The following is an 81,249-nucleotide window of genomic DNA, read 5'->3' as shown; positions in this document are numbered from 1 at the left end:
CAGGGGTGAACACGCCCGGAACCGGGCCGGAGCCGATGCGGCAGGTCCGGCCGAGATCGTTGCGCAGCAGGTCAACGATCATCAGGTTTTCCGCGCGGTCCTTCGGGCTGGCCAGCAGTTCGGCGGCGTTCGCGGCGTCTTGCTCAGGCGTCAGGCCCCTGGGCCGAGTGCCCTTGATCGGGCGGGTTTCCACATGGCGCTGGCTGACTTTGACGAAGCGTTCCGGCGACAGGCTGAGGACGGCATTGCCGTCAGGCAAGCTCTGGAAGCCGGAAAAAGGCGTCGGGCACGCTTCGCGCAAGGCGCAGTAGGCGGCCCACGAGTCACCCTGGCAGGGCGCTCGAAAACGCTGGGCGAAATTGACCTGGTAACAGTCACCAGCCTGAATGTACTGCTGGATTCGCTCGATGGCCTGTTGATACAGGTCAGCGCTCAAGTCGGCGGTCATCGGGGTGAGCAGCTTGAAGGGCGCGACCGCTTCCGGTGCCGGTTGGCTGAACAGCTCGATCAGGCGCTGACGCTCGCTGTCGGGCAGGGTCGGGTGGAATACCAGCTGGCTGGTCAGCGCAAGGTGATCGCTGACCAATGCCCAGCCATACAGGCCGAAACGCGCGTCGGGCAGATGGAGGTCGTCACTGGCCTGGCTCGGCAGGCGCTCCAGATGTCGGCCGAAGTCGTAACTCAGGTAGCCGATCAACCCGCCGGCAAACGGCAACTCATAGGGTGCCGGCAAGGAGGCTTCGCCGAGGCGCGTCAGGTTATCGCGCAGGCGTTGCAGGAAAGCCTCGCCACTTTCGTCGGGCGCTACCGTCAGTTGTTCCAGCGGCCAGGCGCTGAGCAGGTCATAGCGGCCGCGGTCGGCGCTGGGGCGGCCGCTGTCGAGCAGCACGGCGCCGGGGGCATGGCGAATCGCCGCGAAGTAGTGGGCGGGGTTGGCGCGATAGGGCAGCGGGTGTACGGAGCAGGTCAGCATGGGCGGGGGAGATCAGCCATCGAGGCGGGGTGGCGATTGTAGTCCTCTCGGGGAATTGCTCCTAGAGGGGGATGTCGTGTAGGAGCGAGCTTGCTCGCGATGGGCGTGAACGATGACGCTGGGAGCCTGACACCCCGTGGCGCTCTCTGGTCCATCGCGAGCAAGCTCGCTCCCACAGGGTTCAGTGCTGCTCTTGTGGGAGCGAGCCTGCTCGCGAAAGAGGCGACTCGGTTCTGGATCAACCCTCGACCGCAGGAATATGCCCGAACATCTCTTGCACAAACGCCACGCGCTCTTCGACCGTTTCGGTCGCGCCGCGGGCCTTCAGGTCTTCCAGCCGCGCCTCGACTGCATGGGTACGCAACGTCAGCCCGCAGTCATTGGCAATCTGGATATTCAGCCCCGGCCGGGCGTTGAGTTCAAGGATCAGCGGGCCTTTTTCCTGGTCCAGGACCATGTCGACACCGATGTAGCCCAGCCCGCACAACTCATAACAACCGGCGGCGAGTTTCATGAAACCGTCCCAGTAGGGCAGTTGCACGCCATCCACCGCGTTGGTGGTGTCCGGGTGTTTGTTGATGATGTTGTTCAGCCAGGTGCCACGCAGGGTCAGGCCGGTGGCCAGGTCCACGCCGACGCCGATGGCGCCCTGGTGCAGGTTGGCCTTGCCGTTGGACTGGCGCGTCGGCAGGCGCAACATGGCCATCACTGGGTAACCCATCAAGACAATGATGCGGATGTCCGGTACGCCTTCGTAGCTGATGCTCTTGAAGATCTGGTCCGGAATCACGCGGTATTCGATCAGCGCCCGGTCGCGATGACCGCCCAGGGAATACAGGCCGGTCAGGATGCTGGAAATCTGGTGCTCGATTTCTTCATGGCTGATGATCCGGCCGGACACCGTGCGATAGCGCCCTTCGAAGCGGTCGGCGATGACCAGGATGCCATCGCCGCCAGCGCCCTGGGCCGGTTTGATCACGAAGTCATTGCGGGCGCCGATGATCTCTTCGAGGTTGTCGATTTCCTTCTCGGTGGAAATCACGCCATAGAGCTCGGGCACATGGATGCCGGCGGCGATGGCGCGCTCCTTGGTGATGATCTTGTCATCGACGATCGGGTACAGGCTGCGCTTGTTGTACTTGAGCACGTAGTCTGCGTTGCGCCGATTGATCCCCATGATGCCCCGGGCTTCCAGGGCCTTCCAGGTCTTCCAGAAGCCGAACATCAGGCGTCAGCCTTTTTCAGGAAGGCCTTGAAACGCACCAGTTCGGTCAGGCGATAGCCGCGATAACGACCCATGGCCAGCATGAAGCCCACCAGGATCAGCAGGATCGCCGGGAAAGTGAACACGAAGTACACCAGTTCCGGCACGGTCATGATCAGGTGCGCCAGGGACGCGGCGAACAGCGTGCCGATAGCGACTTTCATCGCATGGCCGCCGCCGCGTTCCTCCCAGGTGATCGACAGGCGTTCGATGGTCATGGTCAGGATCACCATCGGGAACAGCGCCACCGACAAGCCGCGCTCCAGGCCGAGTTTGTGGCTGAACAGGCTGATGGCCGCAATCAATACCACCACGAACGTCAGTACCACCGACAGTCTCGGCAGCATTTGCAGTTTGAGGTGTTCGAGATAGGAGCGCAGCGACAGGCCCAGCGCCGTGATGATGGTAAACAGCATGATACCGAAGCCAAGCTGGGTTTCGCGGAAGGCCAGGGCGATCAGCACCGGGGTGAAGGTGCCCAGGGTCTGGATGCCGATCAGGTTGCGCAGGATCAGGATCACCAGCACGCCGATCGGGATCATGACCATGATCATGAAGGTCTGCTGGGTTTGCAGCGGCAGGCCGTACAACGAGTACTCGAGGAAGTTGGCGTCGGTGTTTTCGTCGGTCAGCTTGGCCAGGCGAATGGCGTTCATTTCGCTGTTGTTCAGGCTGAAGGTCACGTTGGCTTTCTTGCCGCCATCGACGGTGATCAGGTTTTCGTCGCCGGTCCACCACAGCAGGCGGTCGGTTGGCAGCCCTTGCTCACCGGTTTCCGGGTTGAAGTACAACCAGTCGGTGCCATTGAAACTGCGAAGCCACAGTTCCGGTGTTTGCGGCTGGTCGGCCACCAGGCGGATGGTGTGGACCTTCTCGATCGGCACGTGGGCGATGGACAGCAGCAGCTCGACGGTTTTCGCCTTGTGCGCGGTGGATGGATCACCGGCCAGCAACAGTTTCACATTGTCGTCGTTGAGGTTGTTGACCCGCTTGATGGCTTCGCCGACGAAGGTTTCGACGTCGGCCGAGTGCTGGCGAATCGGTGCGAGCAGGGCTTCGGCGGCGATTTTTTCCGGGCCTTCGATGGTGATGCTGTCGCGAAAGGTCGGGCCTTTGATCTTGGCCTTCTCGCCGGAATAACGCTTGGTCAGCACCAGGCGGTAGTACAGCGTCTGATTGCCTTTGGCCCGGCGTGCCGACCAGGTGACCTTGCGGTTGCCGTCGACCCGGTTCACGGCCACGCCGTAATTATTGGAGATGAAGCTCTCGTTGAGGCTGACGAAGTCGCGGCTCAGCGGTGGCACGAACATCTGGATCTTGACCGGATCCTTGGCGCTGGCGACGAACTCGACCTTGGCGTCAATGTTCCACAGGTCGTCAGTGGCGTCTTCGGTCACCGGGATGCCCAGCACGAAGATCTGATAGGCCGTAACTGAAATGCCCAGCACCACCAGGATGGCGATCAGCAGTTTCAGATGAAGGGTAAGAGAGCGCATTTGAATTACTCGGCGGTATGAGCGTCGGTGGTGCAGGCGGGTTTGCCGGCAGCATATTTAAGGCTGGGGTCAACCAGGGCATCGAAACGCTTGAGCGCTTCGGAGCCAATCAGGAGCGGGTATTGGAACGCGCTGCGGTCGGTCAGGTTCACTTCGATGCTGCGCAGGGCCGAGCCCATGCAGATGTCCAGTTCGATCACGGGGCGGGCGGTGTACTTCTTGCCTTCCTCGGGGTCGTAGTCGCCGGCCCGGCGCTTGATCTTGCTGACACGGGCCAGCGGGCGTTCGATCGGATGCGAATGGGCGGCGTCGATGGCCAGGTAAAACCGCACCCAGGATTCGCCGTTGCGTTTGAAACGTTTGATGTCCCGTGCACTCAGGGAAGCGGTTTTCGCCCCGGTGTCGAGCTTGGCCGCCACTTCCAGGTCGATGCCATTGAGCGATGCGTACTCATTGAGGCCATACACAGTCTTTTCCCCGGCCATGGCGAACCCGGGCAGGCAAAGTAAAAAAAGGAAAGCAGGGAAGGGCTTGAGTCTCATAAATCCTGGTGCGCAGCGGTCCGACTTGATTCAAGGCCCTGGCATCGCTGCGCAAGCTCCCTCGTATGCCTGGCAGGTTTTTATGACAGGCAGTGCAGATGTGACAAACAAATGCGGCGGCATTCTAGCACGGTGGTTTGATGGCGCCAGCGCTGGCCGGTGGCTATGAACCAGCAGGTTGCTTCGTTATGGTGCAACCGGTTATCAGAAGATTGTCGACAATATCGATTTATCCTTTGACTGAGCTCCCGTTATTCGTTAGTTTTTGCGGCATTGGCTCACAAGGTGTCGACAATATGCTGGATCAACTCGATCCCCCGGTTTCTACGCAAGACGATACGGAGACACTTTCCGAGAACGTCTTCCGCCGCATTCAGGCGGCTATCGTCAAAGGCGAGATCGCGCCGGGCAGCAAAATCTCCGAACCGGAGCTGGCGCGTACCTACGGCATCAGCCGTGGCCCGCTGCGCGAGGCCATCCATCGCCTGGAAGGCCAGCGCCTGCTGGTACGCGTGCCGCATGTCGGGGCGCGGGTGGTGTCGCTCAATCATGCCGAGCTGCTTGAACTCTACGAAATCCGCGAATCCCTGGAAGGCATGGCCTGTCGCCTGGCCGCCGAGCGCATGAGCCTCGAGGAAATCGACGAGCTGCGTCGGGTGCTGGAAACCCATGAGCGCGATGAGGCATTCCAGGCAGGTCGGGGCTACTACCAGCAGGAAGGCGATTTCGACTTCCATTACCGAATCATCCAGGGCAGCGGCAACCGCACGCTGACCCAAATGCTCTGCGGCGAGCTCTATCAATTGGTGCGCATGTACCGCATCCAGTTTTCCACCACGCCCAATCGCCCGCACCAGGCGTTCGCCGAGCACCACCGCATTCTCGATGCCATCGCCGACCGTGACGGTGAGCTGGCCGAGTTGTTGATGCGCCGTCACATCGGCGCCTCCAAACGCAATATCGCCCGTCATTACCAGGACGGCGTCAACCCGACAGCCAAACGAGGTGAGTCATGAGTTTGAACAAGAGCACACCAGGCCAGCGTTTCCGCGATGCGGTCGCCAGCGAACATCCACTGCAAGTGGTCGGCGCAATCAATGCCAACCATGCGCTGCTGGCCAAGCGCGCCGGTTTCAAGGCGATCTACCTGTCGGGTGGCGGGGTGGCTGCCGGCTCCCTCGGCTTGCCTGACCTGGGCATCACCGGCCTGGATGACGTGCTGACCGACGTGCGCCGTATCACCGACGTCTGCGATCTGCCATTGCTGGTGGACGTGGACACCGGTTTCGGTTCCTCGGCGTTCAACGTCGCTCGTACCGTCAAGTCGATGATCAAGTTTGGCGCGGCGGCGATTCACATCGAAGACCAGGTTGGCGCCAAGCGCTGCGGCCACCGTCCTAATAAAGAGATCGTGACCCAGCAGGAAATGGTCGACCGCATCAAGGCCGCCGTCGATGCCCGTACCGACGACAGCTTCGTGATCATGGCCCGTACCGACGCCCTGGCGGTGGAAGGCCTGGAGTCTGCCCTGGATCGCGCCGCTGCCTGCATCGAAGCCGGCGCCGACATGATTTTTCCGGAAGCCATCACCGAACTCGACATGTACAAGCTGTTCGCCAGCCGCGTGAAAGCGCCGATCCTGGCCAACATCACCGAATTCGGCGCGACCCCGCTGTACACCACCGAGCAACTCGCCGCTGTCGACGTGTCGCTGGTGCTGTACCCGCTGTCGGCCTTCCGCGCCATGAACAAGGCCGCGGAAAACGTCTACACCGCACTGCGCCGCGATGGCACGCAGGCGAATGTCATCGACACCATGCAGACGCGCATGGAGCTTTACGATCGCATCGACTACCACACCTTCGAGCAGAAGCTCGATGCGTTGTTTGCCGCGAAGAAGTAACGAACACCCTGTACCTGTAGGAGCGAGCTTGCTCGCGATAGACGTCAACGATGACGCGGGAAGCCTGATACCCCGCGGTGTGCCGTCCACCATCGCGAGCAGGCTCGCTCCCACAGAAGAGCAATGAGTTTCCCCTAAAAAATTCAAGAAAACTGGAGACAGCAATGGCCGAAGCAAAAGTACTCAGTGGCGCCGGGCTCCGTGGCCAGGTAGCCGGGCAAACCGCACTGTCCACCGTGGGCCAGTCGGGTGCCGGTCTGACCTATCGTGGTTATGACGTACGTGAACTGGCGGCTGACGCACAGTTCGAAGAAGTTGCCTACCTGCTGCTGTACGGCGAACTGCCGAGCAAGGCGCAACTGAACGCCTACATCGCCAAGCTGAGCAAGCTGCGTGACCTGCCGCAAGCGCTCAAGGAAGTGCTGGAACGCATCCCCGCCGACGCCCACCCGATGGACGTGATGCGCACGGGCTGCTCGTTCCTGGGCAACCTGGAGCCGGAGAACAATTTCTCCGAGCAGCACGACAAGACCGACCGCCTGCTGGCCGCGTTCCCGGCGATCATGACTTACTGGTATCGCTTCAGCCACGAAGGCAAGCGAATCGATTGCGTCAGCGACGAGCAGTCCATCGGCGGCCACTTCCTGCACCTGTTGCACGGCAAGAAACCAAGCGAGCTGCACGTCAAGGTGATGAACGTTTCGCTGATCCTCTACGCGGAGCACGAGTTCAACGCGTCGACCTTCACCGCACGTGTCTGCGCATCGACCCTGTCCGACCTCTATTCGTGCATCACCGCGGCCATCGGCTCGCTGCGCGGCCCGCTGCACGGCGGCGCCAACGAAGCGGCGATGGAAATGATCGAGCGTTTCTCGTCGCCGGAAGACGCGATCAAGGGCACCCTCGGCATGCTGGAGCGCAAGGACAAGATCATGGGCTTCGGCCACGCGATCTATAAGGACAACGATCCGCGCAACGAGGTGATCAAGGGCTGGTCGAAAAAGCTCGCCGACGAAGTGGGCGACAAGGTGTTGTTCCCGGTCTCCGAAGCCATCGACAAGACCATGTGGGAGCAGAAGAAGCTGTTCCCGAACGCCGACTTCTACCATGCCTCGGCGTACCACTTCATGGGCATCCCGACCAAGTTGTTCACACCGATCTTCGTCTGCTCGCGCCTGACCGGCTGGGCTGCACACGTGTACGAACAACGCGCCAACAACCGCATCATCCGTCCAAGCGCCGAATACACCGGCGTTGAGCAGCGCAAGTTCGTGCCAATCGAACAGCGCTGAATGGTGGGAATGCCTGCACAGGTCACTGAATGAACCGGTGACCCTGTAGGAGCTGCCGCAGGCTGCGATCTTTGCTTTTTGAAGATCAAAAGATCGCAGCCTGCGGCAGCTCCTACAGAGGTCCGTGCTCAACTCGGAAACTGTGCCAGGCCCCACCTTTTGTAACTACCGTGACCGAGTCCTGACGATGAACACACAATTCCGTAAACCGCTACCTGGCAGCCACCTGGATTACTTCGATGTCCGCGCAGCGGTCGAGGCGATCCAGCCTGGCGCCTACGACACCCTGCCGTACACCTCCCGTGTGCTGGCGGAAAACCTTGTGCGTCGCTGCGACCCGGCCACGCTCACCGAATCCCTGAAACAATTCATCGAGCGCAAGCGCGACCTCGATTTCCCGTGGTTCCCGGCTCGCGTGGTGTGCCACGACATTCTCGGCCAGACCGCGCTGGTCGACCTCGCCGGCCTGCGTGACGCCATCGCCCTGCAAGGCGGTGACCCGGCGCAAGTCAACCCGGTGGTGCCGACCCAACTGATCGTCGACCACTCCCTGGCCGTCGAGCGCGGTGGCTTCGATCCGGACGCGTTCGAAAAGAACCGCGCCATCGAAGACCGTCGCAACGAAGACCGCTTCCACTTCATCAACTGGACCAAGAAGGCGTTCAAGAACGTCGATGTGATCCCGCCGGGCAACGGCATCATGCACCAGATCAACCTGGAGAAAATGTCTCCGGTGATCCAGGTGCGTGACGGTGTGGCCTTCCCTGATACCTGCGTCGGTACCGACAGCCACACCCCGCACGTCGATGCGCTGGGCGTGATCGCCATCGGTGTCGGTGGTCTCGAAGCCGAAAGCGTGATGCTCGGCCGCGCATCCTGGATGCGTCTGCCGGAAAGCGTTGGCGTCGAACTGACCGGCAAGCTGCAACCGGGCATCACCGCCACCGACATGGTGCTGGCGCTGACCGAGTTCCTGCGCAAGCAAAAAGTCGTTGGCGCATGGCTGGAGTTCTTCGGCGAAGGCGCCTCGGCGCTGACCCTCGGCGACCGCGCGACCATCTCCAACATGGCCCCGGAATACGGCGCCACGGCGGCGATGTTCTACATCGACCAGCAGACCATCGACTACCTCAAGCTCACCGGCCGTGAAGACGAGCAGGTGCAACTGGTCGAGAACTACGCCAGGCAGGTCGGCCTGTGGGCTGACAGCCTTAAAGGCGCGCAGTACGAGCGCGGCCTGACTTTCGATCTGTCCTCGGTCGTGCGCAACATGGCCGGCCCGAGCAACCCGCACGCCCGTGTGGCGGTTTCGGATCTGGCCGCCAAAGGCATCTCCGGTCAGTGGGACGATGTGCCCGGGCAAATGCCGGACGGCGCGGTGATCATCGCCGCCATCACCAGCTGCACCAACACCAGCAACCCGCGCAACGTGATCGCCGCCGGCCTGCTGGCGCGCAACGCCAACAAGCTCGGCCTGACCCGCAAGCCTTGGGTCAAGTCGTCCCTGGCACCGGGCTCGAAAACCGTGGCGCTGTACCTCGATGAAGCAGGCCTGACCGAAGAACTGGACAAGCTCGGCTTCGGCGTCGTGGCTTTCGCCTGCACCACGTGCAACGGCATGTCCGGCGCACTGGACCCGGTGATCCAGCAAGAGATCATCGACCGCGACCTGTACGCCACTGCGGTATTGTCCGGCAACCGTAACTTCGACGGCCGGATTCACCCGTACGCCAAGCAAGCGTTCCTCGCGTCGCCGCCCTTGGTGGTTGCGTATGCGATTGCCGGCACCATCCGTTTCGACATCGAAAAAGACGTGCTGGGCGTGGTGGATGGCAAGGAAATCCGCCTGAAAGACATCTGGCCAAGCGACGAAGAAATCGACGCGGTGGTCAAGGCGTCGGTGAAACCGGAGCAGTTCCGCCAGGTGTACATCCCGATGTTCGCCATCCACGAAGACACCGGCCCGAAAGTCGCGCCGCTGTACGAGTGGCGTGAAATGAGCACCTACATCCGCCGTCCGCCGTACTGGGAAGGCGCGTTGGCCGGTGCCCGTCCGCTCAAGGGCATGCGTCCGTTGGCGGTGCTGCCGGACAACATCACCACCGATCACCTGTCGCCGTCCAACGCGATCATGATGGACAGCGCCGCCGGCGAATACCTGGCGAAAATGGGCCTGCCGGAAGAGGACTTCAACTCTTACGCGACTCACCGCGGTGACCACCTGACGGCGCAGCGCGCCACCTTCGCCAACCCGAAACTGTTCAACGAAATGGTTCTGGAAAACGGCAAGGTCAAGCAAGGTTCGCTGGCCCGTGTCGAGCCGGAAGGCAAAGTGATGCGCATGTGGGAAGCGATCGAAACCTACATGGATCGCAAGCAGCCGCTGATCATCATCGCCGGTGCCGACTACGGTCAGGGTTCGTCCCGCGACTGGGCGGCCAAGGGCGTGCGTCTGGCGGGTGTAGAGGCGATTGCCGCCGAAGGTTTCGAGCGCATTCACCGCACCAACCTGGTGGGCATGGGCGTGTTGCCGCTGGAGTTCAAGCCAGGCACCAACCGCCACACCCTGGCCATCGACGGCAGCGAAACCTACGACGTGATCGGTGATCGCACGCCGCGCGCCGAGCTGACGCTGGTGATCCATCGCAAGAACGGCGAGCGCGTCGATGTGCCGGTGACCTGCCGCCTCGACACCGCCGAAGAAGTGTCGATCTACGAGGCCGGCGGCGTGCTGCAACGCTTCGCCCAGGACTTCCTCGAAGAGTCGGCGGTTGCCGTTTAACGCACGCAACACAGACACGGGACTTCAAGTCCCGTGTCTGCTTTCAGATCAGGAGTAACGAGCACCATGGCTCACGCAGCTACGTTTCCAAAGCAAATAAGGATACCCGCCACTTACATGCGCGGCGGCACCAGCAAAGGCGTGTTCTTCAGCCTCAAGGACTTGCCCGAAGCGGCACAGGTCCCGGGTCCGGCCCGCGACGCGTTGCTGCTGCGCGTGATCGGCAGCCCCGACCCGTACGACAAACAAATCGACGGCATGGGCGGCGCGACCTCCAGCACCAGCAAAACCGTGATCCTGTCGAAAAGCACCAAGGCCGATCACGACGTCGATTACCTGTTTGGTCAGGTGTCCATCGACAAGCCCTTCGTCGACTGGAGCGGCAACTGCGGCAACCTGTCGGCGGCGGTCGGTTCGTTCGCGGTCAGCAACGGCCTGGTGGACGCCAGCCGTATCCCGCATAACGGTGTAGCCGTGGTTCGCGTGTGGCAGGCCAACATTGGCAAGACCATCATTGCCCACGTGCCGATCACCGATGGTGAAGTGCAGGAGACCGGCGATTTCGAACTCGACGGCGTGACCTTCCCGGCGGCCGAAGTGCAGATCGAGTTTCTCGATCCGGCAGCGGAAGAAGAGGGCGGCGGCGGTTCGATGTTCCCCACCGGCAACCTGGTCGATGACCTGGAAGTGCCCGGCGTCGGCACCTTCAAGGCGACCATGATCAACGCCGGCATCCCGACGATTTTCGTCAATGCCGAAGACATCGGCTACAAGGGCACCGAGTTGCAGGGCGCGATCAACGGCGACCCGAAAGCCTTGCTGATGTTCGAGACCATCCGTGCCTACGGCGCATTGCGCATGGGCCTGATTGCCAATATCGACGAAGCGGCCAAGCGCCAACACACGCCGAAAGTCGCCTTCGTGGCCAAGCCGGCGGACTACGTGGCGTCCAGCGGCAAGGCGATTGCCGCAGGCGATGTCGACCTGCTGGTGCGTGCGTTGTCCATGGGCAAGTTGCACCACGCGATGATGGGCACGGCGGCCGTGGCGATCGGTACGGCTGCAGCGATTTCCGGCACCCTGGTGAACCTCGCGGCAGGCGGTATCGAACGCAACGCGGTGCGCTTCGGACACCCGTCCGGCACCCTGCGCGTCGGCGCCGAAGCCAGCCTGGTCAATGGTGAATGGACCGTGAACAAGGCGATCATGAGCCGCAGTGCGCGGGTGTTGATGGAAGGGTTTGTGCGGGTGCCGGGGGATTCTTTCTGACGCGCATCTGAAATCACCACAAGACCCTGTGGGAGCGGGCTTGCTCGCGAAAGCGGTGTGTCAGGCATTGTTGATGTCGACTGACACTCCGCTTTCGCGAGCAAGCCCGCTCCCACACTGGAGCGAGCCTGTTCGCGACAGGGCCGGAACAGGCCCGGGAGATTTACTTGAAACGCCGCTCCACACCTTTCTCCACGAGAATCTTCGCGGAGATCTCTTCCACGGAAAAGTGCGTGGAGTTGATGTGCGGAATGTTTTCGCGGCGGAACAGGTTCTCGACCTCGCGCACCTCGAACTCGCACTGGGCGTAGCTCGAATAGCGGCTGTTGGGCTTGCGCTCGTTGCGGATCGCAGTGAGGCGGTCCGGGTCGATGGTCAGGCCGAACAGCTTGTGTTGGTGGGCGCGCAGGGCGTTTGGCAGTTGCAGGCGTTCCATGTCGTCTTCGGTCAGCGGGTAGTTGGCCGCGCGGATGCCGAACTGCATCGCCATATACAGGCACGTCGGCGTCTTACCACATCGCGACACGCCCACTAGTATCAGGTCGGCCTTGTCGTAATAGTGCGTGCGGGCGCCGTCGTCGTTGTCGAGGGCAAAGTTGACGGCCTCGATACGCTCCATGTAATTGGTGTTGGCGCCGATGGAGTGGGACTTGCCGACGGTGTAGGAAGAATGCTCGGTCAGTTCCTGTTCAAGCGGCGCCAGGAACGTCGAGAAAATGTCGATCATGAAACCATTCGAGGTGGCGAGAATCTCACGAATGTCCTGATTGACGATGGTGTCGAAGATAATCGGACGGAAACCGTCGGTTTCGGCGGCTTTGTTGATTTGTTGTACCATGGCCCGCGCTTTGTCCACGTTGTCGATGTACGGCCGCGTGACCTTGCTGAAGGTAATGTTTTCGAACTGCGCCAGAAGGCTTTGACCCAGGGTTTCGGCGGTAATGCCGGTACCATCGGAGATAAAGAAAGCAGATCGTTTCATTTGCACCTTGGGCCTTAAGCTAGTAACGAATCTTGGATATGATAGGCGCGATTTGCCGGCCGCCAATGGCCCGCATTCTCACTTATTTTCCAGGTCCAGGCCATATAGCCGGTAAATGCTCACTTAAGCAGCCGGTTTCTGAGCTTTTCCAACACAGTTAGTGGAGAGATCACCTTGGTAGAGTACGTAGTTTCCCTCGATAAGCTCGGCAAACACGATGTTGAGCATGTGGGGGGCAAGAACGCATCCCTGGGCGAGATGATCAGCAACCTTGCGGGTGCCGGTGTATCGGTGCCCGGCGGCTTCGCCACGACCGCTCAGGCTTATCGTGATTTCCTGGAGCTGAGCGGCCTGAATCAGCAGATTCACGACGCACTCGATGCCCTGGACGTCGATGACGTGAATGCCCTGGCCAAGACCGGTGCCCAGATCCGTCAATGGATCATGGAAGCCGAGTTCCCTGAAAAACTGAATGCCGAAATCCGTACCGCGTTCGCCACGCTGTCCGCCGGCAACCCCGACGTGGCCGTGGCCGTGCGTTCTTCCGCTACCGCCGAAGACCTGCCGGACGCTTCCTTCGCCGGTCAGCAGGAAACCTTCCTGAACATCCGTGGTGTCGAAAACGTCATTCGCGCCGCCAAAGAGGTGTTCGCCTCGCTGTTCAACGACCGTGCCATTTCCTACCGCGTGCACCAGGGCTTCGACCACAAGCTGGTCGCCCTGTCGGCCGGCGTGCAGCGTATGGTCCGCTCCGAAACCGGCACCGCCGGCGTGATGTTCACCCTCGATACCGAATCGGGCTTCCGTGACGTGGTGTTCATCACCGGCGCCTACGGCCTGGGTGAAACCGTCGTTCAAGGTGCGGTGAACCCGGATGAGTTCTACGTCCACAAGGGTACGCTGGCCGCCGGTCGTCCGGCCATCCTGCGCCGCAACCTGGGCAGCAAGGCCATCAAGATGATCTACGGCGACGAGGCCAAGGCCGGTCGTTCGGTCAAGACCGTCGATGTGGACAAGGCCGAGCGCGCACGTTTCTGCCTGACCGACGCTGAAGTCAGCGAGTTGGCCAAGCAGGCGATGATCATCGAGAAGCACTACCAGTGCCCGATGGACATCGAGTGGGCCAAGGACGGTGACGACGGCAAGCTGTACATCGTGCAGGCCCGTCCGGAAACCGTGAAGAGCCGCACCCAGGCCAACGTCATGGAACGTTACCTGTTGAAAGAAACCGGTACCGTGCTGGTTGAAGGTCGCGCCATCGGCCAGCGCATCGGCGCCGGCAAGGTCCGCATCATCAAGGACGTGTCCGAGATGGACAAGGTCCAGCCAGGCGACGTACTGGTGTCCGACATGACCGACCCGGACTGGGAACCGGTCATGAAGCGCGCCAGCGCCATCGTCACCAACCGTGGCGGCCGTACTTGCCACGCGGCGATCATCGCCCGTGAACTGGGTATTCCAGCGGTAGTCGGTTGCGGCAACGCCACCCAGTTGTTGAAAGACGGCCAGGGCGTGACGGTTTCCTGCGCTGAAGGCGACACCGGTTTCATCTTCGAAGGTGAACTGGGCTTCGACATCAAGAAGAACTCCGTGGATGCCATGCCGGAGCTGCCGTTCAAGATCATGATGAACGTCGGCAACCCGGACCGCGCCTTCGACTTCGCCCAACTGCCGAACGCCGGTGTGGGCCTGGCCCGCCTGGAGTTCATCATCAACCGCATGATCGGCGTGCACCCTAAAGCACTGCTGAACTACGACGGTCTGCCGCTGGACATCAAGGAAAGCGTCGACAAGCGTATTGCCGGTTACAACGATCCGGTCGGTTTCTACGTCGAGAAACTGGTCGAAGGCATCAGCACCCTGGCGGCTGCGTTCTGGCCGAAGAAGGTCATCGTGCGTCTGTCGGACTTCAAGTCCAACGAATACGCCAACCTGATCGGCGGCAAGCTGTACGAGCCGGAAGAAGAGAACCCGATGCTGGGCTTCCGCGGTGCTTCGCGTTACATCAGCGAATCGTTCCGCGACTGCTTCGAACTCGAATGCCGCGCCCTCAAGCGCGTGCGCAACGAGATGGGCCTGACCAACGTCGAAATCATGGTGCCGTTCGTTCGTACCCTGGGTGAAGCGAGCCAGGTGGTCGATCTGCTGGCGGAAAACGGTCTGGCCCGTGGCGAAAACGGCCTGCGCGTGATCATGATGTGCGAACTGCCGTCCAACGCCATCCTGGCTGAAGAATTCCTCGAGTTCTTCGACGGTTTCTCCATCGGTTCCAACGACCTGACTCAGCTGACCCTGGGTCTGGACCGCGATTCCGGTATCATCGCGCACCTGTTCGACGAGCGTAATCCGGCGGTCAAGAAGCTGCTGGCCAACGCCATTGCCGCCTGCAACAAGGCCGGCAAGTACATCGGCATCTGCGGTCAGGGTCCTTCGGACCACCCGGACCTGGCCAAGTGGCTGATGGAGCAGGGCATTGAAAGCGTTTCGTTGAACCCGGACTCCGTACTGGAGACCTGGTTCTTCCTGGCAGAGGGTCAGGCGCAGGCTTGACCCCATGTGAACGGGCCGCTCACATGCCTTTGTAGGAGCGAGCCTGCTCGCGATGGACGTCAACGATCACGCGTTTATCCTGGATAAACGTGGTGTCCTGAAGTTTTTCGCGAGCAAGCTCGCTCCTACAGGGGCGATGCAGTGTCAGTGAGCGGACGTTTTAGAGATTCAAGCAGGGCGGGCTCCTCCGGATGCCGCCCTTTTTTGTGCAAGAGATTATGCAAAGCAGCAGCAACCTATTTCCTGTCGCCCTGATCAGCGCCGAACGGCGCGGCGATCTGAGCGAAGATGTGTATCGTTTGAAACCCGGTAACAGCCCCGACTTCACCGTCGAACTGGCTGTGACACGCCTTGGCATGGCCGATGAGCCGTCATCCCGTGGCGTGCCGGTGATCCTGCTGCACGGCAGCTTTTCCAATCGCCGGTTCTGGTTCTCTCCCAAGGGGCTGGGGTTGGGCGCCTATCTGGCCCGCTTGGGGTTCGACGTCTGGATTCCGGAAATGCGCGGCCATGGCCTGTCCCAGCGTAACCACGACTACCGCAAGAACCGGGTCGCCGACTACGCACGCTATGATCTGCCGGCCATTGGCGCGTTCGTCCGCGAACAGAGCGGGCAGGTGCCGCACTGGATCGGTCACTCGCTGGGCGGTACTACACTGGCCGCAGCACTGGGGGGCGAGTACATCGGTGAGCCGGTGGTGGCCTCGGCGGCTTTTTTCGGTACACAAGTCAGCCGCACCTACTGGCCATTGAAGATTCCGCCGGTGGAGTGGAGCAGTCGCTTCATTCTCAAGCGTTTTGCCCAGTTGTCCGGCGCGAGGCTCAAGCGCGGCCCGGAGGACGAGCCGATCGGCCTGGCCCTGGAAAGCATGCGTTGGTTCGGTCTGTTCGGGCGTTTTGGCGATGCCGATAAAGACTGGTGGGCCGGCTTGGCCGAGGTCAGGTTGCCGGTGCTCGCCGTGAGTGCAGCGGGTGATCATCAGGACCCGGCGTGGGCGTGCCGCAAACTGTTCGAACAGTTCGGTTCCGAGCACAAGCAATTTATCAATCTGGGTCGTGATCAGGGTTTCAGCGACAATTTCGGTCACGTTGAAATGCTCGTCAGTAAACCTGCCCAGGCGGAAGTCTGGCCGTTGGTGACCCGCTGGCTGGCGGATCAGCAGACACCCTTGTTGGGTGAGCAAGGGGATTTGGCCGCGGCGGTTTGAGCCTGATGCTCTAACAAGGGCATTTCGCTCCGGTCGGCTTGCGGCTAAGATATGACGCATTGAGCTGTTCCGGTCACTTTGCGTGACTGAGTCATCACTGATGTTCGTGCTGTCTTCCTCTTTACAGGAGTTTCTCGATGATCCATTACCTCACGCCTGACCTGTGCGACGCCTATCCGGAACTGGTGCAGGTGCTGGAACCGATGTTCAGCAATTTCGGCGGCCGTGATTCCTTCGGCGGCGAAATCGTGACCATCAAGTGCTTCGAAGACAACTCGCTGGTCAAGGAGCAAGTCGAGCTCAAGGGCAATGGCAAGGTTCTGGTGGTCGATGGCGGCGGTTCCCTGCGCCGCGCGCTGCTGGGTGACATGCTCGCCGAGAAAGCCTCCAGCAATGGCTGGGAAGGCCTGGTGATCTATGGTTGCATCCGTGACGTCGACGTCATCGCGCAAACCGACCTGGGGGTTCAGGCGCTGGCCAGCCACCCGATGAAAACCGACAAGCGCGGTATCGGCGATCTCAACGTTGCCGTGACCTTCGCTGGCGTGACCTTCCATCCGGGCCATTACATCTATGCGGACAACAACGGCGTGATCATCTCGCCCAGCCCGCTGAAAATGCCTGAATAAAAACGGCTGCAGACCATAGGAGTGCGGATGTTCGAGGAAGAAAACGCGCAATGGGGGCTGGTGCATGCCCTGGTGCTGGACGGTAGAGGCGGTGCGCGTTCGATTGCCCGGACTGAACTTGACGACTTGCAGTTGCAGGCCCATGAAAGCCTGTGGTTGCACTGGGATCGCAGTCATCCGCAAACCCAGACCTGGCTACGCAAATCCAGCGGTCTGAGCGAATTCAGCTGTGACCTGTTACTCGAGGAAAACACCCGTCCGCGACTTTTACAGCTTTCGGACAGCGAACTGCTGCTATTTTTGCGCGGGGTCAATCTGAACCCCGGTGCCGAGCCGGAAGACATGGTGTCGGTGCGGATCTTCGGTTCTGCCCAGCGAGTCATTTCCCTGCGTTTGCGTCCATTGCGCGCCACTGACGAGTTGATGGTGCAACTGTCCGAGGGCAAGGGGCCGAAAACCGCCTCGGAACTCATCCTGTATATGGCGCAGTACCTCACCAACAAGGTGCAGGATCTGGTCAGCGACCTCTCGGAAGTGGTCGATGAGGAAGAAGAAAAGCTCGATGCCGACGAACGGTATGCGCCGGAACACGGCGCCGTGTTGCAGATCCGTCGCAGGGCCGCCGCGTTGAAGCGTTTTCTCGCTCCGCAGCGGGATATTTTCGGTCAGTTGACGCGGATCAAATTGCCCTGGTTCGTCGAGGACGACGGTGATTACTGGAACGAATTGAACAACAGCCTGACCCGCTACCTCGAGGAGCTGGAATTGACCCGGGAGCGGGTGGGGCTGGTCCTGGAGGCTGAAGACCGTCGCTTGAGCGTGCGCATGAATCGCACGATGTATCGCTTCGGGATCATCACCGGGATCTTTTTGCCCATGAGTTTTCTGACCGGGCTTTTGGGGATCAACGTCGGTGGCATTCCGTTCTCTGCCAGCCCTTATGGCTTTCTGATCGCCTGCCTGATGATGGTCTCGGTGGCGCTGGGGCAATGGTGGTTGTTCCGACGTTTGCGCTGGGTCTGAGGGAAAGCATGTGACCCGACCAAAACTGACCGCGTCTCCCACAGACATCACGAGAGGTGCGTATGCACGATCCGTTTGAACAGTCTTTGCGCGACATGCTCAACGCCTCACCGTCCACCCGGGACGACGATGCGTGTCTGGGGCGTGTGCTGAAAACCGCCAACCGCCAGGTCGGCGCCGGTGATTTGTTCAGTCTGCTGGGGCGCTGGTTGCCCGCACTGATGATCGCCCTGAATAACGGATCGGCCCATGTCTCGCCGGTATCCCGTCTTCGTAAACCTGCTGCCCGCACTGCTGATAAGGCTGATTGAATATGGAACTTGATCTCTGGACACAGAGCCTCGTCACTGCAATGACTGCGTTGTGGACCAAGGTTGCGAACTTCATTCCAAACCTGTTCGGCGCACTGGTTGTGCTGCTGTTGGGTTTTGTCGTGGCCAAACTGCTGGACACCCTGCTTTCCAAATTGCTCGCCAAACTGGGCCTGGACCGCTTGATGGGCGGCACCGGCCTGACCAAGCTGATGTCCCGCGCCGGCCTGCAGGTTCCCATTTCGACCCTGATCGGCAAGATCGTCTATTGGTTCGTTCTGCTTATTTTTCTGGTTTCTGCCGCAGAATCCCTTGGACTTGAGCGAGTATCAGCTACGCTGGATATGCTCGCGCTGTATTTGCCGAAGGTATTCGGCGCGGCGCTGGTGTTGCTGGTAGGTGTTTTGCTGGCGCAACTGGCCAACGGGCTGGTGCGCGGGGCGGCAGAAGGCGTGGGTCTGGACTATGCTTCAGGGCTTGGACGAATTGCCCAGGGCCTGGTGATCATCATCAGTATTTCGGTGGCGATCAGCCAGTTGGAGGTCAAGACCGACCTGCTGAACCACGTGATCGTGATTGTGCTGATAACCGTTGGTCTGGCGGTTGCGCTGGCCATGGGGTTGGGAAGCCGGGAAATTGCCGGCCAGATTCTTGCGGGAATCTACGTGCGTGAGCTGTACCAGGTTGGGCAACAAGTGCGTGTTGGCGAGGTCGAAGGCCAGATCGAAGAGATCGGCACGGTTAAAACCACATTGCTGACCGATGAGGGTGAGCTAGTCTCTCTTTCCAATCGGATCCTCCTCGAGCAGCATGTGAGTAGCCGCTAACCCGGCAAACCCTGCTAATGTATGCCGCCGCAAAATTCCAGCTGACGCTGGCTGCGGAGGATATTGACCTGACTGTCGGCCCGACTTGTTTTGAATAAAGCTCAATCGCTATCCATGCGCTACGACCCCCGCGAGCTCTCTGATGAGGAGTTGGTCGCGCGCTCGCATACCGAGCTGTTTCACGTAACACGCGCCTACGAAGAACTGATGCGGCGTTACCAGCGAACATTATTTAATGTGTGCGCAAGATATCTCGGGAACGATCGTGATGCAGACGATGTCTGTCAGGAGGTCATGCTGAAGGTGCTGTATGGTCTGAAGAACTTCGAGGGCAAATCGAAGTTCAAGACATGGCTATATAGCATCACGTACAACGAGTGCATCACACAGTATCGAAAGGAACGGCGAAAGCGTCGCTTGATGGACGCATTGAGTCTTGACCCCCTCGAGGAGGCGTCCGAAGAAAAGGCGCCGAAACCTGAGGAAAAAGGTGGACTTGATCGCTGGTTAGTGTATGTGAACCCGATTGACCGGGAAATTCTGGTGCTACGTTTTGTCGCAGAGCTGGAGTTTCAGGAGATCGCAGACATCATGCATATGGGTTTGAGTGCAACAAAAATGCGGTACAAACGCGCTCTAGATAAATTGCGTGAGAAATTTGCAGGCATTGCTGAAACTTAGTTCAGCGCAAATATCTCTTACGTGTAGGCAAGTTCTGTTAGACTTGCCGCCGAGTTGTCCCCCGGTTTGCGGGACTGCTTCACAATCACCAGATGGGGATTTAACGGATGAAACTGAAAAACACCTTGGGCTTGGCCATTGGTACTCTTATTGCCGCTACTTCGTTCGGCGCATTGGCACAAGGCCAAGGCGCAGTTGAAGGCGAGCTCAACTACGGGAAGAAGTACAACGACAGCGTTAACAACGTTGAAGACGGCTACACTCCTGGCGCCTCCATCGGTTACTTCTTGACCGACGACGTATCGTTGAACTTCACCTACAACAACGATGACTACACCCGTTCGAACAACAACACCGGCAACCAGAAGATCGAGGGCGACCAGTTCGGTCTGAACGCTCAGTACCACTTCAACAACGCTGGCGACGCTCTGCGTCCTTACGTTCAAGGTGGTGTCAAGCACGGCAGCATGACCAACGTAGCCGCTGACGGCCACACCGGTCGTGACCAGTCGACTTTCCTGACTGCTGGCGCTGGCCTGAAGTACTACTTCCTCGAAAACGTCTACGCTCGTGCTGGCGTAGAAGCTGACTACAAGCTGGACAACGGCCGTTGGGACTACATCCCGTCCGTAGGTCTGGGTGTGAACTTCGGTGGCGGCAACAAGCCTGCTGCTGCTCCGGTTCCAGCACCAGAAGTCTGCTCCGACAGCGACAACGACGGCGTTTGCGACAACGTTGACAAGTGCCCGGACACCCCGGCCAACGTAACTGTTGACGCTGATGGCTGCCCAGCTGTTGCTGAAGTCGTTCGTGTAGAGCTGGACGTGAAGTTCGACTTCGACAAGTCGGTAGTCAAGCCAAACAGCTACGGCGACATCAAGAACCTGGCTGACTTCATGAAGCAGTACCCATCCACCACCACTACTGTTGAAGGTCACACTGACTCCGTCGGTCCTGACGCTTACAACCAGAAACTGTCCGAGCGTCGTGCAAACGCCGTTAAGCAAGTTCTGACCAACCAGTACGGTGTTGAATCGTCCCGCGTTCAGTCCGTTGGCTACGGCGAATCCCGCCCAGTTGCTGACAACAAAACTGAAGCTGGTCGCGCTGTTAACCGTCGCGTAGAAGCGCAGGTTGAAGCTCAAGCTAAGTAATTAGCCCACAGCTCTGAGAAAAGCCCGGCTCAGGCCGGGCTTTTCTTTGTCTGCGATTTGGGTTTTGGCGTTGCTTCCAAAGGATCGCAGCCTGCGGCAGCTCCTACAGGGATAAATGCCGAACCCCTGTAGGCGCTGCCGAAGGCTGCGATCTTTTGATTTCATCACAGGCCGCCACAGCACCGATCACCAGGATCGCCGGGCTTTTCAACTGGAAGCCATGGGCATCGTCCTCCATGGCTGTCAGGTCGCTCCAACATTCCCGTTGATGCGGCAGGGAAGCATTTTCGATCATTGCCACAGGCGTATCGGCTGCCATTCCACCGGCCAGCAGTTGCTCGCGAATTTCACTGAGCTTCGCCACTCCCATGTAGATCACCAGTGTCGTGCCACCTTGGGCCAGCGCTTGCCAGTTCAGGCTGCTGTCATCCTGAGTGTGGGCGGTCACCAGCGTTACCCCTCGAGCCACGCCGCGCAGGGTCAAAGGAATATCGCATTGCGTCGCGCCCGCCAGGCCGGCGGTGATGCCATTGACCAGCTCAACCTCGACACCACGCTCGCGCAACCACTGCGCTTCTTCACCGCCACGCCCGAAGATGCACGGGTCGCCACCCTTGAGGCGCACCACGCATTTGCCCTGACGGGCATAACGCAACATCAGGCGATGGATAAAGGCTTGCGGCGTTGAACGACAGCCGCCGCGCTTGCCCACCGGAATTATCCGCGCGCCGGGGCAGTGCTCCAGCACCGCGACGTTGACCAGATCGTCGATCAGCACGACATCCGCCTCTCTCAACGCCCGAACAGCTTTGAGGGTCAGTAATTCAGGATCACCGGGACCTGCACCCACCAGCCAGACTTTTGCGCTCATAGTGTTTTCCTCACGAGATGGCGGCTTGCGGCTGCGCGGTAGCGGCCAGCAAACGCTTTATTTCCGGGACGCAGGAGCCGCATTGCGTGCCGCAACCCAATTCTTGTTTCAACCCAGGCAAGTCCAGGCCGCGGCGGATGCCGGCGCAGACCGCGTTGTGGCTGACGTTTTTGCAGTTGCACAGGGTTTTGTTACCGATCGCTTCGGCGTCAACCTGGCCCGGCGGGGCACTCAAGGGCGCGAGCAGCCAGCGCCGTAGCTGTTCATCGGCGCGACCTTCGAGCCAGAGGTTTTGCAGCCAGTGCCGGGCGAGGGTTTCACCCGCCAGGCGGATCGCGGTGATCCGGCCGTTCTCGATTCGCACCCGCTTACCGATGGAGCGTCGTGGATCGTCGTAGGCCAGCACCGGTCCGTCGTTCAGCCCCAGGCATTGATCGATATCGCGCAGCAGTTGCGGATCTGGCGCGGTGGCGCTGGCAGCGCGTATGAGCAGCGCAGGGCGCTCACGACCGGTCAGGCTGAGGCTGACGTAGGAAAACGTCTCGCAGAGGGGGCGTAGAGTCTCAAAGTGTTGTTGGACATCGCCCTCTATCAGCGCGAAAAGGTGCCAAGGCAATTGCACCGGTTCCAGGCGCACGCCGCTGTGTTTGAGCTCCGGTTGTTTCGACAACGGGTCGAAGGCGGGCAGGGTGAGGCTGTTCACGCCCCCCTTGAGAAAGCGGTCACCAAAATGCATCGGCAAGAAGGCTTGGCCCGGACGCACGCTGTCGTCACTGGCGACCGGCACGATCACCGCGCCGCGGCGGCTTTTCAGGCTGATCAAATCACCCGTTTGCAGGCGATGCCTGCGCAGCTCATCCGGGTGCAGGCTCAACACGGCTTCACTGACATGGCCGAACAACTGCGCGGCTGTGCCGGTGCGGCTCATCCCGTGCCACTGATCGCGCAGACGACCGGTGATCAGTGTCAGCGGGAAGCGCGCATCCCGTTGTTCCTTGGCGGCGCGATACGGATCGGCCACGAACTGCGCGCGCCCGCTGGAGGTCGGGAAAATGCCGTCGAGATAGAGGCGGGCGGAGCCTGCGCTGGACCCTGAAGGAAAGGGCCATTGCTGCGGGCCGATGGCGTCGATCAATTCGTGGCTGATCCCGGACAAGTCCAGATCCCGGCCACGCGTCAGCTGTTTGTATTCGTCGAAGACCTGCGCCGGGGTGTCAAAGGCAAACAGGCTGGTCGCTGCTGGACGCAGATGTTTCTCCAGACGCTGTGCGAAATCCACCGTGATGGTCCAGTCCGGGCGCGCTTCACCCGGTGCGACGATCGCGCGGCGGACGTGGGAAATACGCCGTTCGGAGTTGGTCACCGTGCCGTCCTTTTCACCCCAACTGGCGGCGGGCAACAACAGGTCGGCAAACCTGGCGGTTTCGGTGGTGCGAAAGGCCTCCTGCAAGACCACGAACGGGCAGGCCTCCAGCGCCGCGCGCACGGCCGCCTGATCGGGAAGAGACTGCGCGGGGTTGGTGCAGGCGATCCACAAGGCTTTGATCTTGCCGCTGCCCACCTGCTCAAACAACTCGATGGCAGTCAGCCCCGGGTTTTCAGGCAGTTGATCAACACCCCAGTAAGCGGCCACATCGGCACGGTGCTCAGGGTTGGCGGCGTCCCGATGGCCCGGCAGCAGGTTGGACAGGCTTCCGGTTTCCCGCCCGCCCATGGCATTCGGCTGACCGGTCAAGGAGAAAGGACCTGCACCCGGACGGCCAATCTGCCCGGTAGCCAGGTGCAGATTGATCAGTGCACTGTTTTTCGCGCTGCCAGCGGTGGACTGGTTCAACCCCATGCACCACAGCGACAGAAAGCTCGGTGATGTGCCGATCCATTCAGCACATTGCTGCAATTGCCCGACGCTGATTCCGCAGAGCTGCGACACCATCTGCGGCGTGTAATCGCGCACCAGTTTCTTCAGCTCGGGCAAGCCTTCGGTATGGTCCTTGATAAAGTCACGGTCGATCCAGTCTTCCCACAGCAGCAGATGCAGAATCCCATGGAACAGGGCGACATCGGTGCCGGGCAAAATCGCCAGGTGCAGGTCAGCCAGATCGCAGGTGTCCGTCCGACGTGGGTCAATGACGATGACTTTCATCTGCGGCCGGCGGGATTTGGCTTCTTCCAGTCGGCGAAACAGTACTGGGTGGGCGTAGGCCATGTTACTGCCGACGATCATCACGCAATCGCTCAATTCCAGGTCTTCATAGCTGCATGGCGGGGCGTCGGCGCCCAGGCTGCGCTTGTAGCCGACCACCGCCGACGACATGCACAGCCGTGAATTGCTGTCGATGTTGTTGGTGCCCACTAGCGCCCGAGCCAGTTTGTTGAAGGCGTAGTAGTCCTCGGTCAGCAACTGCCCGGAAATGTAGAACGCCACGCTGTCCGGGCCATGCTCAGCAATGGTTTGGGCGAAAACGCTGGCGGCGTGATCAAGCGCGGTATCCCAGTCGGTGCGGCTGCGCGCCAGGCCTTTGCCCAGGCGCAGTTCCGGGTACAGCGCCCTTGCCGTCAAGTCGCCGGTCAAATGCAGGGTTGATCCCTTGCTGCACAATTTGCCGAAATTGGCCGGGTGCGCCGGATCGCCGCTGACGCCGAGGATGCGCTCGCCGTCATGCTCGATCAGCACGCCGCAGCCGACCCCGCAATAGCAGCAGGTGGACGCGGTGATCTGGCGGTCCATCAGCCTGCGTCCCGCAGGGCCAGCATCACTCGGCCATTTTCGACCCGCGCCGGATGGTGGTGGGCGCAGCCGACGTCCGGGGCCAGGGCTTCGCCGCTTTCCAGATCGATTTGCCAGTTGTGCAGTGGGCAGGCGACGCGTTTGCCGTAGATCAAACCTTGGGACAGCGGTCCGCCCTTGTGCGGGCAACGGTCGTCGAGGGCGAACACTTCATCGTCGCTGGTACGAAAAATCGCGATGTCGCCTTTAGGGCCGGCAACGATCCGCGAGCCCAGGGCATTGATTTCATCCAGTGCGCAGATATCCAGCCAGTTCATGCCAGCACCTCCAGGTTTTTCACAGGGATGACGTCGAATTCTTTTTTCAGTTGCGGCTGTTCCAGGCGTTCCTTCCACGGGTCCTGTTCGAACGACAGGGAAAACTGCAGGCGATCGTTGAGCGCCTTGCGCCGCTCTGGGTCTTCCAGCACGGCTTTCTTGATGTGGTCCATGCCGACCCGTTGCAGGTAGTGCACGGTGCGTTCGAGGTAAAAGGCTTCTTCGCGATAGAGTTGCAGGAATGCGCCGTTGTATTCGCGGACTTCTTCGGCGGTTTTCAGTTTGACGAAGAATTCCGCGACTTCGGTCTTGATCCCGCCGTTGCCGCCGATGTACATCTCCCAGCCGGAATCGACGCCGATGATGCCTACGTCCTTGATGCCCGCTTCCGAGCAGTTGCGCGGGCAACCGGAGACAGCCAGTTTCACTTTGTGCGGCGACCACATGTTGAACAGGTCATGTTCCAGTTCGATGCCCAACTGCGTGGAGTTCTGGGTGCCAAAGCGGCAGAACTCGCTGCCGACGCAGGTCTTCACGGTGCGGATGGATTTGCCGTAGGCATGGCCGGACGGCATGTCGAGGTCTTTCCAGACGCCCGGCAAGTCCTGCTTCTTGATCCCCAGCAAGTCGATGCGCTGGCCGCCGGTGACCTTGACCATCGGTACGTTGTACTTGTCGGCAACGTCGGCAATGCGCCGCAGTTCCGAAGGATTGGTCACGCCGCCCCACATCCGCGGGACGACCGAGTAGGTGCCGTCTTTCTGAATGTTGGCGTGGGCGCGTTCGTTGATCAGGCGCGATTGCGGATCATCCTTGGCTTCCCCCGGCCAGGTGGAAATCAGGTAGTAGTTGAGCGCCGGCCGGCAGGTGGCGCAGCCGTTGGGTGTACGCCAGTTCAGGTAGCTCAGGGTGCCGGCGATGGTCAGCAGGTGCTGCTCGCGGATGGCCTGGCGGATTTGCCCGTGGTTGAGGTCGCTGCAGCCGCAGATGGCCTTTTCGCTTTTCGGTTTGACGTCGGCGGCGCCGCCCACCGTGTTGATCAGGATCTGCTCCACCAACCCCGCGCACGAACCGCAGGAGCTGGCAGCCTTGGTGTGTTTCTTCACTTCGTCGACACTGAACAGCCCGTGTTCCTGAATGGCTTTGACGATGGTGCCTTTGCACACGCCGTTGCAGCCGCAGACTTCGGCCGTGTCGGCCATGCTCATGGCTTTGTCCTGGCCCTGGTGCCCTACGTCACCCAAAGCGTTTTCGCCAAACATCAGATGATCGCGGATCTCACTGATGGCGTGGTTTTCACGGATCTGCCGGAAGTACCAGCCGCCGTCGGCCGTATCGCCATACAGGCAGGCGCCGACCAGCACGTCGTCCTTGATCACCAGTTTCTTGTAGACCCCGCCAATCGGGTCGGAGAGGGTGATGGTCTCGGTGCCTTCACCGCCCATGAAGTCGCCGGCGGAGAACAGATCGATGCCGGTGACTTTCAATTTGGTCGAGGTCACCGACCCCTTGTAAGTGGCAAAACCCAGTTGGGCGAGGTGGTTGGCGCAGACTTTGGCCTGTTCGAACAGTGGCGCCACCAGACCGTAGGCGATGCCGCGGTGGCTGGCGCACTCGCCAATGGCGTAGATCCGCGGGTCATAGGTTTGCAGGGTGTCGTTGACCAGAATCCCGCGGTTGCACGGAATGCCCGATTTCTCTGCCAGTTCGGTATTGGGGCGAATGCCGGCAGCCATCACCACCAGGTCAGCGGGGATGATGTCGCCATTCTTGAATTGCACCGAACCGACCCGGCCATTGCCCGCGTCGTGCAAGGCCTGGGTTTGCTCGCACAGACGGAAATGCAGGCCGCGAGACTCCAGGGCGGTTTGCAGCAACTGGCCGCTGGTTTTGTCCAGTTGCCGCTCCAGCAGCCACTCGCCGAGATGCACCACGGTGACGTGCATGCCCCGCAGCATCAGGCCGTTGGCGGCCTCCAGGCCGAGCAGGCCGCCACCGATCACCACGGCGTGCCGGTAGGTTTTCGCGGTGTCGATCATGGCCTGGGTATCGGCGATGTCGCGGTAGCCGATCACGCCCTCGAGGGTGTTGCCGGGAATGGGCAGGATGAAAGGCGTCGAGCCGGTGGCGATCAGCAGGCGATCGTATTCGGCTTCACTGCCGTCTTCGGCAATGACCCGGCGCTTGACCCGGTCGATCTCCACCACTTTGCGGTTGAGCAGCAGTTTGATGTTGTTGTCCAGGTACCAGTCCAGATCGTTGAGCACGATCTCTTCGAAGGTCTGTTCGCCCGCCAGCACCGGCGACAACAAGATGCGGTTGTAGTTGGTGTGCGGTTCGGCGCCGAAGACCGTGATGTCGTACAGCTCGGTGCTCAGCTTGAGCAGTTCTTCCAGGGTCCGGACCCCGGCCATGCCGTTGCCGATCATCACCAGTTTTAGTTTTTTCATCAGGTTCTCCGGGGAGTCCAGGCCTGCCTCATCAGGGTTCAGGCCATGCTCGACAAATTTTGCGCAAACAAAAAAAGGCGTCCCGCTAGTTGCCTAGCGAGGACGCCTTTGTCCTGGTCCCGTTCTCTCGGGAAGTGCAGCCTTCGTCGTTGAAGCCTGCGCTTTATGTCTGTTGAAAGAGGTAATGCACTGGTTGTGCCAAGTCGCTCAGGCCCCGTGTTTGTTGGCGTTCTTCCCGTTCGCAAGGGCAGGGCCGCGAGGGGATGCACCGATTCAAGGCGCGTTGCCCGCTAATGGAGCGCCACCACCAGCAGCACCAGGTTGAGCAGCAGCGATACCAGCGCCAATGTCCGCCAGACTTTCAGCGGCTCGCGTTCCAGCAAGGGTTTGGGGCGCACGCTCAAACTGCGGCGCTCCCCCTGCTCGATCAGCAGCAACCATTCTTCCGCCGTTTCGAAACGCTGTTCGGGGGCCGCCGCCACGGCGCGTTCCAGGTGATGGGCGATCCAGTCCGGCAGGTCGGGCCGGTAGCGGCTGGCATTGACCGGGAGACCAAACCTCGGACGCTGGAACGCTTCGATTTCGCCATAGGGATAGTGCCCGGTGAGCAGGAAATACAAGGTCACACCAACGGCATACAGGTCCTGCTGTGGCGTCGGCACGTCGCCACGAAAGGCTTCCGGCGCGATGTAACTGGGTGTACCCGGCAAAGCCCAGGGCAGGTCTTGCGAGAGACCGGGGCAGTAGGCGAGGCCGAAATCCAGCAGGCGCAGTTCACCGTCGTCCCCCAGCAACAGGTTTTCCGGTTTGATATCGCGATGCAGAATCTGCCGTCGATGCAACAGGCCGACCGCTCGCAGCAAGCGTTCGGCGATGTCTTGCCACTGGGGCAGCGGCAACGGTCCGCTTTGCTCATGCCGTTGCGCCAGGGTAGCGCCCGAATATTCGCGCATCACGTAGTACAAGTGCTGACGCTGACTGGCGGCATGCACTTCAGGAAAATGCCGACCGGCCACGCGTTTGAGAAACCACTCTTCCGACAGCAACGCTTGCCCGGCCTGATGATCGTCGTGCAGGCGCCCCGGCAGGGTTTTCAGCAGCCAGGGTCGTTGCTGAGTGTCGCGCACGCGATAAAGCAGCGATTGCTGGCTTTGTGCGACGATCCCTTCGACCTGCCAGCCCTCGAACGTCTGACCCGGTTTCAGGGCGGGCGGAAGTGGCCATTGCTGCAAGTGCATCAATGCATCGCCAATGCTCGCTTCGCCGAGGGCGTCGACCCGCACCAGCAAGGCGCTGGCGTTGTCCTGGCTGCCTGCCAGGTGTGCGGCATTGACCAGGGTCTGCGCAGCACTGTGCAAGTCCGGTTGATCACGCAGGATCGCCGCAATGGCGGTATCGCCCAGGACGGCCCAGATGCCGTCGCTGAGCAGGACGAAACTTTCATCAAGGCGCAATTCACCGTCGAGAAAATCCAGCACCAGATGTTGATCGAGGCCCAGCGCCCGTTTCAGCACATGCTGCATGCCCGGCTGGTCCCAGACGTGATCCTCGCTGACTCGCTGCAATCGGTCGGCGTGCCAGCGATACACCCGGCAATCGCCGACATGGGCCAGGGTAAAACGCCGGCCACGCAGGACCAGCGCACTGAGGGTGGTCAGCAGCGGTTGTCCGCCGCCGTTGGCCTGCAACCAGCGGTTTTGCGCCAGCAACAGGCGATCAAGTGCCTGCGCCACGCTCCAGGTTTCCGGCGTGGCGTAGTAATCCAGCGCCAGGGCCTGCAGCGTCGAACGGGCCGCCAGGCCGCCATCGGCGCACTGGCTGACACCGTCGGCGATGGCGAACAGGTAACCTTTGCTCGCCGCCAGCGCCGGGGCCGGCGTGACCAGGCGCAGGGCATCCTGATTCTCCTCGCGCGGGCCGATGGCGCTGGCTTCGGCGAAACTCAGTTGCAGGCTCATCTAGGCATCACACCCGCGCAGCCGTCACGGCCGCCGAACCCCAGGTGGTTCTCCAGCGCCGTTTCACGCCGTGCAGGCCGAACCAGGCGAGAACGCCGAGGCTGGCGAACAACCACAGCGCCAGTTGATAACTACCGGTGCTTTGCTTGATCGCACCCATGCCGGCCGCGAGGGCAAAACCACCGATGCCGCCGGCCATGCCGATCAGGCCGGTCATCACACCGATCTCCCGACGAAAACGCTGCGGCACCAACTGGAACACCGCGCCATTGCCGGCACCCAGGCCGAGCATGGTGCAGACGAAAAGTGCGAGTGCGGCGTAGGAATTCGGCAGATTGAAACCGACCGCGGTAATGCAGATCGCCGCGACGGTGTACATCGCCAACAGGGTCCGAATACCACCGAACCGGTCAGCCAGCGCGCCGCCCAAGGGGCGCATCAGGCTGCCGCCGAACACGCAGGCCGCCGTGTAGTAACCCGCCGTCACCGGGCTCAGGCCGTACTGGTCGTTGAAATAGCCGGGCAGGGCGCTGGCCAGGCCGATGAAGCCGCCGAACGTCACGCTGTAGAAAAACATGAACCACCAGCTGTCACGATCACCCAGGGCCTTGAAGTAGTCGGCCATGGATTTGGCTTTTGGTCGCTCGGGGGCGTTTTTCGCCAGCCAGGCAAAGACGATCAGGGTCAGGATCAGCGGAATCAGGGCGAAGCCGAACACGTTGCTCCAGCCAAACGCTGCCGCCAGTACCGGGGCGATCAGTGCGGCGAATACCGTACCCGAGTTGCCGGCGCCGGCGATGCCCATGGCCTTGCCTTGATGCTGCGGCGGATACCACTGTGAGGCAAGTGGCAGGGCAACGGCAAAGGACGCACCGGCCATGCCGAGGAACAGACCCAGCAGCAGCGCTTGCTCGTAGCTGTGGATGCCGAGTTTCCAGGCGCCGAACAGCGCGCAGATCACGATGACCTGACCGATCAGGCCGGCGGTTTTGGGCGACAGGCGATCAGCCAGCATCCCCATGACAAAACGCAAGACCGCCCCGGCCAGAATCGGCGTGGCCACCACCAGCCCGCGTTGCTGTGTCGTCAGGTGCAGGTCGGCGGCGATCTGTACCGCCAGAGGGCCGAGCAGATACCAGACCATGAAGCTCAGGTCGAAGTAGAGGAAGGCTGCGAACAATGTGGGGGTATGGCCGGATTTCCAGAAGCTTGAATTCATTGCGCACCTCAGCTGTGAAGAGTCTCGAAAGGAGTCATGAGCTTGCAGGTGGGGCGCCGCTACGGCCGCTCCACCGGCCCCGTGCTGTGGGGCCAAAACGAAAAAACGCCGCCACCCGATCCGCCAAGGGCAAATGAGGTGAGCGACGTCTTTGTCGTAGGTGGGGCAACCGCCGTTGGTTACCTGTGGTGATTACTTAGCGAGATCTGTGCCAACAACTGAAACCGGGTCGCCGCCATTCGCGAGCAAGCCCGCTCCCACATGGATAGTTGGTGTCCACAAAACATGTGGGAGCGGGTTTGCTCGCGAAGGCGATAGAACATTCACCACAGGGCTTCAGCCAAGCAACTCGCTCATGGCAATAATCTGCTCCGCCACTTGAATCAGCTTCTGCTGGCGGCTCATCGCCTGGCGGCGCATCAGTGTGTAGGCCTCTTCTTCGTTACAGTCCTTCATTTTCATCAGCAGCCCTTTGGCCAGCTCGATGCGCTTGCGCTCGGCCAGTTGCTGGTCGCGGGCCTGCAACTGGGCACGCAAAGCCTGATCGCTTTCGAAGCGTGCCATGGCCACATCGAGAATCGGCTGCAGGCGCTGGGCGTGAATGCCTTCGACAATGTAGGCACTGACCCCGGACTTGATCGCCTGGCGCATCACATCGGGGTCATGTTCGTCGGTGAACATCACAATCGGTCGTGGCTGGTCGCGAGTGACCAGCACCACTTGCTCCATGACATCGCGGCCGGGTGACTCGGTATCGATCAGAATCACGTCCGGACGCACCATTTCGACGCGTTCGGGCAAGTCGATGGTCAGGCCGGACTCATCGATTACTTCGAACCCGGCCTCGGTCAAGGCGGCCTTCAGGCGTCCGACTTTTTTCGCGGTGTCGTTGATCAGCAGGATACGCAGCATGTTCGTCGTCTCCTGTCAGCGGCTGGCGGATCGGTGTGAGCTGTCGCTCATGGCGTGCAGTTTGAAACTGCGGGCATAACCGGCCGGGTCCGAACCGTCCCAGATCTTGCCGTCGATCAATTGACTGCTACGCATCTCCTTGCCCGGTGCCGCGACACCTGCAGCGCTGGCCGCCTCACGATACAAGTCTAGTTGATGGACTTGGCGGGTCACGGCGAGGTAATCCGGGTCATCGCGCAACAAGCCCCAGCGACGGAACTGGGTCATGAACCACATGCCGTCGGACAGGTACGGCAGATTGACCTCGCCTTCACCATGGAAGCGCAGGGCGTGCGGGTCTTGCCAGCGATTGCCCAGGCCATCGACATAGTCGCCCAGCAGGCGTGGCTCGATGCATTCCAGCGGCGCATCGAGGTATTGCGCGGCACTGAGCAATTGCGCGGTGCTGCGACGATTTTCACGGCTTTCTTCGATGAAGCGGCTGGCTTCCAGCACCGCCATCACCAACACCCGCGCGGTATTGGGGTATTGCTCGACGAACGCACGGGTGCAACCGAGGACCTTTTCCGGGTGATCGGGCCAGAGGGTCTGGGTCGTGGCCAGGGTGAAACCGAGGTCCTGTTGCACGGCGCTGGCGGACCAGGGTTCGCCGACACAGAACCCGTCAATGCGCCCGGCCCGCAGGTGGGCGACCATTTGCGGCGGCGGCACCACGACGCTGTCGACATCCAGCAGCGGGTGTATACCCTGGCTGGCGAGCCAGTAATACAACCACATGGCGTGGGTGCCGGTAGGAAACGTCTGGGCGAAGGTGAGTTTTGGGCGAGTTTGGTGCACGTGCCGATCCAATGCCTCAGGACTGGTCACCCCAAGCGACTGCAAGCCGCGGGACAGATTGATGCTCTGGCCGTTTTGATTCAGGCCCATCAACACCGCCATGTCGGTCGCGGCCACGCCACCGATGCCCAGGTGGACGGCGTAAATCAGGCCGTAGAGGCTGTGGGCGGCATCGAGTTCGCCGCTCACCAGTTTGTCCCGCAGGTTGGCCCAGGACGTTTGGCGCTTGAGGTTCAGGGTCAAGCCATAGGGTTGGGCGAAGCCCTGGGTGGCGGCGACCACCACCGAGGCGCAGTCGCTCAGGGCCATGAAGCCGAGATTGATTTCGGTTTTTTCCGGGGCATCGCTGCCATTGACCCAGGCCAGAGGGCCGGCTGACGGTTCGTTCATCGCGCGTTCACCTTGCAAAAAAAACGTCGTCCCGGGTCCGTGCAGGGGCAGGCCGGGGACGACGCCATTGTCTTTGCACCCATTCCGACGCTGGCAGGGGTGCTGGTGCCCGGAATGGTGCAAGGCATATGCCATTAACCGCTGATTTGAACGCGCGCCTCGCTTGCCACCCCGTAGCCCGGCTATAATCGCCGCCTCAATTCGCCGCCAATCGAGTCAAATCCGCCCATGTACACCCTGGCCCGTCAGCTGTTGTTCAAACTCTCCCCGGAAACCTCCCACGATCTGTCCCTGGACCTGATCGGCGCGGGCGGGCGTCTTGGACTCAACGGCTTGCTGTGCAAGGCTCCGGCGAAGAAGCCGGTGAATGTCATGGGCCTGGACTTCCCGAACCCGGTGGGCCTGGCCGCCGGTCTGGACAAGAACGGCGCGGCCATCGATGGATTCGCCCAACTGGGTTTCGGCTTTGTCGAAATCGGGACCATCACCCCGCGTCCGCAGCCGGGCAACCCCAAGCCGCGCCTGTTCCGTTTGCCGGAAGCCGAGGCGATCATCAATCGCATGGGCTTCAACAACCTCGGCGTCGACCACCTGCTGGCCCGCGTGGCGGCGGCCAAATACAAGGGCGTGCTGGGCATCAACATCGGCAAGAACTTCGATACGCCGGTCGAGCGGGCCGTGGACGACTACCTGATCTGCCTGGACAAAGTGTACGCCCACGCCAGCTATGTGACGGTCAACGTCAGTTCGCCGAATACGCCGGGCCTGCGCAGTCTGCAATTCGGCGATTCGCTCAAGCAGTTGCTGGCCGATCTGGCCGAGCGCCGCGCGGAACTGGCCTTGCGTCATGGCAAGCATGTACCGCTGGCGATCAAGATCGCGCCGGACATGAGTGACGAAGAAACTGCACAGGTTGCACAAGCGCTGATCGAAACCGGAATGGATGCGGTCATCGCCACCAACACCACCCTGAGCCGCGTCGGCGTCGAAGGCATGGAGCATGGCGACGAGGCCGGTGGTCTGTCCGGCGCACCGGTTCGCGACAAGAGCACCCACACCGTGAAGGTGCTGGCATCGGAGCTGGGTGGTCGCCTGCCGATCATCGCGGCCGGCGGCATTACCGAAGGCAAGCACGCCGCAGAGAAAATCACCGCGGGCGCGAGCCTGGTGCAGATCTATTCGGGCTTCATCTACAAGGGCCCGGCGCTGATTCGCGAGTCCGTAGACGCCATCGCAGCCCTGCGCTGAGCCCTGCTTGGGGGCTTTTTGTGGCGAGGGGGCTTGCCCCCGTTGGGTCGCGAAGCGGCCCCGAAAACAAACGACTCGGTGTGCCAGGAAAAAACACGGCTGCTTCGCAGCCGAACGGGGGCAAGCCCCCTCGCCACAAGGGTATCGTCGCTGAGTTTGGAGCAGGCATAAAAAAGGGCCCCTTTAAAGGAGCCCCTGGGCCGCAGCCCGCCGTCCGGATGGGACGTGCGTGGTTAATTCAGTACAAAATCAGATTGTCGTGTCGGAGTGTTGTGCCCTGTAATTAGCCGACGGCGTGAAGTTCGTTGAGTCTGTGGATTCCCGCAGTGCCGGTCATACCGTCCCAGTTGTCGCCGCGTCCTTCTCGCCAGCCGTTGATCCAGGCTTGGCGTACCGACGGTAGAGTAAATGGGCAAAGCTCACGGGATTTGCCACCAACGCCATATTGATATCCGCGCAAAAATGCTCTTTCCAACGGATCACGCTTAAGTCTTCTCATAGGGTGTTGCCCTCACTTGTTGACTGTATTTATCGCGTCGACCTCTATTGAGGTCTGGCAGAAAAACTCTGCCGTTGGGGGCTCGTTGCCGGCGTGACGAGCCAAGGTGTTGGCGTCATTGCGGCGCCAACCTGAGTTGAGTTCTAACCAATGCGTCACATCGAGGGAATGATCGTTTTGTCATAAGGACGTAACCATTCATGTGTTAAGGCCATAAGTAACAGAGTGTTTGTAGCGTATTTATTAGCCAAACCCCGGTATGATCGGCTCTGCGCTGGATGATGGGCTTAATCCTTTAGTGAGAATGGCTCCCGTTCCCGGGAGGTACTATTCGACGAAGGGTCGACTTATGACATTTCATTGCATCAACTTTTTTATCTGTCCTTGCATCTAAGCTCATTTAACCCGAGCAGCAGGGGTGGAACGGCACACCTTCGTGCCACGCGGGCGCTCTTCGAGAAAAGCGCCTGATTGAAAACCGGACCGGCAATGCGTTGCCCGGTCACTCAGCTAAAGGTTCTGGAATTCCCATGTCCGATCGTTTCGAACTCTTCCTCACTTGCCCAAAAGGCCTTGAAGGCCTGCTCATCGAGGAAGCCGTCGGGCTTGGCCTTGAGGAAGCGCGGGAGCACACCTCTGCCGTGCGCGGCATGGCCACCATGGAAACCGCTTATCGCCTGTGCCTGTGGTCACGCTTGGCCAACCGCGTGCTGCTGGTGCTCAAGCGTTTCCCGATGAAGGACGCCGAAGACCTGTACCACGGCGTGCTGGACATCGAGTGGCAAGACCACATGCTCAACGACGGCACCCTGGCCGTCGAATTCAGCGGCCATGGCTCGGGTATCGACAACACTCACTTCGGCGCGCTGAAGGTCAAGGACGCCATCGTCGACAAACTGCGGACCCCGCAAGGCGACCGTCCGTCCATCGACAAGCTCAATCCGGACCTGCGCATTCACCTGCGCCTGGACCGCGGCGAAGCCATTCTGTCCCTCGACCTGTCCGGCCACAGCCTGCACCAGCGAGGCTATCGCCTGCAGCAAGGTGCGGCACCGCTGAAGGAAAACCTCGCGGCCGCCATCCTGATCCGTTCCGGCTGGCCACGTATCGCGGCCGAAGGCGGCGCGCTGGCCGACCCGATGTGCGGTGTCGGTACGTTCCTGGTGGAAGCGGCGATGATCGCCGCGGACATCGCGCCGAACCTGCGCCGCGAGCAATGGGGCTTCACTGCCTGGCTCGGTCACGTCCCGGCGTTGTGGAAAAAACTCCACGAAGAAGCGTCCGAGCGCGCCGCGGCCGGCCTGGCCAGGACGCCGCTGTGGATCCGTGGCTACGAAGCCGATCCGCGCCTGATTCAACCGGGTCGCAACAACGTCGAGCGGGCCGGCCTGAGCGAGTGGATCAAGATCTACCAGGGTGAAGTCGCGACGTTCGAGCCGCGCCCGGACCAGAACCAGAAAGGCCTGGTGATCTGCAACCCTCCGTACGGCGAGCGTCTGGGCGACGAGGCGAGCCTGCTCTACCTCTACCAGAACCTCGGCGAACGCCTGCGTCAGGCCTGCCTGAACTGGGAAGCGGCGGTGTTCACCGGCGCGCCGGACCTGGGCAAGCGCATGGGCATCCGCAGCCACAAGCAGTATTCGTTCTGGAACGGCGCCTTGCCGTGCAAGCTGCTGCTGATCAAGGTGCTGCCCGATCAGTTCGTCACCGGCGAGCGTCGTACGCCGGAACAGCGCCAGGTCGAGCGTGAGCAAGCCGCCTACGATCAGGCGCCGAACGAACCGCAGGAACGCAAGTTCAACAAAAACGGCAACCCGATCAAACCGACGCCGGCACCGGCTCCGGTGGTCGAGCAGCCGCGCCTGAGCGAAGGCGGGCAGATGTTCGCCAACCGCCTGCAAAAGAACCTCAAGGCCCTGGGCAAGTGGGTCAAGCGTGAAGGTATCGACTGCTACCGCGTGTACGACGCCGACATGCCGGAATATTCCATGGCCATCGACCTGTATCACGACTGGGTCCATGTTCAGGAGTACGCCGCGCCGAAATCCATCGATCCGGAAAAAGCGTCGGCCCGCATGTTCGATGCCCTGGCAGCCATCCCGCAGGCGCTGAACATCGACAAGAACCGTGTGGTGGTCAAGCGCCGCGAGCGTCAGAGCGGCACCAAACAGTACGAGCGCCAGGCGGCGCAGGGCAAATTTGTCGAGGTCAATGAAGGCGGTGTGAAGTTGCTGGTGAACCTCACCGACTACCTCGACACCGGTCTGTTCCTCGACCATCGGCCGATGCGCATGCGTATCCAGAAAGAGGCAGCCGGCAAACGCTTCCTCAATCTGTTCTGCTACACCGCAACGGCCAGTGTGCATGCGGCCAAGGGCGGCGCGCGCAGCACCACCAGTGTCGACCTGTCGAAAACCTATCTGGACTGGGCGCGTCGCAACCTGTCGCTGAACGGTTTTTCCGACAAGAACCGCCTGGAGCAGGGCGATGTGATGGCGTGGCTCGAAGCCAGTCGTGACGAGTACGACCTGATTTTCATCGACCCGCCGACGTTCTCCAACTCCAAGCGCATGGAAGGCGTGTTCGACGTGCAGCGCGATCAGGTGCAACTGATCGACCTGGCCATGGCGCGCCTGGCACCCGGTGGCGTGTTGTACTTCTCCAACAACTTCCGCAAGTTCGAACTGGAGGCCAATCTCGGCGAGCGCTATGCGGTCGAGGACATCACCGCCCAGACCCTCGATCCGGATTTTGCGCGCAACGCCAAGATCCATCGTGCCTGGAAAATCATGGCACGCTAAATAGCTGTGTAGGAGCGAGCCTGCTCGCGAGGGTCGATAACGATAACGCGTGCTTTCTGAAAGCACGCGGTGTTCTTGAGTCCATCGCGAGCAGGCTCGCTCCTACAGGGTGCTGGTCAAATTAGTGGCTAATAGCTATAACTCAACTCAGGGCCAAAGGGCTTTCCCGCACCTGGCGTTTGTTTTGAGTTGCGCTTTATGTCGTTGCACGCCGTGCGCCCCAAGATCCTGGGTTTAATCAGCGAAGATGCCTCGGCCTGGCTGGTCGCGCTGCTGGTTTTGTTGATCGGCGGGGTGCTCACCGGGTTGCTGGCGTGGTCGACGCTGAATCTGTTTCACCATCAATTGCGGCAACGCTTTCAACTGCTGGCCAGTGAGCGTTACAGCCGTATCGAAGAACGTTTCGAAGATCAGGAGCAGCGCCTCGATGGCCTGCGCCGGTTTTTCGCCAATTCCGGTTCAGTGTCCCGAGCGGAATTCGACGGCTATACCCAACCTTTGCTGCTGCGAACCCAGGCGTATTCCTACGCCCAGCGGGTCACTCGTGACGAGCGGGCGGCGTTCGAGCAACGGGTGCGAGACGAGGGCTTGAACGGCTTCACCCTGAGAGAGCTCAACGCCGACGGCCAATTGCAACTGGCCGGTGAGCGTGATGAGTACGTGGCGGTGTTGTACAGCCAGACGCAAAGCAAACTCGGCGCTCCCCTCGGTTATGACTTGCTGGCCCAGCCGCTGCGGCGTGCCACGCTCGCTCGGGCCGATCTGCGTGGCGGCATGGCGGTGTCGCAACCGATGCATCTGGTGAGTATCGAACCGGCCTATGCGCGCGGCGTGCTGCTGGTCGCGCCGGTCACGCAGCGCACCGGACAGGACCACAACGCCACGAAACCCTACGGGTATGTGATGGCCGTGATCAGCATGCGCCAATTGCTGGCGGACGGACTTCCGGAAGCGAGTCGCGACTATCTCTCGGTACGCATCCTCGATTTGTCGACCGACGACCAGCACGAAGTGCTGTTCGAGTCGCCCAACCCGCCAGCCGTAAGCGAGCTGTCGGCCACGCGCCTGTTGCGTATGGCCGACCATGACTATCAGGTCGATATCCAGCCCTCCGACGCGTTCGTGCAGGCCAACCATTCCTCCGTGACCAGTCTGGTCGTGTTGGGTGGATTGCTCAGCCTGTTGCTCAGCGCCTTGCTCTATGTGTTGGTCAGTCAGCGGCAGCGGGCGTTGAGACTGGTCGAGCAGCGTACCCAGGAGCTGCGCGATCGGGAACAGGAGCTGCGCGGCACCCATGGTCAGTTGCGTGGCGTGCTGAATGCCGCCACCCAGGTTGCGATCATCGCCACCGACCTGCGCGGCGTCATCAGCACTTTCAACGCCGGTGCCGAGCAGATGCTTGGCTATAGCAGTGCCGAAGTGGTCGGCCATATGACCCTGGAGAACCTGCACCTGCCCCGGGAGCTGGCCGGTCGTTCGGCCGAGTTGAGCGCGCGCTATGGCAAGCCGGTGCCGACCTGCCAGGCGATGCTGGTGGAAGGCGACGTGGAGGGCAGTCACGAGGCGCGGGAGTGGACCCTGGTGCGCGGCGATGGCAGCCATCTGATGGTCAACATGCTCGCCACGCCGGTGCTCGACGAGCAAGGCCTGTGGGTCGGGCACCTGGCGGTGTGCATCGACATCACCGAACGCAAGCGGGTCCATGAAGCGCTCGCGGCGCGGGACCTGCTGTTGAAGAAACTCAGCGCCCACGTGCCCGGTGGCATCTACCAGTTCAAGATGGAGTTCGACGGGCGCTTCAGCGTGATCTATGCCAGCGACGGCATTCGCGATATCTACGAGCTGGAACCCGACGTACTGTTGCTCAATGCCGAAGCGATCTTCACCCGGATTCACCCCCAGGACGCTACCCGCGTCCGCGCCTCGATCCGCGCTTCGGCCGAAACCCTCAGCCCCTGGCGCGAGGAGTACCGCGTGCAACTGCCGCAACGCGGGGTGCGTTGGGTGCGCGGCGAAGCCACTCCGGAGGAACTGCCCGGTGGCGGCGTGCTCTGGCACGGCTACATCTCGGACATTTCCGATATGAAGCGGGTGGAAGAAGAATTGCGCGCGTTGTCGGTCACCGATTCGCTGACCGGCATCCACAACCGGCGTTATTTCCAGGAGCGCCTGACCAGCGAAATGGCCCGGGTGGAGCGTGGCGGTGGGGATTTGTCGGTGATCATGCTCGATATCGACCATTTCAAACGCATCAATGACCTGCATGGCCACGCCATCGGTGACCGGGTGTTGCAGGCAGTGTGCGAGCGGATCGGCCACCGGCTGCGTCGCACCGATGTGTTCTGCCGCCTGGGCGGCGAGGAGTTCATGGTGTTATGCCCGGATATCGGCGGCGAACAGGCCTATGTGCTGGCCCAGCAATTGTGGCAGAGCCTGCGCAGTTCACCCATTGAAGGCGTCGGTACGGTCACCGCCAGTTTCGGGATTGCCAGTTGGCGGACCGGGGAGGGCGCCGATGCCTTGCTGTTGCGCGCGGACTCGGGGGTTTATGCGGCGAAACAGGCAGGGCGAGACCGGGTAGAAGAGGAGATGAATTAACCCGGGGTGTACGCTGACCCTGTAGGAGCGAGCCTGCTCGCGATGGTCGATAACGATAACGCGGACATACTGAATGTACGCGGCGCTCTGGAATCCATCGCGAGCAGGCTCGCTCCTACAAGGGGGCAGAGCTGTGCTTTACAACACCGAAGCCGTCTGCGGCGCTTTCGGTTGGCGGTACAGGTCGAGCAGCACCTGATCGAGCACCGACGAGGCGCCGAACGGGGCCTTGTCGTTGAGGATCGCCACCACCGCCCAGGTGTTGCCGTTGACGTCGCGACTGAAGCCGGCAATTGCCCGTACGGTGTTCAAGGTGCCGGTCTTGACGTGGGCTTCACCGCGCATTGCCGTGGTCTTCAGGCGCTTGCGCATGGTGCCGTCGGTGCCGGCAATCGGCATCGAACTGATGTACTCGGCGGCATACGGGCTGTGCCACGCCGCTTCGAGCATCGAGGCCATTTCCCGGGCGCTGACGCGCTCGGCGCGGGACAGGCCGGAGCCGTTCTCCATCACCAGGTGCGGCGCGGTGATGCCCTTTTTCGCCAGCCACTGACGCACGACACGCTGGGCAGCCTTGGCGTCGTCACCATCGGCATCGGTGCGGAAACGTTGGCCCAGGCTCAGGAACAACTGCTGGGCCATGGTGTTGTTACTGTACTTGTTGATGTCGCGGATGATTTCCGCCAGGTCCGGCGAGAACGCCCGGGCCAGAACCTTGGCGTCTTTAGGGGTTGGCGCCAGCACATCCCTGCCCTGGATGCTGCCACCCAGTTCTTTCCAGATCGCGCGGACGGCGCCGGCGGTGTAGGTCGCGTGGTCGAGCAGCGACAGGTAAGTCTGCGAGCTGCAGCCTTCACCCAATTGACCGCCGACGGTAACGGTCACGGTGCCATCGGCTTGCGCCACCGGGTTGTAACGCACGCCACCGGTGCATTGCTTGGAATTGAGGGCCTTGACCTGGTTGTCGATGCGGATGCTCGCAATCGGCGGTTCCACCGAGACCAGTACCTTGCCCGAGTCATTGCGCGCGACGAAGCGCAGCGCCTTGAGGTTGACCAGCAGCGAGTCGGGCTTGACCAGGAACGGCTTGTTCTCGTCGTTGCCGTCGTCATTGAACTCCGGCAGTTGCGGTTGCACGAAGAAGGTTTTATCCAGCACCAGGTCGCCGGTGACCTGGGTGACACCGTTGGCACGCAGGTCACGCATCAACAGCCAGAGTTTTTCCATGTTCAGCTTCGGATCGCCGCCACCCTTGAGGTAGAGGTTGCCATTGAGGATGCCGCCACTGAGGGTGCCGTCGGTGTAGAACTCGGTTTTCCACTGGTGGTTCGGGCCGAGCATTTCCAGGGCCGCGTAGGTGGTGACCAGTTTCATGGTCGACGCCGGGTTGACCGAGACGTCGGCGTTGAACACCGTCGGGGTGCCGGGGCCGGTGAGCGGGATCATCACCAGCGACAGGGCGTTGTCCTGCAACTTGCTGGCTTTCAGGGCTTTTTCAACGTTGGGCGACAGCGCAGTATTGACCGGAGCTGCAGAAACGGGGAGGGCCAGGGGGAGAAGAAAACCGGCCAACAGCAATGGACGCAAAGATTTGATCATCTGAAATAAAACCCTACAGCCGAGGGGAAAAAAGATGAGGGCATGAAGATAAATTCCCTCAATGGTCATGAAAGTGTCGGCATTATGCCCCAAGGTGCCACGGCTTGTGCCGTGCGAGGGCTGTCTGATCGGCTATTTTTTTACCGACGGTAGGCGTGGTGGCCCAGAGAGTCGGGCAATCGGCGGCTTAAACTGCTAAAGTGCCGCCCGTTATTACTTAAGAGGATTGTTCCAATGGCGACTAACCGTTCCCAGCGTCTGCGCAAAAAACTGTGCGTCGATGAATTTCAAGAGCTGGGTTTCGAACTGAACCTGGATTTCAAAGAAGATTTGGCTGATGAAGCCATTGATGCTTTCCTCGATGCGTTCCTCAAAGAAGCCATGGAAGCCAACGGCCTGGGTTATGTTGGCGGCGACGACTACGGTCTGGTTTGCCTGCAGAAGCGCGGCTCGGTCAGCGCTGAACAGCGCGCTGCCGTTGAAGCCTGGCTCAAAGGCCGCACCGAGCTGACCAGCGTTGAAGTCAGCCCGTTGCTGGACGTCTGGTACCCGGAAAAGCCGATCAATCCGGTAGCTTGATGTTCTGAAAAAAACGGCGACCCAAGGGTCGCCGTTTTTTTTTGCTTTTTTTTGTAGGAGCGAGCTTGCTCGCGATGAACCTGAGAACACCGCGGGGTGTCAGGCTTCCAGCGTTATCGTTGACGACCATCGCGAGCAGGCTCGCTCCCACAGTTCAGAATCAGCAGCGTCATCAGCAGCGTCACCACCCCCGCGACAATCCCCCAGAACGCCGAACCGATGGAAAACAGCGTCAGCCCCGATGCCGTGACCATGAAGGTGATGAGCGCCGCCTCACGCTCCTTCACTTCGCTCATGGCGATGCTCAAGCCGTTGATGATCGAGCCGAACAGCGCCAGTGCGGCAATCGACAGCACCAGTTCCTTGGGCAGTGCGGCAAACAATGCCGCGAGCGTTGCGCCGAACACGCCGGCGATCCCGTAGAAAATCCCGCACCAGACGGCGGCGGTGTAGCGTTTGTTGCGATCTTCATGAGCGTGCGGACCGGTGCAGATCGCCGCGCTGATCGCCGCCAGGTTGATCCCGTGAGAACCGAAGGGAGCCAGCAGCAAACTGGCGATGCCGGTGGTGGTGATCAGCGGCGAGGCTGGCACGGTGTAGCCATCGGCGCGCAATACGGCGATGCCGGGCATGTTCTGTGAGGTCATGGCGACGACAAACAGCGGGATGCCGATGCTGATGGTCGCGGCGAGGGAGAACTGCGGTGTGGTCCAGACCGGCGTGGCGACCTCCAGATGAAAACCGCTGAAGTCCAGCAGCCCCATGAAGCCTGACAATGCCGTGCCGATCAGCAGGGCTGCCAGCACCGCATAGCGCGGCGACAGGCGCTTGACCAGCAGATAAGTGACGAACATCCCCAGTACCAGGGCCGTGCGGTGTTGCGCGGCGACGAAAATCTCGCTGCCGATCTTGAACAGGATCCCTGCCAGCAGGGCGGCGGCCAGAGATGCCGGAATTTTTTTCACCAGCCGTTCGAAGCTGCCGGTCAGCCCGCAAATCGTCACTAGCACCGCGCAGGTCATATAGGCACCAATGGCTTCGCCGTAGCTCACGCCGCCCAGGCTGGTGATCAGCAGCGCGGCACCGGGGGTCGACCAGGCAATGGTGATCGGCGTGCGATAGCGCAGGGACAGGCCGATGGAGCACACCGCCATGCCGATGGAGATCGCCCAGATCCACGAAGAAATCTGCCCGCTGCTCAAGCCCGCCGCTTGCCCGGCCTGGAACATCAGCACCAGGGAGCTGGTGTAGCCGGTCATCATGGCGATGAACCCGGCGACGATGGCCGAGGGCGAGGTGTCGGCCAGCGGGCGGATTTGCGTGTGGGTGGCGTCGTTCATGACGGTGGTGTTCCTTATACAGAGGAAGATGTCCGCAGCAACGCTGAACCCTGTGGGAGCGAGCTTGCTCGCGATAGCGGTGGATCAGCCAACAGGAATGCTGAATGTGACGCCGTCATCGCGAGCAAGCTCGCTCCCACAGGGATTGCATTACAAAAGGCGGATTCTGCGTTAAAGCCTAAACTCAAAAGTAATCAGGTGTTGCGATACAGCCGAGGCAACATTCAGCCGTACAGTCGTGTTGCCACCATCCATTGTGTACAATCGCAGTGTTTTTTACGCGATACTTGCCAGCGACCCACTGTGCCGTATTACAGTCACGGTCAATTCGCCGCAGTTCTTCCGACTCGAGTGCCCATGAACGAACAGTTGCAACCCCTAAAGAAACAACCGCGAGCAGGCAAAGCCGGCCGCAGCGGTACCCAGGACGATATTGTCTACGCGCATATCTTCGAGGCCATCCTCGAGCAGCGTCTGGCGCCCGGCACCAAGTTGAGCGAAGAAGCGCTGGGGGAAATTTTCGGGGTCAGCCGTACCATCATTCGCCGCGCCCTGTCGCGCCTGGCCCATGAAGGCGTGGTGCTGTTGCGTCCGAATCGCGGCGCCGTGGTTGCCAGCCCGAGTGTCGAAGAGGCGCGCCAGGTGTTCATGGCCCGGCGTCTGGTCGAGCGCGCGATCACCGAGCTGGCGGTGCAGCACGCCACCGCCGAGCAGATCGCCGAATTGCGCCAGATGGTCAACGACGAACGCGACAGCTTCTCCCGCGGCGACCGGGGTGCCGGCATCCGCCTGTCGGGCGAATTCCACCTGAAACTGGCTGAAGCGGCGAAAAACGCCCCGTTGATCAGCTTCCAGCGCAGCCTGGTGTCCCAGACGTCGCTGATCATCGCCCAGTACGAAAGCGGCAACCGCTCCCACTGTTCCTACGACGAGCACACCCAACTGATCGACGCCATCGAGAAGCGCGACGCTGAACTGGCGGTGAACCTGATGATGCATCACATGGATCACATCGACAGCAAGCTCAACCTCGACGAGGAAAGTGCTTCGGATGACCTGCATGCAGTGTTCTCGCATTTGCTGCAGACCAAGAAGCCGGGTCGATCGCCGGCGAAAATCTGATAGACCGCGTCGCTGCTTTCGCGAGCAGGCTCGCTCCCACAGGGTTTTGTGTTGAATACATAAGCCAGGATCACTGAAGATTCATTGTGGGAGCGAGCCTGCTCGCGAAGGCGGTGTGACAGGCAATAAAAATCCCCCGGGCTGAAAAGCAACGGGGGATTTTTTATGCCCGAAGAAATTTAGCGCTGATGCACCAGATTGCCTGCCGCATAGGTCTGCAGCACCGCCCGGTCATCCCCCAGCGTCATCAACACAAACAACGTCTCGGCGATGTTATTGGCCTGCTTCAGGCGATAGCCCAGCAGCGGCGTGGCGTTGTAGTCCAGCACCAGGAAGTCGGCGTCGGTGCCCGGTCGCAGGGTGCCGATTTTGTCTTCCAGGCGCAGCGCACGGGCGCCGCCGAGGGTGGCCAGGTACAGCGACTTGAACGGGCTCAGGCGCGCACCTTGCAGCTGCATCACCTTGTAGGCTTCGTTAAGGGTTTGCAGCAGCGAGAAACTGGTGCCGCCGCCGACATCGGTGCCGATGCCGACATTGAGCTTGTGCTTCTCGGCCATCGGCAGGTTGAACAGGCCGCTGCCGAGGAAGAAGTTCGAGGTCGGGCAGAACGAAATGGCCGAACCGGTTTCTGCCAGGCGCGCGCACTCGTCATCGCACAGGTGCACGCCGTGGGCGAACACCGAGCGCTCGCCGAGCAACTGGTAGTGGTCGTAGACGTCCAGGTAGCCTTTGCGCTCGGGGAACAGCTCCTTGACCCACTCGATTTCCTTGAGGTTTTCACTGATGTGGGTCTGCATATACAGATCCGGGTATTCGGTCAGCAACTGGCCGGCCAGGGTCAACTGTTCCGGGGTACTGGTCGGTGCGAAGCGTGGGGTGACCGCGTAGTGCAGGCGACCCTTGCCGTGCCAGCGCTCGATCAGCGCCTTGCTGTCGACGTAGCTGGACTCGGCGGTATCGGTCAGATAGTCCGGGGCGTTGCGGTCCATCATCACCTTGCCGGCGATCATCCGCAGGTCGAGCTGCTCGGCCGCTTCGAAGAACGAGTTCACCGATTGCGGGTGCACGCTGCCGAACACCAGCGCGGTGGTGGTGCCATTGCGCAGCAGTTCCTTGATGAAAATGTCCGCGACCTGGTCAGCGTGGGCCTTGTCGGCGAACTGGCTTTCGCACGGGAAGGTGTAGGTGTTGAGCCAGTCCAGCAATTGCTCGCCATAGGCGCCGACCATGCCGGTTTGCGGCAGGTGGATGTGGGTATCGATGAAGCCGGGGGTGATCAGTGCGTCCTGGTAGTGGGTGATTTCGATATCCGCTGGCAGGGTCGGCAGCAATTCGCTGGCGTGGCCCAGGGCGCTGATCTGGCCGTTATCCACAACCAGCAAGCCGTCTTCGAAATACTCGTAGGAGGCTTCGATACCGACTTCGGCTGGGTCGGCGATGCTGTGCAGGATGGCGGCGCGGTAAGCTTTGCGAGTCAGAGGCATGAGATTCTCAGTTCGAGGCTTTCAAGTTTGCGGTTTGGCTGCGGCGTGACGCGGGCAGCAGTTTGGCAATCGGTTCGGCGCTGGAGGTCTGCTGGCCGAAGTTCGCGTTATAGGTGGCGATGATTTCGCCGGCGATGGAGATGGCGATTTCCACAGGCAACTTGCCTTTGACTTCGCCGATGCCCATCGGGCAGCGCATGCGTTGCACGACGCTGTTGTCGAAACCGCGGTCGCGCAGGCGATGTTCGAACTTCACGCGCTTGGTCTTCGAACCGATCAGGCCGAAGTAGGCGAAGTCGTTGCGCTTGAGGATCGCGGCGGTCAATTCGAGGTCGAGCTGGTGGTTGTGGGTCATCACGATGCAATAGCTGCCGGCGGGCAGGTCATCGATTTCATCCACCGGTTCTTCGCTGACGATCTTGCGCACGCCGTGGGGGATCTGCTCGGGGAATTCCTCTTCCCGCGAATCGATCCAGCGTACCCGGCAAGGCAGGCTGGCCAGCAGCGGCACCAGGGCGCGGCCGACGTGGCCGGCGCCGAACACGGCGATCTGCGCCTGCACCTGGCCCATCGGTTCGAACAGCAGAACGGTGGCACCGCCGCAGCACTGGCCGAGGCTGGCGCCGAGGCTGAAACGCTCCAGATGGGTGTCCTGCTTGCCGCTGGCGAGCATCTCGCGGGCGATCTTCATGGCCTTGTATTCCAGGTGCCCGCCACCGATGGTGTCGAAGGCCTGGTTCGCGCTGATGACCATCTTCGAGCCGGCATTGCGCGGCGTGGAGCCGAGCTCTTCGATGATGGTCACCAGCACGCAGGGCTCACCCCGGTTTTGCAAGTCGGCGAGGGCGTCGATCCAGTTGTACATAAACACCTCAACATCTCTGTTGTCTGTTCCGGTCTCTTCGCGAGCAGGCTCGCTCCCACATTGGATTTGTACAGGTCCATCAGACAGCACATAACCCTGTGGGAGCGAGCTTGCTCGCGAAGGCCGCACCTCGGTCTTAGAGCGAAGCCAACTCGGTCTCCGCCTCGACAGCCTTGGCCGCCTTCAACTGGCGCATCTGCTCACAGCCCCACAACACCCGCTCCGGAGTCGCCGGCGCGTCGATCTTCGGTTGATGTTTGTAGTCGCCCAGGCTCGCCACGGCGTCCTTGATCGCACACCACGAAGCGATGCCGAGCATGAACGGCGGCTCGCCCACGGCCTTGGAATGGAACACCGTGTCTTCCGGGTTCTTGCGGTTTTCCACCAGCTTCACCCGCAGGTCCAGCGGCATGTCCGCCACGGCCGGGATCTTGTAGCTGGCCGGGCCGTTGGTCATCAGCTTGCCCTTGTTGTTCCACACCAGCTCTTCCATGGTCAGCCAGCCCATGCCCTGGATGAAGCCGCCCTCGACCTGACCGATGTCGATGGCCGGGTTCAGCGAGGCGCCGACGTCGTGGAGGATGTCGGTGCGCAGCATCTTGTATTCGCCGGTCAGGGTGTCGACCAGCACTTCGCAGCACGCCGCGCCAAAGGCGAAGTAGTAGAACGGCCGGCCACGGGCCTGGCTGCGGTCGTAGTAGATTTTCGGGGTCTTGTAGAACCCGGTGCTCGACAGCGACACCTGGGCGAAATACGCCTGCTGGATTAGCGCTTCGAACGTCAGGATGTGATCGCGGACCCGCACGTGGCCGTTGTGGAACTCCACGTCTTCTTCGCTGACCTTGTACTGGCGCGCGGCGAATTCCACCAGGCGCTGCTTGATGGTTTCGGCGGCGTTCTGCGCAGCCTTGCCGTTCAGGTCGGCACCGCTGGACGCGGCGGTCGGCGAAGTATTCGGCACCTTGTCGGTGTTGGTCGCGGTGATCTGTACGCGGTCCATTTCCACCTGGAACACTTCGGCTACGACCTGCGCGACCTTGGTGTTCAGGCCCTGGCCCATTTCGGTGCCGCCGTGGTTCAGGTGGATGCTGCCGTCGGTGTAGACGTGCACCAGGGCACCGGCCTGGTTGAGGAAGCTGGCGGTGAAGGAAATACCGAATTTCACCGGGGTCAGCGCCAGGCCTTTTTTCAGGATCGGACTGTTGGCGTTGTAGCGACGGATCGCCTCGCGACGCTCGGCGTACTGGCTGCTTTCTTCCAGTTCGGCGGTCATCTCCTCGAGCATGTTGTGCTCGACGGTCTGGTAGTAGTGGGTGACGTTGCGCTCGGTCTTGCCGTAGTAGTTGGCCTTGCGCACGGCCAAAGGATCGAGGGCCAGATGGCGGGAGATGGCGTCCATCACTTCTTCGATGGCGACCATGCCTTGCGGGCCACCGAAGCCACGGTAAGCGGTGTTCGACGCGGTGTTGGTCTTGCAGCGGTGACCGTTGATGGTCGCATCGCCCAGGTAATACGAGTTGTCCGAGTGGAACATCGCGCGGTCGACGATCGACGCCGAGAGGTCAGGCGAGCAACCGCAGTTGCCGGCCAGTTCCAGGTTGATGCCGTGCAGGCGGCCGGTGCTGTCGAAGCCGACGTCGTACTCGACATAGAAGGGGTGACGCTTGCCGGTCATCAGCATGTCTTCGACCCGTGGCAAGCGCATCTTGGTCGGCTGGCCGGTGAGGTGCGCGATCACCGCGCACAGGCACGCGGGGCTCGCCGCCTGGGTTTCCTTGCCGCCGAAACCGCCGCCCATGCGGCGCATGTCGACGACGATCTTGTTCATCGACACGTCCAGTACTTCGGCCACCAGCTTCTGCACTTCGGTGGGGTTCTGCGTGGAGCAGTAGACGATCATGCCGCCGTCTTCGGTCGGCATCACCGAAGAGATCTGGGTTTCCAGATAGAAATGCTCCTGGCCGCCGATGTGCAGGGTGCCCTGGATGCGGTGCTCGGCAGTGGCCAGCGCCGTGGCCGAATCGCCGCGCTGGTGGGTGTGGCTGTCGAGTACGAAGTGGCGTTTGCGCAGGGCTTCGACCACGTCCAGCACAGGCTCAAGGTCCTCGTATTCGATGATCGCGGCCATGGCCGCCTTGCGCGCGGTTTCCAGGTCTTTCGCCGCCACGGCGACCACCGGTTGACCGACGAACTGCACGGTGTCGATCGCCAGTAGCGGATCGCCCGGCAGCAACGGACCGATGTCCTTCAGGCCCGGCACGTCTTCGTGGGTGATGGCGATGCGCACGCCTTCGAAGGCGTAGCAGGGCGAGGTGTCGATGCTGATGATCCGGGCGTGGGCACGGTCCGACATGCGCGCATAAACGTGCAACTGGTTGGGGAATTCCAGGCGATCGTCGATGTACTGCGCTTCACCGGCCACATGCTTGGCGGCGCTGTCGTGCTTGACGCTGCGGCCGACACCGGTGGTCAGGTCCTTGGCGAACAGTTCAGCCAATTCGGCTTGGGTCTTCTCTACGGCGTGATGATTAGACATAAGCGGTCACCCGGGTCTCGATGTGCGGCGTTTGCAGTTCGATGAAGTATTTGCGCAGCAGGTTCTGCGCGCTGAGCAGGCGATATTCCTTGCTGGCGCGGAAGTCCGAGAGCGGCGTGAAGTCTTCGCTCAGGGCAGCGCAGGCGCGTTCAACGGTGGCGTTATTGAATGGCGAGCCGAGCAACGCGGCTTCGCAGGCTGCAGCACGTTTCGGGATGGCTGCCATGCCGCCGAAGGCGACGCGGGCCTCGGCTACCACGCCGTTTTCCAGGCGAATATTGAAGGCCGCGCAAACTGCCGAGATGTCATCGTCCAGGCGCTTGGAAACCTTGTAGGCGCGGAACAGTTTTTCGACGCTGGCGCGGGGCACGATGATCTTCTCGATGAACTCGCTTTCCTGGCGCGCCGTGACGCGGTAATCGATGAAGTAGTCTTCCAGGGCCAGGGTGCGGCGGGTTTCGCCTTTGCACAGGACGATTTGCGCGCCGAGGGCGATCAGCAGGGGCGGCGAGTCACCAATCGGCGAGGCGTTGCCGATGTTGCCGCCGAGGGTGCCCTGGTTGCGGATCTGCAGGGACGCGAAGCGGTGCAGCAATTCACCGAAGTCCGGGTACTCGGCGTTCAGGGCTTCGTAGCAATCGGAAAGGGCGGTGGCGGCGCCGATTTCCAGGCGATCGTCAAAGCGCTCGATGCGTTTCATCTCGGCGACGTTGCCGACGTAGATCATCACCGGCAGGGTGCGATGGAACTGCGTGACTTCCAGCGCCAGGTCGGTACCGCCAGCCAGCAGGCGGGCCTGTGGATAAGCGTCGTAGAGGTCGGCCAGGTCGGCCACGGTCAGCGGCACCAGGCAGCGTTTGTCGCCGCTGTTGAGTTCGCCGATATCGGTCGGGGCAATGGCTTTCAGGCGCGCGATGGTGTCGGCCTCGCGGGCGTCGAACTGGTCCGGCTGCTTGCCGCAGCAGGACTGCTCGGCGGCTTCCAGGATCGGCCGGTAGCCGGTGCAACGACACAGATTGCCGGCCAGTGCTTCGTGGGCCTTGGCATGATCCGGCGCATCGCTGTTCTTTTGCAGGGCAAACAGCGACATCACGAAGCCGGGGGTGCAGAAGCCGCATTGCGAGCCGTGGCACTCGACCATGGCTTTCTGCACGCTGTGCAGTTCACCTTTGTGCTTGAGGTCTTCAACGCTGATCAGTTGCTTGCCGTGCAGGGACGATACGAAGGTCAGGCACGAGTTGAGGCTGCGATAGCGAATGTGTTCGCGGCCGTCATCATCGGTCTGCAATTCGCCGACGACCACGGTGCAGGCGCCGCAGTCACCGCTGGCGCAGCCTTCTTTGGTGCCGGGTTTGCCCACATGGTCGCGCAGATAATTGAGCACGGTCAGGTTCGGGTCCAGGGCGTGCTCGCTACGGAGTTCCTGGTTTAGTAAAAACTGGATCACGGAAGGCCTCGCAGACTCATTATTGTTGTTAACCGATAGGAACCGAATTTAGCAGGTCTGACTTTTCGGTCAATGATTTTCTGACTTAAAGGTCAGGAAATAGTATTTTGTCGATCAACCCCTTGTTCTTTAATTATTGTCGTTGGTTCGATAGCCTGCTTTTTTGCTTGAATCGTGCCAAAAACCTCCGGGCTGGCACTCCGCCCTGGCGCAGCAATTGCGCTACACTGCGCCGCTTGTACAGATCAAAGAGTTTGAAGGACAACCATGACGTTCAAGGCGCCGGACAGCCTCGCCGAGCAAATCGCTCACCACCTCGCCGAACGCATCATTCGCGGCGAAATGAAGCCCGGGGAGCGCATCCAGGAACAGAAGGTCACGCTGGCCCTCAATGTCAGCCGCGGTTCGGTCCGCGAGGCCTTGCTGATCCTCGAGCGTCGCCACCTGATCGCGATCCTGCCGCGACGTGGCGCCCACGTCACCGAGCTCACGCCGCACAAGGTGCAGAGCCTGTGCACGCTGATGAGCGAGATGTACATCCTGCTGGCCAACGCCGTGGCCAGTGGCTGGAAAGTCCAGGCCGACCTGGCGCCGTTCGTGCAGATCCAGCAGCGCCTGACCGCCAGCTACGAGCGCCAGGACATCCACACCTTCGTCGACGACAGTTTCAATGTGATGCGCGCCACCTACGGGTTTGCCAACAACCCGTACCTGCAGGAAACCGTCGAGAATTTGCAGCCGGCCATGAGCCGTGCCTATTTCCTTGCCCTGGACCTGCGCAAGGCGTCGATGAGCGAATACCTGGAACTGTTCGAACGCCTGCTCGCGGCCGTGATCGCCCGTGACTTTGCGCAGATCCGCACCGTGCTGACCGCGTATGGCCAGCGCAGTTGCGATCTGGTGATCTCCGCCCTGACGGACGCCTGAGCGTGCGGCTCAAGTGCATCAAGCTGGCGGGGTTCAAATCCTTCGTCGACCCGACCACGGTGAACTTCCCCAGCAACATGGCGGCGGTGGTCGGGCCCAATGGCTGCGGCAAATCGAACATCATCGACGCCGTTCGCTGGGTAATGGGTGAGAGTTCGGCGAAGAACCTCCGTGGCGAGTCGATGACCGACGTCATCTTCAACGGCTCCACCAGCCGCAAGCCGGTGAGCCAGGCGAGCATCGAACTGGTGTTCGATAACTCCGACGGCACCCTGCTCGGCGAATACGCCGCCTACGCGGAAATCTCCATTCGCCGCAAAGTGACGCGCGACAGCCAGACCACCTATTACCTCAACGGCACCAAGTGCCGGCGTCGTGATATCACCGATATCTTCCTCGGCACCGGCCTTGGCCCGCGCAGCTACTCGATCATCGAGCAGGGGATGATCTCCAAGCTGATCGAGTCCAAGCCCGAAGACCTGCGCAATTTCATCGAAGAAGCGGCGGGCATCTCCAAGTACAAGGAGCGCCGGCGCGAGACCGAAAACCGCATCCGTCGTACCCACGAGAACCTGGAGCGCCTGACCGACCTGCGCGAAGAGTTGACGCGTCAGCTCGAGCGCTTGCATCGCCAGGCCGAGGCCGCCAAGAAGTACCAGGAATACAAGGGCGAGGAGCGTCAACTCAAGGCGCAACTGTCGGCCCTGCGCTGGCAGGCGTTGAACGATCAGGTCGGCCAGCGTGAAGCGATCATCGGCAACCAGGAGGTTTCCTTCGAAGCCCTGGTGGCAGAGCAGCGCAATGCCGACGCGAGCATCGAGCGCCTGCGTGACGGGCACCACGACCTGTCGGAACGCTTCAATCTGGTGCAAGGGCGCTTCTACTCGGTCGGCGGTGACATTGCCCGGGTCGAGCAGAGCATCCAGCATGGCCAGCAACGCTTGCGGCAATTGCAGGACGACCTCAAGGAAGCCGAGCGCGCACGCCTGGAAACCGAATCCCACCTCGGCCATGACCGCACGCTGCTGCTGACGCTGGGCGAAGAGCTGGACATGCTGACCCCGGAACAGGAAGTCACCAGCGCCGCCGCCGAAGAGGCCGCCGCCGCGCTGGAAGACTCCGAAACCACCATGCATGGCTGGCAGGAGCAGTGGGATACGTTCAACCTCACCGCCGCCGAACCGCGCCGTCAGGCCGAAGTGCAGCAATCGCGGATCCAGCAGCTGGAAACCAGCCTGGAGCGCCTGGCCGATCGCCAGAAGCGACTGGGCGAAGAGCGCGCCTTGCTCTCGGCGGACCCGGAAGACGCGGCGATCATGGAGCTCAGCGAGCAGCTCGCCGAGTCCGAGGCGACCCTCGAAGATTTGCAGACCAGTGAAGAGGCCCAGGTCGAAAAGCTCGAGCAACTGCGCCAGCAATTACAGCAAACGCTGACGGCGCAGCAACAGGCCCAAGGCGATTTGCAGCGGCTCAACGGTCGACTGGCTTCGCTCGAAGCCTTGCAGCAAGCCGCGCTCGATCCGGGCACCGGCACCGCTGAATGGCTGCGTGAACAGAATCTTGCGAATCGCCCGCGCCTGGCCGAAGGCCTGAAGGTCGAGGCCGGTTGGGAGCTGGCGGTGGAAACCGTGCTCGGCGCCGACCTGCAGGCGGTGCTGGTGGATGATTTCAACGATTTCGATTTGTCGGGCTTTGCCCAGGGCGACTTGCGCTTGCTCAGCCCGGCCGGCGATGGCGTACGGGTGCCGGGCAGCTTGCTGGACAAGGTCGAGGCGCAGATCGATCTGTCGCCATGGCTGGGGCAGGTCAAGCCGGTCGACAGCCTTGAGCAGGCACTGGCCTTGCGCGGGCAATTGGCGGCCGGGCAGAGCCTGATCAGCCGTGACGGTTACTGGGTCGGTCGGCATTTCCTGCGCGTGCGTCGGGCCAGTGAAGCGGAAAGCGGCGTGCTCGCCCGTGGCCAGGAAATCCAGCAACTGGGCCTTGAGCGCGAAGAGCGCGAAGCCGCGGTCGAAACCCTGGAAACGCAACTGCAGAATCTCAGGGCGCAGCAGCGCCAGCAGGAAAACGGCCGCGAGCATTTGCGCCGTTTGCTGCAAGACGAAGCCCGCCAGCAAGGTGAATTGAAAGCCCAGTTGTCGGCCGGCAAGGCCAAGGCCGAGCAATTGACCCTGCGCCGCACTCGCCTCGACGAAGAACTCACCGAACTGGATGAGCAGCGCGCGCTGGAGCACGAAAACATCGGTGAAGCGCGCCTGCAACTGCAGGAAGCCCTCGACAGCATGGCGCTGGATACCGAGCAGCGTGAGCTGTTGCTGGCCCAGCGCGACAGTTTGCGCGAGCGCCTGGATCGGGTGCGCCAGGAAGCGCGGCAACACAAGGATCATGCCCATCAGTTGGCGGTGCGCCTGGGTTCGCTCAAGGCGCAGCACGATTCGACTCGCCAGGCGCTGGAGCGTCTGGAGATGCAGTCCGAGCGCCTGACTGAAAAGCGCGAACAACTGAGCCTCAACCTGGAGGAGGGCGAAGCGCCACTGGAAGAGCTGCGCCTGAAGCTCGAGGAGTTGCTCGACAAGCGCATGACGGTCGACGAAGAACTCAAGACTGCGCAGATCGCCCTTGAAGACGCCGACCGCGAATTGCGCGACGCCGAAAAGCGCCGCAGCCAGGCCGAACAGCAATCCCAATTGATTCGCAGCCAGCTCGAAACCCAGCGCATGGAATGGCAAGCCCTGACCGTGCGCCGCAAGACTTTGCAGGACCAGTTGCTGGAAGACGGCTACGATCTCCACGGCGTACTCGCGACATTGACCGCCGAGGCCAGCGAGAAGGAAGCCGAGGAAGAGCTCGAGCGCATCGCCGCGAGGATCCAGCGTCTGGGCGCGATCAACCTGGCGGCCATCGATGAGTACCAGCAACAATCGGAGCGTAAACGTTATCTGGATGCCCAGGACGCCGATCTGGTGGAAGCGCTTGAAACCCTTGAGAACGTGATTCGCAAGATCGACAAGGAAACCCGCAACCGCTTCAAGGATACCTTTGATCAGATCAATGGCGGTTTACAGGCGCTTTTCCCAAAAGTTTTCGGTGGAGGTCGCGCGTATTTGGAACTGACGGGCGAAGATCTACTCGATACAGGGGTGACAATCATGGCGCAGCCGCCTGGAAAGAAGAACAGCACCATCCATTTGCTCTCCGGTGGCGAAAAAGCCCTGACCGCATTGGCCCTGGTTTTTGCGATCTTCAAGTTGAATCCGGCGCCGTTCTGCATGCTCGATGAAGTTGACGCGCCACTGGATGACGCTAACGTTGGACGCTACGCAAAATTGGTTAAAGAGATGTCGCAGTCAGTGCAGTTCATCTATATCACCCACAACAAGATCGCCATGGAAATGGCCGATCAACTGATGGGTGTGACGATGCACGAACCCGGTTGTTCACGTCTGGTGGCAGTGGATGTCGAGGAGGCGATGGCGATGGTGGATGCCTGAGTCGTGGTTGCAGGAAGGCGTGTTTATGGGTTGCAGGACTCTTTTCCTCGCTTCGACTTGCTGGCCAATCGACATATTCGCGCTAGCCAAGGTGGTAGACGGTGTAAAGTTGCCTTTGGTCGTGCTAGTTTAATGTCAATTTTTCGTATACGTGGGCAAAACGCCTGTCAGAACATAGAGTTGGCGCCACGTTTTAAAGCGGTTTACAGGTTGTAAACCCCTTATTTTTCAGCATTTTTTATAGAGGCACGGGATTACATGGAAATCGGTCTGCGCGAGTGGCTGATCGTCATCGGCATTATTGTCATTGCCGGTATTCTTTTTGATGGCTGGCGCCGTATGCGCGGCGGCAAGGGAAAACTGAAGTTCCGTCTTGACCGAAGTCTGTCCAACCTGCCGGACGAGGACAGCAGCGCCGAGCTGCTGGGCCCGCCGCGCGTGCTGGATACGCATAAAGAGCCGCAACTGGACGAGCAGGACCTGCCGTCGGTGAGCATGCCGGCCCGCGAGCCTCGTGAATCAGGCTCCAAGCGCGGCAAGCGTGGCCACAGCGAGCCTTCCCAGGGCGACATGAACCTCAGCCTGGATCTGGATGGCGGCCCGAGCTTCAGCAGTCGTGACGACGATTTCCCGGATGACACCAAGTCCTCGCCAGCGCACAGCGAAAAAGATCAGCCGCAAGCTGAAGAAGTGCTGGTGATCAGCGTGATCTGCCGCGACGCTGCCGGCTTCAAGGGGCCGGCGCTGTTGCAGAACATTCTGGAAAGCGGCCTGCGTTTCGGCGAGATGGATATTTTCCACCGTCACGAAAGCATGGCGGGCAACGGCGAGGTGCTGTTCTCCATGGCCAACGCCGTCAAGCCGGGCGTATTCGACCTGGACGACATCGACCACTTCAGCACCCCGGCGGTGAGCTTCTTCCTGGGTCTGCCAGGTCCTCGCCATCCGAAGCAAGCCTTCGACGTGATGGTGGCCGCGGCGCGTAAGTTGTCCCAGGAGCTCAACGGCGAACTGAAGGACGATCAGCGCAGCGTACTGACGGCCCAGACGATCGAGCACTACCGTCAGCGCATCGTCGAATTCGAACGCCGCGCCCTGACCCAGAAGCGCTAAATCAAACGGAGCTCTCTATGTCAGGAGAGCTTTTGTGGCGAGGGGGCTTGCCCCCGTTGGGCTGCGAAGCGGCCCCAAAACCAGCCAACCCGTTTTGTCAGATAAAATACGAACACTGGATCTACGACTGCTTTGCAGCCGAACGGGGGCAAGCCCCCTCGCCACAAAGTGCAAGCCATCAGGCTATCGTGATTAGAAGATTGAGCAGCCTCGGCTGCTCTTTTTCTTTATGAGAGAACACCCATGACCGCCGCCAAGAACCGTATTTTAGAGCTGCGCGCTGAGCTGGATCAGCACAACTATCGCTATCACGTGCTCGACGAGCCGAGCATTCCGGACGCCGAATACGACCGCTTGTTCAACGAGCTCAAGGCGCTGGAAGCGGCCAATCCCGAGTTGATCACCAGCGACTCGCCCACCCAGCGAGTGGGCAGCGCGGCGCTGTCGGCGTTTACCCAGGTGCGTCACGAAGTGCCCATGCTCAGCCTCGGCAACGCCTTCGAAGAAACCGACATGCGTGAGTTCGACCGCCGGGTGACCGAGGGTCTGGATTTCCCGGCGGGCGACCTGTTCGGTGGCGGCGCAACAGTCGAATACAGCTGCGAGCCCAAGCTCGACGGCCTGGCCGTCAGCCTGTTGTACCAGGATGGCGTCCTGGTGCGCGGCGCCACCCGCGGCGATGGTACGACAGGTGAAGACATCAGCGTCAACGTGCGCACCGTGCGCAACATTCCGCTCAAACTGCACGGTACTGGCTGGCCGGCGACCCTGGAGGTGCGCGGCGAAGTGTTCATGTCCAAGGCCGGTTTCGAACGGCTCAACGCTACGCAACTGGAAGTCGGCGGCAAGACTTTCGCCAACCCGCGCAACGCAGCGGCGGGCAGTTTGCGCCAGCTGGATTCGAAGATCACCGCCAATCGTCCACTGGAATTCTGCTGCTACGGCATCGGCCAGGTGTCGGCGGACATCGCCGATACGCACATCGGCAATTTGCAGCAGCTCAAGGCCTGGGGCATGCCGATCAGCCACGAGCTGAAACTGGCGCAGGGTATCGCCGAGTGCCTGGATTACTACCGCGACATCGGTGAGCGGCGCAACGCGCTGCCCTATGAAATCGACGGCGTGGTGTTCAAGGTCAACAGCATCGCCTCCCAACGCGAACTGGGTTTTCGCGCCCGTGAGCCGCGTTGGGCCATCGCCCACAAATTCCCGGCGATGGAAGAACTCACCGAGCTGCTCGATGTGGAATTCCAGGTCGGCCGCACCGGTGCAGTGACGCCGGTGGCACGCCTGAAGCCGGTGAAGGTCGCAGGCGTAACGGTGGCCAACGCCACGCTGCATAACATGGACGAAGTCGCACGTTTGGGCCTGATGATCGGCGACACGGTGATCATTCGCCGCGCCGGTGACGTGATTCCGCAAGTGGTACAGGTGGTCATGGAGCGCCGTCCGGAAAATGCGCGGCCGGTGCAGATCCCGGAGAAATGCCCGGTGTGTGGCTCCCATGTCGAGCGCACGCAACTGATCAAGCGCAGCAAGGGCCGCGAGACGGTCAGCGAAGGCGCGGTGTACCGCTGCGTCGGTCGCCTGGCCTGTGGCGCGCAACTCAAGCAGGCCATCATTCACTTCGTCTCCCGTCGTGCCATGGACATCGAAGGCCTGGGCGAGAAGAGCGTCGAGCAACTGGTCGACGAAGGCCTGGTGAGCTCGCCGGCCGATCTGTACGCCCTGACGTTCGAGCAGATCGTCGATCTGGAAGGCTTTGCCGAACTGTCGAGCAAGAACCTGCTCGGCGCCATCGAAGACAGCAAGAAGCCGGGGTTGGCGCGGTTCATCTACGCCCTCGGGATTCCCGATGTCGGCGAAGAGACGGCCAAGGTGCTGGCCCGCTCCCTGGGGTCGCTGGAGCGGGTGCAGCAGGCTTTGCCGCAGGTGCTGACGTACTTGCCGGATGTCGGGCTGGAAGTTGCGCACGAGATCCACAGCTTCTTTGAAGACGCACATAACCAGCAGGTGATCGCTGATTTGCTCAGGCATGGCCTGCAGATTCAGGATCAGGGCGAGTTGGGCGCCGAGTTTTCGGCGAGCACCACGCTGGGCGGTTTCCTCGACAAGCTGCATATTCCATCGGTCGGTCCGGGCGGGGCGCAGAAACTGGCGGACAAGTTCGGCTCGCTGCAGGCGGTGATCGGTGCTGACTGGCTGGACATGCGCCAGGCACTGCCGGAGAAACAGGCCAATTCGGTGCGCGAGTTCTTCGCGCTCGAAGAGAATCGCCAATTGGCCGAAGCGGCCGAAAAGCAACTGGTCGAATTCGGCATGCACTGGCAGAGCGAGAAGAAGGTCGTCGAAGGCTTGCCGCTGGCCGGCCAGACCTGGGTGCTGACCGGCTCGCTGGAGCTGATGAGCCGCGATGTGGCCAAGGACAAACTCGAAAGCCTGGGGGCCAAGGTCGCCGGCTCCGTGTCGGCCAAGACCCATTGCGTGGTCGCAGGGCCGGGCGCCGGTTCAAAGTTGACCAAGGCCAATGAGCTGGGGTTGAAGGTGCTGGATGAAGAGGCGTTTGTGGTGTTTTTGAAGGGGCAGGGTATTTCGGTCTGATGCAGATACTGTGAAGGGAGAGCATGATCCATGCGGCATCTCTCCCTGCATCGCTAAAGCTACCATTGGCCTCAGGCGATCAATTACAGAAAATATCTACTGTAAATATCGACTGCGATCAGGGCGAAAAGGAAAAATGAGCTAGAACCCCATGATAGGGTCAGTATCAATTTCAGTTTTCTTGGGAAGTTTTTGACTTCGTTGGCATCCACCAAGCCTTTCTTTGCGAAAAGCTTTGGCATTAGGAGAATATGGGTGATCACCCCATTGCTTGTGGCTTTTCCCATAAGGCCCATTTGAGAAAACAGCTTTTTATTATCTTTTACGAGCTTGCTGTTTGGCAGCAAGCTTTCCGCTTTTTCTGTATAGATATGAACCATTAAAAATACCCAAATGGTTGTCAGGATAAACGGTGCGAAAAGGATGACTGATACCAGGCCGAGGGGGGCATGGCTCATTGCGCCATATCTCCATACAGATACTCACCGAAGTTTTCCCCTACGGCTCCTCCCAATGATCCTCCTGTCACACCCCCTACTGCGCCCCCTGCCACAGCGCATACCAATGCCCCAGTTCCGCCGCTAGCAACACCCAAGACAAACATGCAGCCGAACATTCCCGCACGAGAGCCTATAGAGCCACCAAGGGCTCCACCCGCCAGGCCTCCAATCAAAGAAGATCCTTCCACATACTTGGCTTTTTTACACTCTTCCTCCCGTCCAGACACACACGCCTGCCGGATATTCAGCCCGGCAGAAGCAACGTCCAGCGCAGTACCAATATAAACCCCTCGCTTGATCAGCTTCGCCGCCCTGGCTACACCGCTGACCTTTTGTGCATAACCGGCAATCTCGCCCGTACTCATGTAGCTCTTGGTCGAAATCCCCAGCATCCGTTTTATCGAGCCTTGATAACGAAGCCCGGAACCGTAGGACGCTACATTGCCCAGTTGTGTTTCCAGCTTGCCGAACAACCTGGCGCGTTCGGTGTAAAACCGGTCCCGGGCGGTTATTGAACCGCTGCGCAGGTAGTCTTTATGGACTTGTTCGATTTCCTCCAGGGTGCTCTTGATCGCGGTCATGTGTTTGCTCCAGCCGTCGCTGACGACACCGGCGCCGATAGTGCCGTGGGCGAGCATGCCCTGGAGCAGTTCGAAGTTGTCGAGCAGGAAGTCATCGGCGTCGACCTGATTGGTCAGCAGGGCGATGTGTATTTCGCTTGCCCTGGCCATCAGGTATGCCTCTTCACTGGTACTCAATGAAGTCGACACGTCACCAATGATCACGAGTTCACCCGCCAGTACCACCGTATTGGCGATGTGGCTGTTGAGTGCATCGAACTTGCTTTTGGCGATGCCGGTCAGGCCAAGTTGCGCCTTGAGGGATGCGTAAGTCTGGGATTTTGAATTGATGAACGCCAGAGGCTGTGCCATGTCAGCCTCACGAATAACGTTTGTTGCCGATGCGATCCCAGCCACCGGCTACATTGCCGCCGCCGGCGCCATCGCTGCGTTTTTGTTGGGTATAGACGGTCTTGATGCGGCCGTAGTCCAGTTGCACGACTTCTACGGGAATGCCGGCGCTGGCGTTTTGCATGTAGTCGGCAATGATGACTTCTTCGAGCACGATCTCGAAATATTTGAGTTTGTCAGTCCCTGCACGGCTGAGCACCAGCGTGACTTGTTTCAGGTGTTCACCCGCACAACTGGCCTCCATCAACTTGCAGCTGGACTTGTCCAGAACCTTGGTAAAGGTGAAGTTGCTTAACGTTGTACGTCCGGCCGTAGCGCCACCGGCAGAGCTGGCGGTGGCTGAAGTGCTTTGACGAGTGCCAAAGCTGTATCCGTCGACCTCGATCCAGTCACGGTACTTGTCGTCCAGCGCTTCGCCCGGAATACCTTCGATTTTGATGTATGCGTCAAACGCCATGCGACCTCTCCTTGGCAATCAAGTTTTGCGGGAGGAAATGTACGGCCTTCCAGGCAGGCATGGCTCATCCAGAAGCTGCTAATGGGCAAAATCAGATTTTTCCTACTCGGTGTTGCTTGGTGGGGCTGTAGGACGTATCCGTAAATCCATAGGTAGCAAAAGATTCATTTGTTGCAGACTGCCAGTTGAAATCAGCAAAAAGGCGGAACGTTCGACAGCCATCCGTGATCTAGTCTTGGCAAGCCCCAGGGAGAGATCGCCATGCACCCTTTCTTCGAACAGCTCAGCTCGCGCATTTGTGCGCCGCTCACGGATGAGCGTTCACGCAGCAGCAAGGTCTGGTCCTGTCGTTGCGGGCAGTCGCTGTTCTTTCGCAACAGCCAGTGCCTGGCGTGTTCAGCGGCGTTGGGTTATCAGCCGGGGCAGAGTCGCTTGTCCTCACTGCGGCCGGGTGAGCAAGCGGGCACCTGGTTGCTTGATGTCGATCCCGGGGCAGGCCTGTTTCGACGCTGCGCCAACCTCGATTCTCCGGCGGCCTGCAATTGGTTGCTGCCTGCCAATGACCAAGAGGTCTTGTGCATTGCCTGCAGCCTCAATCGAACCATTCCCGACCTGTCGATCACCGAAAACCACGAGCGCTGGCGCAAGGTGGAAACCGCCAAGCGGCGTCTGGTCGCGCAACTGGTCAGCCTGGGGTTGCAGGTGATTCCCAGGGCCGTCGATGAAGAGACTGGCCTTGCCTTCGATTTCATCGGCGTTGACCTTGAAGGCAAGCCGCCGACTACCGGCCACGCCAACGGCCTGATCACCCTCGATATCAAGGAAGCCGACGACGCGCACCGCGAGCAGGTGCGGTTGCAAATGCACGAACCCTATCGCACCTTGCTCGGGCATTTTCGTCACGAAGTCGGGCATTACTACTGGGACCGATTGATCGCCCATAGCCATTGGCTTGAGCCTTTTCGCGGCTTGTTCGGCGATGAACGCGCGAGCTACGCCGATGCCCTTGAACGCCATTATCAGCAGGGCGCGCCGCTCGACTGGCAGCAGCACTGCGTCAGCGCCTACGCGACCATGCACCCGTGGGAAGACTGGGCGGAAACCTGGGCGCATTACCTGCACATGATGGACGCCGTGGACACCGCGCTGGGGTTTGGCATGAGCGCCCGGGAAATGGACTTCGACTATCAGCCGTTTCCACCCCAAACCCTCTACGATCCGCAGCATCCCGGCGGCGCGGCTTTCCTGTCGTTCGTCAACGCCTGGATCGAACTGGCCGGCATGCTCAACGAGCTGTCACGCAGCATGGGGCAGCCGGATTTCTACCCCTTCGTCCTGCCGCCTGCTGTCGTTGCCAAGCTGCATTTCATTCATCTGGTGATTCAACAGGCGGGCGGCAGGGTGGATGCGGTGCTTGAGGCGCAATAGCAAGTGCTTGAAGCCCCTCATGTTTTTATTCCGAAACCAACGGTTGTAACTTCGCCTCAGATAGGTACAATGGCGCGGCTCGCCGACAGGTGAGCGTCGTTATGGTGACCCTATCGGTCCCCCCGCAACGATCAGCCGTGAACCCGGTCAGGCCTGGAAGGGAGCAGCCGCAGCGGTGACATTGTGTGCCGGGGTGTGGCTGGTAGGGTTACCACCTTAACGCCACGCGAGTGTTCTCTCGCGTCATCTTCTTCAATACAGACTTCCGCTAGCTGCCAGGATCTTCTCCGAGGCGGTTTTTCGTCGTTTGCGCTTTATCCACAGCCGCCGGCTCGCCACCGATATACAGCCGAACAATTTCATCGATCTCCCCGGACATCTTCATCCGCGCCAGGGTGCGCAGAATGCTCTGCACCGGGACCTGTGGGTCGTTGCGAACGTAGCAACCGAGACGGTTTTCCTGCAGCACTGCCACGCTTTGCAGTTGCTGCTCCGGCAGCAGGCGGTGATTGAACCAGTCCAGGCTCCATTGATTGCTGACGGCATAACGATTGCGGCCGGCCAGGAGCTTTTCCAGCACTTGTTCCTGATTGCGTGCATCGTCGCGCTGCAGTTGGCCGCTGTCGAACAGCGGCTGCAGGGTCGGGTAGCTGTAGCCCAGCACGGTGCCAACGGGCTGTTGTGGCAAGTCGGCGGGTTTGACTGCGTCGGGCGGTGCATGCCGGGTGATCAACACGTCAGGCTGAGTGAAGAGCGGGATGCTCCAGAGATAATCGCCAGGCTGTTCAGGCAGCCACGATTGCGCGGCATAACAGCGGACATCGACCTCGCCTTGCTCCATGGCGCCTTGTATGCGCCGGCGGGGCAATACGTGGAACTCGGCCGGTACGCCGACCTGGGTCGCGAGGCTGAGCATCATGTCATACAGGATGCCCTGGGTCGGTTTGCCCCGCTCAAGCTGCACCATGGGCATGCTCCAGCTGTCGGTTATCACGAAGCGCAGCGGTGCTGGCGCCGCTACGCCGTCCAGGCTGATCAACAGCAATGTCCCCAAGGCCAGCCGCATAAACACTCCGTTAAATGCCTGTGATGTGCAGCTTAGCCACAATACACGAGCGCACCGGATGCAATTTGTGCCTTGCTCCGCTAGCATTAGCCGCTTCTGCTTCCTTCGCTGCGACGGTTTTCGATGAGTTATCAGGTTCTTGCACGTAAATGGCGTCCGCGCTCGTTCCGCGAAATGGTCGGCCAGACCCATGTGCTCAAGGCTCTGATCAATGCCTTGGACAGCCAGCGGCTGCACCACGCCTACCTCTTCACCGGTACCCGTGGGGTCGGCAAGACCACCATCGCGCGGATCATTGCCAAATGCCTTAACTGTGAGACAGGTATCACGTCGACCCCCTGTGGCGAGTGTTCGGTGTGTCGCGAAATCGACGAAGGCCGCTTTGTCGACCTGATCGAGATCGACGCCGCGAGCCGCACCAAGGTCGAAGATACCCGTGAATTGCTCGACAACGTGCAGTACGCCCCGAGCCGCGGGCGCTTCAAGGTCTACCTGATCGACGAAGTGCACATGCTCTCCAGCCATTCCTTCAACGCGCTGCTCAAAACCCTCGAGGAGCCGCCACCCTACGTCAAGTTCATCCTGGCGACCACTGATCCGCAGAAACTTCCGGCAACGATTCTGTCGCGGTGCCTGCAGTTTTCCCTGAAGAACATGACGCCGGAACGGGTTGTCGAGCACTTGACCCACGTGCTGGGTGTCGAGAACGTGCCGTTCGAGGACGATGCCCTGTGGTTGCTGGGCCGTGCTGCCGATGGTTCGATGCGTGATGCCATGAGCCTGACCGACCAGGCGATTGCCTTCGGTGAAGGCAAGGTACTGGCCGCCGATGTGCGGGCGATGCTCGGGACCCTCGATCACGGGCAGGTCTACGACGTCCTGCATGCGCTGATCGAAGGCGATGCCAGGGCGTTGCTCGAAGCCGTCCGCCACCTGGCCGAACAAGGCCCGGACTGGAATGGCGTGCTCTCGGAAATTCTCAATGTGCTGCACCGTGTTGCCATCGCCCAGGCCTTGCCGGAAGGTGTCGATAACGGTCACGGCGACCGCGATCGCGTGCTGGCACTGGCCCAGGCCTTGCCGGCCGAAGACGTGCAGTTCTACTACCAGATGGGCCTGATCGGCCGCCGCGACTTGCCGCTGGCGCCGGATCCCCGGGGCGGTTTTGAAATGGTGTTGCTGCGGATGCTGGCATTCCGGCCCGCCGACACCGCGGATGCCCCGAGGCAACCGCTAAAGCCAGTGGGGATCAGCCAGGCCACAGTTGATTCCGCAAACTCAGTGGCTGCCGCGCAGGTCGTTGCGCCGGTAGCCGCTGCGGCCGTTGTACCGATAGCGGCTGCGCCAGTGGCAGCTCCTGCGCCTGCACCGGAACCGGTGGCGCCGGTCGTTGTGCCAGAACCTGTGCCTGTGGTTGAAGCGGCCGTGGTCGATGAGGTGGTCGACCTGCCGTGGAATGACCCGGTCGCGCCAGCCCCGGTTCAGCAACCGGCGGTGGAGCCGGTGCTGGAAACCGCCAGCGAACAACCCGAATTACCGCCGATGCCGCTACCGACGCCGGACAGCGTGGTGCCGGACGCCCCGGAGTGGGCTGCGGCGCCAATCCCGGAGCCTTCGGTGGCCGAGGTCGATGCCGCAACACCGGGCATGGACCTGGATGACGAGCCGCCGCTGGACGAGGATTACATCGAGCCGGACATGGATTCGGCCTACAGTTACCTCGACGAACTGGCCAGCGAGCATGCCGCCGACCCGGCGCCGGAGCCCGAGCCTGAGCCCGCGGCCATGCCGGCCACCGGCCTGGCCCTGCAATGGCTGGAGCTGTTCCCGAAATTGCCGATTTCCGGCATGACCGGCAGCATCGCCGCCAACTGCACGCTGATCGCGGTGGATGGCGACAGTTGGCTGATGCACCTGGACCCGGCCCACAGTGCCTTGTTCAACGCCACTCAGCAGCGTCGCCTCAACGATGCGCTGAACCAGTATCACCAGCGCACGCTGACCCTGAGCATCGAGCTGATCAAGCCCGAGCAGGAAACCCCGGCACAAGCGGCGTCTCGTCGCCGCGCCAACCGACAGCGCGAGGCGGAGGAGTCGATCCACGGCGATCCGTTCATCCAGCAAATGATGCAGCAGTTCGGTGCGGTGGTCCGTAACGATACTATTGAACCTGTCGACGCTCTGGTCACTCAGGGCTAATAACTGAAGGCGCTCGGCTACATTGCGCCGGGCGCTGTTTTGATCCAAGTACTTTTGAGGTGATTACCATGATGAAAGGTGGCATGGCCGGCCTGATGAAGCAGGCGCAGCAGATGCAGGAAAAAATGGCCAAGATGCAGGAAGAGCTGGCCAACGCCGAAGTCACCGGTAAGGCCGGTGGCGATATGGTCACCGTGGTGATGACCGGGCGTCATGACGTCAAGAGCGTCACCATCGACCCGAGCCTGGTCGAAGGCATGAGCGAAGACGACAAGGAAATGCTGGAAGCGGTCATCGCCTCCGCGGTCAACGATGCCGTGCGCAAGATCGAAGCCAACAGCCAGGACAAGATGGGCAGCATGACTGCCGGCATGCAACTGCCGCCGGGCATGAAACTGCCATTCTGATTCGCCTTCAGGCGGCAGATGAGCTACAAAAAATGCCAGGCATTGCGCCTGGCATTTTTGTTTCTGTCTGTTGGGTATGTGTCGTCCGCGATGGCGCCTTCGCGAGCAAGCCCGCTCCCACAGGTGGGCGTCGTACACAAATCCAGTGTGGGAGCGGGCTTGCTCGCGAAGAATTCACCCCGGTGCAACTGAAAACACATCGAACGCCATACCGCCACAAAGGTCTGCTCCCTATATCACCCAACCCCATCGACCACAGGAGACGCTGCCATGTCCGACCCCATGACCCTCAATCAACGCATTGTCCTGGCTTCACGCCCGGTCGGCGCGCCAACGCCGGAAAACTTCCGCATGGAGCGGGTGGCGTTGCCGGAGCTCGCCGACGGTGAGGTGCTGCTCAAGACCGTTTTCCTGTCGCTGGATCCCTACATGCGCGGACGCATGAGCGACGCTCCGTCCTACGCCGCACCGGTGGAAATCGGCGAAGTCATGACCGGGGGCGCGGTCAGCCGGGTCGAGCGCTCGCTCAATCCGAAATTTCAGGAAGGTGACCTGGTGGTCGGTGCCACCGGTTGGCAAAGCCACAGCATCAATGACGGGCGCTGCATCATCCCGGTGCCGTCGGGATTGCCCAGTGCGTCGATGGCCCTTGGGGTGCTGGGGATGCCGGGCATGACCGCGTACATGGGCCTGATGGACATCGGCCAGCCCCAGGCCGACGAAACCCTGGTGGTTGCAGCGGCCTCAGGCGCAGTGGGGTCGGTGGTCGGCCAGGTGGCGAAGATCAAGGGGCTGCGTGTGGTCGGTGTGGCCGGCGGGGCGGACAAGTGCCGTTATGTGGTCGACGAGTTGGGTTTCGACGCCTGCATCGACCACAAGAGCCCGGACTTTGCCGATGAACTGGCCAAGGCCTGCGGCAAGGGCATCGACATCTACTACGAAAACGTCGGCGGCAAGGTCTTCGACGCCGTGGTGCCGTTGCTCAATCCCAAGGCGCGGATTCCACTGTGCGGCCTGATCGCCTCCTATAACGCCCATGAAGCGCCGAGCGGGCCGGATCGCCTGCCCCTGTTGCAGCGCACCCTGCTGACCAAGCGGGTGCGCATCCAGGGCTTCATCGTGTTCGATGACTATGGTGATCGCCAGCCGGAATTTCTCAGTGCCATGGCGCCCTGGGTGCGCGATGGCAAGGTGAAATTCCGCGAAGACGTGGTCGATGGCCTGGAACAGGCTCCCGATGCGTTCATCGGCATGCTGGAGGGGCGCAACTTCGGCAAACTGGTGGTTCGGGTTTCCCGGGACTGAGTAATTGACGCTGCAATTTGACGCTCAACCGAGGCGCGGGTATAAACCGCGTCTCGTTGTTTTGTCGGACTTTTCCACCATGAGCTTCAGCCCTTTGATTCGCCAACTGATCGATGCCCTGCGAATTTTGCCAGGCGTGGGTCAGAAAACCGCCCAGCGCATGGCGTTGCAGTTGCTCGAGCGTGACCGCAGCGGCGGTTCGCGCCTGGCGCTGGCCTTGAGCCAGGCCATGGAAGGGGTTGGTCACTGCCGCTTGTGCCGTACGCTGACCGAAGATGATCTGTGCCCGCAATGCGCCGATACCCGTCGCGACGACACCGTGCTCTGCGTGGTGGAAGGCCCGATGGACGTCTATGCGGTGGAGCAGACCGGTTTTCGCGGGCGCTATTTCGTGCTCAAGGGGCACCTGTCGCCGCTCGACGGTCTGGGGCCGGAAGCCATCGGCATCCCGCAATTGATGGCGCGGATCGAAGAGGCCGGCACTTTCACTGAAGTCATCCTGGCGACCAACCCGACCGTGGAAGGTGAGGCCACAGCGCATTACATCGCCCAGTTGCTCAGCAGCAAAGGCCTGATCGCCTCGCGGATCGCCCATGGCGTGCCGCTCGGTGGTGAGCTGGAGTTGGTGGATGGCGGCACGCTGGCGCATTCGTTTGCCGGGCGCAAGCCGATTTCGCTCTGAAGTTCATGTGGCGTCCATGCTGACGCCATCGCGAGCAAGCTCGCTCCCACAGGGTAGTGCGGCGTACATAAAACCAATGTGGGAGCGAGCTTGCTCGCGATGCAGGCGACGCGGTCCGTCTGAATGACACAATCCTGTTGAAAACCAAGCAAGCGCTCGGTTAACTTCACTGACCCCTTCAGTGGAGCTCGCCGATGCCTGCCTTTCAGGAATACTTCGACCCCAGCCACCAATTGGTCCGTGACAGCGTCAGACGTTTCGTCGAACGCGAGATCCTTCCCGATATCGACCAGTGGGAAGAAGCCGAAAGCTTTCCTCGCGAGCTCTACCTCAAGGCCGGCGCAGCGGGGATTCTCGGCATTGGCTACCCGCAGGCTTACGGAGGCAGCCATGAAGGGGATCTGTTCGCCAAGATTGCCGCCAGTGAAGAGTTGATGCGCTGCGGCTCAGGCGGGCTGGTAGCGGGGCTTGGTTCACTGGATATCGGCTTGCCGCCCATTCTCAAGTGGGCACGACCCGAAGTGCGGGATCGTGTGCTGCCCCAGGTGTTGTCGGGAGAGAAAATCAGCGCCCTCGCCATCACCGAGCCCGGCGGCGGTTCCGACGTCGCCAACCTGCAAACCCGCGCCGTGCGCGATGGCGACTTTTACCGGGTCAATGGCAGCAAAACCTTTATCACCAGTGGTGTGCGTGCGGACTTTTATACCGTCGCGGTGCGTACCGGTGAGCCGGGCTTCTCCGGCATCAGCCTGTTGCTGATCGAAAAGGGCACGCCCGGTTTCACCGTAGGACGGCAACTGAAGAAAATGGGCTGGTGGGCGTCAGACACCGCCGAACTGTTCTTCGATGATTGCCCGGTGCCCGTGGGAAACCTGATCGGCGCCGAGAGCATGGGCTTTGCCTGCATCATGGGCAATTTCCAGAGCGAACGCCTGGCCCTGTCACTGATGGCCAACATGACGGCACAGCTGGCGCTGGAGGAGAGCCTGAAGTGGGCGCGCCAGCGCGAGGCCTTTGGCAAACCGATCGGCAAGTTTCAGGTGATCAAGCATCGCCTCGCCGAGATGGCGACCGCGCTGGAGGTATCCCGGGAATTCACTTACCGCCAGGCGGCAAAGATGGCGGCGGGGCAGAGCGTGATCAAGGAAATTTCCATGGCCAAGAATTTTGCGACGGATACCGCAGACCGGATCGTGACCGATGCGGTGCAGATACTCGGTGGGCTGGGATACATGCGCGAGAGCCTGGTGGAGCGGCTGTACCGCGACAACCGGATCCTGTCGATTGGCGGCGGGACGCGGGAAGTGATGAACGAGATCATCAGCAAGCAGATGGGGCTTTGAATTTTTTGCGGTGTAGCGACTGACGCCATTCGCGAGCAAGCCCGCTCCCACATTTGACTGCGTTCTGTCAGGAAGAATGCAATTCACTGTGGGAGCGGGCTTGCTCGCGAAGGCGTCAGTACAGGCGCCAGATTACTTATCGCTCAACGCAAACTGCGTCAGGCAGAACGTCGGAATGCCCATGTCCTCCAGGCGCTGCGAACCACCCAGCTCCGGCAGGTCGATGATCGCCGCCGCTTCATGCACCCGCGCGCCCATGCGGCGGATCAGGTTGGCGGCGGCAATCAGGGTGCCGCCGGTCGCGATCAGGTCATCGAACATCACCACCGAATCCCCTTCGCACAGGCTGTCGGCGTGCACTTCCAGGAAGGCTTCGCCGTATTCGGTCGCATAACCCTCGGCCAGTACGTCAGCCGGCAGCTTGCCTTGCTTGCGGAACAGCACCAGCGGCTTGTTCAACTGATAGGCCAGTACCGAACCGATCAGGAAGCCACGGGCGTCCATCGCGCCGATGTGGGTGAAGTCAGCCTCGACGTAGCGGTGGGCGAAGCTGTCCATCACCAGGCGCAGGGCCTTGGGCGACTGGAACAGCGGGGTGATATCGCGAAAGATCACACCCGGTTTCGGGAAGTCGATGACAGGGCGGATGAGGGATTTGATGTCGAAGGAGTCGAAGACCATCGTCTAGGTGTCCTGGCAGGGCTGCAAACGACGCAGTATAACGGCGGCTGAACCGTTTCGCTCAGCCGCAACGTTTTGTTTCAGCCTTCCAGCGAGCCACCGGCCAGGGCGCACAGCTGGATCGGGTCGATAATCCGGATTTCCTTGCCTTCTGCGGCAATCAGCTCGTTTTGCTGGAAGCGGGTAAAGACCCGGGACACGGTTTCCACCGCCAGGCCCAGGTAGTTGCCGATTTCGTTGCGCGACATGCTCAGGCGGAACTGATTGGCGGAAAAACCCCGGGCGCGGAAACGTGCCGACAGGTTGACCAGGAAGGTGGCGATGCGTTCGTCGGCGGTCTTTTTCGACAACAGCAGCATCATCTGCTGGTCGTCACGGATTTCGCGACTCATCACCCGCATCAACTGACGGCGCAACTGCGGCAGTTGCAGGGCCAGTTCGTCGAGGCGTTCGAAAGGAATTTCACACACCGAGGTGGTTTCCAGGGCTTGTGCCGACACCGGGTGCTTTTCGGTGTCCATACCCGACAGGCCGACCAGTTCGCTGGGCAGGTGGAAACCGGTGAGCTGTTCTTCACCGCCGTCGCTCAGGCTGAAGGTCTTGAGCGCACCGGAACGGACGGCGTAGACAGAATCGAAGGTATCGCCCTGGCGAAACAGAAACTCGCCCTTTTTCAGCGGCCGGCCGCGCTTGACGATTTCGTCCAGCGCATCCATGTCTTCCAGATTCAGCGAAAGTGGCAGGCAAAGAGGGGCCAGGCTGCAATCCTTGCAATGGGCTTGACTATGAGCGCGCTGTTTTACTGGCTCGGACATTTCTTCAATCCTTGTGGGAATTCACACATAAGACGTAAGGGTAACTCACCATAGGAGATCGAGGCCAGTCCGGGACGCTAGCTTGCAGAATTAGATCACCCGTGAAAATCGCTGGCGGTTGTGTTGTTCCAGGTACGCGTCGAACACCATGCACACCGAACGCACCAACAATCGCCCGGCGGGCAGGATGGTGATCCTGTCGCGATCGAGTTCGATCAGCCCGTCTTTGGCCATGCCTTGCAGTTGGGGCCAGAGTTCGCCGAAGTAGCCCTGGAAATCGATGTTGAAGGCCTGTTCGATGTCGGAGAATTCCAGGGTGAAATTGCAGATCAATTGCTGAATCACCGCGCGCCGCAGCCGGTCATCGGCATTGCACAGCAGACCGCGGCTGGTGGCCAGTTGCAGAGAAGCCAGGGTGTTCTGATAGTGGTTCAGGTCGCTGCTGTTCTGGCAGTAGAGGTCGCCGATCTGGCTGATTGCCGAGACGCCGAGGCCGATCAGATCGCAATGACCGTGGGTGGTGTAGCCCTGGAAATTGCGTTGCAGGGTCGACTCTTCCTGGGCGATCGCCAGCTCGTCGTCGGGCAGGGCGAAGTGGTCCATGCCGATGTAGCGGTAACCGGCGCTGAGCAGTTGCTCGATGGTGCGCTGCAGCATTTCCAGTTTCTGCGCGGGTGTCGGCAGTTCATTGCTGTTGATGCGCCGCTGGGGCATGAAGCGTTCCGGCAGGTGGGCGTAGTTGAACACCGATAGCCTGTCCGGTTGCAGGTTGATGACCTCTTCGACGGTGCGGGCGAAGTTCTCCGGCGTCTGTCTCGGCAGGCCGTAGATCAGGTCGATGTTGATCGAGCGAAACTGCAAGGTGCGGGCAGCGTCGATCACCGCGCGGGTTTCTTCCAGGCTTTGCAGGCGATTGACCGCTCGCTGCACCGCCGGGTCAAGGTCTTGCAGGCCGATGCTGACCCGATTGAAGCCCAGTTCGCGCAGCAGTCCCATGGTCGACCAATCGGCCTCGCGGGGGTCGATCTCGATGCCGTAGTCGCCGGAATCGTCGTCCAGCAAATTGAAGTGCTTGCGCAAGTGCGCCATCAACTGGCGCAGTTCGTCGTGGCTGAGAAAGGTCGGCGTGCCGCCACCGAAGTGCAGTTGCTCGACTTTCTGCGTGGGGTCGAGGTGGCAGGCGATCAGCTGGATTTCCTGTTCCAGGCGCTGCAAATACGGCTGCGCCCGGCCGCGATCCTTGGTGATGACCTTGTTGCAGGCGCAGTAGTAGCAAATGTTCGCGCAGAACGGCACGTGCACGTACAGGGACAATGGGCGTTGGGCCTTGCGGCTGTCGCGCAGGGCGTGAAACAGGTCGAAGGTGCCGACCTGGCTGTTGAATTGCACCGCGGTCGGGTACGAGGTGTAGCGGGGTCCCGCCAGGTCATAACGGCGGATCAGATCAGTGTCCCAACGAATGGCGTCGAGCATCATGCGGGCATTCCCCGGATAGGCTGGCAGTGTCGGCCACTTTATGCGAGGGCGGGGTGGGGCATCTTGATTTGCATCAAGGTCAGAATCTTTGTCGTTTGTGAGGGCCTCATCGCGAGCAAGCTCGCTCCCACAGGGGGAGTCGCTGTGTACACAAAACCTGTGGGAGCGAGCTTGCTCGCGATGGGCGCGCCGCCGGTTTAATGACCCATGAGCCAATGCTGATGCGGTCCCGGCAAGGTCCAGATGCCGAACAACATCACCAGCACCCCACCCGCCATCCGCACGCTGCGCTTGCGCAACACTGCGGTGACGCGCTCGGCGGCGAGGCCGGTCGCCAGCAACACCGGCCAGGTGCCCAGCCCGAACGCTAGCATCAACAGTGCACTGTCCAGCGCGTTGCCCTGGCTGGCCGCCCATAGCAAGGTGCTGTAAACCAGGCCGCACGGCAGCCAGCCCCAGAGCGCACCCAGTAGCAGCGCGCGCGGAACGCTCGATACCGGCAGCAACCGGTTGGCGACTGGCTGGATGTGCCGCCACAAGCCTCGACCGAGGCTTTCGATACGGGTCAGGCCGCTCCACCAGCCGGCCAGGTACAGGCCCATGGCAATCAGCAGCAAGCCGGCGAGGATGCGCAGGAACATCGCCGCCGGGCTGCTGGCCACGGCCCATCCGGCCAGGCCGATCAGCAGTCCGGCGCAGGCATAACTCAGAATCCGCCCCAGGTTGTACGCCAGCAGCAGGCGAAAGCGCCGGCTGCGTTGCTCCTTGGGAATCGCCAGGGTCAGCGCGCCCATCAAGCCGCCGCACATGCCCAGGCAGTGGCCGCCGCCGAGCAAGCCGAGGATCAGCGCCGATACCAGCAGTGGCGCCAGTTCAAGCATGGGGCGGGGCCTTGTCTTGCGGTTTGGCCGGTTGGCCGCTGGCTTCGTCCACGGCGGCGGTGTGGTTAGGGTCCTGGTCGTCGAACAGGATGCTGTGGGCCGGGCCGTCGAGGTCGTCGTACTGCCCGCTGTCGACCGCCCAGAAGAAGATATAGACGGCGATGGCCACGATCAGCAGCGCAGCGGGAATCATCACGTAAAGAGCTGGCATCTGGACTCCATGCCCGCGCGGCTCAGGCCGGCAGCGGGCGGGTTTCTGGCGGGGTGTCGAGGGCGCGCTCGCTCGGCATTCGAGTCAGGCGCAGCGCGTTCAGCACCACGGTCAACGAACTGATCGACATGCCTACCGCCGCCCAGACCGGAGTGATCCAGCCGAGGGCGGCGAAGGGCAACATGAGGCCATTGTACAACCCTGCCCACAACAGGTTCTCGATAATGACCCGACGGGTGCGCCGCGCCAGGCTGAAGGCTTGCACCAGCGCGTCGAGGCGGTTGGACAGCAGCACCGCATCGGCACTGGTTTTCGCCAGGTCGGTGGCCGAGCCCATGGCGACGCTGATATCCGCAGCCGCCAGCACCGGCACGTCATTGACGCCGTCACCCAGCATCAACACCTTGCGACCTTCCTTGTGCAGTTGTTGCAGGACTTGCAGTTTGTCGTCCGGGCGCAGGCCGCCGCGCGCTTCATCGATGCCCAGTTCTGCCGCCACGCTGGCGACCATCGGCGAGCTGTCACCGGACAACAACAGCGTGCGCCAGCCTCGCGCCTTGCACGCGGCCAGCAAGGCTGGCGCATCGGCGCGCAAGCGATCATCGAGGACGAGCCAGGCCAGCGGCCCTTCGCTGTCGCCGAGCAGCAGCCATTGGCCGGCTTCATCGGGCATCGGCGGCACTACGGCGCCACTGAGTTCGCAGACGAATCCCGGCTGACCGATGCGCAGGCGTCGCCCTTCAACCAGTCCCTCCAGGCCAAGACCCGGGGTGCTATGGACCTCTTCGGCCGCCATCGGCGCACGACCGAAAGCGCGGGCAATCGGGTGTTCGGAGCGGTTTTCCAGGGCGGCGGCGAGCCCCAGGCATTGGTCGCTGTCGAGGGCGCCGAGGGGGCGGATCGAGCGCAGCGCCAGCCGGCCTTCGGTGAGGGTACCGGTCTTGTCGAAAATCACTGTGTCGATCTGGTTCAGGCCTTCCAGTACATGGCCGCGGGTCAGCAGCAGGCCGAGTTTGTGCAAGGTGCCGGTGGCCGCAGTGAGGGCGGTCGGCGTTGCCAGCGACAAGGCGCAAGGACAGGTCGCCACGAGCATCGCCAGCACGATCCAGAAGGCTCGCGATGAGTCCAGTTCCCACCACAACAGGCCAATGGCCGCAGCCGCGATCAGTGAAAACAGCAGGAACCATTGCGCGGCGCGGTCGGCGATTTCCGCCAGGCGCGGCTTTTCGGCCTGGGCACGCTCGAGCAGGCGAACGATGGCCGAGAGGCGCGTGTCCTGGCCCAAGGCCTGAACCTCGACGGTCAGTGCGCCTTCGACGTTCAGGGTGCCGGCGGTGACCGCATCGCCGAGGGTGCGAGGGTGCGGCAGGTATTCACCGGTCAGCAGCGACTCGTCGATACTCGACTGGCCGTCGAGGATCTTGCCGTCAGCCGGGAGAATGGCGCCTGGGTGAACCAGTACCTGATCACCGATGCGCAGTTCGCTGAGCAAAATGCGTTCGCTCTGGCCTTCAGGCGTCAAGCGCAGGCACGAGGCGGGCAACAGATTCACCAGTTGCGCGGTGGCGGCGGCCGTGCGCTCGCGGGCGCGCCGTTCCAGATAGCGCCCCGCGAGCAGGAACAGGGCAAACATGCCGACGGCATCGAAATACAGCTCGCCCACCCCGGTGATCGAGGTCCAGATCCCGGCGACGTAGGCGCTGCCGATGGCCAGCGACACGGAAACGTCCATGGTCAGGTGGCGGGTGCGCAGATCGCGCATGGCGCCTTTGAAAAACGGCGCGCAGCTGTAGAACACGATCGGGGTGGTGAGGAACAGCGCGACCCAGCGCAGGATGGTGTGCAGTTCTGGACTGAGGTCGATGTTGAATTCTGGCCAGGTGGCCATGGTCGCCATCATCGCCTGGAACCACAGCAATCCGGCCACGCCAAGCTGGCGCAGGGCCAGGCGGTTTTCGCTGGCCAGTTGTTCGCTGGCGCGGTCGGCCTGATAGGGGTGTGCGGCATACCCGATGTGGCGCAGTTCGCTGAGGACCCGGCTCAGGGGGAGTTGCGCGTCGCTCCAGCGCACGTGCAGGCGATGGTTGGACAGGTTCAGGCGCGCTTCGGCCACCGCCGGCAAGGTGCGCAGGTGTTTCTCGATCAACCAGCCGCAGGCGGCGCAACTGATGCCTTCCATCAGCAGCGTGGTTTCGGCCATTGCGCCTTCGTGGCGGACAAAGGGCTGCTGCACATCGGCGCGGTCATAAAGCGCCAGTTCGTCGACCAGTTGTACCGGTAGCGCCTCGGGGTTGGCCGAGGCTTCGCTGCGGTGCTGATAATAGCTATCCAGGCCGCCAGCGACGATGGCCTCGGCCACGGCCTGGCAACCCGGGCAGCAGAACTCGCGGGACTCCCCGAGTACGACGGCGGTAAAGCGACTGCCGGCCGGGACGGGCAGGGCGCAGTGGTAGCAGGGGAGTGGGGTGGTGGTCATGGAGTATTCACTAGTACTGCTGAATCTCTGGCGTCTGATAGGGCCTCATCGCGAGCAAGCTCGCTCCCACAGGGATCACAGGTGTACTCAGGTTCTGAGCACGGCGGTGATCAACTGTGGGAGCGAGCTTGCTCGCGATGCGCGAAGCGCTTCTTTATTTTTTCAGGTCTTCGGCGCCTTGCAGAGGCTCATCACCGAGCAGCAGATCCTTGTCATGGTTGACCAGTTCTTCTTCGAACATGCGCCAGATATGGTCGTCCTGGGTGCCGAGCAATTCGACAAAACGCCGGCCTTCGATCTTGTCGCTCAGTTGGCCGATGTAGCGACCCTGTTCGGTTTCGCTGCGGGTCAGGGTGATCTTGCGATCCTTTTCCGGCTGGGTCGGCGAGATCAGGTTCAGCTCCAGGGTTTTCGGATGGCTGTCACCGCTCAGGCGCAGGTCAACTTCGCCGGTCACGTCATCGAGATGAATGCTGGCGCGCATTTTCAGGTTCTGGGCCAGCAGCTCACGGTCGAGGGAGCGGTTGATGCCTTTGCCGGCCTCGTAGTAGTTGTCGTTGACCAGGTTGTCCGGGTTCTTCACCGCGATGGTCACCATGGACAAGGTCAGCGTCACCGAGCAGGCCAGGATCCCGATGATGATCCACGGCCAGAGGTGCTTGTACCAGGGGCTTGCGGCAGTTGCTGCGGGCATGTTCAGTTCTCTCAACGAATTTGTGGGCCGATGAACCGGCTCTTGGCTTCAATGTGGACGCTGTCGTCATCGGCATCCTTGAGGATGAATTTCACCTCGTTGGTGCTCGACGGCAGTTTTTCCGGCGCGACGGACAGCTCGGCAGGCTGGCTGACGATCTCGCCGGCCGCGACCTTGATCTCGCGCCGGCCCTGCAATTTGAGATCCGGCAGGCCGGCAGCTTCGAGCAGGTAGGTATGGTCGCGCTGGTCCTTGTTCATGATTTTCAGGCTGTAGACGTTTTCGATCCGGCCTTCGGCGTTCTCGCGGTACAGCACGCGGTCCTTGCTGACATCGAAACCCACCAGCGCACGCATGAAAAACGCGGTCACCAGCAAGCTGATCATCGCCAGCAGTACCACGGCATAGCCGATCAGGCGTGGACGCAGTTTATGGGTTTTCTGCCCGGACAGGTTGTGCTCGGTGGTGTAGCTGATCAGCCCGCGCGGGTATTCCATCTTGTCCATGATGGCGTCGCACGCATCGATGCAGGCAGCGCAGCCGATGCATTCGATTTGCAGGCCGTCGCGGATGTCGATACCGGTCGGGCAGACCTGGACGCACATGGTGCAGTCGATGCAGTCACCCAGCCCCTGGGCCTTGTAATCGATGCCTTTCTTGCGCGGGCCACGGCTTTCGCCGCGGCGCGGGTCGTAGGAAACGATCAGGGTGTCCTTGTCGAACATCACGCTCTGGAAGCGCGCGTACGGGCACATGTAGATGCACACCTGTTCGCGCAACCAGCCGGCGTTGCCGTAAGTGGCGAGGGTGAAGAAACCGACCCAGAAGTAAGACCAGCCATCGGCCTGACCGGTGAAGAAGTCGAACACCAGTTCGCGGATCGGCGAAAAGTAACCGACGAAGGTCATGCCGGTGACGAAACCGATCAACAGCCACAGGCTGTGCTTGCTGAACTTGCGCAGGAACTTGTTGGCGCTCATCGGCGCCTTGTCGAGCTTGATGCGCTGGTTGCGATCACCTTCGGTGACCTTTTCGCACCACATGAAGATCCAGGTCCAGACGCTTTGCGGGCAGGTATAACCGCACCAGACCCGTCCGGCGTACACCGTGATGAAGAACAGGCCGAACGCGGCGATGATCAGCATGCCGGACAGCAGGATGAAGTCCTGGGGCCAGAAGGTGGCGCCGAAAATGAAAAACTTGCGCTCCGGCAGGTTCCACCAGACCGCCTGATGACCGCCCCAATCCAGCCACACCGTACCGAAATACAGCAGGAACAACAGGGCACCGCCGGTCATCCGCAGGTTGCGGAACAGGCCGGTGAAGGCGCGGGTGTAGATTTTTTCCCTGGAGGCGTAGAGGTCGACGCTGTTGTTCGCGTTCTTGGTGGGTGGAGTGACGTCGTGTACCGGAATCTGGTTGCTCATCATTGCATCCCACGGCAGTGGAAAAGTGCCTCGGTCAGTACGTGCCGACCGCGGTCAAAAAGGGGTGTTGCAGTGGCGCAATGATACGCCTGTCGCTCTAGCCTGCGGGTGCGACCTTTGGTCGCGTTGGGTAAAAATCATGAATGGTGTAGCGAATGTAACAAAACGTGATCTGAGTCAATTGACTTGTGAAGTATGGACGGTTTTCAGCAAGGCCGCGCGCATTCGTTGACGATGAGGTGGCCTGTGTTGTTGCGGTTAGTGTAAACAATCAGTCCATATCGGCGGGGCGCGGATATCAGTGGGTCGATGCGCGGGAAATATCTTAACTTGACTGTTCCGGTTTGATTGTTTGATGTTTTGTTTTCTGTCCAATAGTTTAAGGGTTGGGTGCGGATAAATTCTATTCGTGCGTTATCAATTCTATGGATGGAAGCTGTTTCTATGTTTATTTATGAAAGTTTCAAGGTTTTTGCCTGTCTGTTGTTGTTCTCGGCATCTACTGTTGCGCATGCGGTCGAAGGGATGCCTCGTCATATGGTTTTTGCGTCTGATCCGCAATATCCATGGACGGAAAAATCCGATAGTGACGAGCCTGAGTCCGCTGCGGATTTTGAAAAACGCTCCAAGTGGCTGGTGGATAGCCAGTTCTCGAGCATTGCCGACTTCCGCATGAAGCATGGCTCGCCGTCGCAGGTGCCCCTGATGATCAATGGCGACATGACGGCGTTCGGTCATGGGTGGCAGCGTTCCTACATTAATTCGGTATTGAATAAATACTTTGGTGATGACTACCTGTACGGTCTGGGCAATCATGACTATCAAAATAATGTGGATGATTGTTTTAGTAATAGCTGCGCTGCAGGCAGTATCGTGGACTTCAAAGAGCATCACCAGGGTAAGGTCGATGAGTTTGACCTGGACATAGTGGGTGGGGTTCTAAGTACGTTGTATGCGGGTAGTCTCGCTTACTCGAAAAATATAGGCGAGGTTCATATGGTACAACTCAATAATGAGCCGACCTACAGTGTCCGCATCTCTAGTCCGTTGAACCCGACGACATTCGAAATCACCAGTTCGCTCGACTGGCTGGAGAAAGATCTCAGGATTGCCCGGGCTCAGGGCTACGCGATCATCATCAATATGCACAAGCCGGACGGCATGATGGGGGATTGGGAGCAAGTAAAACGTTTCCGCGAAATGGTCGCCAAGTATGAGGTCACGGCTATCTTTGCGGGTCACTACCATCAGGACGGAGGACAGGTCTCCAGCCTGAATGGAGTGCCGATGTTTCTCAGTGGTGGCGCTTCCCAGGAGACTTATCTGATTGCCAGCTTTTCCGAGGATCGCAAGCAACTGGATGTCAGTCTGGTGGAGAACAACGATTGGCAGGCGCGTCAGTTGATCAGGACGGTGCCGGTGAAATCGATTTTTGCCGGCTGACCATATAAGAAGTTCTTCACGGATTCCCGGGGGGAAATATCTGTAGGAGCTGCCGGAGGCTGCGATCTTTTGATTTTGATTTTGCTTTTGCTGTTGCGATCTGGAGATTGCTGAAGATCAAGATCAAAAGATCGCAGCCTCCGGCAGCTCCTACAGGGGAACACGTGCACCATCAAGCACGAGGCCGAGCTTGCTCGCGAAAAACCTGAGAGCACCGCGGGGTGTCAGGCTCCCCGCGTCATCGTTGACCTCCATCGCGAGCAAGCTCGCTCCTACAGGTATCGGTGCTCCCCGGAGTTGCGTGAACAACCATAAAAAAGGCCGCGCCAGATGACTGGCGCGGCCTTTCCTGTTGCCGAAAGCGCAGGTCTTACTGAGACTCGGCTTCCGGAGCTTTTTCACCGTGAGACAGGCTGTAGACGTAAGCGGCCAGCAGGTGAACCTTGTCGTTACCTTGCAGTTGCTCTTGCGCAGGCATCTGGCCCTGACGGCCGTAACGGATGGTCTGCTGCAGTTGAGCGAAGCTCGAACCGTAGATGAACGCTGCCGGGTGAGTCAGGTTGGGTGCGCCCATCGCCGGGGTGCCCTTGCCTTCCGGACCGTGGCACGCCACGCAGTTGGCGGCGAACAGTTTCTGCCCGGCAACCGGGTCGGCCTTGGCGCCTTCCGGCAGCTTGCGGCCATCGAGGTTGGTCAGGACAAACGCGGCCACGTCGGCCACGCCTTGCTCGCCGATCACTTCAGCCCACGCCGGCATCACCGCATGACGGCCGCCCATGATGGTGGTCTTGATGGTTTCCGGCTCGCCGCCCCAACGCCAGTCGGCGTCGGTCAGGTTAGGGAAGCCATAGGCGCCCTTGGCGTCGGAACCGTGGCAGACCGAGCAGTTGGAGGCGAACAGACGCCCACCCATCTTCAGGGCTTGCGGGTCCTTGGCCACTTCTTCGATTGGCATGGCTGCGAACTTGGCGAAGATCGGACCGAACTTGGCGTCCGACTTGGCCATTTCCTTTTCCCACTCGTGGACGCCGGTCCAGCCGGTCTGGCCGTTGGCGAAGGGGGTCTGCTTCTCGTTGTCGAGGTAGCCGTAACCCGGCAGCAGGCCTTTCCAGTTACCCAGGCCCGGATACAGCGCCAGGTAGCCCAGTGCGAAGATGATGGTGCCCACGAACAGCATGAACCACCATTTCGGCAGCGGGTTGTCGTACTCCTCGATCCCGTCGAAGGAGTGCCCGACCGTCTCGTCTGTCTGCTCGGTGCGCTGGCCCTTGCGGGTCGACAGCAGCAGCCAGGTCAGGGAAAAGATCGTACCGAGACTGAGGACTGTGACGTACAGACTCCAGAATGTAGTCATTCTTTGTTACTCCTAGAAGCTTGCTCGACGTGCTTGATGGCTTCGGGATCATCCGCGAAAGGCAGCAAGGTCGCGTCTTCAAACTCCGACTTGCGCTTGGGACTGAACACCCACAGTGCCAGTCCGATGAAGGCCACCATCACGACAACGGTGCCCAGGCCACGAATCATCCCGATATCCATCTAAATCACCGTTTGCTTTTGATGATGGTGCCCAGGCCTTGCAGATAGGCCACCAGCGCGTCCATTTCGGTTTTGCCCTTCACGGCATCCTTGGCACCGGCGATGTCTTCGTCGGTGTAAGGGACGCCGAGCGTGCGCAACACTTCCATTTTCTTGGCGGTGTCTTTGCCGTCGAGCTTGTTTTCCACGAGGAACGGGTAGGCCGGCATTTTCGACTCGGGCACGACGTTGCGCGGGTTGTACAAGTGCGCACGCTGCCAGTCATCGGAGTAACGACCGCCGACACGGGCCAGGTCCGGACCGGTACGCTTGGAACCCCACAGGAACGGGTGGTCCCAGACGCTTTCACCGGCGACCGAGTAGTGGCCGTAGCGTTCGGTTTCAGCACGGAACGGACGGATCATCTGCGAGTGGCAGCCGACACAACCGTTGG

Annotated in this window: 64 protein-coding genes and 1 other RNA gene; 30 read left to right on the top strand and 35 right to left on the bottom strand. The window is 60.9% G+C overall.

Going from position 1 to position 81,249, the window contains the following annotated elements; all coding sequences use genetic code 11:
- The 4 genes from PMI26_RS23695 to rloA all read right to left on the bottom strand — a co-directional run.
- Positions 1-973, bottom strand: a 973-nt coding sequence (locus PMI26_RS23695) for an anthranilate synthase component I family protein (RefSeq protein ID WP_007971544.1), incomplete at its 3' end; no start/stop codon positions are given.
- 238 nt (positions 974-1,211) lie between these two features.
- Entirely contained in the window at positions 1,212-2,198 is a 987-nt protein-coding gene (locus PMI26_RS23700; protein WP_007971543.1) for an alpha-L-glutamate ligase-like protein, read from the bottom strand.
- Positions 2,198-3,733, bottom strand: coding sequence for an osmotic stress tolerance membrane protein RloB (gene rloB / locus PMI26_RS23705; RefSeq protein ID WP_007971541.1), 1,536 nt, complete (start codon positions 3,731-3,733; stop codon positions 2,198-2,200). The genes PMI26_RS23700 and rloB overlap by 1 nt, the downstream gene beginning before the upstream one ends.
- A gap of 5 nt (positions 3,734-3,738) precedes the next feature.
- The gene (gene rloA / locus PMI26_RS23710) at positions 3,739-4,275 is read right to left on the bottom strand and encodes a retropepsin-like aspartic peptidase RloA (RefSeq protein ID WP_033047506.1); all 537 of its coding nucleotides are present in this window, start codon (positions 4,273-4,275) and stop codon (positions 3,739-3,741) included.
- Between the two features lie 296 nt (positions 4,276-4,571).
- Between rloA and PMI26_RS23715 the strand changes: the two genes are divergently transcribed.
- The 5 genes from PMI26_RS23715 to prpF all read left to right on the top strand — a co-directional run bounded on the left by PMI26_RS23715 (position 4,572) and on the right by prpF (position 11,521).
- Positions 4,572-5,291, top strand: coding sequence for a GntR family transcriptional regulator (locus PMI26_RS23715; protein WP_007971537.1), 720 nt, complete (start codon positions 4,572-4,574; stop codon positions 5,289-5,291).
- Entirely contained in the window at positions 5,288-6,178 is an 891-nt protein-coding gene (gene prpB, locus PMI26_RS23720; RefSeq protein ID WP_007971535.1) for a methylisocitrate lyase, read from the top strand. Before PMI26_RS23715 ends, prpB begins: the two co-directional genes overlap by 4 nt.
- Before the next feature lie 164 nt (positions 6,179-6,342).
- Positions 6,343-7,470, top strand: a complete 1,128-nt coding sequence (gene prpC / locus PMI26_RS23725; protein ID WP_007971533.1) for a bifunctional 2-methylcitrate synthase/citrate synthase — start codon at positions 6,343-6,345, stop codon at positions 7,468-7,470.
- 187 nt (positions 7,471-7,657) lie between these two features.
- Positions 7,658-10,252 (top strand): Fe/S-dependent 2-methylisocitrate dehydratase AcnD, encoded by a 2,595-nt coding sequence (gene acnD, locus PMI26_RS23730; protein WP_007971532.1) that lies wholly within the window; start codon positions 7,658-7,660, stop codon positions 10,250-10,252.
- A gap of 66 nt (positions 10,253-10,318) precedes the next feature.
- Positions 10,319-11,521, top strand: coding sequence for a 2-methylaconitate cis-trans isomerase PrpF (gene prpF, locus PMI26_RS23735; protein WP_007971529.1), 1,203 nt, complete (start codon positions 10,319-10,321; stop codon positions 11,519-11,521).
- A 163-nt stretch (positions 11,522-11,684) separates the two neighbouring features.
- Here prpF and ppsR read toward each other — a convergent pair whose 3' ends face one another.
- Positions 11,685-12,503: a posphoenolpyruvate synthetase regulatory kinase/phosphorylase PpsR gene (ppsR, locus tag PMI26_RS23740; RefSeq protein WP_007971527.1), complete on the bottom strand. Its 819-nt coding sequence runs from the start codon at positions 12,501-12,503 to the stop codon at positions 11,685-11,687.
- A 174-nt stretch (positions 12,504-12,677) separates the two neighbouring features.
- On the opposite strand from ppsR, the gene ppsA reads away from it, so the two are divergent.
- The 8 genes from ppsA (at position 12,678) to PMI26_RS23780 (ending at position 20,886) form a co-directional block, all read left to right on the top strand.
- Positions 12,678-15,053, top strand: coding sequence for a phosphoenolpyruvate synthase (gene ppsA / locus PMI26_RS23745; protein WP_007971525.1), 2,376 nt, complete (start codon positions 12,678-12,680; stop codon positions 15,051-15,053).
- 218 nt (positions 15,054-15,271) lie between these two features.
- A complete protein-coding gene (locus PMI26_RS23750) occupies positions 15,272-16,261 on the top strand; it encodes an alpha/beta fold hydrolase (RefSeq protein WP_015096068.1) in 990 nt (329 codons plus the stop codon).
- A 140-nt stretch (positions 16,262-16,401) separates the two neighbouring features.
- Positions 16,402-16,890 (top strand): ribonuclease E activity regulator RraA, encoded by a 489-nt coding sequence (rraA, locus tag PMI26_RS23755; protein WP_173900792.1) that lies wholly within the window; start codon positions 16,402-16,404, stop codon positions 16,888-16,890.
- A gap of 27 nt (positions 16,891-16,917) precedes the next feature.
- The gene (locus PMI26_RS23760; RefSeq protein ID WP_007971510.1) at positions 16,918-17,913 is read left to right on the top strand and encodes a zinc transporter ZntB; all 996 of its coding nucleotides are present in this window, start codon (positions 16,918-16,920) and stop codon (positions 17,911-17,913) included.
- A gap of 62 nt (positions 17,914-17,975) precedes the next feature.
- The gene (locus PMI26_RS23765) at positions 17,976-18,224 is read left to right on the top strand and encodes a hypothetical protein (RefSeq protein ID WP_007971509.1); all 249 of its coding nucleotides are present in this window, start codon (positions 17,976-17,978) and stop codon (positions 18,222-18,224) included.
- Between the two features lie 2 nt (positions 18,225-18,226).
- On the top strand, positions 18,227-19,051 hold the full coding sequence (locus PMI26_RS23770; RefSeq protein ID WP_007916401.1) for a mechanosensitive ion channel family protein: 825 nt from the start codon (positions 18,227-18,229) through the stop codon (positions 19,049-19,051).
- Between the two features lie 90 nt (positions 19,052-19,141).
- Positions 19,142-19,732, top strand: a complete 591-nt coding sequence (gene sigX / locus PMI26_RS23775) for an RNA polymerase sigma factor SigX (RefSeq protein WP_075949123.1) — start codon at positions 19,142-19,144, stop codon at positions 19,730-19,732.
- 107 nt (positions 19,733-19,839) lie between these two features.
- Positions 19,840-20,886, top strand: coding sequence for an OmpA family protein (locus PMI26_RS23780; protein WP_007971503.1), 1,047 nt, complete (start codon positions 19,840-19,842; stop codon positions 20,884-20,886).
- Positions 20,887-20,989: 103 nt separating this feature from the next.
- Here the strand turns inward: PMI26_RS23780 and cobA are convergent, their stop codons facing one another.
- From cobA to PMI26_RS23820, 8 genes are all read right to left on the bottom strand, one after another.
- Positions 20,990-21,757 carry a uroporphyrinogen-III C-methyltransferase gene (gene cobA / locus PMI26_RS23785; protein ID WP_007971502.1) on the bottom strand — a complete coding sequence of 256 codons (768 nt, stop codon included), beginning with the start codon at positions 21,755-21,757 and terminating at the stop codon, positions 20,990-20,992.
- Positions 21,758-21,767: 10 nt separating this feature from the next.
- Positions 21,768-24,485, bottom strand: coding sequence for a nitrate reductase (locus PMI26_RS23790; RefSeq protein WP_007971501.1), 2,718 nt, complete (start codon positions 24,483-24,485; stop codon positions 21,768-21,770).
- On the bottom strand, positions 24,485-24,802 hold the full coding sequence (gene nirD / locus PMI26_RS23795) for a nitrite reductase small subunit NirD (RefSeq protein WP_007971500.1): 318 nt from the start codon (positions 24,800-24,802) through the stop codon (positions 24,485-24,487). The genes PMI26_RS23790 and nirD overlap by 1 nt, the downstream gene beginning before the upstream one ends.
- The gene (nirB, locus tag PMI26_RS23800; RefSeq protein WP_007971499.1) at positions 24,799-27,252 is read right to left on the bottom strand and encodes a nitrite reductase large subunit NirB; all 2,454 of its coding nucleotides are present in this window, start codon (positions 27,250-27,252) and stop codon (positions 24,799-24,801) included. Before nirB ends, nirD begins: the two co-directional genes overlap by 4 nt.
- A gap of 290 nt (positions 27,253-27,542) precedes the next feature.
- Positions 27,543-29,210 carry a bifunctional protein-serine/threonine kinase/phosphatase gene (locus tag PMI26_RS23805; RefSeq protein ID WP_007971498.1) on the bottom strand — a complete coding sequence of 556 codons (1,668 nt, stop codon included), beginning with the start codon at positions 29,208-29,210 and terminating at the stop codon, positions 27,543-27,545.
- A gap of 7 nt (positions 29,211-29,217) precedes the next feature.
- Positions 29,218-30,429 carry a nitrate/nitrite transporter gene (locus tag PMI26_RS23810; RefSeq protein WP_007971497.1) on the bottom strand — a complete coding sequence of 404 codons (1,212 nt, stop codon included), beginning with the start codon at positions 30,427-30,429 and terminating at the stop codon, positions 29,218-29,220.
- Between the two features lie 336 nt (positions 30,430-30,765).
- A complete protein-coding gene (locus PMI26_RS23815) occupies positions 30,766-31,341 on the bottom strand; it encodes an ANTAR domain-containing response regulator (RefSeq protein ID WP_007971495.1) in 576 nt (191 codons plus the stop codon).
- A 15-nt stretch (positions 31,342-31,356) separates the two neighbouring features.
- Complete coding sequence (locus PMI26_RS23820) at positions 31,357-32,568, bottom strand: CmpA/NrtA family ABC transporter substrate-binding protein (RefSeq protein WP_007971493.1); 1,212 nt, start codon at positions 32,566-32,568, stop codon at positions 31,357-31,359.
- Between the two features lie 228 nt (positions 32,569-32,796).
- On the opposite strand from PMI26_RS23820, the gene PMI26_RS23825 reads away from it, so the two are divergent.
- Positions 32,797-33,816 (top strand): quinone-dependent dihydroorotate dehydrogenase, encoded by a 1,020-nt coding sequence (locus PMI26_RS23825; RefSeq protein ID WP_007971491.1) that lies wholly within the window; start codon positions 32,797-32,799, stop codon positions 33,814-33,816.
- Positions 33,817-34,099: 283 nt separating this feature from the next.
- Here PMI26_RS23825 and rmf read toward each other — a convergent pair whose 3' ends face one another.
- Positions 34,100-34,315: a ribosome modulation factor gene (gene rmf / locus PMI26_RS30380; RefSeq protein WP_003223300.1), complete on the bottom strand. Its 216-nt coding sequence runs from the start codon at positions 34,313-34,315 to the stop codon at positions 34,100-34,102.
- Positions 34,316-34,845: 530 nt separating this feature from the next.
- Here rmf and rlmKL point away from each other — a divergent pair.
- Together rlmKL and PMI26_RS23835 are read left to right on the top strand one after the other, a co-directional pair.
- Positions 34,846-37,116, top strand: a complete 2,271-nt coding sequence (gene rlmKL, locus PMI26_RS23830; protein WP_007971490.1) for a bifunctional 23S rRNA (guanine(2069)-N(7))-methyltransferase RlmK/23S rRNA (guanine(2445)-N(2))-methyltransferase RlmL — start codon at positions 34,846-34,848, stop codon at positions 37,114-37,116.
- A 198-nt stretch (positions 37,117-37,314) separates the two neighbouring features.
- Complete coding sequence (locus PMI26_RS23835; RefSeq protein WP_007971489.1) at positions 37,315-39,714, top strand: sensor domain-containing diguanylate cyclase; 2,400 nt, start codon at positions 37,315-37,317, stop codon at positions 39,712-39,714.
- Positions 39,715-39,852: 138 nt separating this feature from the next.
- Here PMI26_RS23835 and dacB read toward each other — a convergent pair whose 3' ends face one another.
- Positions 39,853-41,313, bottom strand: coding sequence for a D-alanyl-D-alanine carboxypeptidase/D-alanyl-D-alanine endopeptidase (dacB, locus tag PMI26_RS23840; protein ID WP_007971488.1), 1,461 nt, complete (start codon positions 41,311-41,313; stop codon positions 39,853-39,855).
- A 234-nt stretch (positions 41,314-41,547) separates the two neighbouring features.
- On the opposite strand from dacB, the gene PMI26_RS23845 reads away from it, so the two are divergent.
- A complete protein-coding gene (locus tag PMI26_RS23845) occupies positions 41,548-41,892 on the top strand; it encodes a YggL family protein (protein ID WP_007971486.1) in 345 nt (114 codons plus the stop codon).
- 113 nt (positions 41,893-42,005) lie between these two features.
- Here PMI26_RS23845 and PMI26_RS23850 read toward each other — a convergent pair whose 3' ends face one another.
- The gene (locus PMI26_RS23850) at positions 42,006-43,232 is read right to left on the bottom strand and encodes a benzoate/H(+) symporter BenE family transporter (protein ID WP_007971484.1); all 1,227 of its coding nucleotides are present in this window, start codon (positions 43,230-43,232) and stop codon (positions 42,006-42,008) included.
- Between the two features lie 357 nt (positions 43,233-43,589).
- Between PMI26_RS23850 and PMI26_RS23855 the strand changes: the two genes are divergently transcribed.
- Positions 43,590-44,354, top strand: a complete 765-nt coding sequence (locus PMI26_RS23855; protein ID WP_007971481.1) for a GntR family transcriptional regulator — start codon at positions 43,590-43,592, stop codon at positions 44,352-44,354.
- A 179-nt stretch (positions 44,355-44,533) separates the two neighbouring features.
- Here PMI26_RS23855 and guaD read toward each other — a convergent pair whose 3' ends face one another.
- The 4 genes from guaD to xdhA all read right to left on the bottom strand — a co-directional run bounded on the left by guaD (position 44,534) and on the right by xdhA (position 50,686).
- Positions 44,534-45,838 (bottom strand): guanine deaminase, encoded by a 1,305-nt coding sequence (gene guaD, locus PMI26_RS23860; protein WP_007971479.1) that lies wholly within the window; start codon positions 45,836-45,838, stop codon positions 44,534-44,536.
- A gap of 7 nt (positions 45,839-45,845) precedes the next feature.
- Complete coding sequence (gene xdhC / locus PMI26_RS23865) at positions 45,846-46,703, bottom strand: xanthine dehydrogenase accessory protein XdhC (RefSeq protein ID WP_007971477.1); 858 nt, start codon at positions 46,701-46,703, stop codon at positions 45,846-45,848.
- A 136-nt stretch (positions 46,704-46,839) separates the two neighbouring features.
- A complete protein-coding gene (gene xdhB, locus PMI26_RS23870) occupies positions 46,840-49,239 on the bottom strand; it encodes a xanthine dehydrogenase molybdopterin binding subunit (RefSeq protein ID WP_007971475.1) in 2,400 nt (799 codons plus the stop codon).
- The gene (gene xdhA / locus PMI26_RS23875) at positions 49,232-50,686 is read right to left on the bottom strand and encodes a xanthine dehydrogenase small subunit (RefSeq protein ID WP_007971473.1); all 1,455 of its coding nucleotides are present in this window, start codon (positions 50,684-50,686) and stop codon (positions 49,232-49,234) included. Before xdhA ends, xdhB begins: the two co-directional genes overlap by 8 nt.
- A gap of 267 nt (positions 50,687-50,953) precedes the next feature.
- Here xdhA and PMI26_RS23880 point away from each other — a divergent pair, with 267 nt between their 5' ends.
- The 4 genes from PMI26_RS23880 to ligA all read left to right on the top strand — a co-directional run bounded on the left by PMI26_RS23880 (position 50,954) and on the right by ligA (position 58,818).
- Entirely contained in the window at positions 50,954-51,613 is a 660-nt protein-coding gene (locus PMI26_RS23880; RefSeq protein WP_007971471.1) for a GntR family transcriptional regulator, read from the top strand.
- Positions 51,614-51,615: 2 nt separating this feature from the next.
- Positions 51,616-55,104 (top strand): chromosome segregation protein SMC, encoded by a 3,489-nt coding sequence (gene smc / locus PMI26_RS23885; protein ID WP_007971470.1) that lies wholly within the window; start codon positions 51,616-51,618, stop codon positions 55,102-55,104.
- A gap of 258 nt (positions 55,105-55,362) precedes the next feature.
- Positions 55,363-56,217, top strand: a complete 855-nt coding sequence (gene zipA / locus PMI26_RS23890; RefSeq protein WP_007971469.1) for a cell division protein ZipA — start codon at positions 55,363-55,365, stop codon at positions 56,215-56,217.
- Between the two features lie 243 nt (positions 56,218-56,460).
- Positions 56,461-58,818 (top strand): NAD-dependent DNA ligase LigA, encoded by a 2,358-nt coding sequence (gene ligA / locus PMI26_RS23895; RefSeq protein WP_007971467.1) that lies wholly within the window; start codon positions 56,461-56,463, stop codon positions 58,816-58,818.
- A gap of 83 nt (positions 58,819-58,901) precedes the next feature.
- Here ligA and PMI26_RS0129405 read toward each other — a convergent pair whose 3' ends face one another.
- Genes PMI26_RS0129405 through PMI26_RS23905 form a run of 3 tightly spaced genes read right to left on the bottom strand, consistent with a single transcriptional unit; the run spans position 58,902 to position 60,746 of the window.
- Entirely contained in the window at positions 58,902-59,276 is a 375-nt protein-coding gene (locus PMI26_RS0129405) for a hypothetical protein (RefSeq protein ID WP_007971466.1), read from the bottom strand.
- Positions 59,273-60,250 (bottom strand): hypothetical protein, encoded by a 978-nt coding sequence (locus PMI26_RS23900; protein ID WP_007971464.1) that lies wholly within the window; start codon positions 60,248-60,250, stop codon positions 59,273-59,275. The genes PMI26_RS0129405 and PMI26_RS23900 overlap by 4 nt, the downstream gene beginning before the upstream one ends.
- A gap of 7 nt (positions 60,251-60,257) precedes the next feature.
- The gene (locus PMI26_RS23905; RefSeq protein WP_007971462.1) at positions 60,258-60,746 is read right to left on the bottom strand and encodes an Hcp family type VI secretion system effector; all 489 of its coding nucleotides are present in this window, start codon (positions 60,744-60,746) and stop codon (positions 60,258-60,260) included.
- A gap of 261 nt (positions 60,747-61,007) precedes the next feature.
- Between PMI26_RS23905 and PMI26_RS23910 the strand changes: the two genes are divergently transcribed.
- Together PMI26_RS23910 and ffs are read left to right on the top strand one after the other, a co-directional pair.
- On the top strand, positions 61,008-62,174 hold the full coding sequence (locus PMI26_RS23910; RefSeq protein ID WP_007971461.1) for a zinc-binding metallopeptidase family protein: 1,167 nt from the start codon (positions 61,008-61,010) through the stop codon (positions 62,172-62,174).
- A gap of 111 nt (positions 62,175-62,285) precedes the next feature.
- Positions 62,286-62,382: signal recognition particle sRNA small type (gene ffs, locus PMI26_RS30365), an RNA gene on the top strand.
- Positions 62,383-62,442: 60 nt separating this feature from the next.
- Here ffs and PMI26_RS23915 read toward each other — a convergent pair.
- Complete coding sequence (locus tag PMI26_RS23915) at positions 62,443-63,240, bottom strand: substrate-binding periplasmic protein (protein ID WP_007971459.1); 798 nt, start codon at positions 63,238-63,240, stop codon at positions 62,443-62,445.
- A gap of 123 nt (positions 63,241-63,363) precedes the next feature.
- On the opposite strand from PMI26_RS23915, the gene dnaX reads away from it, so the two are divergent.
- The 5 genes from dnaX to PMI26_RS23940 all read left to right on the top strand — a co-directional run bounded on the left by dnaX (position 63,364) and on the right by PMI26_RS23940 (position 69,176).
- Positions 63,364-65,439 carry a DNA polymerase III subunit gamma/tau gene (dnaX, locus tag PMI26_RS23920; protein WP_007971457.1) on the top strand — a complete coding sequence of 692 codons (2,076 nt, stop codon included), beginning with the start codon at positions 63,364-63,366 and terminating at the stop codon, positions 65,437-65,439.
- A 68-nt stretch (positions 65,440-65,507) separates the two neighbouring features.
- A complete protein-coding gene (locus tag PMI26_RS23925; RefSeq protein ID WP_007971455.1) occupies positions 65,508-65,846 on the top strand; it encodes a YbaB/EbfC family nucleoid-associated protein in 339 nt (112 codons plus the stop codon).
- A gap of 270 nt (positions 65,847-66,116) precedes the next feature.
- Positions 66,117-67,151 carry an NADP-dependent oxidoreductase gene (locus tag PMI26_RS23930; protein ID WP_007971454.1) on the top strand — a complete coding sequence of 345 codons (1,035 nt, stop codon included), beginning with the start codon at positions 66,117-66,119 and terminating at the stop codon, positions 67,149-67,151.
- A gap of 79 nt (positions 67,152-67,230) precedes the next feature.
- Positions 67,231-67,833, top strand: a complete 603-nt coding sequence (gene recR / locus PMI26_RS23935; RefSeq protein ID WP_007971453.1) for a recombination mediator RecR — start codon at positions 67,231-67,233, stop codon at positions 67,831-67,833.
- A 194-nt stretch (positions 67,834-68,027) separates the two neighbouring features.
- A complete protein-coding gene (locus PMI26_RS23940; RefSeq protein WP_007971451.1) occupies positions 68,028-69,176 on the top strand; it encodes an acyl-CoA dehydrogenase family protein in 1,149 nt (382 codons plus the stop codon).
- 132 nt (positions 69,177-69,308) lie between these two features.
- Here PMI26_RS23940 and PMI26_RS23945 read toward each other — a convergent pair whose 3' ends face one another.
- The 8 genes from PMI26_RS23945 to ccoG all read right to left on the bottom strand — a co-directional run bounded on the left by PMI26_RS23945 (position 69,309) and on the right by ccoG (position 77,837).
- Positions 69,309-69,857 carry an adenine phosphoribosyltransferase gene (locus PMI26_RS23945; RefSeq protein ID WP_007971449.1) on the bottom strand — a complete coding sequence of 183 codons (549 nt, stop codon included), beginning with the start codon at positions 69,855-69,857 and terminating at the stop codon, positions 69,309-69,311.
- Between the two features lie 80 nt (positions 69,858-69,937).
- Positions 69,938-70,672, bottom strand: a complete 735-nt coding sequence (gene fnr, locus PMI26_RS23950; protein WP_007971448.1) for a fumarate/nitrate reduction transcriptional regulator Fnr — start codon at positions 70,670-70,672, stop codon at positions 69,938-69,940.
- A 90-nt stretch (positions 70,673-70,762) separates the two neighbouring features.
- Entirely contained in the window at positions 70,763-72,145 is a 1,383-nt protein-coding gene (gene hemN / locus PMI26_RS23955; protein WP_033047507.1) for an oxygen-independent coproporphyrinogen III oxidase, read from the bottom strand.
- Positions 72,146-72,345: 200 nt separating this feature from the next.
- The gene (locus PMI26_RS23960) at positions 72,346-73,029 is read right to left on the bottom strand and encodes a sulfite exporter TauE/SafE family protein (RefSeq protein ID WP_007971445.1); all 684 of its coding nucleotides are present in this window, start codon (positions 73,027-73,029) and stop codon (positions 72,346-72,348) included.
- Positions 73,022-73,240, bottom strand: coding sequence for a cbb3-type cytochrome oxidase assembly protein CcoS (gene ccoS / locus PMI26_RS23965; RefSeq protein WP_007971444.1), 219 nt, complete (start codon positions 73,238-73,240; stop codon positions 73,022-73,024). Before ccoS ends, PMI26_RS23960 begins: the two co-directional genes overlap by 8 nt.
- A 22-nt stretch (positions 73,241-73,262) precedes the next feature.
- Positions 73,263-75,716 (bottom strand): heavy metal translocating P-type ATPase, encoded by a 2,454-nt coding sequence (locus PMI26_RS23970; protein ID WP_007971443.1) that lies wholly within the window; start codon positions 75,714-75,716, stop codon positions 73,263-73,265.
- A gap of 154 nt (positions 75,717-75,870) precedes the next feature.
- Positions 75,871-76,410: a FixH family protein gene (locus tag PMI26_RS23975; protein WP_007971442.1), complete on the bottom strand. Its 540-nt coding sequence runs from the start codon at positions 76,408-76,410 to the stop codon at positions 75,871-75,873.
- Between the two features lie 11 nt (positions 76,411-76,421).
- Positions 76,422-77,837: a cytochrome c oxidase accessory protein CcoG gene (gene ccoG, locus PMI26_RS23980; protein WP_007971441.1), complete on the bottom strand. Its 1,416-nt coding sequence runs from the start codon at positions 77,835-77,837 to the stop codon at positions 76,422-76,424.
- Between the two features lie 444 nt (positions 77,838-78,281).
- Between ccoG and PMI26_RS23985 the strand changes: the two genes are divergently transcribed.
- Positions 78,282-79,280, top strand: coding sequence for a metallophosphoesterase family protein (locus PMI26_RS23985; protein WP_007971440.1), 999 nt, complete (start codon positions 78,282-78,284; stop codon positions 79,278-79,280).
- Between the two features lie 370 nt (positions 79,281-79,650).
- On the opposite strand, the gene ccoP is transcribed toward PMI26_RS23985, so the two are convergent.
- From ccoP to PMI26_RS24000, 3 genes are all read right to left on the bottom strand, one after another.
- The gene (ccoP, locus tag PMI26_RS23990) at positions 79,651-80,634 is read right to left on the bottom strand and encodes a cytochrome-c oxidase, cbb3-type subunit III (RefSeq protein WP_007971439.1); all 984 of its coding nucleotides are present in this window, start codon (positions 80,632-80,634) and stop codon (positions 79,651-79,653) included.
- Complete coding sequence (locus PMI26_RS23995; RefSeq protein WP_003175465.1) at positions 80,631-80,816, bottom strand: CcoQ/FixQ family Cbb3-type cytochrome c oxidase assembly chaperone; 186 nt, start codon at positions 80,814-80,816, stop codon at positions 80,631-80,633. The genes ccoP and PMI26_RS23995 overlap by 4 nt, the downstream gene beginning before the upstream one ends.
- Before the next feature lie 5 nt (positions 80,817-80,821).
- Positions 80,822-81,249 (bottom strand): cbb3-type cytochrome c oxidase subunit II (locus PMI26_RS24000; RefSeq protein WP_007965523.1); only part of this gene is annotated, 428 nt, incomplete at its 5' end.

The organism is Pseudomonas sp. GM33, assembly GCF_000282295.1.
In the GTDB taxonomy this organism is placed as follows: Bacteria; Pseudomonadota; Gammaproteobacteria; order Pseudomonadales; family Pseudomonadaceae; genus Aquipseudomonas; species Aquipseudomonas laurylsulfatiphila.
This window is presented reverse-complemented; position numbering and strand designations above follow the sequence as displayed.

What these genes read in the sequence shown, in the direction of transcription:
- PMI26_RS23700 (WP_007971543.1), bottom strand. Translation starts at nt 2,198, where the DNA reads ATGTTCGGCTTCTGGAAGACCTGGAAGGCCCTGGAAGCCCGGGGCATC.
- rloB (WP_007971541.1), bottom strand. Translation starts at nt 3,733, where the DNA reads ATGCGCTCTCTTACCCTTCATCTGAAACTGCTGATCGCCATCCTGGTG.
- rloA (WP_033047506.1), bottom strand. Translation starts at nt 4,275, where the DNA reads ATGAGACTCAAGCCCTTCCCTGCTTTCCTTTTTTTACTTTGCCTGCCC.
- PMI26_RS23715 (WP_007971537.1), top strand. Translation starts at nt 4,572, where the DNA reads ATGCTGGATCAACTCGATCCCCCGGTTTCTACGCAAGACGATACGGAG.
- prpB (WP_007971535.1), top strand. Translation starts at nt 5,288, where the DNA reads ATGAGTTTGAACAAGAGCACACCAGGCCAGCGTTTCCGCGATGCGGTC.
- prpC (WP_007971533.1), top strand. Translation starts at nt 6,343, where the DNA reads ATGGCCGAAGCAAAAGTACTCAGTGGCGCCGGGCTCCGTGGCCAGGTA.
- acnD (WP_007971532.1), top strand. Translation starts at nt 7,658, where the DNA reads ATGAACACACAATTCCGTAAACCGCTACCTGGCAGCCACCTGGATTAC.
- prpF (WP_007971529.1), top strand. Translation starts at nt 10,319, where the DNA reads ATGGCTCACGCAGCTACGTTTCCAAAGCAAATAAGGATACCCGCCACT.
- ppsR (WP_007971527.1), bottom strand. Translation starts at nt 12,503, where the DNA reads ATGAAACGATCTGCTTTCTTTATCTCCGATGGTACCGGCATTACCGCC.
- PMI26_RS23750 (WP_015096068.1), top strand. Translation starts at nt 15,272, where the DNA reads ATGCAAAGCAGCAGCAACCTATTTCCTGTCGCCCTGATCAGCGCCGAA.
- PMI26_RS23760 (WP_007971510.1), top strand. Translation starts at nt 16,918, where the DNA reads ATGTTCGAGGAAGAAAACGCGCAATGGGGGCTGGTGCATGCCCTGGTG.
- PMI26_RS23765 (WP_007971509.1), top strand. Translation starts at nt 17,976, where the DNA reads ATGCACGATCCGTTTGAACAGTCTTTGCGCGACATGCTCAACGCCTCA.
- PMI26_RS23770 (WP_007916401.1), top strand. Translation starts at nt 18,227, where the DNA reads ATGGAACTTGATCTCTGGACACAGAGCCTCGTCACTGCAATGACTGCG.
- PMI26_RS23780 (WP_007971503.1), top strand. Translation starts at nt 19,840, where the DNA reads ATGAAACTGAAAAACACCTTGGGCTTGGCCATTGGTACTCTTATTGCC.
- cobA (WP_007971502.1), bottom strand. Translation starts at nt 21,757, where the DNA reads ATGAGCGCAAAAGTCTGGCTGGTGGGTGCAGGTCCCGGTGATCCTGAA.
- PMI26_RS23790 (WP_007971501.1), bottom strand. Translation starts at nt 24,485, where the DNA reads ATGGACCGCCAGATCACCGCGTCCACCTGCTGCTATTGCGGGGTCGGC.
- nirD (WP_007971500.1), bottom strand. Translation starts at nt 24,802, where the DNA reads ATGAACTGGCTGGATATCTGCGCACTGGATGAAATCAATGCCCTGGGC.
- nirB (WP_007971499.1), bottom strand. Translation starts at nt 27,252, where the DNA reads ATGAAAAAACTAAAACTGGTGATGATCGGCAACGGCATGGCCGGGGTC.
- PMI26_RS23805 (WP_007971498.1), bottom strand. Translation starts at nt 29,210, where the DNA reads ATGAGCCTGCAACTGAGTTTCGCCGAAGCCAGCGCCATCGGCCCGCGC.
- PMI26_RS23810 (WP_007971497.1), bottom strand. Translation starts at nt 30,429, where the DNA reads ATGAATTCAAGCTTCTGGAAATCCGGCCATACCCCCACATTGTTCGCA.
- PMI26_RS23815 (WP_007971495.1), bottom strand. Translation starts at nt 31,341, where the DNA reads ATGCTGCGTATCCTGCTGATCAACGACACCGCGAAAAAAGTCGGACGC.
- PMI26_RS23820 (WP_007971493.1), bottom strand. Translation starts at nt 32,568, where the DNA reads ATGAACGAACCGTCAGCCGGCCCTCTGGCCTGGGTCAATGGCAGCGAT.
- PMI26_RS23825 (WP_007971491.1), top strand. Translation starts at nt 32,797, where the DNA reads ATGTACACCCTGGCCCGTCAGCTGTTGTTCAAACTCTCCCCGGAAACC.
- rmf (WP_003223300.1), bottom strand. Translation starts at nt 34,315, where the DNA reads ATGAGAAGACTTAAGCGTGATCCGTTGGAAAGAGCATTTTTGCGCGGA.
- rlmKL (WP_007971490.1), top strand. Translation starts at nt 34,846, where the DNA reads ATGTCCGATCGTTTCGAACTCTTCCTCACTTGCCCAAAAGGCCTTGAA.
- PMI26_RS23835 (WP_007971489.1), top strand. Translation starts at nt 37,315, where the DNA reads ATGTCGTTGCACGCCGTGCGCCCCAAGATCCTGGGTTTAATCAGCGAA.
- dacB (WP_007971488.1), bottom strand. Translation starts at nt 41,313, where the DNA reads ATGATCAAATCTTTGCGTCCATTGCTGTTGGCCGGTTTTCTTCTCCCC.
- PMI26_RS23845 (WP_007971486.1), top strand. Translation starts at nt 41,548, where the DNA reads ATGGCGACTAACCGTTCCCAGCGTCTGCGCAAAAAACTGTGCGTCGAT.
- PMI26_RS23850 (WP_007971484.1), bottom strand. Translation starts at nt 43,232, where the DNA reads ATGAACGACGCCACCCACACGCAAATCCGCCCGCTGGCCGACACCTCG.
- PMI26_RS23855 (WP_007971481.1), top strand. Translation starts at nt 43,590, where the DNA reads ATGAACGAACAGTTGCAACCCCTAAAGAAACAACCGCGAGCAGGCAAA.
- guaD (WP_007971479.1), bottom strand. Translation starts at nt 45,838, where the DNA reads ATGCCTCTGACTCGCAAAGCTTACCGCGCCGCCATCCTGCACAGCATC.
- xdhC (WP_007971477.1), bottom strand. Translation starts at nt 46,703, where the DNA reads ATGTACAACTGGATCGACGCCCTCGCCGACTTGCAAAACCGGGGTGAG.
- xdhB (WP_007971475.1), bottom strand. Translation starts at nt 49,239, where the DNA reads ATGTCTAATCATCACGCCGTAGAGAAGACCCAAGCCGAATTGGCTGAA.
- PMI26_RS23880 (WP_007971471.1), top strand. Translation starts at nt 50,954, where the DNA reads ATGACGTTCAAGGCGCCGGACAGCCTCGCCGAGCAAATCGCTCACCAC.
- zipA (WP_007971469.1), top strand. Translation starts at nt 55,363, where the DNA reads ATGGAAATCGGTCTGCGCGAGTGGCTGATCGTCATCGGCATTATTGTC.
- ligA (WP_007971467.1), top strand. Translation starts at nt 56,461, where the DNA reads ATGACCGCCGCCAAGAACCGTATTTTAGAGCTGCGCGCTGAGCTGGAT.
- PMI26_RS0129405 (WP_007971466.1), bottom strand. Translation starts at nt 59,276, where the DNA reads ATGAGCCATGCCCCCCTCGGCCTGGTATCAGTCATCCTTTTCGCACCG.
- PMI26_RS23900 (WP_007971464.1), bottom strand. Translation starts at nt 60,250, where the DNA reads ATGGCACAGCCTCTGGCGTTCATCAATTCAAAATCCCAGACTTACGCA.
- PMI26_RS23905 (WP_007971462.1), bottom strand. Translation starts at nt 60,746, where the DNA reads ATGGCGTTTGACGCATACATCAAAATCGAAGGTATTCCGGGCGAAGCG.
- PMI26_RS23910 (WP_007971461.1), top strand. Translation starts at nt 61,008, where the DNA reads ATGCACCCTTTCTTCGAACAGCTCAGCTCGCGCATTTGTGCGCCGCTC.
- PMI26_RS23915 (WP_007971459.1), bottom strand. Translation starts at nt 63,240, where the DNA reads ATGCGGCTGGCCTTGGGGACATTGCTGTTGATCAGCCTGGACGGCGTA.
- dnaX (WP_007971457.1), top strand. Translation starts at nt 63,364, where the DNA reads ATGAGTTATCAGGTTCTTGCACGTAAATGGCGTCCGCGCTCGTTCCGC.
- PMI26_RS23925 (WP_007971455.1), top strand. Translation starts at nt 65,508, where the DNA reads ATGATGAAAGGTGGCATGGCCGGCCTGATGAAGCAGGCGCAGCAGATG.
- PMI26_RS23930 (WP_007971454.1), top strand. Translation starts at nt 66,117, where the DNA reads ATGTCCGACCCCATGACCCTCAATCAACGCATTGTCCTGGCTTCACGC.
- recR (WP_007971453.1), top strand. Translation starts at nt 67,231, where the DNA reads ATGAGCTTCAGCCCTTTGATTCGCCAACTGATCGATGCCCTGCGAATT.
- PMI26_RS23940 (WP_007971451.1), top strand. Translation starts at nt 68,028, where the DNA reads ATGCCTGCCTTTCAGGAATACTTCGACCCCAGCCACCAATTGGTCCGT.
- PMI26_RS23945 (WP_007971449.1), bottom strand. Translation starts at nt 69,857, where the DNA reads ATGGTCTTCGACTCCTTCGACATCAAATCCCTCATCCGCCCTGTCATC.
- fnr (WP_007971448.1), bottom strand. Translation starts at nt 70,672, where the DNA reads ATGTCCGAGCCAGTAAAACAGCGCGCTCATAGTCAAGCCCATTGCAAG.
- hemN (WP_033047507.1), bottom strand. Translation starts at nt 72,145, where the DNA reads ATGCTCGACGCCATTCGTTGGGACACTGATCTGATCCGCCGTTATGAC.
- PMI26_RS23960 (WP_007971445.1), bottom strand. Translation starts at nt 73,029, where the DNA reads ATGCTTGAACTGGCGCCACTGCTGGTATCGGCGCTGATCCTCGGCTTG.
- ccoS (WP_007971444.1), bottom strand. Translation starts at nt 73,240, where the DNA reads ATGCCAGCTCTTTACGTGATGATTCCCGCTGCGCTGCTGATCGTGGCC.
- PMI26_RS23970 (WP_007971443.1), bottom strand. Translation starts at nt 75,716, where the DNA reads ATGACCACCACCCCACTCCCCTGCTACCACTGCGCCCTGCCCGTCCCG.
- PMI26_RS23975 (WP_007971442.1), bottom strand. Translation starts at nt 76,410, where the DNA reads ATGCCCGCAGCAACTGCCGCAAGCCCCTGGTACAAGCACCTCTGGCCG.
- ccoG (WP_007971441.1), bottom strand. Translation starts at nt 77,837, where the DNA reads ATGAGCAACCAGATTCCGGTACACGACGTCACTCCACCCACCAAGAAC.
- PMI26_RS23985 (WP_007971440.1), top strand. Translation starts at nt 78,282, where the DNA reads ATGTTTATTTATGAAAGTTTCAAGGTTTTTGCCTGTCTGTTGTTGTTC.
- ccoP (WP_007971439.1), bottom strand. Translation starts at nt 80,634, where the DNA reads ATGACTACATTCTGGAGTCTGTACGTCACAGTCCTCAGTCTCGGTACG.
- PMI26_RS23995 (WP_003175465.1), bottom strand. Translation starts at nt 80,816, where the DNA reads ATGGATATCGGGATGATTCGTGGCCTGGGCACCGTTGTCGTGATGGTG.